The organism is Vibrio sp. 10N.286.48.F5 (genome assembly GCF_041469785.1).
Lineage (GTDB): Bacteria > Pseudomonadota > Gammaproteobacteria > Enterobacterales > Vibrionaceae > Vibrio > Vibrio crassostreae_C.
Genome location: NZ_JBFRLG010000044.1, coordinates 1 through 100,799 on the forward strand (window position 1 = coordinate 1; position 100,799 = coordinate 100,799).

Annotated in this window: 91 protein-coding genes, 2 pseudogenes and 1 riboswitch; of the genes and pseudogenes, 47 read left to right on the forward strand and 46 right to left on the reverse strand. The window is 44.7% G+C overall.

The genetic code is table 11. The features are described 5' to 3' along the window. Positions 1-52: 52 nt before the first annotated feature. The 4 genes from AB4185_RS19990 to AB4185_RS20005 all read right to left on the reverse strand — a co-directional run bounded on the left by AB4185_RS19990 (position 53) and on the right by AB4185_RS20005 (position 3,436). The gene (locus AB4185_RS19990; protein ID WP_372135835.1) at positions 53-343 is read right to left on the reverse strand and encodes a type II toxin-antitoxin system RelE/ParE family toxin; all 291 of its coding nucleotides are present in this window, start codon (positions 341-343) and stop codon (positions 53-55) included. Beyond that, positions 333-581, reverse strand: a complete 249-nt coding sequence (locus AB4185_RS19995; RefSeq protein WP_004730320.1) for a type II toxin-antitoxin system Phd/YefM family antitoxin — start codon at positions 579-581, stop codon at positions 333-335. The genes AB4185_RS19990 and AB4185_RS19995 overlap by 11 nt, the downstream gene beginning before the upstream one ends. Before the next feature lie 788 nt (positions 582-1,369). Further along, entirely contained in the window at positions 1,370-1,768 is a 399-nt protein-coding gene (locus AB4185_RS20000; protein WP_102398497.1) for a hypothetical protein, read from the reverse strand. A gap of 96 nt (positions 1,769-1,864) precedes the next feature. Continuing rightward, the gene (locus tag AB4185_RS20005; RefSeq protein WP_372135836.1) at positions 1,865-3,436 is read right to left on the reverse strand and encodes an EAL domain-containing protein; all 1,572 of its coding nucleotides are present in this window, start codon (positions 3,434-3,436) and stop codon (positions 1,865-1,867) included. A 345-nt stretch (positions 3,437-3,781) separates the two neighbouring features. On the opposite strand from AB4185_RS20005, the gene AB4185_RS20010 reads away from it, so the two are divergent. Continuing rightward, on the forward strand, positions 3,782-4,192 hold the full coding sequence (locus AB4185_RS20010) for a lysozyme inhibitor LprI family protein (RefSeq protein ID WP_372129956.1): 411 nt from the start codon (positions 3,782-3,784) through the stop codon (positions 4,190-4,192). Positions 4,193-4,359: 167 nt separating this feature from the next. After that, positions 4,360-5,151 carry a carbon-nitrogen hydrolase family protein gene (locus AB4185_RS20015; protein WP_372135837.1) on the forward strand — a complete coding sequence of 264 codons (792 nt, stop codon included), beginning with the start codon at positions 4,360-4,362 and terminating at the stop codon, positions 5,149-5,151. Between the two features lie 84 nt (positions 5,152-5,235). Here the strand turns inward: AB4185_RS20015 and AB4185_RS20020 are convergent, their stop codons facing one another. From AB4185_RS20020 to AB4185_RS20050, 7 genes are all read right to left on the reverse strand, one after another. Then, on the reverse strand, positions 5,236-6,237 hold the full coding sequence (locus AB4185_RS20020) for a substrate-binding domain-containing protein (protein ID WP_017067711.1): 1,002 nt from the start codon (positions 6,235-6,237) through the stop codon (positions 5,236-5,238). Positions 6,238-6,388: 151 nt separating this feature from the next. Continuing rightward, positions 6,389-7,333 (reverse strand): ribokinase, encoded by a 945-nt coding sequence (gene rbsK, locus AB4185_RS20025; protein WP_017064747.1) that lies wholly within the window; start codon positions 7,331-7,333, stop codon positions 6,389-6,391. A gap of 191 nt (positions 7,334-7,524) precedes the next feature. Next, entirely contained in the window at positions 7,525-8,403 is an 879-nt protein-coding gene (gene rbsB / locus AB4185_RS20030) for a ribose ABC transporter substrate-binding protein RbsB (RefSeq protein WP_017060856.1), read from the reverse strand. 149 nt (positions 8,404-8,552) lie between these two features. After that, positions 8,553-9,539 carry a ribose ABC transporter permease gene (rbsC, locus tag AB4185_RS20035; RefSeq protein ID WP_017082395.1) on the reverse strand — a complete coding sequence of 329 codons (987 nt, stop codon included), beginning with the start codon at positions 9,537-9,539 and terminating at the stop codon, positions 8,553-8,555. Next, positions 9,536-11,041: a ribose ABC transporter ATP-binding protein RbsA gene (rbsA, locus tag AB4185_RS20040; RefSeq protein WP_017068491.1), complete on the reverse strand. Its 1,506-nt coding sequence runs from the start codon at positions 11,039-11,041 to the stop codon at positions 9,536-9,538. Before rbsA ends, rbsC begins: the two co-directional genes overlap by 4 nt. Before the next feature lie 99 nt (positions 11,042-11,140). Continuing rightward, positions 11,141-11,560, reverse strand: coding sequence for a D-ribose pyranase (gene rbsD / locus AB4185_RS20045; RefSeq protein ID WP_017060853.1), 420 nt, complete (start codon positions 11,558-11,560; stop codon positions 11,141-11,143). 200 nt (positions 11,561-11,760) lie between these two features. Then, positions 11,761-12,075: a transcriptional regulator gene (locus AB4185_RS20050; protein ID WP_372135838.1), complete on the reverse strand. Its 315-nt coding sequence runs from the start codon at positions 12,073-12,075 to the stop codon at positions 11,761-11,763. An 85-nt stretch (positions 12,076-12,160) separates the two neighbouring features. On the opposite strand from AB4185_RS20050, the gene AB4185_RS20055 reads away from it, so the two are divergent. Continuing rightward, complete coding sequence (locus AB4185_RS20055; protein WP_240698121.1) at positions 12,161-12,673, forward strand: outer membrane beta-barrel protein; 513 nt, start codon at positions 12,161-12,163, stop codon at positions 12,671-12,673. A 115-nt stretch (positions 12,674-12,788) separates the two neighbouring features. Here the strand turns inward: AB4185_RS20055 and AB4185_RS20060 are convergent, their stop codons facing one another. Next, on the reverse strand, positions 12,789-13,832 hold the full coding sequence (locus tag AB4185_RS20060; protein ID WP_372135839.1) for an endonuclease/exonuclease/phosphatase family protein: 1,044 nt from the start codon (positions 13,830-13,832) through the stop codon (positions 12,789-12,791). 412 nt (positions 13,833-14,244) lie between these two features. Between AB4185_RS20060 and AB4185_RS20065 the strand changes: the two genes are divergently transcribed. From AB4185_RS20065 to AB4185_RS20085, 5 genes are all read left to right on the forward strand, one after another. Beyond that, the gene (locus AB4185_RS20065; protein ID WP_372135840.1) at positions 14,245-16,140 is read left to right on the forward strand and encodes an extracellular solute-binding protein; all 1,896 of its coding nucleotides are present in this window, start codon (positions 14,245-14,247) and stop codon (positions 16,138-16,140) included. A gap of 12 nt (positions 16,141-16,152) precedes the next feature. Then, positions 16,153-17,241, forward strand: a complete 1,089-nt coding sequence (locus AB4185_RS20070; protein WP_004730359.1) for a microcin C ABC transporter permease YejB — start codon at positions 16,153-16,155, stop codon at positions 17,239-17,241. Positions 17,242-17,272: 31 nt separating this feature from the next. Further along, on the forward strand, positions 17,273-18,295 hold the full coding sequence (locus tag AB4185_RS20075) for an ABC transporter permease (protein ID WP_048608646.1): 1,023 nt from the start codon (positions 17,273-17,275) through the stop codon (positions 18,293-18,295). 9 nt (positions 18,296-18,304) lie between these two features. Continuing rightward, a complete protein-coding gene (gene yejF / locus AB4185_RS20080) occupies positions 18,305-19,927 on the forward strand; it encodes a microcin C ABC transporter ATP-binding protein YejF (protein ID WP_372135841.1) in 1,623 nt (540 codons plus the stop codon). A gap of 117 nt (positions 19,928-20,044) precedes the next feature. Next, on the forward strand, positions 20,045-20,581 hold the full coding sequence (locus tag AB4185_RS20085; protein WP_017064730.1) for an RNA-binding S4 domain-containing protein: 537 nt from the start codon (positions 20,045-20,047) through the stop codon (positions 20,579-20,581). Between the two features lie 129 nt (positions 20,582-20,710). On the opposite strand, the gene AB4185_RS20090 is transcribed toward AB4185_RS20085, so the two are convergent. The 8 genes from AB4185_RS20090 to AB4185_RS20125 all read right to left on the reverse strand — a co-directional run bounded on the left by AB4185_RS20090 (position 20,711) and on the right by AB4185_RS20125 (position 30,115). Continuing rightward, a complete protein-coding gene (locus AB4185_RS20090) occupies positions 20,711-22,444 on the reverse strand; it encodes a sodium:solute symporter family transporter (protein ID WP_372135842.1) in 1,734 nt (577 codons plus the stop codon). Then, positions 22,437-23,432: an ester cyclase gene (locus AB4185_RS20095; RefSeq protein WP_372135843.1), complete on the reverse strand. Its 996-nt coding sequence runs from the start codon at positions 23,430-23,432 to the stop codon at positions 22,437-22,439. Before AB4185_RS20095 ends, AB4185_RS20090 begins: the two co-directional genes overlap by 8 nt. A 17-nt stretch (positions 23,433-23,449) precedes the next feature. Then, positions 23,450-24,424, reverse strand: coding sequence for a nuclear transport factor 2 family protein (locus AB4185_RS20100; RefSeq protein WP_371725060.1), 975 nt, complete (start codon positions 24,422-24,424; stop codon positions 23,450-23,452). A gap of 512 nt (positions 24,425-24,936) precedes the next feature. After that, positions 24,937-26,217, reverse strand: a complete 1,281-nt coding sequence (locus AB4185_RS20105) for a TRAP transporter large permease (protein ID WP_299141690.1) — start codon at positions 26,215-26,217, stop codon at positions 24,937-24,939. Next, complete coding sequence (locus AB4185_RS20110) at positions 26,214-26,777, reverse strand: TRAP transporter small permease (RefSeq protein WP_372135844.1); 564 nt, start codon at positions 26,775-26,777, stop codon at positions 26,214-26,216. Before AB4185_RS20110 ends, AB4185_RS20105 begins: the two co-directional genes overlap by 4 nt. Positions 26,778-26,939: 162 nt before the next feature. After that, a complete protein-coding gene (locus tag AB4185_RS20115) occupies positions 26,940-27,935 on the reverse strand; it encodes a TRAP transporter substrate-binding protein (protein ID WP_176679831.1) in 996 nt (331 codons plus the stop codon). Positions 27,936-28,247: 312 nt separating this feature from the next. Further along, a complete protein-coding gene (locus AB4185_RS20120; RefSeq protein WP_371725063.1) occupies positions 28,248-29,213 on the reverse strand; it encodes a LacI family DNA-binding transcriptional regulator in 966 nt (321 codons plus the stop codon). Between the two features lie 152 nt (positions 29,214-29,365). Further along, positions 29,366-30,115 carry an HpcH/HpaI aldolase/citrate lyase family protein gene (locus AB4185_RS20125; protein WP_372135845.1) on the reverse strand — a complete coding sequence of 250 codons (750 nt, stop codon included), beginning with the start codon at positions 30,113-30,115 and terminating at the stop codon, positions 29,366-29,368. A gap of 340 nt (positions 30,116-30,455) precedes the next feature. Here AB4185_RS20125 and hisD point away from each other — a divergent pair, with 340 nt between their 5' ends. Genes hisD through AB4185_RS20145 form a run of 4 tightly spaced genes read left to right on the forward strand, consistent with a single transcriptional unit; the run spans position 30,456 to position 34,219 of the window. Beyond that, a complete protein-coding gene (gene hisD, locus AB4185_RS20130) occupies positions 30,456-31,748 on the forward strand; it encodes a histidinol dehydrogenase (RefSeq protein WP_372135846.1) in 1,293 nt (430 codons plus the stop codon). 1 nt (position 31,749) lies between these two features. Continuing rightward, positions 31,750-32,481 (forward strand): SDR family NAD(P)-dependent oxidoreductase, encoded by a 732-nt coding sequence (locus tag AB4185_RS20135; RefSeq protein WP_371725065.1) that lies wholly within the window; start codon positions 31,750-31,752, stop codon positions 32,479-32,481. A gap of 17 nt (positions 32,482-32,498) precedes the next feature. After that, positions 32,499-33,503, forward strand: a complete 1,005-nt coding sequence (locus AB4185_RS20140; protein ID WP_371725066.1) for a cupin domain-containing protein — start codon at positions 32,499-32,501, stop codon at positions 33,501-33,503. Between the two features lie 2 nt (positions 33,504-33,505). Next, a complete protein-coding gene (locus tag AB4185_RS20145; protein WP_372135859.1) occupies positions 33,506-34,219 on the forward strand; it encodes an alpha/beta fold hydrolase in 714 nt (237 codons plus the stop codon). A gap of 113 nt (positions 34,220-34,332) precedes the next feature. Here AB4185_RS20145 and AB4185_RS20150 read toward each other — a convergent pair whose 3' ends face one another. Beyond that, positions 34,333-35,220: a LysR family transcriptional regulator gene (locus AB4185_RS20150; RefSeq protein WP_372135847.1), complete on the reverse strand. Its 888-nt coding sequence runs from the start codon at positions 35,218-35,220 to the stop codon at positions 34,333-34,335. 106 nt (positions 35,221-35,326) lie between these two features. Between AB4185_RS20150 and AB4185_RS20155 the strand changes: the two genes are divergently transcribed. Then, entirely contained in the window at positions 35,327-36,289 is a 963-nt protein-coding gene (locus AB4185_RS20155) for a nitrilase family protein (protein ID WP_372135848.1), read from the forward strand. A gap of 158 nt (positions 36,290-36,447) precedes the next feature. Here the strand turns inward: AB4185_RS20155 and AB4185_RS20160 are convergent, their stop codons facing one another. The 10 genes from AB4185_RS20160 to AB4185_RS20205 form a co-directional block, all read right to left on the reverse strand. Beyond that, the gene (locus tag AB4185_RS20160) at positions 36,448-36,891 is read right to left on the reverse strand and encodes a F0F1 ATP synthase subunit epsilon (RefSeq protein ID WP_017060844.1); all 444 of its coding nucleotides are present in this window, start codon (positions 36,889-36,891) and stop codon (positions 36,448-36,450) included. A 14-nt stretch (positions 36,892-36,905) separates the two neighbouring features. Continuing rightward, positions 36,906-38,291: a F0F1 ATP synthase subunit beta gene (gene atpD / locus AB4185_RS20165; protein WP_017060843.1), complete on the reverse strand. Its 1,386-nt coding sequence runs from the start codon at positions 38,289-38,291 to the stop codon at positions 36,906-36,908. A gap of 44 nt (positions 38,292-38,335) precedes the next feature. After that, positions 38,336-39,205, reverse strand: coding sequence for a F0F1 ATP synthase subunit gamma (atpG, locus tag AB4185_RS20170; protein ID WP_017064727.1), 870 nt, complete (start codon positions 39,203-39,205; stop codon positions 38,336-38,338). Between the two features lie 46 nt (positions 39,206-39,251). After that, positions 39,252-40,793, reverse strand: coding sequence for a F0F1 ATP synthase subunit alpha (gene atpA / locus AB4185_RS20175; protein WP_017060841.1), 1,542 nt, complete (start codon positions 40,791-40,793; stop codon positions 39,252-39,254). A 9-nt stretch (positions 40,794-40,802) separates the two neighbouring features. Then, positions 40,803-41,354, reverse strand: a complete 552-nt coding sequence (locus tag AB4185_RS20180) for a F0F1 ATP synthase subunit delta (RefSeq protein ID WP_017060840.1) — start codon at positions 41,352-41,354, stop codon at positions 40,803-40,805. An 11-nt stretch (positions 41,355-41,365) separates the two neighbouring features. Then, positions 41,366-41,836 carry a F0F1 ATP synthase subunit B gene (locus tag AB4185_RS20185; RefSeq protein ID WP_017060839.1) on the reverse strand — a complete coding sequence of 157 codons (471 nt, stop codon included), beginning with the start codon at positions 41,834-41,836 and terminating at the stop codon, positions 41,366-41,368. Between the two features lie 54 nt (positions 41,837-41,890). After that, positions 41,891-42,127, reverse strand: coding sequence for a F0F1 ATP synthase subunit C (gene atpE / locus AB4185_RS20190; protein ID WP_004730405.1), 237 nt, complete (start codon positions 42,125-42,127; stop codon positions 41,891-41,893). 47 nt (positions 42,128-42,174) lie between these two features. Next, positions 42,175-42,945 carry a F0F1 ATP synthase subunit A gene (atpB, locus tag AB4185_RS20195; RefSeq protein ID WP_017060838.1) on the reverse strand — a complete coding sequence of 257 codons (771 nt, stop codon included), beginning with the start codon at positions 42,943-42,945 and terminating at the stop codon, positions 42,175-42,177. 1 nt (position 42,946) lies between these two features. Next, complete coding sequence (locus AB4185_RS20200; protein ID WP_372058259.1) at positions 42,947-43,348, reverse strand: ATP synthase subunit I; 402 nt, start codon at positions 43,346-43,348, stop codon at positions 42,947-42,949. A gap of 717 nt (positions 43,349-44,065) precedes the next feature. Next, positions 44,066-44,950, reverse strand: coding sequence for a LysR substrate-binding domain-containing protein (locus AB4185_RS20205; protein WP_372135849.1), 885 nt, complete (start codon positions 44,948-44,950; stop codon positions 44,066-44,068). A gap of 157 nt (positions 44,951-45,107) precedes the next feature. Here AB4185_RS20205 and AB4185_RS20210 point away from each other — a divergent pair, with 157 nt between their 5' ends. The 7 genes from AB4185_RS20210 to AB4185_RS20240 all read left to right on the forward strand — a co-directional run bounded on the left by AB4185_RS20210 (position 45,108) and on the right by AB4185_RS20240 (position 54,645). Further along, on the forward strand, positions 45,108-45,506 hold the full coding sequence (locus AB4185_RS20210; protein ID WP_017060835.1) for a RidA family protein: 399 nt from the start codon (positions 45,108-45,110) through the stop codon (positions 45,504-45,506). A gap of 187 nt (positions 45,507-45,693) precedes the next feature. Beyond that, a complete protein-coding gene (locus tag AB4185_RS20215; RefSeq protein WP_017064725.1) occupies positions 45,694-47,154 on the forward strand; it encodes an aldehyde dehydrogenase family protein in 1,461 nt (486 codons plus the stop codon). 206 nt (positions 47,155-47,360) lie between these two features. Continuing rightward, a complete protein-coding gene (locus tag AB4185_RS20220) occupies positions 47,361-48,356 on the forward strand; it encodes a membrane dipeptidase (RefSeq protein WP_017060833.1) in 996 nt (331 codons plus the stop codon). Positions 48,357-48,586: 230 nt separating this feature from the next. Then, a complete protein-coding gene (locus AB4185_RS20225) occupies positions 48,587-50,194 on the forward strand; it encodes a BCCT family transporter (protein ID WP_372105972.1) in 1,608 nt (535 codons plus the stop codon). A 263-nt stretch (positions 50,195-50,457) separates the two neighbouring features. Next, complete coding sequence (locus tag AB4185_RS20230) at positions 50,458-52,269, forward strand: hypothetical protein (RefSeq protein ID WP_372105974.1); 1,812 nt, start codon at positions 50,458-50,460, stop codon at positions 52,267-52,269. After that, on the forward strand, positions 52,266-53,003 hold the full coding sequence (locus AB4185_RS20235; protein WP_372105976.1) for a DUF3726 domain-containing protein: 738 nt from the start codon (positions 52,266-52,268) through the stop codon (positions 53,001-53,003). Before AB4185_RS20230 ends, AB4185_RS20235 begins: the two co-directional genes overlap by 4 nt. A gap of 349 nt (positions 53,004-53,352) precedes the next feature. Continuing rightward, complete coding sequence (locus tag AB4185_RS20240; protein ID WP_372105978.1) at positions 53,353-54,645, forward strand: alpha/beta fold hydrolase; 1,293 nt, start codon at positions 53,353-53,355, stop codon at positions 54,643-54,645. Between the two features lie 171 nt (positions 54,646-54,816). Here AB4185_RS20240 and AB4185_RS20245 read toward each other — a convergent pair whose 3' ends face one another. From AB4185_RS20245 to AB4185_RS20270, 6 genes are all read right to left on the reverse strand, one after another. Next, entirely contained in the window at positions 54,817-54,999 is a 183-nt protein-coding gene (locus AB4185_RS20245; protein WP_004730424.1) for a hypothetical protein, read from the reverse strand. Between the two features lie 282 nt (positions 55,000-55,281). Then, complete coding sequence (locus tag AB4185_RS20250) at positions 55,282-55,509, reverse strand: PAS factor family protein (RefSeq protein WP_004730426.1); 228 nt, start codon at positions 55,507-55,509, stop codon at positions 55,282-55,284. A 266-nt stretch (positions 55,510-55,775) separates the two neighbouring features. Continuing rightward, positions 55,776-57,932: a c-type cytochrome gene (locus AB4185_RS20255; protein ID WP_372105980.1), complete on the reverse strand. Its 2,157-nt coding sequence runs from the start codon at positions 57,930-57,932 to the stop codon at positions 55,776-55,778. Then, complete coding sequence (locus tag AB4185_RS20260) at positions 57,929-58,543, reverse strand: cbb3-type cytochrome c oxidase subunit II (RefSeq protein ID WP_017064719.1); 615 nt, start codon at positions 58,541-58,543, stop codon at positions 57,929-57,931. Before AB4185_RS20260 ends, AB4185_RS20255 begins: the two co-directional genes overlap by 4 nt. Then, positions 58,544-59,968, reverse strand: a complete 1,425-nt coding sequence (ccoN, locus tag AB4185_RS20265) for a cytochrome-c oxidase, cbb3-type subunit I (RefSeq protein WP_065584625.1) — start codon at positions 59,966-59,968, stop codon at positions 58,544-58,546. Positions 59,969-60,005: 37 nt separating this feature from the next. Next, a complete protein-coding gene (locus AB4185_RS20270) occupies positions 60,006-60,380 on the reverse strand; it encodes a cytochrome c (RefSeq protein WP_029235248.1) in 375 nt (124 codons plus the stop codon). A 461-nt stretch (positions 60,381-60,841) separates the two neighbouring features. On the opposite strand from AB4185_RS20270, the gene AB4185_RS20275 reads away from it, so the two are divergent. Both AB4185_RS20275 and AB4185_RS20280 read left to right on the forward strand, forming a co-directional pair. Then, positions 60,842-61,297 (forward strand): hypothetical protein, encoded by a 456-nt coding sequence (locus AB4185_RS20275; protein WP_229648133.1) that lies wholly within the window; start codon positions 60,842-60,844, stop codon positions 61,295-61,297. Between the two features lie 9 nt (positions 61,298-61,306). Continuing rightward, positions 61,307-62,332 (forward strand): GGDEF domain-containing protein, encoded by a 1,026-nt coding sequence (locus AB4185_RS20280; RefSeq protein WP_017060027.1) that lies wholly within the window; start codon positions 61,307-61,309, stop codon positions 62,330-62,332. Between the two features lie 224 nt (positions 62,333-62,556). On the opposite strand, the gene AB4185_RS20285 is transcribed toward AB4185_RS20280, so the two are convergent. Then, positions 62,557-64,989, reverse strand: coding sequence for a putative bifunctional diguanylate cyclase/phosphodiesterase (locus AB4185_RS20285; RefSeq protein WP_372105982.1), 2,433 nt, complete (start codon positions 64,987-64,989; stop codon positions 62,557-62,559). Between the two features lie 3 nt (positions 64,990-64,992). Beyond that, a complete protein-coding gene (locus AB4185_RS20290) occupies positions 64,993-66,024 on the reverse strand; it encodes a PotD/PotF family extracellular solute-binding protein (protein ID WP_102393763.1) in 1,032 nt (343 codons plus the stop codon). Between the two features lie 564 nt (positions 66,025-66,588). Between AB4185_RS20290 and AB4185_RS20295 the strand changes: the two genes are divergently transcribed. From AB4185_RS20295 to AB4185_RS20320, 6 genes are all read left to right on the forward strand, one after another. Continuing rightward, entirely contained in the window at positions 66,589-67,389 is an 801-nt protein-coding gene (locus AB4185_RS20295) for a PhzF family phenazine biosynthesis protein (RefSeq protein WP_372135850.1), read from the forward strand. Positions 67,390-67,512: 123 nt separating this feature from the next. Next, complete coding sequence (locus AB4185_RS20300) at positions 67,513-68,016, forward strand: YgjV family protein (protein ID WP_017060023.1); 504 nt, start codon at positions 67,513-67,515, stop codon at positions 68,014-68,016. Between the two features lie 60 nt (positions 68,017-68,076). Beyond that, positions 68,077-68,391: a cupin domain-containing protein gene (locus AB4185_RS20305; protein ID WP_017060022.1), complete on the forward strand. Its 315-nt coding sequence runs from the start codon at positions 68,077-68,079 to the stop codon at positions 68,389-68,391. Positions 68,392-68,495: 104 nt separating this feature from the next. Beyond that, positions 68,496-68,978, forward strand: a complete 483-nt coding sequence (locus AB4185_RS20310; RefSeq protein WP_372097256.1) for a GNAT family N-acetyltransferase — start codon at positions 68,496-68,498, stop codon at positions 68,976-68,978. Between the two features lie 165 nt (positions 68,979-69,143). Then, entirely contained in the window at positions 69,144-69,401 is a 258-nt protein-coding gene (locus tag AB4185_RS20315; RefSeq protein WP_017060020.1) for a hypothetical protein, read from the forward strand. Between the two features lie 131 nt (positions 69,402-69,532). Next, complete coding sequence (locus AB4185_RS20320) at positions 69,533-69,829, forward strand: hypothetical protein (protein ID WP_372135851.1); 297 nt, start codon at positions 69,533-69,535, stop codon at positions 69,827-69,829. A gap of 127 nt (positions 69,830-69,956) precedes the next feature. Here the strand turns inward: AB4185_RS20320 and AB4185_RS20325 are convergent, their stop codons facing one another. Beyond that, complete coding sequence (locus tag AB4185_RS20325; protein ID WP_017064709.1) at positions 69,957-70,454, reverse strand: fasciclin domain-containing protein; 498 nt, start codon at positions 70,452-70,454, stop codon at positions 69,957-69,959. Between the two features lie 204 nt (positions 70,455-70,658). Here AB4185_RS20325 and AB4185_RS20330 point away from each other — a divergent pair, with 204 nt between their 5' ends. The 3 genes from AB4185_RS20330 (at position 70,659) to AB4185_RS20340 (ending at position 73,591) form a co-directional block, all read left to right on the forward strand. Then, the gene (locus AB4185_RS20330; RefSeq protein ID WP_372135852.1) at positions 70,659-71,642 is read left to right on the forward strand and encodes a DUF2860 family protein; all 984 of its coding nucleotides are present in this window, start codon (positions 70,659-70,661) and stop codon (positions 71,640-71,642) included. A 166-nt stretch (positions 71,643-71,808) separates the two neighbouring features. Beyond that, positions 71,809-72,303, forward strand: a complete 495-nt coding sequence (locus tag AB4185_RS20335; protein ID WP_017060016.1) for a GNAT family N-acetyltransferase — start codon at positions 71,809-71,811, stop codon at positions 72,301-72,303. 75 nt (positions 72,304-72,378) lie between these two features. Further along, positions 72,379-72,478: riboswitch (purine riboswitch) on the forward strand. 90 nt (positions 72,479-72,568) lie between these two features. Then, on the forward strand, positions 72,569-73,591 hold the full coding sequence (locus AB4185_RS20340; protein WP_372135853.1) for an adenosine deaminase: 1,023 nt from the start codon (positions 72,569-72,571) through the stop codon (positions 73,589-73,591). A 179-nt stretch (positions 73,592-73,770) separates the two neighbouring features. Here AB4185_RS20340 and AB4185_RS20345 read toward each other — a convergent pair whose 3' ends face one another. From AB4185_RS20345 to AB4185_RS20365, 5 genes are all read right to left on the reverse strand, one after another. Continuing rightward, on the reverse strand, positions 73,771-74,436 hold the full coding sequence (locus AB4185_RS20345) for a DUF2057 family protein (protein ID WP_372135854.1): 666 nt from the start codon (positions 74,434-74,436) through the stop codon (positions 73,771-73,773). A gap of 106 nt (positions 74,437-74,542) precedes the next feature. Further along, on the reverse strand, positions 74,543-74,971 hold the full coding sequence (locus AB4185_RS20350) for a hypothetical protein (protein WP_102332869.1): 429 nt from the start codon (positions 74,969-74,971) through the stop codon (positions 74,543-74,545). A gap of 13 nt (positions 74,972-74,984) precedes the next feature. Then, complete coding sequence (locus tag AB4185_RS20355) at positions 74,985-77,372, reverse strand: ATP-binding protein (RefSeq protein ID WP_372105986.1); 2,388 nt, start codon at positions 77,370-77,372, stop codon at positions 74,985-74,987. Further along, entirely contained in the window at positions 77,365-78,459 is a 1,095-nt protein-coding gene (locus tag AB4185_RS20360; RefSeq protein WP_372105988.1) for a cytochrome-c peroxidase, read from the reverse strand. The genes AB4185_RS20355 and AB4185_RS20360 overlap by 8 nt, the downstream gene beginning before the upstream one ends. A gap of 361 nt (positions 78,460-78,820) precedes the next feature. After that, the gene (locus AB4185_RS20365) at positions 78,821-80,383 is read right to left on the reverse strand and encodes an arylsulfatase (RefSeq protein ID WP_017064704.1); all 1,563 of its coding nucleotides are present in this window, start codon (positions 80,381-80,383) and stop codon (positions 78,821-78,823) included. A gap of 346 nt (positions 80,384-80,729) precedes the next feature. Between AB4185_RS20365 and AB4185_RS20370 the strand changes: the two genes are divergently transcribed. From AB4185_RS20370 to AB4185_RS20445, 16 genes and pseudogenes are all read left to right on the forward strand, one after another. Beyond that, positions 80,730-82,277 carry an arylsulfatase gene (locus tag AB4185_RS20370; protein WP_017060009.1) on the forward strand — a complete coding sequence of 516 codons (1,548 nt, stop codon included), beginning with the start codon at positions 80,730-80,732 and terminating at the stop codon, positions 82,275-82,277. 192 nt (positions 82,278-82,469) lie between these two features. Further along, positions 82,470-84,878, forward strand: coding sequence for a tetratricopeptide repeat protein (locus AB4185_RS20375; RefSeq protein WP_372135855.1), 2,409 nt, complete (start codon positions 82,470-82,472; stop codon positions 84,876-84,878). Between the two features lie 130 nt (positions 84,879-85,008). Continuing rightward, positions 85,009-85,992: a MoxR family ATPase gene (locus tag AB4185_RS20380; protein WP_017060007.1), complete on the forward strand. Its 984-nt coding sequence runs from the start codon at positions 85,009-85,011 to the stop codon at positions 85,990-85,992. Positions 85,993-86,004: 12 nt separating this feature from the next. Beyond that, the gene (locus AB4185_RS20385) at positions 86,005-86,967 is read left to right on the forward strand and encodes a DUF58 domain-containing protein (RefSeq protein WP_372105992.1); all 963 of its coding nucleotides are present in this window, start codon (positions 86,005-86,007) and stop codon (positions 86,965-86,967) included. Further along, the gene (locus AB4185_RS20390) at positions 86,968-87,510 is read left to right on the forward strand and encodes a DUF4381 domain-containing protein (protein ID WP_372135856.1); all 543 of its coding nucleotides are present in this window, start codon (positions 86,968-86,970) and stop codon (positions 87,508-87,510) included. Next, positions 87,503-88,582 (forward strand): VWA domain-containing protein, encoded by a 1,080-nt coding sequence (locus tag AB4185_RS20395; protein ID WP_372104281.1) that lies wholly within the window; start codon positions 87,503-87,505, stop codon positions 88,580-88,582. Before AB4185_RS20390 ends, AB4185_RS20395 begins: the two co-directional genes overlap by 8 nt. Further along, positions 88,575-90,281 (forward strand): VWA domain-containing protein, encoded by a 1,707-nt coding sequence (locus AB4185_RS20400; protein ID WP_372135857.1) that lies wholly within the window; start codon positions 88,575-88,577, stop codon positions 90,279-90,281. The genes AB4185_RS20395 and AB4185_RS20400 overlap by 8 nt, the downstream gene beginning before the upstream one ends. Further along, positions 90,278-91,660 carry a BatD family protein gene (locus tag AB4185_RS20405; protein ID WP_372104278.1) on the forward strand — a complete coding sequence of 461 codons (1,383 nt, stop codon included), beginning with the start codon at positions 90,278-90,280 and terminating at the stop codon, positions 91,658-91,660. The genes AB4185_RS20400 and AB4185_RS20405 overlap by 4 nt, the downstream gene beginning before the upstream one ends. A 78-nt stretch (positions 91,661-91,738) precedes the next feature. After that, on the forward strand, positions 91,739-92,644 hold the full coding sequence (locus tag AB4185_RS20410; RefSeq protein WP_017064697.1) for a LysR family transcriptional regulator: 906 nt from the start codon (positions 91,739-91,741) through the stop codon (positions 92,642-92,644). Between the two features lie 19 nt (positions 92,645-92,663). Further along, entirely contained in the window at positions 92,664-93,404 is a 741-nt protein-coding gene (locus AB4185_RS20415) for a YegS/Rv2252/BmrU family lipid kinase (protein ID WP_372104275.1), read from the forward strand. Then, a pseudogene (tnpC, locus tag AB4185_RS20420) lies at positions 93,305-94,264 on the forward strand (IS66 family transposase); the annotation flags it as partial. The gene AB4185_RS20415 and the pseudogene tnpC, both read left to right, overlap by 100 nt. Before the next feature lie 377 nt (positions 94,265-94,641). After that, positions 94,642-94,926 (forward strand): hypothetical protein, encoded by a 285-nt coding sequence (locus AB4185_RS20425; RefSeq protein WP_017062010.1) that lies wholly within the window; start codon positions 94,642-94,644, stop codon positions 94,924-94,926. Between the two features lie 44 nt (positions 94,927-94,970). Then, positions 94,971-95,093 (forward strand): annotated as a pseudogene (locus AB4185_RS20430) (carboxylesterase family protein); the annotation flags it as partial. Continuing rightward, positions 95,053-95,688 (forward strand): hypothetical protein, encoded by a 636-nt coding sequence (locus tag AB4185_RS20435; RefSeq protein ID WP_372104272.1) that lies wholly within the window; start codon positions 95,053-95,055, stop codon positions 95,686-95,688. The pseudogene AB4185_RS20430 and the gene AB4185_RS20435, both read left to right, overlap by 41 nt. A gap of 109 nt (positions 95,689-95,797) precedes the next feature. Beyond that, positions 95,798-97,474 carry an amidohydrolase family protein gene (locus AB4185_RS20440; protein ID WP_017062008.1) on the forward strand — a complete coding sequence of 559 codons (1,677 nt, stop codon included), beginning with the start codon at positions 95,798-95,800 and terminating at the stop codon, positions 97,472-97,474. Between the two features lie 92 nt (positions 97,475-97,566). Then, complete coding sequence (locus tag AB4185_RS20445; protein ID WP_032548688.1) at positions 97,567-98,550, forward strand: GTP-binding protein; 984 nt, start codon at positions 97,567-97,569, stop codon at positions 98,548-98,550. Positions 98,551-98,862: 312 nt separating this feature from the next. Here the strand turns inward: AB4185_RS20445 and AB4185_RS20450 are convergent, their stop codons facing one another. Continuing rightward, entirely contained in the window at positions 98,863-100,038 is a 1,176-nt protein-coding gene (locus AB4185_RS20450; protein ID WP_372135858.1) for a threonine/serine exporter family protein, read from the reverse strand. Positions 100,039-100,799: the final 761 nt, after the last annotated feature.

The following is a 100,799-nucleotide window of genomic DNA, read 5'->3' on the forward strand; positions in this document are numbered from 1 at the left end:
AGTGTGGCAGATCCTCGGTAGGGGGAATCCATGTCATTCGTTGATACCGCAATCAATCATCTAACCTTTTCATAGCGTTACGGTAAACATCGCTACGTTCGCGTTTTCCGACTGCTAAGACGGTTACAATGATGACATCGTCTTCAACTTTGTAGACGAGACGGTAGCCCGATTGGCGCAGCTTAATCTTATACATGTTGTCAGATCCAGAGAGTTTTGAAGCCGGAACATGCGGGTTATCTAAACGCTCGATTAGCTTTTTCTTAAATTGTTGTTGAAGCGTTGAGCCAAGCTTTTTCCACTCTTTGAGTGCACTCTTTTTAAAGTCGAGTTTATAGGTCATCAATATTTACCGAAATACTCTCTTCAGATTCACGCTCTTTCGCAATAGTTAGTAGTTCAAGATCTTCGAGTCTGTCCATCATCATTTCGTACGCTTCGGCTGGTACGCAATAAAATGCTGGCTCATTTCGGTTCAGTACAGCAACAGGTTCACCGTAAGCACTAGTTGCAACTTTCATAGGGTTAGCTTTCAACTCAGTAATGCTTGCAGCAACATCGGCTAAAATTCTAGTGGTCATTTAATAGGTCTCTTAAGTGGTCTTTATTTTGGTCATTTTAGCTTCAATCAAGCGGTATAACAAGTTGCTTAAGAGTGATTCGCAACACGTGGCATTTTTACTATGCGTTGGTTTATGTGTTTAAGGTATTATGCGGAGGCTAAGGTATTGGTTTGCTGACACCTTAGCAAGGCGTAAAGTGTCGATATCTTGGGATAATAGTTCTAGATATCTAATTCAAAATAGCTGCGTAAACCTTAATTTAGAGGCTCTTGAACCATGGTATTACTTATAGTTTGGTTGGCTATTTGGGTTTCTTCAGTCAAGCCACTTGCTTCTGTCGCCCGACGAACATACCGCATTAGAGTACAAAGTAGTTCGAATGGTTGGAAAAGTATTTTGTTTTTTATATTGGCTCACCTTACCTTTGTTCAACTATTTAGCTTTCCTGTAGATAGTTGGTTTTACTGGGTACTTCCAGTACTAAATGTTTTGTTTGTTATGCACATGCTCTTGCTCTTGGATTTGGTTCTAGATCGTTATAGTGTGGTTGATACTTCACGTTTTACCCATCGTTCAATTGCACCTTTTTTGGTGTCATGTAGTGCATTTATTGCAATGCTTTTCTACTCAGCTTATCTCAATGATGCAATACTGAGGGGAGTATGTATTGCTGCTCTCTCAATAGGTTTGACAGGGTTTCTAGTAACTTATAGAAATGTAAAATAGGGTCATACAGCTAACAGAGTATTTTAGGTTGATAAGAATCAACCCAACCAAACAGGGCGCCAATAACGGCGCCCTTTGTATTAGTTGGACACGCTGTAAGTGTCGTAATTGCGAAGTAAGAAGATTGCGATACAGGCTGCGAGCATTGGCCAAGAGGCGAAGAATAGAAGGTTATTGAACGGGTCCATGTATTTTCCAAAAGAGGCGAAAGTTGAGCCTGCATGAAGGACTAAAATGGCTCCGTAGGTGTACTTTTTCCACATGCCTACAACGAATGCGCCTAAAAATCCGAGCTGCGCGACACCCAGAGCCATCATCGCATTGTTCGAGATGTCGATGCCGTAAAAGCCAGACAGTACTTTTGTCGCGTGCTCAGGGACAAGGATCTTATCCAAGCCCCAGAATAAGAAGACGATAAAAATGCCGATTCTCAGCAGTAGTAGGCTAGTCGCCAGTTTGGTTTGAAGTGTCTTTTCCATGATATCCCTTGTGATGCATTCAATGATGCGATGATTTAAATGTTCATCAAAGGAGACCCATAGCCTTCGCGTTTTCTTTCGCAGTTTTTCAGTGGCTTATGTAACAGGAAATGTCTGGTTGGTTTGTTCCTCAACGTTATCGGACTCAAAATGCTGCTGCCTGAGTAAGCTGACAGTCAGGTTTATCGGCATCGGCTTATAAAAATAGAAGCCTTGGATATAGTCGACACCGAGCTTAGATAAGATTTTCACTTGGGATTCATACTCGACACCTTCGACGATGACTTGCATGCCTAAGGAGCGTGATAGTTGAAGCATGGACTCTAGCAAAGGGAGACCAAAGCTGGATTCGTCGGATATGTTTTTCACAAACACGCGATCGATTTTGAGAATGCTGAACGGGAACTGTCTTACGAAATCTAACCCTGCGTAGCCTGTACCAAAATCATCAATCGCGACTCTGACGCCCATGTTCGATAGTTTGGTTAGGTTGTCTCTAATTTTGACCATGTCGGCATCAGAACATTCACCATCTTCGGTTACTTCAAAAACTACCTGTTTGAGAATCTCAGGGTGTCTTTTAAAGATGCTGATCACCTTGTTAGAGAAGTTACTGTTGGACACAACGTTGCGGCTGATGTTGACGCTGATGTACTTCGAGTCGAACACGTCTTGATTGCTTTTCAACGTCATTAATACTTTGCGTAGCACGAAGTAGGTGAGCTCCTCAATTAAGCCTAAGCTTTCAGCAAGCGGAATGAAAATAGCCGGGGAGACGTTACCTTCAATAGGGTCGTTCCATCGTAATAGTGACTCACAACCGACAATCTCGTTAGTGTTTTGGTTAACGATAGGCTGCATGTGAACATGAAGGTGCTGGTTTTTTAGCGCACTTGAAAGCGAATATTCTAAGCTGCGTTGGCTCTGCTTTTTATGTTTGATGGAAAGGAGAATAATGGTGGTGATTCCGGCCATCAAAAAGCCAAACCATAAATAGCTCAACATGAAGCGAAGATAAAACTGATACCCAATGTATGAGGTGATGGTCAATGGGTAGGTGTTCGATTGTATCCGCACCTTGGCGATTGATGAGTCAATAACGGTAGGGTGGATATCTCTTTTGATCACCTCTACTTTGGCCTGTATTCCATGGCTGCTCAGGTTTGTTTCAACAAGGTCATAGATGAAGTGTGGCGGAATCATCAGGCTCACTCCGGCATCTTCTTTGTTCGAGAAAATCAGCATAATGGACTGAACTTGTGTGATGGCCGAGTTCGAATACGACAGGGTCGTTAAATTCGGGTCGTCATTGAGCCGCTGCCTGATGGTGCTGTATAGGCGAAATGAAACGTCACCATCGGTGGTTGAACAGTAAAATCGGTTCTGTTTATTGAATACCGCTGCTTCTTTTACCCAATCGGCTTCAAAAACGTTTTGTCGAAGCTGTCTAACGATTGCGTCGCAAGACTGTTCAGGTCTAACTTCAGATAAAAAACGGTCGAACCTTGATTGGATCCCTTCTAACCTGGTTTCAACTAACCTTGATGTGTCTTCGGTTAATGTTTGGTAGTGATGCGGTGTAAAAGGAATGAGCATTGCCATGGATAAAAAGAAAGAAATGGCAAAGTAAAATGAAGTCTTAGCAATGTTTTGGTACTTGATATCCATAGTTGGAGAAGCGTTACCGATTTATGTGAGCATTCGATTTAATTTATAAAGTTAACGATTACGTAGCAATATAAATAATTAATATTGTGAATGCAGGCACGAATTATTGATATAAATAATATGTTTTCTAGTTTTACCAGCAAAATCTGAGCGTTATCTCATTTATTTGAGTTGGCGAGGCGTCATTTTTGATGATTCATGCGGATAACAAATGCTTATATCCTGATAAATTTTATTGTTATTTGGTCTAGCTGAATGAGTTGAATGAGCTAAATATTGAGCCACGTTTAAATAAATAGAGTCACGACACGATTCGTTTTGGTGGTGGCAGCATAAAGGATGATTATGACAAAACTGATATCAGCACTTATAGCGGTGTGCTTCTCATTCTCTGCGTTGGCCGACGAAGGTGTTGTTGATTGCGAGAATGCGATGAATACCATCGAGATCAATCACTGTGCGGCAATTGAGTTGGAATCTGCACAAGCGGAACTGGATAAATACCTTGCAGCCAGCTTTGAGCACAATGCTTATGATGCTGAGCTGGTGGCGTCAATTAAGAAGGCTCAGGAGAGCTGGCAGGCGTACATGACAGCACATTGTGATTCTGTGTACACCCAATGGCGTGAAGGTTCTATTCGAGGGGTTATGGCGCTTTCCTGCAAGATGACGTTAACCAAGCAGCGCACGCATGAGGTGTGGGTGAATTTCTTAACCTATATGGACAGCACGCCTCCCGTTTTACCAGAGCCTTAATTAGCGCCGTAGGCAGGTTTAAAATACGTACAGGACTGTGCACCTGCTTCAACCTTTGGCGGGCGAATAAGAAAGCGATAGGGGATTGGCCTACTCTGTCGTTCTTAGTTCTTAGTCTCCAGCTTGAAGCATTACAGCTTTAAGTATTACCTAGTAAGGAATCGATTTTGAATAATGTCAGTATCACGCTTATTCAGCTTGAAGTTGAATACAAAAACAAACAAAAGAATATAGATTCGGTCTCTGATCTTTTGCAAGCGGAGCCGTTAGTCGGTGATATTACTTTACTGCCTGAACTGTTCACGACTGGGTATATTTTTAACGAGGCTGAAGAAATTCATGAATTGGCTGAAGACTTCGCCGACAGCAGTACTATTGATTCATTAACGCAGCTTGCAGCGAAGCATCACACCTTGATTGTTGCTGGTATTGCCGAGAAAGATAGCGGCCAATATTACAACAGCGTCGTGGTTGTGGATGCTTCCGGTTTACGACACAAATATAGAAAAATCAGTCAAACCAAATTCGATAAGCAGTATTTCTCGAGAGGGGAGGAACGCCTCTCGTTTGAGCACAAAGGCTTAAAGTTTGGTGTCGCGATTTGCTTTGATATTTGGTTTCCGGAGATCATGAGAGGGTATCAGTCGGTCGACGTTATTCTTCACCCTGCCAACTTCGGTGGGCATCATAGTTTTGCCATTGCTCAAGCGAGAGCCTTGGAGGAAGGGTGTCACATGGTTACTTGTAATCGCGTCGAGCAAGATGTGGTTAATGCGTTTACCGCGACTTATTGTGGTGGAAGCCGAGCCTACTCACCCAAAGGGGAGTTAGTGACTAAACTTAACGACAAGCAATCGGTAGAAACCGTGAGTATTCAAGATCCCTCGATTGCGCCGCAATACAATGGCGTCGATGTGTTAGACGAAATACAGCAAATCGCATCTGTGTTGAATCGCTAAGAAGATAAGTGAAGTGCATTAGGAGCGAAAAGGGCAAGGTTTTTTAACCTTGCCCTTTGTTGTTTAGATCTCTAAGAAGGCGCTTTAAATGGCTTTTACGCTGCTTCGTTCAACAAGAGTAGGTTCAAGTTCAACGACTTGCGGATAAGCATCTGGAGTTTGTAATCTGCTCAAAAGCGTATCCACTGCGGTTTTACCTAAACGATGTTTTGGCTGGTGGACAGTGCTTAACGCGGGTGTCATGTACTTCGACAGGTGGATGTCATCGTAGCCAATGATAGACAGATCATTCGGAATCGATGTGCCATCTTGCGCCGCAGCGTGAATCACGCCCATCGCCATCATATCGTTACTGACGAACAAGGCAGACGGCATTTCGCCACGAGTTTTCAATGTCTGATAAGAGTCAAAACCACCGTCACATTCAAAGTTGGATTCAACAATCCACTTAGGGTTGATCTCTAAATTGGCTTCTTCCATTGCTTGCTTGAAGCCTTGATAACGAGACGAAGCTTGATTACGGTGCAGTGGGCCAGTGATACAACCAATTTGAGAATGACCGTTATCAATCAGGTGCTTAGTTGCCATGTAGCCACCTTGGTGCGAGTTGTCTTGGATCTTATCGCTCGCAAACAACATAGGGCCCCAGTCCATGACCACAACAGGCAGTTCTGGGTAGCGCTCGAATACATCGATATGTTCGCCTTCAAGGGTAGAACACATCAGCATCAGGCCATCGACACGCTTTTGCAGCAAGGTATCGATAGAGGATTTCATGCGTTCGCTATCGCCTTCGGTGTTACACAAGATAAGGTTGTAGCCTTTTTCGTAGCAACGACGTTCAACGCCTTTTACCACTTCACCAAAGAATGGGTTGGTGGATGTGGTCACTAGCATTCCCAAGGTTTTGGTTTGCTTCATTTTCAAGCTGCGAGCCAATGCAGAAGGCGCATAGTTGAGTTCTTTAGCCGCACTGTTAACACGCTCAGCAATCTCTTCACTGACAAAGCGTGATTTGTTGATCACGTGGCTCACGGTAGAAGTCGAAACCTTTGCGAGCCGTGCGATGTCTTTCATTGTTGCCATAAAAAATCCTTGTGGGAATAACCTTCCACGTTGGCGATATTCTGCCTGAAAACAGGGGCTTATGCTTATTATTTGTTGTTACCGAATTTGAAGGCTAACATCCGTTAACCACGGTTTAGCTTAGGAGTTAAGCCTTCAAATAGGTATCAAGCTAAGCAGACAGTTGCTCTGCCAAAAACGCATCGGTTTCAGCACGGCTTGGAATCGACGTTTGAGCACCAAAGCGTGTCACAGAGATAGCAGCTGCAGCATGAGCAAATTTAATCGCACGCTCAAGTGGCATATCTTCAAGCAAGCCTGTCACCAACGCGCCGTTAAAGGTGTCACCTGCGGCAGTTGTGTCCGTAGCTTCAACGCGGAAACCTGCGATTAATTCACCTTCGCTGGCTTCATTGCCTTGACCGCGATGACTCACCCACACGCCTTTCGCGCCTAGCGTGATCATTACCGTTTCTATGCCTTTAGCATGCAGAGCCAACGCAGCCTGATGAGCAGACGCGTTGTCCGTCACGGTAATGCCTGTCAGCACTTCTGCTTCAGTTTCGTTCGGTGTAATCACGTCAACACAAGCAAGCAGTGAATCCGATAATGGACGAGCAGGAGCCGGGTTTAGAATGACTTGCGTGCCACTCTCTTTTGCTACTTTCGCAGCGTACTCAATACCTTCAATTGGCGTTTCAAGTTGAGTTAGCAGGTATTTGGCTCCGCGAATCTTCTCTAGATGTGGTTCGATTTGGTCGCAAGTCAGCTTGTCATTAGCTTCTGCAGAAAGACAGATGCTGTTTTCACCCGTTGCGGATACTTGTATCATCGCGATGCCAGTTGGCGTGTTGTCTGCCACGATAACACCGTCGATGTTGATGCCGTCTTTAGCGAAGTCTTGACGAATGTTGATGCCGAATGGGTCGTCACCGACACAGGCGATGAAGCCGATATCTGCGTTTAATCGCGCAGCAGCGACTGCTTGGTTTGCGCCTTTACCGCCAGGGATGACCTGATAGTTACCGCCAATCAAGGTTTCACCCGGACGAGGGAACGAAGGAACTTGCAGTACGTGGTCAGCGTTAACGCTACCTAAAACAATCAGTTGAGTCATGATACGAGCCTTATGATATATCGTATTTGAAAATGCATGGGTCTTTCTCATGGTGTTAAGTGCGCTCTCTTTTGTGAGCGGAATGAGAAACAGCGATGCACTGTCGGGGTTTGCTTTTGTTTGAGTCAGCGAGCCAATCAAAGCAGGGAGATAGGGAACTCCCTGCTTTATATCGCGTTACCTAGTAACGATTACTTAGCGATGATTTTTAGAGGTACTGGTACGTACTCGTCTACTGTTTCGCCTTTCAGTACTTTGTCTGCCATTTCGATACCTAGAGAACCGATTAGGTCAGGTTGTTGTGCAACTGTAGCGCCTAGTAGGCCGCGGTTAACAGCAGCGATGCCGTCGTCTGTGCCATCAAAGCCAACGATCATCACTTCTTTACCTGACGCTTGAACTGCGCGAAGTGCACCTAGTGCCATTTCATCGTTTTGAGCAAATACTGCTTGTACATCTGGGTTAGCAGCAAGCAAGTTTTCCATTACGTTCAGACCTTTAGTACGGTCGAAATCAGCAGGTTGGCTTGCAAGAAGCTCAAGGTCGCTGCCGTTTACTGCATTCATGAAGCCTTCACCACGTTCACGAGCTGCAGAAGTACCAGCAATACCTTCAAGTTGGATTACTTTCGCTTTTTCGCCCACTTTTTCCATGATGAAGTGACCTGCCATTTCACCACCGATTACGTTATCAGAAGCGATGTGGCTTACTACGTCACCACGGCTTGCACCACGGTCTAGTGTTAGTACTGGGATGTTTGAACGGTTAGCCATGCGAATTGCGTTAGACACGGCGTCTGAATCTGTTGGGTTGATCAGGATTGCCTTAACACCACGAATGGTTAGATCTTCAATGTTCGACAGCTCTTTACTTGGGTCGTTTTGAGAATCCAGAACGATAAGCTTGTAGCCTAGCTCTTCAGCTTTCGCTTCTGCGCCATCTTTCATGGTTACAAAGAATGGGTTGTTCAATGTAGACAGAACGATTGCCATTGTATCTTGCGCCTGTGCAGACACAGATACTGTTGTAGAAAGAAGAGCAGCAGAAATAAGAGTCGCTAATTTTTTCATGGTGTAAGTCCTTTGTGTAGGGGGAGCTAAGAGGTGAGTCCTAGCTCGTTGTTACATTATTTATAGATTCTAATATTTTAAGGTAAAACAAACTGTTACTTTTATTAAACTAGAGTGTTACTTGTATTAACCTAGAGTGTGAATAGGTTTTATTTGTTTTTGTTGTCGACCAATACCGCCAGAAGAATAACCACTGCTTTTGCAATCATCTGGTAGTAAGAGGATACGTCTAATAGGTTTAGGGCGTTGTTTAGGAAGCCGATAATCAGAGCACCAATCAATGTGCCCATGATGCGACCACGACCGCCGGCTAAGCTTGTTCCGCCAAGAACTACGGCTGCAATGGCGTCTAATTCATAACCCATACCTGCGGTTGGTTGAGCTGATGATAAACGCGATGCCACGATGATGCCTGCCACCGCTGCTAACAGACCACAGATTGCGTAAACGCCGATTTTTACTTTGTCTACGTCGATGCCTGATAGGCGAGTTGCAGATTCGTTGCCACCCAATGCGTAAACGTAGCGACCAAAGCGAGTGTGGTTAAGTAGGTACCATACCGCTGCGAATACCACGACCATGATCCATACTGGAACTGGGATGCCCATTGCGTAGCCTGTACCGAACCAAGCGAATGCGTCTGCTGTGTCTGTGAAGCCAGTTGAGATAGGACGACCGTCGGTGTAAACCATGGTCACGCCGCGCAATAGAGTCATAGTCACAAGTGTTGCGATGAAGGCTTGAACCTTACCCTTGGCGATAATCACGCCACTGATTGCACCTAATGCTGCACCTGCTACAAGAGCGGTTGGCACTGCGATCATCACTGGGATTTCCATGCCAATCATGCTGGCTGCGAATGCACCACAAAGTGCCAGTACAGAGCCCACACTCAAGTCGATACCCGCGGTTAAGATAACCAGCGTCATACCTACAGCGATAATTGCGTTAACCGAGGTTTGGCGCAGAATGTTTAGGATGTTGTCGACAGTAAAGAAGTTCGGGTTTAAGAAAGAAACGACAACAATCAGGAAGATCAAAGCAATCAATGACTTTTGATCAATCAGCCACTCTTTGCTGATTAACGGTTTTTTCTTTGGAGCTTCAGTTGTTTTGCTCATGGTTTTAGTACTCATGCTGCGTCCTCGTTGATCTTTTTACCGACCGCACACGCCAGTAATAATTCTTGGTTTGCTTCTTTAGCATCAAATTCACCGCTTACACGGCCTTCATGCATCACCATGATGCGGTCACTCATTCCTAACACTTCTGGCATTTCAGATGAGACTAAAATGATGCTCATGCCGTCGGCTTTAAATTTATTAATGAGTTGGTAAATCTCTTTCTTAGCACCGACATCGACACCGCGCGTTGGCTCGTCGAGAATCAGTACTTTTGGTTTGGTCATCAAGCCCTTAGCGATAGCCACTTTCTGTTGGTTACCACCAGAAAGGTTGCCAATAATCTGTTCGCGAGTCGGGGTTTTGATGTTGAATAGCTTGATGAAGTCATCTACTGCAATCACTTCGTCTTTATGTTGGATTTGACCGCTCTTTGTCAGTAGGTCAAGCGAACATAACGACATGTTTTCTTTAACAGAAAGCCCTAGAACTAAGCCATCGCCCTTACGGTCTTCAGAGATGTAAGCAATGCCATTGGCCAAGCCGTCTTTCGGGCTTACAGGGTTGATGGTTTTGTTTTCTAGGTTGATGACGCCGCGTTCACTTGGAAGGGCACCGTAAATCACTTTCATCAGTTCGGTACGACCTGCGCCCATTAGGCCAGATACACCCAGGATTTCACCGCGTTTTAGCGTAAAGCTAACATCGTGAACACCAGAACCCGTCAGGCCAATCACTTCAAGACAAGTTTCACCGTGGCTCTGGCCGATACGTGGATATTGTTCCTCTAGCTTACGACCAACCATCATTTCGATTAGGCCATCTTCGTCGGTGTCTTTTACTTCACACTGACCAATGAACTTACCGTCACGCAGCACGGTGATGTCATCACAAATCTCGAAGATCTCTTTCAAACGGTGAGAGATGTAAACAATGCCACAGCCTTCATCGCGCAATTCGTTAATCACCTTAAACAGAGATTCAGTTTCGGTATCGGTTAGCGCATCGGTTGGTTCATCCATGATGATGACTTTAGATTCAAACGATAGGGCTTTCGCAATCTCTACCATTTGCTGCTCACCAAGGCTCAACTGACCTAGAGGCGTTTTCGAGCTGTGTTTCACGTTAAGGCGTTTAAGTAGCTTGTCTGCTTCTTGGTACATCTCGTTCCACAAGATACGACCCATGGTGCCCGTGATTTCACGACCTAAGAAGATGTTCTCGGCGATGGTCAATTCAGGGATTAGATTCAGCTCTTGGTGAATGATGCTAATGCCTGCTTGTTGAGAATCACGTGGCCCTTTAAATGCAGCAGGTTTTCCTTGGTAGGCAATAGTGCCGCCGTCCAAGTGGTAGATGCCTGTCAGCACTTTCATAAGCGTTGATTTACCCGCACCGTTTTCACCCATTAACGCCATTACGCGTCCTGGATAAACGTTGAGGCTTGCCTTATCCAGTGCTTTCACACCAGGGAAGGCTTTCTCAATTGAGCTAAGTTCTAAAATGGCTTGAGTCATGTCGGTTCCTTTACTCGGGGCCAGTTGTATTTGATTGTTCTGTCTATGTATTGTTTTGGTTCAGTGATGTCACTGAGCTGTCGTTGCGTTTTGCTTGAGCTAAAAGGTTACGCCAGCTTGGAAAATAACATTTGCGTATGGTGTGCACTCACCGGTGCGAATTACCGCGCGGCTTTCATGCGTACGCTGTTTGAATTCTTCATGAGTGATGTAAGTAATAGAAAGCGATTTACCACAACGCGCTTCTTCTGTCTTGATTAAATCAATCAGCGCAGCGTGGTGCTCTGGGCTTACTTTCGCAAACTCTTCTGCAATCACAACACCTTCGATTTGAGATTCATCCAGCATGGTTTTTACCGTTTGCTGAAAGCTTGGGACACCGTGAGTTAAAGCAAGATCAATACGAGTTACGTGGTCTGGAATTGGTAAGCCCGCGTCACAAATCGTGATTTCATCTGTGTGGCCAAGAGTCGCCACTAGGTAAGAGAGTTCAGAGTTTATTAGAGTACTTTTTTTCATATCACGACCTATCGAAAAATAACGCTTGATGGGTTGAGAACAACTCAAGAAAAGCCATCGAAACGTTTCGATAGTGATAATAGTGTCTGATTTATCATTTGCACGTTTGATTGTTTTAGAGTGTGATAATGATCATCGAAACGTTTCGATGGGGCGTTTTTTGGTGATCTTAGTCACCGCCATTGATTGCATAAATCCTTTTACGTGGTTTCAATCGATAGCGCATATCCGAACTTACTAATGGTAATGATCTGGACGTTGGATGCTCTTAATCGCGCGAACACATTGCGTAGGTTATAGACTACGTTTGCAAGAACATGTGGTGACGAGAGTTGTCCGTCCCAACACACATCAACAATATGCTCTCTTGAAATCGGTCTTCCCACATTTTCCAATAACAAGCAGAGCACTGCTAATAGGCGAGGGCGCAAAGTGATTTTGTTTCCTTGCTGGTTGGTAATCGTTCGAGCGTCGATATCAATGATTAAGCCGTTGAAGTCTATTGTGTGGTTCATCGTGTTTTCTGTTCGTCTTATTCTAAATTGTGGAGATTGAGCAAATTGGCCTGCTGTTGGAGCGGGTAATTATTTAAGTGTGCTAATGGTCGAAGTGGGCGGGTTAACTGACACGATCAGTGAGCCTATTACTTTTAAAGCCGAAGACAATACTTACCGATTAATTGCTGGTTACAAATTTAACCGCATTGTTTCGGTTGAAGCTCAATACACAGATTTTGGTGATATCGCCCTGAAAACGAAATCTGGTAATAAGGTTTTCACTTGGACACCTCAAATCTTTTCGGTAACGGCGAACCTCGGTTACACGTTTGATAATGGCATTCGTCCATTTGGCACTATCGGTCTGTCGACTATTGATCTAGACATGAAGCTTGCTGATGGCTCTCGCCCTTCAGGAGATGGTTTTGATGATTCGGGAGATGGCATCCGTATGGGTGTTGGTGTTGGATATACGCCACCTACAATGTCTTCGTTGAGCTTTCGCTTAGCGTACGAAGCCGATGCTTTTGATATCGAAGATTACGAAAACGGACACAAGACAGAAGATACTGTTGTTCTGGATTCTTTCTACTTAGGCGCAATGTACACATTCTAAGTTTCATACTTTGCTAAACGGTAAATCGGTTTCTAAATGGGGCGTCGGTTAGCTCAACCCGTTTAGCTAAAGTGGAAGGCCGCAGTTTTTGACTGCGGCTTTTTTATGTTTAACTCTAGGCTTCACGAATATGAGAGGTAACAGACACGATGGCATGGTCCGTACTGAATTGGTCGTGTTCAAAGCTTGGATTGGTGAGGTGATGGTCTAACACTGTGTAGCTAGAGATCTCCATCAAACTAGACGAGTTCTGACAATCAAACTCGTTCGACATCAAAATGTAGTCCAGTACAGACCCAGATGCGCCGTAGTAATGGGTTGGCTTACGCTGTTCAAGCAAATCTTCTTCATGTAGCTGATGGTAAAGATCCCAGCTGTCTTTCAAGCGAAAGTGGGATAGCCAATGCTTGCTGTTTTCGTCTCGGTTGATTGAGTAACTCAACAGCCCTTTAAACTCATCATTAAATAGAGGCTTATTAAAATCACCCATCAACACAACAGGTTGATCGGTTTGGTAGCGTTGGTTGGTGATGTATTGATGCAGCATCTGAGCTTCTAGGCCGCGTTGGGCACTCGATAGCCAAGAGCCAAGTTGTTCTTGGTGGAAGCGAGTGAGCGTGTCACTTTGTGGTTTTGCACCTTGCTGAGCGTTGTTCGTATCGACAGATTCTGCTTTTGGTTCTGTCGGACGTTGTGATTTGAAGTGCACCACATAACAGTCGGTTGAACCTAAATGGGGTAACGTAATCGTCGCGTGAACAGGTGTTCTGTTGAATGAGAATTTGTCGCCAAGGTTGAATGCTGTCAGTAACGTCGAATCTGGCGTAACAGGCTGAACTTTTTCAATAGGGTAACGGGAAGCAATACCAACGACAGGTGAGGTGTATAGGTAATCATCTTCAACGTGTGCGCTATCGACCACTGCAAAGTATGGATAACCTAGGTCGTTCATCAATTGCTCTAAAGACTGCGGGCTAAATATCTCTTGGAAGCCAATCACATCGCAATCTAATGAACGAATCGCTTCAGCCATCCAATGTTGCTTCTTCTGCCATTCTTCGAAGCTGTAGATGTTCTCAAAATCATAATAAGCATTCGGTGGCTCGAGATAGTTCAGAAGGTTGAACGTTGCGAATGTTATTTGGTTTGGTTTGTTCAAAGTGTCATTCCATTTAGACCTAGGCTGCAAGGATACTCCAGTAAAAGTATAGTTTGTTGATTATTTAGAGCCTAAATTTCACTTTAGAAGCCAACCAAAGGAATCTTAGCCGTTGAGGCTTGTGTCATTCAGGCTAGAGCAATCTTAGTGCTTCTGCCTTCCCCCGTGCTTTCCAACGCCACCAAGCTAATCAACTCAATCAAAGGAACCAAAGCAATCAAAGCTCACTGCATCCAATAACTTCGAGTGGTGACGAGTAATTTGTAAATAAACCGTCAGAGATAGAGTGCTGATGGTTTTATTAGTTATTACATGATGTTAGTTTTGAACCTATACTTGATTTAACGGCATGCATTCAAAGCCGATAAATCAACTTGAATATAGAATTCATGACATTTGAAGGGAGAGTCAAATGGGAACAGTTTTTCGACGCAAAGCCTCGCAACGCACTCAGTTTTTCAGGTTTAATTTGAAGTCATGTGCAATCATGTTGCCGCTTATTGCTTTACAACCCTCCGTTACTTACGCTTCTGAAACCCAATCAACTCCTGCTGTCACCGTTATTGAAACCACACAACTGGTTGGTTTTGGTGAAGCAAAATATCCAGCCGATTTCACTCACTTCGATTACGTTAATCCTGATGCGCCAAAGCAGGGCAAAGTGACCTATGGCAGCATAGGTACGTACGATAGCTTTAATCGATTCGGTTCCCGCGGCGTTGCTGCAAGTTATACCGGAGAGATTTACGATACCTTGATGTTTTCTCCGAGTGACGAGATTGATGCGTACTATCCATTGATTGCTTCAAAGGTTCGCTACGCCAGTGATTTCACTTGGATGGAAATCGACATCAACCCAAATGCTAAATTCCAAGATGGCGAGCCTATCACTGCGCATGATGTTGCCTTCACCTTTGACAAGTTCTCAACCGAGGGCGTGCCTCAGTATCGTGTGTATTACAAAGATATTAAGTCAGTAAAAGCGGTCTCTGATTTGGTTGTTCGTATTGAAATGAACATTCCAAACCGCGAAAAACTGTTCAGCTTTGCGCAAAGCACTCGTGTATTACCGAAACATTTCTGGAAAGACAGAAAGCTGTCTGAACCTCTAAGCGAGCCACCAGTCGGTAGTGGTCCTTATAAGATCATCAGTTATAAATCAGGCCAAAGTGTTACCTATGGTCTAGATGAAAACTACTGGGCAGCTGACCTACCGGTTAACGTTGGTCGTAATAACTTCAAGCAAGTGCAATACGATTACTACCGTGACGACACGGTAATGTTGGAAGCCTTTAAAGCTGGGGAGTTCGATCTTCGAACCGAGAACTCGGCTAAGTTCTGGGCCAACTCTTATACGGGCGCGAACTTCGATAAAGGCTACATCATTAAAGAAGAGATTAACCACGAGAAGCCTGAAACGACTCAAGGTTTCGTCTTTAATATCCAATCTCCTGTGTTCTCTGATCCTAAAGTGCGTGAAGCGTTAACCTACGCGATGGACTTTGAGTGGATGAACAAGAACATGTTCTATGGTCAGTACAAGCGTACTCGTAGCTACTTCCAAAATACCGACTACGAAGCGAAAGGCTTACCAAGCGAAGCTGAAGTCGAGTTGTTGTCTCAATACAAAGATCAGATTCCACCGCGAGTTTTCACCGAAGAATTCCAACCACCCGTCACCGATGGTAGCGGTCGTATTCGTAGCCAAATGCGTACCGCTTTCAAATTGTTGAAAGAAGCGGGTTGGGTGCTGAAAGACAAAGTCATGACCAACGAAAAGACTGGCAAGCCGATGTCATTTGAGTTGTTGATTTACAGCCCAACCACGGAACGTATCGCAACGCCGGTTCAAAAGAACCTTAAGCGCATGGGTATTGAGATGAAGATCCGTACCATCGATACCACTCAATACATCAAGCGCTTGCGTGATCGTGATTTCGACATGGTTTCGTCGTCATTTTCCGCAAACCCTTATCCTAGCCCGAACTTAATGATCGTTTGGAACTCTAACTACATTGATTCTACTTACAATACTGCAGGTGTTATCGATCCAGTGGTTGACGCGTTAACAGAAGAAATTGCGCGTAACCAACAGCACCCTGAAAAGCTTCTTACACTAGGTCGTTCACTAGACCGAGTATTGCAGTGGAATTTCTACAACATCCCGCAATGGCACGTTGGCGAGTATCGCGTAGCAATGTGGGACAAGTTTGAGCGTCCAGATGTATTGCCTAAATACGATTTAGGTATCGATACATGGTGGATTTCAGAAGAGAAGGCGGCTTTGCTTCCTGAAAAACGTCGCTAGGAGTTAGTTAGCATGGCCGCGTATATATTTCGACGTTTATTGTTGGTGATCCCCACGCTGTGGGCGATCATCACCATCAACTTTTTCATCATCCAGATAGCGCCTGGAGGCCCGGTAGAGCAAGCTGTTGCTCAATTAGAAGGGCATAACTCTGGCATTATGGAGCGTTTTTCTGGTGGTGGACAAGAAGTTGATTTAAGTGAAAGTGATCAAGCGTCTGCCAGTGGCTATAAAGGCTCACGCGGGCTTGATCCTGAAGTGGTTGAAGAGATCAAAAAGCAGTTTGGGTTTGATAAACCGATTCACGTTCGCTACTTCGATATGTTGAAAAACTACGCGACCTTTAACTTTGGTGAAAGCCTGTTTAAGGGTGGTAACGTGATTGATTTAATCATCGAGCGTTTACCTGTCTCCATTTCCTTAGGGTTGTGGAGTACGTTAATCATCTATGTGATTTCGATACCCTTAGGCATTATGAAGGCGATACATCACGGCTCTCGCTTTGATATTTGGTCGAGCGCGGTGGTGATTGTCGGCTACGCGGTGCCGGGCTTCTTGTTTGCGATTATTCTGATTATCTTGTTTGCAAGCGGTAACTACTTCAGTTGGTTCCCATTGCGAGGGCTTGTGTCGAGTAACTTCGACCAGCTCAACTGGTATCAGCAAATTGGCGACTACTTCTGGCACTTGGCGTTGCCCATTTTCGCCATGGTTATCGGTGGATTCGCCACGCTCAGCATGCTGACCAAAAACTCCTTCCTTGATGAAATCAATAAGCAATATGTAGTGACTGCGAGAGCGAAAGGCTTGGACGAGAGCAGTATTCTTTATAAGCACGTTTTCCGTAACGCCATGCTGATCATTATTGCGGGTTTCCCAAGCGCATTTATTAGTATTTTCTTCACGGGTTCTATGTTGATTGAAGTGATGTTTTCACTCGAAGGAATTGGTCTGCTTGGCTTTGAATCAACCATTCAACGTGACTATCCCGTGGTGTTCAGCTCTCTCTATATCATGACCTTGCTTGGCTTGGTGCTGAGCATTATCTCCGACCTGACGTATACCTGGGTTGATCCTCGAATTGATTTTGAAGCGCGTTAATGGCGAACGAATAACAAGGTATTGATAATAAATGTTTAACAACCCTTTAGCTGAAGCTCGTTGGTTACGCTTTAAAGCAAATAAGCGTGGTTTTATCTCCCTTTGGATATTTACCATTCTGTTTGGACTGAGCCTGTTCGCTGAGATCATCGCCAACGATAAACCACTTTTAGTTTCTTATGATAATCAGTGGTTTGTGCCTGTCATTAATGAGTATGCAGAGACCGAATTTGGCGGCGAGTTTGAAACCGAAGCGGATTACAAAGACCCTTATGTTATCGAACTGATTGAAGACAGCGGTTACATCGTGTGGCCAATAATTCCGTTTAGCTACGACACGATAAACTTCGATATTTCAGGCGCGGTGCCGTCGGAGCCTGATTCAGTGAACTGGCTAGGAACCGATGATAAAGGGCGAGATGTATTAGCTCGCATCATTTATGGGTTCCGTATCTCCGTTCTGTTTGGTTTCATTCTGACGATTGTATCGAGCGTGATTGGTGTGGTTGTTGGGGCGACACAAGGTTACTACGGTGGTTGGGTGGATCTGTTTGGTCAGCGGTTCATTGAAGTCTGGTCAGGGATGCCGACTCTGTTCTTGCTGATTATTCTATCGAGTTTTATCGAGCCTAACTTCTGGTGGCTGCTCGGAATAATGGTGCTCTTCAGTTGGATGAGCTTGGTTGGGATTGTTCGAGCTGAATTCTTACGCTGCCGAAACTTTGATTATGTGCGTGCCGCGCAAGCCATGGGCGTTGATGACAAACGCATTATGCTTCGTCACATGCTTCCCAACGCGATGGTGGCTTCGTTAACCATGATGCCGTTCATCCTTTCAGGCTCGGTCACTACGTTAACCTCATTGGATTTCTTAGGCTTTGGTCTTCCTGCGGGTTCGCCTTCGTTAGGCGAGTTGTTGGCGCAAGGTAAAGCTAACTTACAAGCGCCTTGGCTTGGCATTTCTGCCTTCGTCGTGCTTTCACTGATGCTTACGTTACTGGTCTTCGTTGGTGAAGCGGTGCGTGATGCTTTCGACCCGCATCAACAGAAGTAAGGATAGGTTATGACTTCAAATACAACGCCTGCTTCTCCAGTTTTGACCATCGACAAATTGTCGGTCGGTTTCGGGCGAAAAGATTCGATAGAACAAGTGACTCATGATGTCTCGTTGGAGATATACAAAGGTGAGACACTTGCTCTGGTAGGAGAGAGTGGTTCAGGCAAATCGGTTACCGCTAATTCAGTATTGAAACTGCTGCCTAAAGGCTCGTCACATTACTTAAACGGTAAGATCAATTTCTCTGGCACCGATATTCTGAGTTGTTCTGAAAGACAGCTACGTGGGATTCGTGGTGGTCGTATTGGAATGATCTTCCAAGAGCCTATGGTTTCCCTAAATCCGCTTCATCGAATTGGAAAACAGCTTGTTGAAACCTTAGCAATTCATCGTGGTATGCGAACCAACAAAGCACAAGCCTTGGCGATAGAGTGGCTTTCAAAGGTTGGCATTCGCTATCCTGAGCAAAAGATTTCAGCCTATCCGCACGAGCTATCTGGTGGAGAACGCCAGCGCGTGATGATCGCGATGGCACTGATCAATGAACCAGAGCTGCTTATTGCTGATGAGCCGACAACGGCTTTGGATGTATCAGTGCAAGCGCAGATCCTCGACCTTCTAAAAGACCTGCAGCAAGAGCTGGGTATGGCAATGCTTTTCATTACTCATGACTTGAGTATCGTTCGTAAGATTGCCGACAGAGTAGCAGTAATGAAAGATGGTCGCTTGGTCGAAAGTAACGACTGTCATACCCTGTTTAACGCGCCTGCTCACCCTTACACTCAAAAACTTATTAACTCTGATCCGAAAGGTTTGCCCGTTCCTGTGTCACCCGAAAGCAAACCGCTACTCGATGTAAATCAACTTCGTGTTTGGTTCCCGATCACGGGCGGTTTATTCAAGCGCACCATTTCTCATGTTAAAGCTGTGACCGACATGGAGTTCACTTTGAAGAAAGGGCACTCAATCGGTTTGGTTGGCGAAAGTGGTTCTGGTAAATCGACGACCGGTATGGCGATACTTAAGCTGGTAGATAGTGAAGGGTCAATCACCTACTCGAGTGAACAGCTTCAAGGTTTAGATCGAAAACAGATGCTTCCGTTTAGAAGCCGTATGCAAGTAGTCTTTCAAGACCCGTTTTCTGCGCTAAACCCGAGAATGTCGGTCGCTCAGGTGATTGGCGAAGGTTTGTTAGTGCATCAACAATTGGATGAGCACGAACTCGACCAACGCATCTGTGACGTAATGAAAGAGGTTGACCTCGATCCTGAAACGCGTCACCGTTACCCAAATGAGTTTTCTGGCGGTCAAAGGCAGCGTATTGCGATTGCTCGTGCTTTGATTTTAAAGCCAGAGTTTATCCTGCTCGATGAACCAACATCGTCATTGGACAGAACCGTTCAAGCTCAAGTATTGGATTTGCTGAAGTCACTTCAAGAAAAGTATGGCCTGACCTATTTGTTTATCAGTCATGATCTGAATGTCGTGAAATCCTTGTGTCATTACACCATCGTCATGAAAGCTGGCGAGGTAATAGAGAAGGGCGACACTGAGACTTTGTTTGGTAATCCGCAGCATGAATATACCAAGCAGTTGGTGAATCTCTCGAACGTTGGTGGTGTTTTATAACGCAGAGGGTTTGTTTAAAACAAATGGGCTCTGGTTGAATTCAACATGGTCATTTCGTTGTTTTAAGATTACACTGCGCCCAATATTTCAGAAGTACATATTTAGGTAGAGGTCACCATGGACCAAGAACATTACGAAGACGCTGATTACGAAGGCCAAGAGCTGGGCGAAGAAGGCGAAGAGATTGAAATTGAAGCAATTGGTATTGATGTTTCATCACAGCCAATCGAGCTCTACAAAGTGTTTAAAATTGCTAACCTAGTGAGTGGTGGCGGTGAAGCTAAGCACATCATCTCTGAAGGCTACGTAGCGGTAAATGGTGAGCTAGAAACCCGTAAGCGTCGTAAAATGTACGATGGCGACTTCTTTGAATTCAACCAAGAATACTATGTAGTGGTGTGTGATCAGCCAGTACAAGAAGAATCAGAAAAGCCGAAAAAGAAAGAAACGCCTAAAAAAGAGAACAAGGCGAAGAAAGGTCAGTCTAAAAAGGATTCTAAGAAGAAGGAATCTAAGAAAAGCAAAGCAGAAATGCTAAGCGCAAAGGCTGAACCAAAGAAAGAGAAAAAAGAGAAGAAACCGAAAAAGAAAGCGGATACGCCAAAGCCAACACGTGATGACAAAAGCGGCCGTAATTCTATCGAATTCTTCTAACGATGTTCTTTTAAGACCATTTTTAAGATTGAAGCAACGTTAGGTCTTGGTTTACGTTGAATAGACATCAAAAGGCTCACTGTGATAGTGAGCCTTTTTTGTTGTAGCCAGTTTAATTTGAGGATAACTCTAGCTGGTTTGTTCTACTTCATTTGACGTCTTAGATCGCTTGAATGAGTAAATCATATAACCAATGATACTTGCCGCAACAATAACCGAGCAGACTCGAATAAAGTTAATCAACATTGGTGCGTTCTCAATGAACTCGTTAATTCCCCAAAGTAGAACGAGCGAGAATACAAACATGACGAGTAGTCCCCAACAAGGTGCATCGACTTTACCCGGGACAACATACCAACCATCTTCTTTGATCGGTTTATTCAAGCGTGCATATTCTGCTTGCTGACCTTTGACTGTATAAAGGTGCATTTCTGTTTGTTTGCCAGTTAGCAGTAAGCTTGCAGCGTAGGCGACAATCGCATTGACGAAAACACCGATGACACAGTACCAAGGCCAAGCAATATCAGTCGCAACCGCAACATACCAAATCGCCAAGAAGCTTGCTGCGACACCAATTAATAGTCCCTTTTCTGTAATATGTTTGGAGTAGAAACCAAGCACGAACATACAGAAGTTTGCACCTACAAAATAGGAACCCGCTTTACTTAATATTTCTAAAACTGAGCCTGTACTGGTTGCAAACATGAAGGCTGGGATGATGATACATAGCGCCCACATAACCGTAAAGAAACGCGATACTTTGAGGTAATGTTCCTCTGACTCGTTTTTCTTGTAAAAGCGTTTATAGAAGTCAGTAACAGAGACGGTAGCCATAGAGTTAAAAGCGGAGTCTAGGCTCGACATACTTGCTGCAAGAATAGCTGCGGCGATGATTCCCATCAGCCCCGGCATACCATATTCGCTGGCATAGTGCAGGATAATGGTGTTGCCATTCTCAAACTCTTTACCATCGTAGTAAGCGTTAAATAACACGCCTAATAGAATGAATACGAAGTAGATGAAGAACGCAACGTAACCCATCATTAGCATCGCTTTTTTCGCATCACCCATGCTTTTCGCCGCCATGCAGCGTTGAACCATCATTTGGTTACCGCCATACACCGTAGTGTGGAACATTGTCATGGCGATAACGCCAGCCCATACGGTGGTAACTTGGCTCAAATCTAAATTAGTTTGTAGTGCATTGGTCATGCCTTGTGACTTCAGATCTTGCATCACTTCAGTCATTGGTTGTGGCATGCCATTCCAAACGGCTTCGATGATGATGAATGCCCCAAGAAACAGAATGACAGCTTGAATGACATCTGTCCAAATAACGGCGGCAATTCCTCCCATGACGGTATAGATTAGCGCGATAACAGTGACAATGACGATGCAGTACGTAACGTCGATACCGGTAATGAACTCGAGGATTAATGAGGTCGCATATAAGACTGCTGCTGAGCTTATCGCTTGTTTAATCAAGAAAATCAAAGACAGAGTGATACGCGAGGCTTTACCAAAGCGTCGTTCTTGATATTCATAAATTGAAGTGAGACCGTTGTTGTAGAAAAATGGCATAAACACAGCAACGATAAAGAAAATCACCAAAGGGTAGTTTAGGTGGATAGCGATCACCGACAAGCCTTCTTTGTAAGACCAAGCTGGTCCACCCAAGAAAGACATCGCACTAACATAGGTACACACAACAGAAATACCGATGGCCCACCATGGAATATTTCTATCGCCTAATGCAAATTGGTTGGCGGAAGTCACGCGTCTACCAACCAGTGCACCCATAACTAAAGTCAGGACGATGTAGGTACCGAGAATTGTCCAGTTTAAAGCTCCAAACTCATACATGCTCACGTCCTTTTAATTGTTCTTCCATTTGCTCAAACAGATCGTAACCAAGCTGTTTTAAGATGTGTGCGATATCGATAGCGACCCAGTTCTCCTTGAGTAGTTCGCCTTCTCGTCGCCAGATATCCATAACGCGAAGCTCGATGTACTTGCCTGTCGGTGCTAAACCTAACCAGCCACTGGTGCCAGTATGTGTACCGTGCATATGTGGCCAACCACCTGTGGATACGTAGTCATTTTGGGACAAAATATTGAGCTCGATATCGACACTTCGATCAGGGAACGCAAATACAAATGGCCCTTGATGGTGGTCTCGGAAACCTTGGATTCCACGTGTCGTACCAATTGCAGCAGGCCCGTACCACATAAAATCGTCATGCCAGTAGTTTTCTAGATCCATTGAATCAAGGCGTTTACCATCAAATCGACCCAAGCAAGCCAACATATCTAGCACGAGCTTTTGACTTTTCTCGCTCTCTTCCGCTGCGATGCTAACGGTCTGTATTCCGTCTTGAGTTGCTGGAGCAGGGACTAATCCAGCATGGCCTAGGCTCTTGCGTAACGGATTGACGCCAGCTTGGTTCATTGCATCAATAAAATCAGGGATTAGGTAGGATTCGACAATTTGACCCTCTTGGATACAAACCATTTCGGTGTAGCGCAAGTAGAGCGTTTTTCCTGTTGCTGGAATGCCAAATAACGGCTGAGCAAATGTGCCGACAAAATAACCGGTAGAGTTTACCCAAGTGCGGCCTTCGTATTCACCTTGCATAATGATTGAAGGGCGTCGTTCAACATCAGATAGCGAGTTTATTAGCGGTAATAGAAACGCTTGCTCAGTCGCATCGACACCAGAGACGTCGTTAATCGGATGAGCGACACACCATTTAACGTCGCCATTTAGCATCTCTTGAGCTACTTGAGTCCGTTCGGATGAGTGAGCGTTAAAATAAGTTCTGTAGAAATTTTCTATCAAGCTGTTCAACATAATACTTCCTTATATAGTTAACCGATTTGGATGAGAATCTGTTTCCAGACAGCACTTTCATCAAGTAGAGTAAATTCTCTGCGTAGGCCCCAAGGTCCAAACTCTGCATGGCTGATTCCCATGATGTGAACGTCTTTTCCTGTAGGCTTTCCAAACATGCCGTAGCCTTCATGCTTGCCTTGTAGCGACCAGCGAATCGCAGCGCGTGGTGACATCATTTCGTCATTGCGACCAATACGGTGATGAATCTTGAATTCCGCGTTCGGAAATGAAGAGCGCAGTGACATCCAAAATTGGTCGATTTCATTATGAGAAAGCGCAGTTTGTCCACCTGTGTATTCACCGATACAAGCTCGGTCGTATTCTTTTGGTATGACTGAGAACTCAGCGCTCATTACACGGCGCAGTATGTCTTCATAACGCTGACCGTATTCATTGTCATTTCCTACACCAAGGTAAGGGCCTTGAATGTCGACTTGGGGAGTGAAAGGGAAGGGGCATTGCTCAACGCCACCCTCTATTTCGATTTGTTGACGAGCGTACTCTTCTGACGTCATACCCAGTTGGTTTGCAATCGCAGCGATGTCTCGGATCATCCACTCATCATTGATTTGGTTATTGATGGCATGGCAGTCAGCGATGATTCGAAACTTAAGTGTTTTGTTTGTGGCTTTGCCAAATACACCATCATTAGTATGAGTAGCTGTAGAAATGATTCGGTGTGATGAAAGCATGCCTTGCTCAGGAGTCCCTGACCAAATAACGTCTTCACCCAATAAGGTACGGTTCGGAAACTCGGCTAGTGTGCCCATGGTCGCGCTGATGACCTTTTCGTTTCCCTTGGTGATGAAGAGTGGTGTACGGACGATAATGTCAGGTGAGTAATAGTTATGTAGGGTACTCAGACCCCGATCTTCCCAAATTTCTTTCGTGATACCTAATATGTAATCCGGAAAATCTTGCCATTTAGAATCAAAGCCAACCATAGCCATTAATCACCTCTTGATGCGTCATAAAATTAGTTATTGGATTGTTTTTGGTTACGTATCCAATATTGCCTTTTGTTATCACTGTGTCAATGAGGTGTTTTGCATATGTTTCTTTATTGTGGGTTGGATCTGTTTTTTAACAACTCTCAAAATACGGTTCTCAGTAAGATAATTGAGTAATGGTTCCATATTTATCGAGTGTATATGAACAAGATAATTAGGTTTAAATGTAGTGTGTATCTATCTAAATAATTGTATTTGTTTGCATTATATTGATTTGGGTGAGGTGAGCATTAAACCAGAGAATGCTCTGTGACGATTTGTTATATCGAAGTCATGACGAGAGAAAATTTAGAGTAATGATTCTTATGCGATGGATATTCACTTGAGTTGTTAATTTTTTGTTTAGATTTTTTGATTAAAAATGAATTCGCATGCAACGATAAGTTTGGGAATGGTTGGATTGAAAAAGCCACTCAAAGATGAATATTGAGTGGCCTTGTTGATGGGTGCGCTTAAGACAATAATTCTGGAAGGAACAGTGATATCGCTGGCACAAAGGTGATGATCATCAAAGCGACGAGCATGGCACCAATCCAGCCTAAAATCTCCCGAGACAAGGATTCAATCGGCACGTTACCTACTTGGCTAGCCATAAATAAGTTGGCGCCGAGTGGGGGAGTGACAAACCCGATGGCTAAGTTCACGATCATCACGATACCAAAGTGGATTGGATCCATGCCTAATGCGGTCACGATAGGCAGCAGGATTGGAGTTAAGATAACAATGGCCGCTAATGTCTCCATGAATGTACCGACGATCAGTAGCAGTGCGGTGATACATAGCAAGATGAGCAGTTTGTTTTCCGTGATAGAGAGTATGAACTGTGCGATTTCAGTTGGAAGACGCTCAAGCGTCAGGATTCGACCAAAGGTAACTGAAGCGCCTACAATCACAAGTACTGCACCTACCAATAACGAAGATTCTAAAATGATCTTCACGACCTTTTTGTAATCCAGCTCTTTGTAAACAAACATGCCGAAAAACAAGCCGTATAACACACCAATCGCGGCTGATTCAGTTGGCGTGAATATACCAGAGTAGATACCACCAAGAATGATTACGGGTAATAGCATTGCCCAAATTGCTTCTTTGAGTGCTGCCAGTCGCTCAGGCCATGTTGCTTTCTTATCGTTACCTTTGTAGCCGCGAATTTTAGATACGATCAAGCAATAACCGATAAGTACCAAGCCAACTACTAGTCCAGGTACGATACCCGCCATGAACATTTTGGTTACAGAGACTTCTGCAGTAATGGCGTATACGATCATCACAACAGACGGTGGAATAATTACCCCGATACCGCCAGAAGAAGCGATCAGTGCACCGGCAAAGCTTCGGTCGTAACCTTTTTTAACCATAGATGGAATCATGGTTAAGCCAATAGCCGCAACGGTTGCTGAACCTGTACCTGAGATGGAGGCAAAGAACATACACGCAACGATCGCCACAATCCCTAAGCCACCAGTGAAGTGTCCAAAGAAGACTTCAGCAACATGCAAAAGACGTTTTGATATACCGCCTTGGCTCATTAGGTTACCGGCCAATGTAAAGAGAACAACAGCCAATAGTGGGAAAGAGTCTAGGCCTGTCACCAAGCCCTGTACTAAAAACTCAACGTTTAAGAAAGGCAAACTCAATATAGCGAGCATGCTGGCGCCAGCGAGGGCAATGCCAACGGGAACGCCAATAAGAAGCAGTAATCCGAAACTGCCAAATAACAAAGCAGAGGTCATAAGCTTAGCTCCAACAAACGGTTAGATGTGCGGTGTTTTGCCTTCATGTGGCGGTAACGGTGTTGCGTGAGTCGAACCGACTTTGGTGAATAAGCAATGACTGAGATACGTTTGTTGATGCTGACTACCAAACGTATAGAACTTAATACCGCACAAACAAGTACAGACGCATATAGGCAGGCAATCGGGATTTCCATTGCTGGAGCGATTTGGCCCAGTTTCAGGCTTCGACCAATCACTTTGAAACCAAACCAGGCAACGGTACAGCTGAAGGCAAGGTAGATAAGGTCTGAAAGAATCAAACTGTAGTGGGTTAGATTACCCGGTAGTTTGTCTATGAATAGGCGAATGCGAATATGTCGATCATCACGAATACAGTAGCTGATGCTTAAGTACATCGCCCAAACGAAAAGGTAGCGGGCGAGTTCTTCAGCCCAAGCGATTGAGGCATCGAATAGACGCAATGCTATCTGTAAACAGAGTAGGGCGGTCATCAGCGAGATAGAAAGTACGATCAGTGTTGGTTCGAAGTATCGGTCGAACAGGCGAAACCATTTCATACGTAACTCCAAAGAGTGTTGAAAAGGGCATTGAATGCCAATGAATACACGACAGCTCAGACCTAGGACACCGTTTATTGAGTGCACTGAGATCTGAGGTAACGATTGTTAGATCGTTAAAACGGTTTGTCGGTAACAGGTGATAGATGACAAAGGTACGAACTACAGATGTTCGATCTCTGTAATCACGCTGTCGAATAGCGCTTCACCGGTTTTACTGCGCAGTTCTTGGTAAACCGCTGCATTCATCTTTTCTTTCATCTGAGCACGAACGTCGGTTGGCACTACGTTTACTGTCATGCCTTTCGCTTCAAGTTCTTTAATGACTTCTTGGTTCTGTTTAGCCGCGAGATCACGCTGTACTGCGATGGTTTCTTGGCTTACTTCATTGATTAGAGTTTGCTGATCACTCGGTAGAGAGTCCCAGAACTCTTTATTCATGAACAATACGTAGTTAGTGTAAATATGGTTGGTTAGCGATAGATACTCTTGAGCTTCGTAAAAACGCTCTGCATAGATGGAGTAAACCGCACTTTCTTGTGAGTTGATTAAGCCTTGCTGTAGCGAAGTGAAGATCTCACCCCAAGAGAGTGGTGTAGGCGCTGTGCCGACTGATTTCCAAGCACTGATTTGTGTTGGGTTTGACGCCGAACGAATTTTTAAACTATTAAGATCTTCAATACTTTCGATAGGTTGCTTGTTGTTGGTGATACTACGAAAACCAACCTCCATGAAACCTAAGCCATGAAAGCCTTTTGATTCCATTGACGTAAGAAGTGGTTTGCCGATTTTGTCGCTGTCCAATGCCTTGTGTGCTTGTGCTTCATCTTCAAATAGGTAGAAAACATCAAGTACGTTGAACTCAGGTACGTAAGGTGACAGCAACACCGATGCACCAAAGGTCATCTGTAAGTTGCCTTGCTGGACAAGCTCTGTGGTTTCACGAACATCACCGAGCTGTCGAGCTGGGTAGATCTCCACTTCAAGTTCGCCGTTAGAGCGAGCTTCAAGTTCTTTTTCAAAGTGCAGCATCGCTTTATGTACGGGTGAAGTTTCTTGGCTATCGTGAGCAAGACGAATCACATTGCTTGCAAACGTATTCATGCTAGATAGGGTTAAGCCGAGGGCAGTTATCGAGGTAAAGATTGCGCGTTTCATTGTTCTTCCTTTTTCATCACATGACTTTTTATGTGCATTCATTCGAGTCATGTTGGTCAGTGGGTTTTTATTCCGCACTTCATATCCTTATTTTGCATACGAATCCAAAATATAAACACACAACTAACAAGTCAATAACAAATCCATAAAAGTGATAAAGAAGTTAATTCGAATAGACGAAATTTTAGGCGAGGTCACAGAAAGAAGCCCTAATATGATATTAGGGCTTCTACTCTAAATTGAGTGGCGTTTTGTTGATGGGAAAACAGCGGATTTAACAAGTTGGCGGTGGGACTAAGTTGGCTAAACCTTTTATGAACTTAGTGATGTACTACCTCGTTCCACTATAATTCCGGGTTCCAATAGGTAAGTCCCTTTGGCATCGGTATTCTCATTGATACGTTGCATCAAATCTCCCACAGCACTCTGTACTATCTTGTCTACTGGTTGCGCAATAGTCGTAAGATCGTAACTCGGCCATGCGGCCATTGGGATATCATCCACGCCCATGACGGCAAAGTCTCTCGGGATATGGCAGCCAAGCTTTCTAAGACCATCCATGACACCCATGGCAAGGATATCATTAGCACAGAACACGGCGTCAGGTTTTGATGTGTGTTCCATCAGCTCTTTCGCTGCCTCTAATCCAGCCTCAAAACTGTATTTTGCATTGATGAAGATAGGTGAAGCTGCTTCACGTGTTTTTACGGTTTCAGAGAAGCCTAACCAACGTTTGTCACTGGTCATTGAGCCTGCATCACCACTTACATAAGCCAGCTGTTTGTAGCCTTTATCAAGTAAATAATCTGCTGCTTGCGTGCCAGCTTGCTGGTTGTCTAGGCCAGCGCTGTTCGCATTGACACCTTCGGTATAGCGGTTGATGAGGCTTAAGTGAACACCAAACTTTTCACATTGTGCAAACGCACGAGAGGTCAGGCGGCTTGTGGCGATGATCAAGCCATCAACCTGATATTCAATTGCTCGTGAAATGGCGAGATCCAAGTCGTCTTTGTCGATAGGGCAAAGGACAACTTGACCGCCGCGCTTTTGAATTTCCATCGCGAGTGCACGAGATTGCAAGTCGTACATTGGGTTTGATTCGCTATCAAGTGCGATTGCCACTAACCCTGAACGATTGGAAATAAGGCTGCGAGCGATCGCATTTGGCGTGTAGCCAAGCTTGGTCGCGGCATCCATAACCATTTTACGCTTCTTCTCACTAATGCTCGCTGTCGGACTGAATGCCCGAGAAACAGTAGACTGAGAAACGCCAAGCATTTTGGCAACATCAATAGAGGTAACTTTCGCTTTTATGGTGAATCTCCTTATATCGCGATAAATCCAAGCGCCACCTTGAATAGGTCAACAGGCCCTAATGAGCAAGGTTTGATAATTACAATACGTGTAACATTTGAAATCACAAAGAAAATTTATGAATTCATGACGGCTTGCTCATTTCGAAAGCCATCAATGATCATTTTGTGTTCAGAACCGACGCAAAAGAAGTTAACGCCGAGCTCTTTCCAGTGACGAGCCGCTTGAGCATTTGCGACAAACATACCAACGGGCTTGTTAACCTGTTGAGCTGCTTTGATTATTTTGATACTCGCTTCTCGCACGCATTCATCATTCACACTTTCAGCACCGTAAGACACGGCTAAGTCTACTTGCCCAATGAACAGGGCATCAACGCCTTCCACTTTTGCGATTGATTCAGCATTTACCACACCTTCTGGATCTTCAATTTGCGCAATTACGACTGTGTCGCTTTTGCTGTCTTTCAAGTGACTTGCCATTGGTTTGGTTGTGTATTTTGCTGCGCGGCTTGAGCCTGCATAGCCTCGGCCACCTTCAGCATAATGGGACATCTTCACTAGTTTTTCTGCTTGCTCGGCGCTGCATACGTGAGGGATCTGGATTCCTGTCGCACCGCAATCTAACGCATTCAATATGGTCGATGGCTGGCTATCTTGAACTCGAACTACGCAAGGGAGCTGATTAGCACGCGCAGCAAGAATACAGCTATCCAGTGTCGATCTATCAAAAGGGGCGTGTTCCGCGTCTAGCACAATGAAAGGGAGTTCTGCCAACGCCAGCACTTCAATGATGTGTGGGTGAGGGGTTTTAACAAAAGTCCCAAGTAGCTCGGTGTTGCTTAGTGTGTTCTTAAAGTTATCCATTACTTTTTATTCTCCATTACTTTTCGTTCGCTTTTGCAAAGGTATGCAAAACTTAACATGTGTTGTTGTAAAAAAGAGTAAAAACAATGTGATCAATGCAACATAAATTGACTGTGTTTTAATCCGATTGGCATCGTAACTAACCGTTGATAAAAGATTTTGTTATTTGAAACAATAACTTGAGATTGATTTTCTAAGTTGAGAAATGAATTTGCCAAGTGTTAAAAAAATGTTTATGTTTGTTTTGCATTCGTATCCAAAAGTATACAAAACAAAGAATAAACTCTGTTAAAACCAATAATCAGCAAACACTAGGCATACGCCACAAGGAGAATTACGCATGGCTCGCATTCTAAAACACGGCATCACCGAAGAAGCATCAGCATCAAACAACGCGCAAGTGCGCCAAACGGTAGAGAACATTCTTTCTGACATTGAAAAGAAAGGTGACAGTGCAGTTCGTGAGCTTTCAGAAAAATTTGATAACTGGTCTCCGGAGCAGTTTCGCTTAACAGATGAGCAAATTCAGGCATGTGTGGACGCATTGGACGAATCAACCAAGCACGATATTGAATTTGCACAAACACAGGTTCGTAACTTCGCTCAGATCCAACGTGACTCAATGCATGATGTAGAAGTAGAGACCATGCCGGGTGTTGTACTGGGCCACAAAAACGTGCCAGTAAACAGTGTTGGTTGTTATATCCCAGGTGGTAAGTACCCATTGGTTGCATCAGCGCACATGAGTGTTCTTACTGCGAAAGTGGCTGGTGTGAAGCGTGTGATTGCTTGTGCTCCTCCTTTTAATGGTCAACCAAATGTGGCAATTGTTGCGGCAATGGCGACGGCTGGTGCGGATGAGATTTACTGTTTTGGTGGCGTACAAGCGGTAGGTGCGATGGCTCTTGGTACAGAAACGATTGCTCCAGTAGATATGATCGTTGGCCCTGGTAACGCATTTGTTGCAGAGGCAAAACGTCAGCTGTTTGGTCGTGTTGGTATCGACTTATTCGCAGGCCCAACAGAGACGCTTGTGATTGCAGACGAAGAGGGATGTGACCCTGAATTAGCAGCGGCGGACTTACTTGGTCAAGCTGAGCACGGTTACAACTCTCCAGCGGTACTGCTAACCAATAGCGAAACTTTTGCAGAAGAGACAGTAAAAGAGATTGAGCGTCAGCTAACGATTCTTCCTACTGCTGAAGTGGCAGGTAAGGCTTGGGAAAACTACGGTCAAGTTATTGTGTGTGATAGCTACGAAGAAATGGTTGAAGTAGCAGATGACATTGCTTCTGAACACGTACAAGTAATGACAAAAGATCCTAAGTACTTCCTAGATAACATGACGAATTACGGCGCATTGTTCTTAGGTCGTGAGACGAACGTTTCTTACGGTGATAAATGTATCGGTACTAACCATACTCTGCCAACAAACAAAGCAGCGCGTTACACCGGCGGTCTGTGGGTTGGTAAATTCATTAAAACATGTACTTACCAGCGCGTAACTGAAGCGGCTTCACTAAAAGTCGGTGAGTACTGTTCACGTCTATGTGCACTAGAAGGTTTCGCTGGTCACAAAGAGCAAGCAGACATCCGCGTTCGTCGCTACAAAGAAAAATCGGTAGAGGCATAACATGACAAAACTCGCCTTAGTTACAGGCGGCAGTGGCGGCATCGGTGCCGCCATATGTCACAAATTAGCGCAATCGGGCTATCGCGTTGTATTTACCTACAACAGCAATGAGGTTGCAGCTCAACAGATCTTGGACAGCTTGGAAGGTTCAGGCCATGCCATGTATCAACTGAATGTTGAAGACAGTTCTGCGATTGGCGCTTTGGCCGAGCAAGTTAAAGAATCGTCGGATTCATTAGACTTGCTAGTGAACTGTGCAGGTATGACGAAGTTTGTCGCGCACAACGATTTAGAGTCCTTAAGCGACGATCTGATAGACAAGATTTTCCGTGTCAATGTTCGCGCTCCATTTGCGATGGTTCGCGCGTTTGAACCTTTACTTCGCAGCGCTAAGGGTTGCGTAGTAAACATTACCTCGATTGCAGCGCAAACGGCTATGGGTAGCAACGTGGCGTACTGTGCGAGTAAATCAGCGGTTGAAAACATGACACGTTCATTAGGACGCGCTTTATCTCCAGATATCCGAGTACTCGCTGTTGCTCCTGGCTTAGTGGATACCGAATTTGTTAAAGGGTTAGATGATGAATGGCGCAATGCACAAGAGCAGTCAACACCGCTTAAACGATTAGCGAGTGACGAAGAGGTTGCCAACGCCGTTTATGCAGCTGCAGAGCTACTGACATTTTCAACTGGTAACACCATCGCAGTCGATGGTGGAAGACCGCTAGGTTAGGCAAGAAGGAATTTAGAATGACCCTACAAAATACAATAAATAACAATCTCGTTCGTTACATGGAGCTTATCCCAGGCACGAGTGCTTTCATTGATGCACGTACACCGGGAAGCGACTTAAAAGACAACTTCTGTATCATCGGTGCTGGTGTGGCTGAAAGCAGCCGTCAACATGTTCATATCCGTGAAACAGCAGGCTTTAACATTGGTGCAGCGGGTCAGCCACCTGGCATCAAGAACTCTTTGCACTCTCATCACACTGCTGAGCTATTCGTGGTTTTCAAAGGTCAGTTTAGATTCTACTGGGGCAACGAAGGTGAACACGAAGCGGTATTGTCGCACGGTGATGTTATCTCGATTCCAACTAACCTGTTCCGTGGCTTTGAGGTTGTAGGGCGTGATTACGGCTTTATGTACTCTGTGTTAGGTGGTGATAACTCGGGTGGTGGCGTAGTTTGGCACCCAAGCGTGATTACTGATAGCCAGGGCTACGGCTTATATCTAAAAGCTGACGGCACATTGGTTGATACTATTGACGGTGATGTTGTGCCAAATCAATCTGATCTGATGCCACTATTATCGGAAGAAGAACTGAGCAAGTTCGATACGTATACGGCTGAACAGATGATGCCTTTCGTTGCTTTAAAAAAGGATTACCGAGAAATCTCGGGCGACTTTGACAAGCCTGGTGTTAAACAGTTTGCATTAACAGGCCACCCATCTGCGAGCTATGATTTCCAAGTTAAAAGCGTTGATGACGTGAGTATCTTGGCTTACGAGTTAACGGAAGGGGCGAGTATTCCTGTTCACCAACGTGACGAAAAGCAGGTGTTGATTAACTTTGAAGGCGATACTTTGCTTAACCTGGTGAAAGATGGCGAGCAAGCTCAACTGGTGTTGACGACTGGCGACGTATTTAGTGTACCAGCAGGTGCATCGTACAGCCTAGAGAACCTAAGAGGCACAAGCTTCACTTACGTGGTATTGGGTTCTGACCAACCACAAACACTGCAAGGCAACTAATGATGAAACCAGAATTACCACTGTTATGGTTACCTGGTTTGTTATGTGATGAAGCGTTGTTTCAAGACGTCAATAAAGAGCTGCCCGATTGGGTGGCTCCTTTTACTTGTGACTTGGGAACCGACACATCCATGCAAGCCTTGGCGAGTAAAGTGCTAGAGAACGCCCCGGAAAGTTTCGTGCTTGGCGGTCTATCTATGGGCGGTATTCTTGCGTTTGAAGTCTTTCGACAGGCGCCACAACGCGTGAAAGGCTTAATCTTAATGGACACCAATTCCGCAGATGAAAAGCCAGAGGTGTCGGAGAAAAGAAATGCTTTAGTCGATAAAGCAAAAGCAGGGGAGTTTGAGTCAATAACCCCTGACATCTTAATGCCAGTGCTCATTCATCCGAACCGGTTAGCGAACCAAGAACTGACTCAAAGAATCACGCAAATGGCGAATAACATCGGCATGGAAAGGTTTGAGGCTCACGCTCAGGCATTGGCGACTCGTCCTGACGCTAGACCATTACTGGCGGACATTCAGGTTCCGACGTTGATCATTACAGGTAAAGATGACCTGTTATGTCCAATTGATAATCACCTGTTAATGGCAAGACATATCAAGCAGGTATCACTTCATGTCATTCCGGAGTGTGGTCATTTAGCGACGATGGAACAGCCTAAGATCATTGCGCAGCATATTCGTAGCTGGTTTGAAGCCAGTCAGCTGTGATTCTTAGTAGTGAGCTGGCGAAGTCACTTTTCATGTCGAGTATGCAATATAAAGTGCAGTGCGCTTTATATTGCTATTGCCTCTGCACCTAAACATGAAAAGCCGTTGTTGATTTATGAGTCGCTTTCAACCTGATCAGCAACAAACTCTACAAACCTATCCCTGAGTGGGTTGTCACTCTCTCCATTCCAGATTAACCCGACAGGCCAAGTCGCGTGTTCACCTTCTAACGCAATGAATTCCACATCGGTGTTACTAATGTACTGCGCACTGCTGGGTACGATGGTGAAACCGATATTGGCCGAAACCAAGGCAAGCAGGGTGAGGATATCATCGGCTTCTTGTGTCTTAGATAAGTCGATTTTATTGGCAAGACAATATTGTTGAATCTGTCTGTCTAATCCGGGGCCACGGTGCTGAGCCAATTTTAGATAAGGCCATTTCGATAACTCAAAGAGAACCTGATCGTTACCTGGCGCTTGCTTGAGAATATCTTTGTGAACCGCAATCACAAGCGAATCATTGAAAAGCGTTAGGCTCTTTAAATCCGAGGAGTCGGGTATTCGATTGAAGCTGATATCGAGTTCATGGCTCAATAGCTCGTCGGTCTGCTGCTTAGAAGGTGTGTCATTTAAGGTGATGTGAACGTCTGGGTACTGTTGTTTATAGGCGGCAATCAGTTTAGGTGCTTCGTGATAATTAGATACGCCAAAACCAATGTTCAAATGCCCCTGAGTTCCATTCACTACGGAGCCTGAAAGCTGCTCAAACGCTTGCATTGAATGAACCAAACGTTGGGCTTCGGGTAGTAAGGTTTTACCTGCGTGTGTCAGTTCTGCGCCGTTCCTGTCGCGAGAAAACAGACTCGCTCCTATATTGGATTCCAGTCGTTGAATCTTTTTGGTCAGTGCCGACTGAGTAATGTAGAGCTGCTCTGATGCCATACGATAATTGCCCGACTTAGCCAACTGACAAAACGCCTTCAGTAAATCAAATTCCATTCCGAATGCTCATTGAACTAAGAATATCTTTCATTATATGGAATTGAATCGATTTTTTATACTGAGTTCATACCAAATCAGATAAAGCGAAATTTGAGGACGAATAATGAAAAGAGACATCAAAGTAGCGTCGGTTCAGTTTAACCATCATGCAGGCGATAAGGCGTATAACTTGTCGGTGATAGGTCAATACGTTCAACAAGCTGCGAAGAGTGGTGTGGAGATCATCAGTTTCCCAGAGATGTGCATCACTGGCTACTGGCATGTGTCTGCTTTGTCGCGAGATGAGATTGAAGCGCTAGCGGAACCTGTGCCGAACGGTGAATCGACTCAAAAGCTGATTGCACTGGCAACACAGTTTGGAATGAGTGTTGGGGCTGGTTTGATAGAGCAGGACATCGATGGCGAGTTATACAATACCTACGTATTCGCTATGCCCAATGGAGAAGTTCAGAAACACCGTAAACTGCACACCTTCGTTAGCCCACATATGATCAGCGGCGACCAATACACGGTGTTCGATACGCCTCATGGTTGCAAAGTCGGTATCTTGATTTGTTGGGATAACAACTTGGTCGAGAACGTCAGAATCACTGCTTTGAAAGGGGCTGATATATTGATTGCACCACACCAAACGGGCGGTTGTCAGTCACGTAGCCCCAATGCGATGAAGCGAATTGACCCAGATTTATGGTTTAACCGAGATGAAAACCCAGATGCGATTCGTGCTGAAATGCAGGGCAAGAATGGCCGCGAGTGGTTAATGCGTTGGTTGCCTGCAAGAGCGCACGATAACGGCATGTTTGTGGTGTTTAGTAATGGTGTCGGCGTTGATATGGATGAAGTAAGAACAGGCAATGCGATGGTCCTCAGCCCTTATGGGGAAATCATTGCTGAGACCGATAGTGTTGATAACGATATGGTGATTGCAGAGCTAAAAGCAGAAGAGTTAGATATGTGTACTGGCAGACGCTGGATTCGTGGCCGTAAGCCTGAGCTTTATCATTCGCTGACGCAGTCGCTAGGTCATGAATTGGACCCACACCAAGCGCGCTTTGCAGAGAAGTAATGTTGTAAGCTCAGGTGAAAAAGGATGTATTAGTAGCGGTTAAAAGGGTGGGGAAGTTGAAAGAGAAGTGAGGGTTTCTGATGTAGTCTATCCACTTAAATCATGTTTAAGTGGGTAGACTATTTACACATCAAGTATCGAGCATCTAAGTTCTATTCTTAGTGTCTTGTGTGAGAAGAAGTTAGCTCTGATGCACGTAACTGAGCAACGGCTTTCGCTAGTTCTAGCTGAGCTTGTGCAAAGTTAATGTCTATGTTGCCCTTGTTGATGTTCTCTAGAGCGGCATATTTCGCTTCTTCTGCGCGAGCGCGGTCAATGTCTTTACCATGCAAGGCCGTGTCGGCTAATAACGTAACCACATCCGGCTGAACTTCCAGCATCCCACCAGAGACATACAGCACTTGGCCTTCTGATTTAGGGTCTGTAACAAACACGGTTACGCCCGGTTTGATCTTACTGAGAAGCGGGGAGTGACCGGGGCGGATCCCCAGTTCACCGTCAGCGCCAGAAACGGCTAGGGCATACGCTGGACCTGAAAACAGCGTACCTTCCGCACTTACAATATTAAGTTGAAATGTATTATCTGTAATTCCGATAGCCATGGTGCACCTGCCTCTTAGAGTGATTTTGCTTTGTTAAGCACTTCGTCGATAGAGCCACAGTACAAGAACGCTTGCTCTGGGATATCGTCATATTCACCGCTCAATAGACCTTTAAAGCCTCTTAGTGTTTCGCTTAGCGGTACAAAGACACCTTTCTGACCGGTAAACACTTCGGCTACGTGGTAAGGCTGCGTTAAGAAACGTTCAATCTTACGAGCGCGAGATACGGTCTGTTTGTCTTCAGTAGACAGCTCATCCATACCAAGAATCGCGATGATGTCTTTTAGCTCTTTGTAGCGTTGCAGCGTTGTTTGTACTTTTTGTGCAATGTCGTAGTGCTCTTGGCCTACGATCAGCGGATCTAACTGACGTGACGTTGAATCTAACGGGTCAATCGCAGGGTATAGACCCAGTGCCGCGATGTTACGAGACAGTACAACGGTCGCATCTAAGTGAGCAAAGGTTGTTGCTGGCGATGGGTCAGTCAAGTCATCCGCAGGTACGTATACTGCTTGGATAGAGGTGATAGAGCCTTGTTTTGTTGACGTGATACGCTCTTGAAGTACGCCCATCTCTTCAGCCAGTGTTGGTTGGTAACCTACTGCTGAAGGCATACGACCTAGCAGAGCTGATACTTCTGTTCCCGCAAGCGTGTAACGGTAAATGTTATCAATGAACAACAGTACGTCACGACCTTCATCACGGAAGCGCTCAGCCATAGTTAGGCCTGTAAGTGCTACACGTAGACGGTTTCCCGGTGGCTCGTTCATTTGACCGTAAACCATGGCTACTTTGTCTAGTACACCTGCTTCTTTCATCTCGTAGTAGAAGTCGTTACCTTCACGAGTACGCTCACCTACACCGGTAAACACAGAAAGACCTGAGTGGGCTTTGGCGATGTTGTTGATAAGCTCCATCATGTTGACGGTTTTACCTACACCAGCACCACCGAACAGACCAATTTTACCACCCTTAGCGAATGGACAGATAAGGTCGATAACCTTAACGCCTGTTTCTAGAAGCTCAGTGCTGTTTGCTTGTTCTTCATAAGAAGGGGCTTCACGGTGAATCTCGTAGTTTTCTTTCTGACCGATTTCACCACACTCATCGATAGGTTGACCAAGCACGTTCATGATACGGCCTAGCGTTTCTTCGCCGACAGGAACCGTGATTGGAGAGCCTGTGTTTTCAACCGTTAGGCCACGACGTAAGCCATCTGACGTACCCATTGCAATACAACGAACGATATTGCTACCCAGTTGTTGTTGTACTTCCAATACTAACGAGCTTGCTTCGTCGCTAGTCACTTTCAATGCATCATAAACGCGTGGGCTGTTGCCGCCGCTGAACTCGACGTCAACCACCGCGCCGATTACTTTAACTATTTTTCCAACACTCATTCTTAAATCCTCAAATTCTGTTCTTGACCCAGTCTTTTCTAGCCCTAGACAGCTTGGGCACCTGAGACTATTTCACTCAGCTCTTGGGTAATGGCAGCCTGACGCGCCTTGTTGTAGACCAACTGCAAGTCATCAATGAGTTGGCCTGCGTTATCAGTCGCCGCTTTCATAGCGACCATTCGGGCTGCTTGCTCACAGGCAATGCTCTCAACAATGCCTTGATACACTTGCGATTCGATGTATCGATGTAACAGTTCTGAGAGTATGTCTTTGGGTGCTTGCTCATAGATGTAGTCCCAACGACGCGCTTTTTTAGGCTCACCACCTTCCTCAGAATCCGAAGGGTGGGGGAGCAACTGCAAGGTCGTTGGCGCTTGAACCATGGTGTTGACGAACTGGTTGTAAACGAGATACAAGCTATCGATTTTACCTTCGTCGTAATGCCCGAGCATCGCATTCACCGTACCTAAGATGTCTTCTAACTTAGGTGTATCGCCAAGACCTGACGTTTGTGCAATAACGTTGCCGCCGCGTTGGAAGAACGAGATAGCCTTAGATCCCACTAAGGTTGTTTCTACCTCGACTCCCTTGGTGCGCCATTGCTCCATTTCTTCTAACACTTTCTTGAACAAGTTTGAGTTCAAGCCACCACACAAGCCGCGATCGGACGAGATAATGATGTAAGCGACACGCTTAGGTTCACGCTGTTGCAGGTAAGGGTGCTGGTACTCCAGGGAACCCGATGCAACATGAGAGATAACTTTTCGCATGTTCTCGGCGTAGGGGCGAGTTAGCGTCATGTTGTCTTGAACCTTGCGCATCTTACTTGCTGCAACCATTTCCATTGCGCTAGTGATTTTCTGAGTGTTACTAACACTGGCTATCTTGGTGCGAATTTCTTTAGTACTTGCCATAATCTGCTCCTATTTGTTTTGATTTCCAGCTAACAAACCGGAGCACTTACCAAGCTTTCATCCCAACAAAACCTTCTAGGATCTCTTTAAGAGCACCGTCGATTTCGTCATTGTAATCGCCTGTCGCGTTGATTTTTTCGAACAACGCAGGGTTCTGACCTTTGGCATAAGCAATCAGCTCTTCTTCAAAACGGGCAATGTTGTTTAGCTCAACACCGACCAAGTAGCCTTTCTCTGCTGCGTAGATAACCGTTGCTTGCTCAGCGACTGACATTGGAGAGTATTGTTTTTGCTTCATTAATTCGGTAACACGCTCACCATGGTCTAGCTGTTTGCGCGTCATCTCATCTAAGTCAGAAGAGAACTGAGCAAAGGCCGCCAGCTCGCGATATTGAGCTAATGAAGTACGGATACCACCAGACAGTTTCTTGATGATCTTGCATTGCGCCGCACCACCCACACGAGATACCGAGATACCTGGGTCTACTGCAGGACGTAAGCCTGAGTTAAACAATTGGGTTTGAAGGAAAACCTGACCATCGGTGATTGAGATTACGTTGGTTGGTACAAACGCTGATACGTCACCCGCTTGAGTTTCAATGATCGGAAGCGCCGTTAATGAGCCAGTTTGACCTTTCACTTCACCGTTAGTGAACTTCTCTACATACTCTGCATTCACTCGTGCTGCACGTTCTAGAAGGCGTGAGTGAAGGTAGAATACGTCGCCAGGGAAGGCTTCACGACCCGGTGGGCGTTTCAATAGCAACGAGATTTGACGGTAAGCAACGGCTTGTTTTGATAGGTCATCATAGATGATCAGTGCATCTTCACCGCGGTCACGGAAGTATTCACCCATGGTGCAACCCGCATAAGGGGCTAGGTATTGAAGCGCTGCAGACTCTGATGCTGATGCCACGACTACGATGGTGTTTTTAAGCGCATCGTGGTCTTCGAGTTTACGAACCACGTTAGCGATAGTGGAGGCTTTTTGGCCAATCGCTACATACACACATTTGATGCCAGAATCTTTCTGATTGATGATCGCATCGATAGCTAACGCTGTTTTACCCGTCTGACGGTCACCGATGATAAGTTCACGTTGACCACGACCGATTGGCACCATGGTATCAACCGCTTTATAACCAGTTTGAATAGGTTGATCAACAGACTTACGTTCGATTACACCCGGTGCAATCACTTCTACAGGGTCGAGTCGGTCACAACTCACTGGGCCTTTGCCATCGATTGGCTCGCCTAATGTGTTGACTACACGACCAAGAAGTCCGTTACCTACAGGTACTTCTAAGATACGACCTGTACCTTTCACTTTCATACCTTCAGATAGGTCAGTGTAGGGGCCCATAACCACCGCACCTACTGAGTGCGTATCGAGGTTAAGTGCGAGTGCGTATTTGCCACCTGGTAGCTCAATCATCTCGCCTTGCATAACATCAGCAAGGCCATTGATTGTGATGATGCCATCACGAACCGATACGATAGTGCCTTCATTGCGAGCCTCGGTGCTCACATTAAATTTCGAGATGCGTTCTTTGATTAGATCGCTGATTTCATTTGAATTTAATTGCATAATTGTTACCTATCTCGCGTGAAGTTGATGAGCCAATCGGTCAATTGATGTGTTTAAAGAACCATCGATAACGGTTTCACCCGCCTTGATGACCATTCCACCTACTAACGTGTCATCAATAACCTGCTTCATTTCAACCTGACGCTCTAATTTCTTCTCAAGTGCAGCTGTTAGTGACGTAACTTGATCTTGTGTCAGCATTTCTGAACTGGTGACAGTGACAGGCACTACACGTTCATGTTCGTCCTTTAGCTCGCAGTACAATTCAAACAGGTCTCTTACAACAGAAAGGCGGCCGTTCTCGGCCAAGACTCGAATAAGATTAATGACGTGGTCATCAACGAGTCCTTGGCAAATATGAATGATGAGGTTTGCCAGCTCTTCTGTTTGGTGTGTAGAAGCACCTTCTGCTGAAGAAATCTGACTAGCGATCGTTTCTTCTTCCGCGACAGCCACAAGAATGGACAGCATTGAGTGCCACTCTTGTAACTGGTTTTCACCTAAAGCAAATTCAAACGATGCTTTGGCGTAGGGATGAGCAATATTGGTGTAATCTGACATATTGCCTCTCCTTAGAGTTCGCTAATCATTTGGTCAACTAGCGCTCGGTTCGTTGCGGAATCTAGGTTTTTGCTAATCAGTTTCTGTGCACTTTGAATTACTGCGTCTGCCATATCTGCCTGAAGTTCACGGCGTATCTTTTGGCGTTCGCCTTCTAGCTCAGCTCTACCTTGTTCTAAGATGCGTGCCTTTTCTTGCTCGGCTTCTTGTTGCGCTAAGCTGATGATTTCATTGCGGCGTTTTCGGCCCTGTTCAACCAGTTCAGTCACATCTTTTCTTGCATCTTCGATGAGTTGCGCGCCATTTGATTTTGCTAGTTCTAGCTCTTTCGCAGCGTTCTCTGAGTGGCGTAAACCATCAGCGATTTCTTTTTGGCGCTCGTCTAACATCGCGGTGAGAGGGGGCCATACATATTTCATGCAGAGCCAAACAAAAATCACGAATGAGATTGCTTGTCCAAACATGCTTGCATTTAAGTTCATACCTTCCTCACTAAATCTTGATTATTTACAAATCGATCTTTCAAAGCGGTTTGATTAAGCCACGGCGAAGATGATGTATAGACCGATACCAACACCGATCATCGGTACTGCATCCACAAGACCCATCATGATGAAGAATTGAGTACGAAGCATTGGAGTAAGGTCTGGTTGACGCGCAACACCTTCAAGGTATTTACCTGCTAAGTTACCAATACCAGATGCTGCACCTGCTGCACCTAAACCGATCAGTAATGCACCTGCTACATATAAAACTGCGCTTACGATATCCATTTGTATCTCCGATAAATAATTTGTTAGTTAAATTTTTTAGTTATTAATTAGTGGTGTTCTTCTGTTGCCATACCTAAATAAACAACGGTCAGTACCATAAATATAAATGCTTGCAAGAATACGATTAATATGTGGAATAGTGCCCAAGGAACACTCAGTGCCCATTGCATCCACCATGGCATTAATGCGATCAGAATAAATATCATCTCACCTGCATACATGTTTCCAAATAATCGTAAGCCTAGTGATATAGGTTTTGAAATTAATGTTATTAATTCAAGAACTAAGTTAACAGGGTATAAAAGAGGGTTATCAAATGGCTGCGTAGTAAGCTCTTTGATAAAGCCTTTCAATCCTTTATTTTTAAATGTATAAGTCAACAGTAAGATAAATACACCGAGTGCCATCGACATTGGAATATTTACGTCCGCCGTTGGTAGATCTCTAAAGTGTTCTAGACCCATTGCACGACTTAATGCTGGTATGAAATCTATTGGTAATAAATCGACCGCGTTCATTAACAACACCCAAACAAAAGTGGTTAATGCCAGTGGCCCTATTAATTTATCCTCCGCTTGAAAAATCTCTTTTACTAGGTTGTTTACAAAATCAAATATCAGTTCGATAAAACATTGAAATCGACCTGGAACACCGCTGGTGCCCTTAGTCACTACGTATCGAAAAGCTCCAATAAACAGTAAACCCGTAATCCAAGATACCAACATCGAGTCGATGTTGAACGCCCAGAAACCATCACCTGTAGTTAAGAAGGTTAAGTGATGCTCTATGTATTCGTGAGCGGTAGTTACTTGATCCATACTACACGTACTCCGATCTTGTAGAGGCAGTAATAAATGGTGTTAAGAAGTACCCAACCATAGTGAGAATATATGCGTACAATATTACTGGGTTATCCAATTTGAAAAACTGGAACGCCAAGATAAACATTAAGAACGTATAAGTTATTTTCACGACACGACTCATTTGCATTAAGTCACGTAAACTATAATTAGGATTCTTGCGCACCTTTAGGCTTGCATATATAAAACCAAACAGCGGAGGTAGCATCGCAATTCCGATACCCAAAGCCGACGATTCCATATCTAATTTATTACCAAAAAACACTTCATATAAAACTACACCGACGGCTAATACTACTTGGCAGAGAACAACTCTTTTAGCAGCAACAAGAATGTCACCACTTATCCCATTAAGCCTCATAATAAAACCTTATATTTAACAGTGTAAGCTCATATAAAACACAGTTTGAATATGTCTTGCTACTCGCATTTACTTGTTTAATAAAACTTTGCTTGTTAACAAAGAGATAATCTTGCTGGTTTTATATCTCCTGACGAAATAGAACGATATAAACTAGTTCGCTCTCGTTTCGACAAAATATAAACTACGCCTAAAATTATGTGATCAAAACGACAAATATTGATATCAATAATTCCATTTTTGAAATGAATGTTTTTCATTTATGAAAGTAATAGTTCTATCACTTTATCCATGAATATTTAAGATGCTTTATCCTTGTGAAAAGAGGGTCTTTTTAGAAGGGAGTAGCGAGCTAAATTTTCAACTTATGATCTTATCAATTACGACTATTCAAACACTTAGGTTCATTTACAAGCTGAGTTGTGAAGTGTGATTTTGGTAGGGGTTAAGCTTGTTTGAGGCAATGATGGAAGATCTGGTTTTTCTGGTAAATTAAACGTACGTCGCTCCTTATCAATAAGCGAATATTTTTTATATTGTCGTCAGCTTGTCACTATTTGCGTGCGCGAGAGTGAAAATTCAGCGCCTAAATGTTGATGATATAGGAGTGAAATGGGGGACTGGGTGTGCGAGAAGCATGGTGCGGAGAAGAAACACCGAGTTTTGAGGAAGTAAATGGCAGCAGAGCGCTGCCTAATTTACTTAATCTAGGCTCTCTTATGACTCTTCATAACTGAGGTATTGAATACATAAGTCATGGAAAGCCTGTGCTTGTGGCGAGATCGTACGATCAGACAGTCTGAAAATGCCGATTTGTCGTTGCAAGGGTGGGTCAATTAGCGGAATCCACACCAAGCGGGTTTCATTGGTTGGGAAAGCCAGCTTAGGTAGCGTGGTCACGCCTATCCCGAGCTCTAACACCGAAAAAAGCGAGGTAATGTTCTCGACAGAGTACAGGGCTTGTTCGCTGAGCATGCGCGCAGGTGTTGGGTCCAGTAGGGTGCAAGTCCCGTTACGAATGAAGGGCTGCTTTAACAAGGTTTGCCATTCGGTTCCTTCCCGTTGAGAGGCGATAGGGTTATCTTTGAGGCACACCACACCGATAGGATCAGAAAGCAAAGGCGTGAAGTCGATGCTCTCTTCTTCTAAATGGGAGCTATTACCGAGGGCAACATCCACCTCGCCAGAGAGTAATCTTGCTTCTACCCCTGCCGCATTATCATCAATCAAACTCACTTCTACATTCGGGTACTGCTCACAAAATGCCCCTAAAACACTAGGGATGAGTTTTGCGGCCACCGAAGGCACGCTCGCTATTCGAACTCTTCCTTGTTGTCCTGCTGCCGCTGCGCGTAAGTCATTGTCTAATGCTTTGTAAACGTTAAGAAATTGAATGATCTTGGGCAAACATATTTCTCCAAAAGGCGTCAGTGTCGATTTGTTGCCTGTTTCAAACAGAGGTTGGCCGAGTATTTTTTCCAACTCTTTTATCGAAGTCGAAAGTGCCGCTTGCGATCGATTTGCACGGTGAGATGCCGCTCTAAATCCACCTTCTTCGACCACCAAAACGAAATGTTTTAACTGTTGTAGCTTAATACTCATGACTCCGATCCTTCTCTAGCCCTTGCTATACCTTACTTTTCGCAAGATGATAGATTTTATTTATCAAATGCACAAAATTTACCGTTAGATTTATCAGGCGTCAAGGTGCAGTATTTAACCATCTTGAAACATAGTTGTTACAAAGTTGGATGAAATCGTGAACGCACAAACTAAAAAACACCCAGTAAAAACCTCTCTTTTTGCTTCAAAAGCACCACTAGAGTGGGCAATCGTTAATAACGGCACTCTATACACTGCGCAGATTCCAATCGATGAAACGGGCGCAGTAGTAGAAGGCGGTATTGAAGCGCAAACGCGTCAGACTTTTAACAACCTTGTTCATACCTTGGAGTGTGCAGGCGAATCGATGGATTCTGTGCTGCAGGTTCTGATTTACGTGACTGACCGTGAATATCTGAAAACGGTAAACAGCGTATACGGAGAATACTTCAACGCACCTTATCCAAATCGTGCAGCAGTCGTTGTTGCAGGGCTAGCTAGAGAAGAGATGTTGGTTGAGTTCGTGGTTTATGCATCGGCGTCTCAACCTGAATAAATGGACTGTGAACTGAGGCAATTTGCCAATCAAAGCTGTTTGTCTACGCAGATCTTTACTAATACAAGCGAATAGTTTTACGTCTAGATACAAAATTAATACTTATTCTCTATATGAATTAACAATTTATTAATTAATCCGATGGTTGCCAGACTCAACCGCAACCTAACGTTACAAGGACAGAATGATGACTCACTTACAGAATGTTCAAGCAGAAAACGCACTTTACATTGGCGGCGAATGGCAAGCGGGTGTAAGCACCGTAGCGAACATTAACCCATCAGATATTTCTGAAAATATTGGCAACTTTGCACAAGCAAGTGCTGAACAAGTTCAACAAGCGATTTCAGCGGCGAAACACGCTCAACCAGAGTGGGAAAAAACGCCGATTGAACGCAAGCAAGCGGTGCTTCAAGCGATTGGTGATGAGCTGATTGCCCGTTGTGATGAGCTGGGCACTTTGCTATCTCGTGAAGAAGGTAAGCCTTTTGCTGAAGGTCGCGGTGAGGTTTACCGTGCAGGTCAGTTCTTCCAATACTTTGCGGCTGAAGTGCTTCGCCAAATTGGTGACAACGCAGATTCTGTACGCCCGGGTGTTTCTGTTGAAGTGACTCGCGAAGCGGTGGGCGTTATCGGCATTATCTCTCCTTGGAACTTCCCGACAGCAACAGCAGCTTGGAAAATTGCTCCAGCATTGGCTTTCGGTAACAGCGTTATTTGGAAACCAGCAAACCTAACACCAGCAAGTGCGGTCGCGCTTACAGAGATCATCCACCGCCAAGGTATCCCTGCAGGTACGTTTAACCTTGTACTGGGTAGCGGTTCAACAGTAGGTGATGCACTGATCAACTCTAAAGAAGTGAACGGTGTGAGCTTTACCGGTTCTGTTGATACGGGTCGTAAAGTGGCAGCGGCTACAGCGCCAAACTTCGTTCGATGCCAACTAGAAATGGGCAGTAAGAACGCACTTGTTATTGCTGACGATGCTGATATCCAAACTGCGGTTGATGCAACGATTGCAGGTTCTTTCTCTGGCGCAGGCCAAAAATGTACCGCGTCTTCTCGCCTTGTGGTTATGGATAGCATTCACGACCAATACGTTGAAGCACTGATTAAACGTATGAGCGAGCTGAAAGTGGGTCACGCACTGGAAGAGGGTGTGTTCATGGGCCCTGTCGTTGATGGCAACCAACTTGAAGCAAACCTAGGTTGGGTTGAGAAAGCACGTCAAAGCGGCGGTGAGCTGGCATTTGGTGGCGAACGCTTGAGTATGAAGCACGAAGGTTTCTACATGTCTCCAACGCTGTTCTTGAACACTAAGAACGATTGGGAAGTGAACCAAGAAGAAGTGTTCGCACCAATGGCAAGTGTGATTCGTGTCGCTGACCTAGAAGAAGCGATTGCGACAACCAACGACACTCGCTTCGGTCTAACAGGCGGCATCATTACTCAGAGCTTACGTACGAGCGCAATGTTCAAGCAACAAGCGCAGACCGGTTGTGTGATGGTCAACCTACCAACAGCAGGCACGGATTACCACGTACCGTTTGGTGGTCGTAAAGAGTCTAGCTTCGGTCCTCGTGAGCAAGGTCAATACGCGAAAGAGTTCTACACAGTGGTTAAGACGGCTTACCAACGTCCTTACTAATCCACTTTCTAAATAAGAATTGGATAGCTGAATTAACTTCCTAGCTATCCAGCTATCGAATTGGCCTGATTCACAGAGTCAGGCCAACATTCAAACCAAAGCAGCAAACGAACTTAGACAAGTGATTTAACCCATTTTTGAAAACATGTTATTTGAGCGTGTTTTCAAAACCGAGCTAGAACACTGAGCTTTCAATAGGAGTGGTTATGTACCAGCAACGGATTGTTATAGATGGATTGCAATACTGCAATTGGAACAGAGAATATTTCCAAACACTAAAGGCGAGCGGCATTACAGCAGTTCACGCTACCGCGGTTTACCACGAGACGGCTCGTGAAACCTTATCTCGCTTTGCAGAATGGAATTTAAGATTCGAGCAGAACGCAGACCTTATCATGCCGATTCACTCAATGGCTGATGTCGAGACTGCAAAAGCGACTGGCAAAGTCGGCATTTTCCTTGGTGCTCAAAACTGTTCTCCAATCGACGATGAGATCGGTCTTATCGAAGTGATGCGTAAGCAAGGTCTTTTGATCATGCAACTGACGTACAACAACCAGAGCTTATTGGCGACGGGTTGCTACGAGAAGAACGACACAGGTATTACTCGCTTTGGTAAACAAGCCATCGAAGAGATGAACCGAGTGGGCATGATCATAGATATGTCTCACAGTGCAGAGCGCTCAACACTTGAAGCTATCGACTTGTCTTCTCGTCCTATTTGTATCAGCCATGCGAACCCGACGTTTGCTCATGATGCACTACGAAATAAATCAAACGATGTAATTAAAGCTCTAACCGCACGCGGCGGCTTAATCGGATTCAGCTTGTACCCATTCCACCTACCAAACGGCAGCCAATGTACCTTGGAAGATTTCTGCCAGATGGTTGCGACTACGGCTGACATGGTCGGCGTAGAGCACCTCGGTATTGGCAGTGACCTATGCTTAAACCAACCTCAAGCCGTTCTTGAATGGATGAGAAATGGTCGTTGGTCTAAAGCAATGGACTACGGCGAAGGCTCTGCGAACAACTCAGGTTGGCCAGATGCGTTGCCTTGGTTCTGTGGTAGTGCGGGTATGGAAAACATATATAACGGATTGATGCGTCATGGTTTCAGCGAGTCTGAAGCTGGGCAAGTCTTGGGAGAAAACTGGTTTAACTTCTTGAAAGATGGCCTAGAGCCTCAAACCAAGGGTTAACGGTTTCTCGCGAGCCATCATCGAATTAGCAGCCTTCTAACAAACGTTCAATAAGCAAGTGCTGCTTAAACCAATTTCACTATTCAAAAGGAACAACGGTCTATTTCGCAACGCGGTAACCCAAACATGGATTAGCCTGCCCAACACAAAAAACAATAGGGCAGGTGTTAAATACACCCTTGTAGTCATCATTCAAATGACAGCTGCAAAGAAACCTCTGGAGTCAGAGTATGTCTGATTTAACCAATAGCGTGAAATCTTCAAGCTTAAATGCGGGTCAAGCACACACAACAATTAATGCAAAAAGCAACACAAACGAGTCTGAGTCTACGTCAGACAAATTAGGCCTATCCAACCCAGCACTTTGGTACAGCGGCGGTTTTATCGCTCTGTTCGTGGCACTTGCTCTATTTGATGGCGAGCTGTTATCAAGCCTAGTAAACACGGGCTTTGCATGGTCTGTAAAAGTATTCGGTCCTTACTGGCAAATGCTTCTTCTTCTGACTTTTCTTATTGGTCTTGGCCTGGCGGCAGGGCGAACAGGCAAGGTTATCCTAGGCGGCATCGCTAAACCTGAAATGGACGGCTTCCGTTGGATGGCGATCATCTTCTGTACGCTACTGGCAGGTGGCGGTGTATTTTGGGCAGCAGCAGAGCCTATCGCTCACTACGTTAGCCCACCACCATTGTACGGCGCACAAGAAAACGCACAGCAAGGCGCGGTGAATGCTTTATCGCAATCCTTCATGCACTGGGGTTTTCTAGCATGGGCCATTGTCGGTAGCTTAACGTCTATTGTGGTGATGCACCTTCACTACGACAAAGGCTTACCGCTTAAACCTCGTATTTTGCTTTACCCAGTTTTAGGCGAGCGAGCATTGAAAGGTCACACCGGCGCATTGATTGATGCATGTTGTATTGTCGCAGTAGCGGCGGGCACCATTGGTCCTATCGGCTTCTTAGGCTTGCAAGTGAGCTACGCACTGAACGCACTGTTTGATATTCCTGATGGCTTCACGACGCAGCTTATCATCATCCTGTTCGCTATCGTTCTATACACATTATCGGCATTGAGCGGCCTTAACCGTGGAATGCAAATGCTAAGCCGTTACAACGTGATTCTGGCAATGGCATTGATGGTCTACATCCTGATCTTTGGCCCTACAAACTTTATCTTTAACGGCTACATCCAAGGTGTAGGCAGCATGATAGACAACTTCATCCCAATGGCAACATACCGTGGTGACGAAGGTTGGTTGAGCTGGTGGACAGTATTCTTCTGGGGTTGGTTCTTAGGTTACGGCCCAATGATGGCAATCTTCATCGCACGTATTTCACGCGGTCGTAGTATTCGCCAATTGGTATCAACCATCAGTCTTATTGCACCGTTCGTAACATGTTTCTGGTTCACCATTGTTGGCGGTTCTGGCCTTGCGTTTGAAATTGCAGACCCAGGCAGCGTAAGTAAAGCGTTCGAAGGCTTTAATTTACCTGGCGCGCTACTGGCAGTAACTCAGCAACTACCAATGCCAATGCTTATCTCTATTCTGTTCTTGATCTTGACGACGATCTTCATCGTAACGACAGGTGACTCAATGACTTACACCATCAGTGTGGTAGTCAGCGGTGAGACAGAGCCTAACGCAATTATTCGTACTTTCTGGGGTGTGATGATGGGGGTAACAGCATTGATTCTGATTTCCCTAGGTTCCGGCGGTATTTCAGCGCTGCAATCATTCATAGTTATCACAGCGGTACCGGTGTCCTTAATCTTGCTGCCATCACTTTGGAATGCGCCTCAAATCGCAATCAAGATGGCGAAAGATCAAGGCTTATAAAACATCAATGCCGGTATAAAGAAGAAAATGTAGAGATAAAGCTCTCTAAAAACTGAAGATAAACAAGGTGTGAGCCTTTGAAAGAAGGCTGATACAAGATTCCGGAAGGAAGATAAAAACCGTACTGGTGAAGATACACCGGGCGGCACGTATTTAGGTCAATCGATCTAGTCAGGACAAATAATAAGTGGCGAGTTCGCTTGCCTCGATAATATCAATAACGATTAAAAACGTGAAAGCTAACCAACATACTGTCGCTATATATGCTTCAAAAGACAGCAACGATCGGTTCTGAATGGCTAGCAAAATCCTATAACTATAAGGTGGTGAGCAAAATGGATGCACATCGTTCTACCTACACTGAATCAGCACTACGTGACGCAACGGTCGTCATGGCACCGGAAAGACTGGGTGCTATGCACCAAACACGCATCAGCTTCGTAAGAACTCTGATTCGTAAAATGGCGCAACAGCAATGGAAAGTGACTAAGCATGAATGGCAATTAGACGCTCAGGGCTTTGGTCATGTTATCTATAAGCTTGCGACGCCAAACCATGTTTATCATTTGGTTGTTTTCTGCGATGAGATTGCAGACGACGAACGAAATGACCGTGTAATTGCTGAAAAGTGGGACGTAACGTTTGCTCTGGTTCTTGGTGATGTTGATGTCACCCTACTTGAGAGACTTCGTGCGAATGTACCGCTACAAGAAGCAGGCCGTAACCCTAACAATGTGCTTGTTTTAGCGCGTGCCAACAAAAGTGTACGAGTGTTTGAACATATTGTTAGTCACTTGGCTAAAGGTGTTCAACCAACGCCAAAAGAGCTAGCGGAAGTTGGCTACATCCTACGAACCACAGCGGTTTATGGTAATGGTAAGTTTGGTATTGCTGACTTTAAAATCTTGGAAAAGAATCCAGATTTTAATCAATCGTTCAGTGCTCAAATGTGTGCTGTTTATATGCTGCGTGAGTTCAGCCTAGATTGGGTTCATTACCTAGCGGAGCAACAAGGCGGTGAACAAGCGATTACCTTGCACAGAGGCTTACAACGCTACCTAGGTGTGGGTAATGCCACAGGTTTAGGTATGGCGCCATATCTGATTAACCACCCAAGTATTGTCGATCAATGGATGACAACCCGTGAGCATGCATTAGCTGACGTGTTAGCTAATCACACGGATACGGCATTGATTGAGCCCCTACGTACATTAGTTAAAAAAGCGATTTGTCATTTAGAACAAGTTGTTACCATCAATGAAAATCAGCAAGAGTTGAACAAAACCGCTGTTGATGAGTTGAAACACGCAGAACAGTCACTAGAAGCTTCTGTAAACCATTGCGATACATGGGCGCAGTTAGTTGAACAATCTAAGCACATGAGTATGGAAGCCCAAGAAATCCTTATCTCATGCTTGATGGAATTGTACCCAGAATTAGTGGACGCCCATCAAGAGCAAATGAATTGTAGCGAAACACTCTCGCTTCCTAGTGGCAAAAAGATCCAAGACCTATTGGTTGTGTTAGAAGAAAAGTACCGTTGGGCGATCACGACTGACTTTACGAAAGCAGAAAATAACTACTGGTTCTGGTATCGCTCTCAGGACAAAGAAGAGCCAAGGCTCGGTGTTCGAGGCGAGGAACTCGGCGAAGAGCGCGAACTGCCGTTGGATATCGGCCGTCAAGCTTACCGTCTGTACCATGCTTTATTGCAATTCGCGCCAGAGCTTTCATTGGCTGAATTCCTTGTTAAACAACCGCAGCATCGTGCCATTGCGCGCCGTGTGTGGACGTTAGGTAACAAGGCGATGGGCGACATTCAAATGAACGTGCTGCACCAAGACTCGCCACCAATGCATTTGCTGCGTTGTAAGCTAGCGATGTTTGGAGCGACTAAGTTTGATCCTCGCTCAGACCGTTGGGTACGAGTGACGTTTTTCCAAGGTGCACCGTTGCTTGATGAAATTCATCAGGACGAATGGGTGTTCCCAATCTTACCAAGTGAAGCGGAGATCGCTGACTCAAATAAAGTTCCTACACATATCAACGCTCAACATGGAGGTAAATCGTTATGATCGTTTCTCACAATGAACTGGTAGCGGCCGTTAATAAAGCCTTTCTGGGTATGCGTCGTACATGTGGTGAAGCCGATGTGATAGCGAACATGGTGGCAGATTTACAAATGGTTGGCTTGGATGGTGTTCGTCATTTTAACAATGCGAGCAACTTTATGGGGCTAGAAGACGATTGCCCTGTAGACATCCAAGTGACAAGCGACAACACAGTTGAAGTGGACCTGCACAAGGCGAGCTTAGCGTGTCATCTTCCTGTGGTGATGGATTACGCCATTGAAAAAATGGTCGGTAAAAAGACGCTGAAAATCGAGCTAAACAACTGCCATAACCGTTGGTTAGCGTACAGTGAGCTTGTAAAACTGGCAGCGAAAGGCATCGCATGTACCGCACGTTGGGATAATGGCTCAAATCCTAAGAGCACCTTGTATGTGCTTAACCGTGGTTGCGTTGCACCAGAACTGTTTTTATCAGATTTGCCTCTGGCATCGGACGATCATATCCACAATATGACCATCGAGCTTTCCGTCCAGGATTTCGATATCGAACGTTTGTCAGATGGCTACCAAACACACATTGAATCGGAAGCGCTTTTCAAAACTCAAGAGAAAGCGTGGAACGATGGCATTGAAGTTGATGAGGCAGAGTGGGGCGCGTTGAAAGAAACCGCAACGGCCATTCTTGTTGAAAGCAGCCAGCGTTCGATTCAAGGTGCAGGGGAGCTAACGACTTCATAATTTGGTGCTTAGTGCTTAGTGCTTAGTGAATCGATAGCATTATTGATAACACACGCTATAACAGATAAAACCAAAGAGCTTAACGTATCCTCACCTCGTTAAGCTCTTTTTATTTGTGTCCCACTTTTGTTCTTCTTCTCAATAGATCACATCTTAAACCTTCTGTTTTGAAACAAGTTGTTACGCGTATAAAGCTAATTTGCCGATTTAATGAAGTACCTTCACATTCAGGTTAAACAAACGGTTTCATTTACAAGCTAGTATGCGTATCTTGCTAACTACGGTGCCAAAGGGTGCCATTTTTTTATTCGTACCAATGACTTTAGAATCAGATAAAAAGGAATGAAGCGTGCAAGCTAACTTTATTGATGGAACCACCCTGTATCGTCAGCACTCTTTCGAGTTGCCACTTGATTATCAAGCCAAAGATGGACAACAGATCCAAGTCTTCGCACGTGAGCTGGTTGATCTCGCTAAAGATGAGCAAGAGCTGCCGTGGTTGATCTACTTTCAAGGCGGCCCAGGTTTTCCTTCTCCACGGGTGAGTGGTCAATCGGGTTGGCTAAAGCGTGCATTACAAAACTACCGTGTTCTGCTTCTAGACCAACGTGGTACTGGCAACAGCACGGTTATCAGCCATGAAACTTTGGCGCATTTGTCTCCAGAACAACAAGTCGAATACTTAACGCATTTCAGAGCGGATAACATCGTTCGTGACGCTGAAGCGATTCGTGAACAGTTTGGTATTAAGCAATGGTCGACGATTGGTCAAAGCTTTGGTGGCTTCTGTACACTGAGCTATTTGTCACTGTTCCCACAGAGCTTGCAGCGTTGTTATGTGACGGGCGGTATTCCTTCTATTGAACGAGAAGCTGACGATGTTTATCGTGCGACTTACAAGCGTGTAGAAGACAAAAACAGAGCTTTCTTTGCTCAGTTCCCACAAGCACAAGCTATGTGTCGCGAGATCTCTGATTACCTGCTCAACAACGATGTGAGACTGCCAAACGGTCAGGTGTTCACAGTTGAACAGTTCCAGCTAATAGGTATTAATCTTGGTGGCGGCGAAGCAAACCTTCCAATGTATTTCACACTGGAGAGTGCGTTTGTTGAAGTGAACGGTAACAGACAGCTGAGCTACAGCTTCCTAAATCAAATGCAGCAAGAGCAGGGTTACTTAACTAACCCAATTTACGCAATCTTGCATGAATCGATTTACTGTCAAGGTACAGCGTCTAACTGGGCTGCACATCGTGTTCGTGAGCAGTACCCACACTTCAACTACCAATCGGGTAGTGAGTTCTGGTTTACCGGAGAAATGGTCTACCCATGGATGTTCGACCAACTAGAAACGTTGAAGCCATTGCGTGAAGCCGCCAATCTATTAGCTGAGAAATCGGATTGGGGTACTTTGTACAATGCAGAGCAGTTGAGCAAGAATACAGTGCCAATGGCGTGTGCCGTTTACGCCGATGACATGTACGTTGAGTTGGATTACAGCCGTGAAACATTGGCGAACATTCCTAACTCGAAAGCGTGGATCACCAATGAATATGAACACAATGGCTTGCGAGTAGACGGCGAAAGGATTGTCGATAAATTGATGACGATGGTTGAAGCGTTAGAAAATCTGCCAAAGTAATCAAGCTATTTGCACTAGAAACAAGATGCGTTAGAAGCTTTCTACTTTAGAAACTATCTACGTTAGAAATACGATACGCCAGAAACAAGAAAACGCTGCACCCATGCAGCGTTTTTTTATGTCATCGAACTATTCGATTTAAGGAACTAGGAGGGGTAGCCCTTGAAGCCATTAAGGTTGGATGACGATATCTTGATTTTCAGTGGTCGATAAGCTGGCGCGGTTCTGTTCGATAAGCTGAGCCGCATAAGAGGGAGTTACAGCTTGAATTTCGCCTTTTGAACGAATCGTTAATGCTTCCCACGCATGATCACGGTATTTGCCTGTTTGTGTATATTCAATAAGTACTCTCATGATTCTTCCATCCGATGTGTGGTTAACGTGCTACTAACATTAGCGCCATTATTGTGGTTACACACCTGTTAAAAATGGAACATAAGATTAACCAAATGAGAATACGTGTAACTTGAAAAACAGACCCAACTGCACTTATCTTCTTAACCGCGTTTATCGCAACTAACCGTATTTATCGCAACTAACAGCATTTATCGTAACCAACCTTACTTATCGTAAATAGCGTCCATAAAAAAACGCTGCACAATGGCAGCGTTAAAGTTGAGATAGGTTAAAGGTTGCTTAGCTGTTTTCTAAGCCAACAATCTTGCGTGCAGACATCACTGCACTATCCAAATCGGTCAATCTACCAGCACTTGCTGGACCAAGAACTGATGAATACAAAGCCAACTGCTTCTCAAATGATAAATCTAATTGGTTATATAGATTTTGGCGGATTTGAGCGTGTTGCTGTGGCTTTGCGCTCGATAGGCCTTCCAACGTATCGTAGATGAGTGTAGTTGTATCCATAACTGTCCTTAGTACATCTTTAGAAAATTTTGCATATTATGCACTTGGTGTCATCTTTGTTCTGCGAGATTGATCGCATTATGTGCAGCTCTGCTTAATTGTGTAATCAGTTAGTTACAATTGTGTTGTATGGCAAAGTATCGAAAACTTGGGTTTGGGCAAAAGAAAAGGAGACACAGTGGTCTCCTTTTGGCTTGTTAGCAAAGATAAAAGTTACGTGCTGTTCGCTGTTTATTGAGCCAATCGGCTACGCACAGCTACAGCGCCTATCGTATGTTAATGTTCTTATCTCGATTTTCGTACATTTCAGGCGTGGTGTGTAATCCACCCGCATAACCCGCTGCTTCAAGTGTTTCTCTTACCTCTCGAACATGTTCAGCCGTGACTGGTTCATTTCGGTCGCCAAGGTTTAAACGCACAAACGTGATTAACTCAGCTAAGCGTTGATCCGACAATACATCCTCGAAACTTGCCATCGGCATGAAGTTTCGATCTTTGTCGAGATAGGTAGGTTGCAAGCCGCGCACCGTTACCGCAATGGTGTTGAATGGGTCGCTGTGCATGATAATGCCATTATTCAACAGAGTAGGGGCGATTGGGTCGCGACCTTTACCATCGTCACCATGACACGCCCCACAAGTTTGACGATACGTGGTGTAGATTTCACTGGCATACGCAGCTTCATCAAACCCTTTAGGCTGTAACTGAACGGCATCACTGGCAATGGTGTTGTTGATGTCCCCACTGAGTAGGTAATAGGACATCGACTCGATATCTTCACGCGTCATCAAGCTTAGGCTGTTTTTCACTACATCAGCCATACCCGCAAAAGCGGTGCCTTTGTCTGAATGTCCGGTGTGTAAAAAGTCGGTGAGTGTTGCTTCATCCCAACCATCGACGTAGAGCTCATTAGCTGTGATATCAGGCGCGTTCCAACCGTCAATCAAGTTACCTTGGAAAATACGTTCTGGTATCAGTGCTTGGGCAATGTTTCTTGGCGTATGGCACTCCGAACAGTGACCAAGTCCTGCGACCCAATATTTGCCTTGTTGCCACTTATCGACATCCTCAATTTCTCCTTTGAGCTCTTCTGGTACTTCATAATCAATAGGGTCTGTATCCATAAATACGATGTTCCAGCCAAGCAAACCTAAGCGAATATTGGATGGAAACATCATGCTGTTGTCATCATTGCGTCGTGGCACGGCAGTGATTGACTGCATGTATTCCCACAAATCGACCATGTCTTGGTCGGTGAGGTATTGATAAGAGGTGTAGGGCATTGCAGGGTACAGGTAACCATTCTTACCTTTACCTGCAACTAACGCAGCTCGGAAATCGTCGAAGTCATAAGTCCCGATCCCTTCGGTGGTGTGTGGCGTTATGTTGGTTGAATACACGGTACCGAAAGGGGTCACAAACGGTAGGCCTCCAGCAAAGGGTTCGCCACCTTCTGCACTATGACAAGCCACACAGTCACCGGCATAAGCGAGATATTCTCCGCGCTCAACAGATGACGCTTTCAAACTCGCGAGCCTTTGTTGCTCTACGTCACCAGCGTGTCGGATATAAGCCCCAAGCGCGAGTATCTCGTTCTCACTGAGCTGCTCATCAAACGCAGGCATTAGGTTGTTCAAACCGTAATTGATGGTGTGCTGAATCTCTTCAATACTCCCTCCGTGAAGCCAGATATCATCGGAAAGATCAGGTACGCCAATCGCTGGGTTAGCGACAGCACCATCGGCATGACAAGACGAACAGTATTGGACGAACAAGGTTTTACCGAGCTCGACTTTAATCTCCGGCACATCGGTATGACGTTGGTTGAGGGAGGCTAGATAGTAGGAGACTTTTGCCACCTCGTCTGGGCGCATGATTTCACTCCAACCCGGCATCGCTCCATTTCGCCCTTTGGCAATCGAATGGGTCACAGCTTCATCACTGCCGCCGTATAACCATTCTTGGTCGATAAGATTAGGGAAGTGTTTCTGACCTTGTGCATTATCTCGGTGACAAGCGGCACAGTGAGTTTGGAATAGAATCCTACCGCTGTTCACGATCTCTGGGACAGCAGCTAATCCCTCTAACGTGGTTTCGCTGGTTTGTGCAAATTGCTCATTGAGAGTGGTGGATGGTGAACTGAGCTTATCGTCGCTTTGTTCCCAATCGACTAAGCCTTCCCATTCTCCAAGCCCGGGGTAGAGCACCAAATAACCCGCAGACAAAAGAAATGCCACTGCATAACTGATAAATAACAGCTTAGGTGGAGGCGCATCTTTCTCTTCAATACCATCAAAGGTGCCAATGGTGTGGTCGTGATCGGCCTTGTGATTGCTACGCCAGTATTTAACGACAACAGACACCATCAGAACAAAGAATATTAAGGTTAAGAGTACCGCCCATAGATTCCAGAATGTGCTCATTGTGATACCTCCTGTGACGTATCTTTACCCAGGCTTTGTAAATAGCGAATCAGAGCTTCACCTTTGGTTTTGCCTCTTACTTGCAAACGGGCATCACCAATTTCTTGATCGGTATAAGGCACACCTAAGGTACGTAACACTTCCATTTTGGCGCTAATATCATCGCCAGTCAGAGTCTGCTCAAATAGCCACGGGTAAGAGGGCATGATCGAGGTCGGTACGACTTTTCGAGGGTCAATTAAGTGAATAGCATGCCATTGGTCAGAATACTTTCTACCTAAGTTAGTGAGGTCAGGACCAGTACGTTTAGAGCCCCACAAGTTAGGAAACTCATAGATATCGTCTGCTTCTTGGTTCGGGCGACCATTACGCTTCACTTCTGGCTCTAGAGGGCGAACCATTTGTGTGTGACAAACATGGCAGCCTTCACTGATGTATATGTCTCGGCCTGCTAACTCAATCGGTGTGAGAGGCATCGCTAAGCTGCCTTTGGCAATATCATCGCCACGGACAATGCTTGGCACTACCCAGACCAATAAAGAGAAGGAGGCCACGACAACAGTGGTCAAAATTAAAATGACGATTGAATGTGTAAAGTCTTTACTCATCATTTAAGCTCCTTCATTAACAGTGTGTTTAGCATCATTTGTTACGGGCATACGAACCGTTTTGTACAAGTTGAAAGCCATTAAGAACAATCCAAGTACAAACAGCGCGCCACCAAAGAAACGCATGAATAGCCAAGGTGCTTTAAAGTCCATAGCTTCTACAAAACTGTAAATCAGTTCGCCATTTTCATTTTGAGCGAGCCACATATATCCCTCGCCGATGCCTGCGATCCAAAGTGCTATTGCATAGACGGCGACGCCAGCATGAGCAAGCCAAAAGTGCCATTTAATCAGTCGTCGTGACCATAGATCGGTTTGGCCCCATAAGCGTGGAATGAAGTAGTAAAAAACCGCTATCCCTGACATCCCAACCCATCCGAGAGCCGCGGAATGTACGTGCCCGATGATCCATTCGGTGTTGTGTGCCACCATGTTGAACCAGCGAATAGCGAGTAGCGGACCTTCGAATGTTGCCAAGCAGTAGTAAAGAATCGCTGAGAAAAAGAATAAAAGAATGTAGTCGGACTTCAGCTTTTCTTTATTTTGTAGGAGGGTCATTGCGCTATTGAACGCGCCTGCCCAAGAAGGGAGCCACAGGATCAAAGACATAACGATGCCGATGTTCTGAATCCAGATGGGAACAGAAGAATAAACCAAATGGTGCGTTCCGGCCCACGTGTAAAAGCCGACCAAGCCCCAGAAATGGATCACAGACAAACGGTACGAGTAGATAGGTCGATCCGCCGCTTTGGGTATGAAATAGTAGTTCATGCCAATCACACCAGCGGTCAGCAAGAAACCGACGGCATTATGTCCCCACCACCATTGAACAATCGCATCTTGAGCGCCTGCAAACACAGAGTAGGACTTCATCGCCAACACAGGCATCGCGAGGTTGTTCACGATGAAAATCATTGCAACGACGATAATGAATGCAGCAAAGAACCAGTTAGCCACAAAGATATGGCTGACCTTTCGTTTAGCAAGGGTGCCAAAGAACAACACCGCGTACAGCACCCAAACCAACACAATCATCAAGTCGATTGGCCATTCAAGCTCCGCATACTCTTTTGAGGTAGTGTGGCCTGCGGGTAAGGAAATGACCGCAAGTAACAGGATGAATTGCCAGCCCCAAAATACCATCCATGAAAGGCTTTTGTTGAACAAGTCACAATGGCCTGTTCGCTGGGCAATGTACAAAGACGTCCCCATCAAGATATTCACGACGAAGCCGTAAATTACTCCAGAGGTATGTAGCGGACGCAGTCGACCAAATTGGAAATACTGAGAATCAAAGTTTAAGACTGGCCAATATAATTGCGCGGCGAGAATCACGCCGATGATCATACCTACAATCGCCCACACTAAGGATGCAATGATGAAGTACTTCACGACCTTAATGCTGTATTGCGTTGTCACTTGTTCCATAACAAGGCTCCTTGCCTAGAGGTTTTGAATCGCTGACTTAATTTGAATCGCTGAGCGAGCCTGCTTCGTTGCCGAGCACAGAATAGAAATAGGAAATGTCACGGATGTCTTGGTCTGAGAGCGTGTCGGCTTGTTGTTGCATGAGAATCGCTAAGCCACTGGTTCTTTCTCGAGTCTGGTAATCTTTCAATGAAGAGATGAGATAACCCACTTTTTGACCGCGAAGGTTCGGGTAGGGATCTTGTGTTGAGATGCCATCAGCGCCATGACAGGTCATACACACTTTAGCTTTTTGTTTACCTAATTCGAATTGTTCTTGATTAACTTCAGCAGAAACAGGAAACATGACCAGCGTCATTACTAGGGTAGAAAGTGTCGCCATGGGGTTAAATTTTTTTATATTCAAACTCATTCTCGATTCCCTTGATTATGAAATGAGTAAGCTTTCTAAGATCAATACACGAGATCAACTGGTGAAGTAGAAACGACTGGAACTCGTTATTAAGTCTCTTAAAGCTGCTTACTTTCGATTAAAGGTTATGCAGCAACCAGCATTCTCGCCACTGACTTACTCATATTTATTGTTAATTTTGTTGTTTGATACGTATTCATAAGGCTGATTGGTTTACTTACGCAGAGTAAAATACGAGTTTTTCTTACTAACCAGTCGAGAAGAAATACGTCAAGCGGGTAGGGAGCGCTGAACGAGAGCGGTGATGGAAGAGACAGAGAAACGGCGAAGTTATTGAAAAACAGCGAGGTGTAGGAGCATTCGGAATAAAGTGATACCAATCAATCTGAGTGGTATCGGTACAAGTTAAATGGTCAATTTATACTAGACTCAATTTAGTGACCTTTTAAATGGAGTTTAGAATGAGAACTGTATTCTTGTTGATGCTTTGGCTTTGCTCGTTTTCGATTTTTGCAGCCTCAGAGTTAACGGTTTTCGACCACTCTGGGCAAAAGCATGGTTTTAGTAGAGAGCAACTCCTGTCACTTCCTCAGACAGAAATTACTACCACCTTGCCTTGGGTCGAGGGTCTGACCGTTTATAGTGGTGTGACGTTACAAACGGTGCTTGGAAATATGGATTTACCGATATCATCACAAGTTACTTTTGTGGCATTGAATGACTATAAAATTGCCGTGCCCAAAGAAGATTTTGATACCTATGAACCCATCATTGCGATTAAAAAGAATGGGGAGTTTATGTCTGTGAGAGAGAAAGGCCCGTTTTGGTTGATTTACCCACTCTCTGCGAATCCTGAGACTAATACCCCTGATTTCCATGCCAAGATGATTTGGCAGATTCGTGATATTCACCTGTAGAGGCTAATTATGAAGAAGCTGTTGTCTATGGCCGCAATCAAAGTCGTTGTTTTGTCTTTGGCCGTGGTTGTTCTATCCGTCAATATCTACAGCGTTACTCGAATTAATGACATCAACAAGAGCTTTTCTAATCGCCAAAATGAGGCAACATGGTTTGTTTTCCAATTGGTAAAGGAATACGCGAATTTCTTGATGGTGAGCCGTTCGGATAATCTCAATTACGACGATTTGTGGTTAGCCTATGATATTACGTGGAGCCGCTTTGATATTCTGATCAACAGTACCGAATCTTCTAACTTCATTAAATCTGCCAACTTCAAACCTTATTTCACCGGAGAGTTTGAGAAATTTAAGTCGCTAGAATCCTCAATTAAGTTGGTGAATCAAGGCGCTTTGCCTAAGGAATCACTGCAGAAGAAAATTGATATTTGTTACAACACGCTGGTCGAATTTATTAACGAAAAGTTTCGACTTCAAAGCCCGGTTATTGAAGAAAACACCACAATGGTCGACAAGTTGGTGATGATGCATCAGATAAGCAGCGTATTTCTGGTGTTGCTACTGCTTGTGACAGGAGCGATTTTTTACGTCGACTTTGCAATCAAACGAAAACTTCATTCTACCGACTTCATTACTGGCTTTCGCAATCGAGTCTCGCTCATGCAGTTTGTTAAGAACAGCTATCCAACAAACGGTAATTTCGACCTTTACTTTGTAAGAATCAGAAACCTTAGTGAGATAAACCAAAAGTATGGACTTGAATATGGAGACTTGGTGGTGAGTTCAGCTGCTAAGTCCCTGACGGCAAAGGTACCGGAAAGTACTATCTCGTTTCGTAGTAGTGGCAGTCAGTTTCTATTCTTCATTCCTGAGCAATTGTACACAAGTGATGAGATACAGGAAAAATTCAATGACGTGCTCAAGGATTATATCTCTGCGGGGAATTTAGAATTGATGATTGACGCTGTAGTCAGGCATAAGAAGAACATCAGCTCTAAAGATATGATGGAGCTACTAACGACAATGCAGAGTTAATCCCCGCATCAGCGATAAGTTAGATCATTAGGTTTTGTTGACTGTACGCTCACCATTCTCCCGCTTCACTATCATGGCTTTTGCCATTCTTTATTTGCCTCCTCATTCAATGTGCAGCCAATAGAGAGCTCCTGCTCTGATGAAGATAGTTCTACTACTAGTTATAGCTATAGTGGCTTTCCGCGCTTGAATAGGAAGAGAGGCTTTGAGGTTTAGGTTTAAGGTTACTGCTTTTGAGTGAGTGCAACGATTCGCTCGTTAGATCTCGAACTGCTAACAGACTGCGGGTTTAAAATTGCTTGCGGGTTATGGTTTCGAACAAACTCGATGAATTCCAGGTAAGTGAGTGGCTGACTGAAGAAGTAGCCTTGTATTAGGTCACAGTTGGCTTTTCTGAGGTAATGATACTGTTCTATCGACTCAACACCTTCTCCGACGACTAGCGTGTCACAAGAGTGGCCTAAGTTAACCATAGATTCGACCATCTTGCGGGCGGCCTTGTCGTCTACCATGTTATCGATAAAGCTCTTATCAATTTTGAGCTCATCCACAGGGTAGTGGAGAAGTTGGTTAAACGCTGTGTAGCCCGTACCAAAATCGTCAAGGGAGACCTTTAAACCTAAGCTTCTGAGGCTCTCGATAGTCTGCACCGTAAGCTTGGTACTTTTCACGTAACTGGTCTCGGTAATCTCTATAATAATGTTGCCAGGTGGCACTTGATAACGTTCGAGTACTTTACGGATGTTGTCGGCAAAATTACGGTTGTAGAGCTCCATCGCCGAGATATTAATTGACAGAGTGCCCTTGTATTTATGAAGTTCTGAAAGCTCTTTATAGCTTTTGATCGCGGTGCCAATGACCCACATGTCGAGCCTGGCAATAAGGTTACTCTTTTCTGCAACTGGGATAAATTCTTCTGGCCCCGCATCGATATCGAATAAGGCTGGGCAACGAATCAGGCACTCCGCGCCATCTATCTGAAGTGTCTTGGCGTTAAAAATAGGCATAAAGCGAAGTTCAAAGTTGTCACTTTCGCAGCACTCTAAGAGTCTTTTCTCTACAACGTCATGGCGTTCCAAGGTATGCAACAACTCTTCGCCATAAACAATACGACTTTCGCCATCACTATGAGACTTCGCATTAGCTAACATTTCATCGATGCATCGGTGCCAAATCTCATCGAACTTTGGCGTGTCGAGCGGTAAAACACCTGTTGCGAGTGATAATCGAAACCCATAGTAGTCAAGGAAGGTGGTGCCAGTCAGCGTATTGTTGATGTTCTCAATTTCTTCGTTTATCACTTGGTTCTTACCCATCTCCAAGATCGCGATAAACTGATTCCCTCCCAGTCTGGCTAAAGAGTAATCACTGCAACTAAAGCCCAAAGAGGCTTGTTGGTTTTGTAGTGTCTCTTTCAGTGCTTTAGCTAAGCTTATCAGTACATTATCACCAACTTTTGCCCCGTAGAGATCGTTAATTTTACGAAAATCGATGATGTCCCAACAAACCACATAGCAGTGTGGGCTCATCGAGCTTTTTAGTCGTACATCAAGGTGTCTGATGAAAGAGCGTCGGTTAGCTAGCTTGGTGAGTTGGTCGAATTCGGCTTCGAACTTCAACTCTGTTAATGAGTCTATGTACGCGTTCTTTAAACCATCAACTTCACTTTGCCCTGATGAGCGTTTGAAGTATCTAAGTTTGAGCCCGCCGATCGATATCTCTTGCAGTAAGTCTTTAAGCGGGCGCACGAGTTGGTAACGTACCACTAAATGTACGATCAACATGATCGTAAAGAGAGTACCAAAGCCACCTAACAAGGTTTGTTTAGCGATGATGGCTTTCTCATGGTTGAACTTTTGTTCTCGAATATTTACTTGCGCGATGAGATGTCGGCTGGTCATCTGCACATTGATATTATCTTGGGTTTGCTCAATTGATTTGATAACGAATTGGGTATTTTCAATGTTGGCAGCGTCTGAGGATGGCTCGATTAAGAACTGAATATTGTCATCGTCATTGTATTTGATTAGCAGGCTAGAGAGTTGCATCAGAGGCCCGTCAGCAATCAAGATGTAGCGATTTAAACTGTTACTTGCACGTTTGTCTTGAGGAAGGAGGTAAGGGTCAATTGCTGCAACATACGAGTATCTGAGCTCTCCACTGATCGAGATATAAGAGAAGCCTTCGTAGGAGAGTTCATTTTTGCTGATTAACGAGGTGTATATATCGAAGACTCTTTCGTAAATCTTGTCAGGGATCTTTAACCCCTCGAAAGGATCGGCTCTGAGAGTCGAAAGCGTTAATTTGAACTTAGGGTCCATGATATAAACATTGCGTTGCCCAAATTGATTGACGTGATTCTGGCTTAATACTCGGAGTACTCGTTTTTCCAATAGCGATAGAGTCGTGTAGTCGCCAGGGTTTTGAATGTAGCGGAGGAACTGCAACGAAGAACCGATATCTTTAACTAGTAAGGACAAGCCGAGCTGCTCGTATTCCGCCGCGACTAAAGCGGTGTTCACATCAGATTGCACCTTGTCCAAATACATGTGCTTAGCATGATTTGATGCGAAGTTGTACATCACGATTCCTGCTATCAGGAGCACAAATGTCAGCGTTGGTAAAAGTACAAAATAGAGCTTCTTCAATACTGGCATGAGTTATCTCAAACTGTCGACAATACGATTGCGAATTTGAATGCTACTCGGTTCTAACGGCTGATAAAGGTAGCTGCGATCTAATACTTCTTTATTCGGGAAAAGCTCGGGATCGTTTTGATACTCCTGAGAAGTGAGTGCTTTTGCTTTTGAACTTGGCGTTGCAAACCATGAATCCATTGCGTTTTGAGCGGCGATTTCGGGTTGCGATAAGAAGGAGAGAATCGTGGTTGCCTGTGGAGATCGCTCTCCGTTGTTAATTGCAGCCATACACTCTAACCATAAGGTTGTTCCTTCTAGAGGCACTGTGTAGGCCCAAGATGCCTCAGGTTCGGCATCATTAAGCACATAGCTGTCACCTGAGTATCCGTAGGCGAGGTCGATGTTGGCTAAGTGTTCGGGATGACGAATATAATCGACAACGTATTCATTACTTTCAAGGTGAGGCTTCTGTGCTTGTAGCGTTTTGTAAGCGACTCGAAGTTCTTGTTCGTTGTTGGTAAACGGCTCAAATTGATTCATCAGAAGCGCAGCACTCACCAAATCCGTAGGCTCATAATACATGCTGATTCGGCCGCTGGTTTTGGTTTCAGGGTCTAGAAGAGCGCCCCAAGACTTGGGAGTCTCAACTTTTCCGCTTCGGTATAAGATGCCGGATGTCCCCCAAGCGTAGGGGATTCCATATTCGCCACACCCATCCACCCATCTTGAGTCAAAGTTGCTTGAAAGGGATTGCTGCAAGTCGCTCAGGTTGTGGAATAAGTTCTGTTTAGCCAGCGCTTTCAGTTTAATACTTTCAATGACAACCAATTCAAACGCACCTCGTCGTTCACTCAATAGCACTTCATCACGAATGGACTCGTCAGAAAAATATTGCTGCTTTAGTGAGATGCCGTAGGTATCACTCAACTGGGTAACGACGCTGTCAGATAAAAATTCATCCCAATTGTAGAGATAAATATCATGCTGCTGGCCAAATACAGGGCTAGCCAAAAAGGATGTTGACGCAAGTATTGATACGCAAAACGCTTTCACTGACGGATTCCCTTTCGTACGTGATAACTAAATCGTAGCCCAAAATTTGCGACATGATTTAAATTTAGGCACTTAATTTAACTTCAACTTCATGCATTTCATGCAAATAGCAACTTGCTACTCCTACTTGATACCGAACCTTTATCGTGTGAGGCAAGGATGACTCCGTCGTATCGTATTCAACACAAGTACGTATTCCAGTTTATTGTCCGTGAATGGATTATTTAAATTAATATTCATCATAATATCCATTCTTACAAGTTATTAAGCATTAAATAATGATGCGGTGATTACCTTTTTCGGGTTTTCGCTCGTATTAATCGTCGTTATTCCTTTGTTTTGCCATCGCGATTTACTCTTATGTTCAATGTTCTTTTATCCCTAAAAACACTTCTATAACGTTTTGTTTATCATTTGTTTCGTTTCTCAATAAGTATCGATAAAGTTGTTGCTAAAGACTTGTAGCACAAGGTGATTGTGCTTATTGTGGGCAGCAATATCTAGGTTATGTCCCAACGAGCCATGATTGCCGGTTTGGGAAATGTTGTGCATTTAGGAGCCATTGTGGATTTAGAGATATATCAAGTAGATTCGTTTACAACTCAAGCGTTTAAAGGGAACCCTGCCGGGGTCTGTATCTCCAAAGAGCCGTTGGATGAGTCGTTAATGTTTTCAATCGCTGAAGAGATGGCGGTATCTGAAACGGCTTTTCTCGCGCTTAACACTATGACGCTTAAATGGTTCACTCCCGGAGTCGAAGTGAAGCTGTGTGGACATGGCACACTGGCAACGGTTCATGTGATGAAAGAACAAGGACTGCTTGAGACAGGTGATAAGGTCGTGTTTAACACCTTATCTGGGGAATTATCTGCCGCCGTTTGTGAATCGTCTATCGAGCTTGATTTTCCTAGTACACAGCTATCATTGCGTTCTGAACCCAACCTCACGCTGCTTGAACACCTAGGTTTAGATCCGCATCAAGTAGTTTCATTCAGAGAATTTGACTCTAAGCAGTTAATCGAAGTTTCCAACGAACAAGTGTTATTGGAGCTTTCACCAAACTTTGATGCGTTAAAAGGTATTCAAGGGCGAGGTGTAGTGGTGACAGCATTGGCAGCAAATACGGAACTTGATTTTGTTTCTCGCTACTTTGCACCTTGGGTTGGGGTTAATGAAGATCCTGTGACTGGCTCGGCACATTGCGCATTGACGCAACACTGGGCAGAAAAGCTCAACAAAAGCAGTTTCAGTGCTTATCAGGCGTCTCGTCGTGGTGGCTATATGTCGACTGAATTATTGGCTAATGGGCGAATAAAGTTAATCGGCTCTGCGACCACTGTGATTAGTGGTGTGTTGAAGCTTTAGATTTTTATAGAAGCTTTAGAGCGCTGTTTGCTCTGTTTTGTTGTAACCGCCTAGTATGTTTTATTCGATTATTCACCGTGAAAGAAGCGGCTAGGGCGGAATGTTATTATTGAAGGAATCACCGTGTCTGCCTTTTATCTTTCCCAAGTATTAGTCGCGATAGCCATTTGTTTTGATCTTCTGTCATTCCAATTCAAGGAAAGGAAGAAAATCGTCACTTGTCTGTTCTTTGCTGGCGTTCTTATTTCGAGTCACTTTATCCTTCTTGAACAATGGACAGCGGCGAGCTTAATGACGATTGCCACGATTCGCTATTTGACGAGCGTATTTTCTACCTCGTCTAAGTTTAAATATTTGTTTTCTTCGATGTCGGTGGTCGCAACCGCAGTGACTTACTCAGGGCTGACCAGCATATTGAGTTGCTTTGCCTCCGTATTTCAGACCTTTGCAGCCTTCAATAAAGATGACCGTCGATTAAGAGAATTGATGATCATCGGAACCAGCTTTTGGTTGGTTCACAATTATTTAGTTGGTTCGCCAACAGCGGTTGTTATGGAGGCGCTGTTTATCTGCAGTAACTTGGTGGGCTATTACCGTTTTTACTTCAAAAAGAGTGCCGCTGCTTAGGTTTACAGTACAGCTAAGGCCCAAGTTGTTAATCAATTCAATGCTAGCTAGGAGAGCTTGATGCCAAACATTTACAATGATGTTCCTTCATCAATACCCAATGAAATATTCAATGACCTGATTGCCAACGACAGTGTTCGAATTGAAAGAATATTGTCGCATGGACACAGCTCCCCGGAAGAGGGTTGGTATGATCAAGATGAGAATGAATGGGTGATGGTGATAGAAGGTCAAGGCGTCATCGAGTTTGAAGATGGACGCGTTGTTACCTTGTCTAAAGGGGATTACACCAATATTGCTGCGAGAGAAAAGCACAAGGTTATTGGCACAGATAAAGATACGGTGACGATCTGGTTGGCTGTGTTTTATCGTTGATATCTTGCTCTAGATCTGAGGCTGCTGAATTTGAATTATAGAGCCTGCTGATTCAGCGGTTTATTTGCACCTCAGAAAGGATTTAAGACAAAAAGGAGTATGTCGTGGTTAGAATTCGAAACTATCAAGCGAGTGATGATAAAGCACTGTGGGAGATCTTCTTTCATACCGTACGTAACGTCAATGTTCGAGATTATTCTCAACAGCAAGTCGAAGCTTGGGCACCCAGTAGCTTTGACTTTGCGTTATGGCAAAAGCGTATGAATGGGTTACAACCCTTTGTGGCTGAACTCGATGGTTGCGTAGTTGGCTATACTGACCTGCAACCAAGTGGCTTGATTGATCACTTTTTCTGTCACCACGAATATCAAGGGAAGGGGGTAGGGAAAGCGTTGATGGAACATGTTTTCACTGTGGGTCGAGTTCGTGGTATATCGAGATATTTCTCTGAAGTAAGTATTACCGCAAGGCCTTTCTATGAGCATCTTGGTTTTAAGGTGGTGAATGAACAGGAAGTCGAAATGCGTGGTGTAAAGCTGACCAATTACGTGATGGAAAAGGTAGTTGAAGATAGAAAAGTCAGTTGAATAGGCGGGCTAGTGTTCGTAGGGATACAGAAACCGAGTTTGAAATATTAATGAACCTTTTTAAGGATAACTTTTCCTGATCTATTGATATTGTCGATGAGTTCAAATTGTGTGCAAGATAATTTGTCTAATCTAAACATTGAATGAATACAAGGAGTGTTGTTCATGAGTCATGTGAGTAGATCTAAACTATATACATTGGTGTCGATGTTGTCCTTCGCTGTTGGCGTTCTTGCCTTAGATGCTGGGGTGTCGGGGCTATTTCCTCTCTTTGTTGTCGTCATCTCATTCTTTTCATTTGTCATCAACTCGTTTCTTTGTTTGTTCGGAGGTAAACGCGAAGATGGCTTTGATGCCTATCAAAAAGCAAATCAGACTCGGTCGCGAGCACTGGTCAAAGGCTTAGAAGACTCGAACAAATAAACCTATGCCTTCAGACGAACGGTAATCTCATTTTTGACACAGTTTTCACCTGCTTTTTGTTCTCTTATTCAAGAAAAATCATCTCTTTAGAGATAATATTCACTTCAACTAATATCAGTGAAGGAAGTAAAGTGGGTATTGAAGCTTTAGCGTTTGTGATGGACGCATTAATCACCGCATGTTGTATGTACATCGCCTCTAAAATGTCTTTCGTGGTCGCAGATTTTAAATCCCTTCTTACTATTGCTGTTATCGTTGCTCTGGTGTCATTGATTCCAACAGTAGGTTGGGTGTTAGGGTTGATTCTGTTTGTGTTCCTACTCGGGAAAGCGACGCACTCTAGTATTGGTGACTGCATCTGGGTAGTGGTCTTCACGAAGGTGGTATCGATGGCGGTCTTTCTGATATTCGGGCGCTTGTTTATGTAATCCGGGTTCTTGCTTATATAAAGGCAGGTTCGGCTAGTTTGATACCGATCTTAACTTGGTATTTAAACGTCAAAAGGGTGTGAGCCTGTCACACCCTCTAAGAACCTTTGATTTGTGTTCATCTTTATTATTTAGGCAGTAATACAGCATCAATCACATGGATAACACCATTGCTTGCTTCAACATCTGCCATCACGACCTGCGCTTTGTTGACCATCACGTTGCCGTGATCAATTCCTACCATTACCGCTTCGCCTTGCACTGTTACGGCACTATCAAGTTTCATCACTTCAGACGCCATTATTTTCCCTGGCACCACATGATAGGTCAGTACTGCAATCAGCTTGTCTTTGTTTTCTGGCTTCAACAGCATATCAACCGTTCCTTCTGGTAGCGCAGCGAACGCTTCATCCGTTGGCGCAAACACTGTGAAGGGACCGTCACCTTTCAATGTTTCAACTAAGCCTGCCGCTTTTACCGCTGCTACCAAGGTGTTGAAAGAGCCGTTTTCAGCCGCCACGTCAACGATATCTTTCTTCATTCCGTGGTGATCAGCGTGAGCAAAAGCCGTAAAAAGAAGCGTCGCAACTAGCACTGACATGGTTTTGATCAATTTATTAAACATATTGTCTTCCTTTGAGTTTTGTCCGTTATTTTCGAGAGGTATTACGAAAGCCCAATCGTGATAGATCAATTTGTTGTGTCTTTGAGTGAATGGTTAGCGATATCGACAGCGTCAAGCGAATAAATTTATGTTGTCAAATGCTTGTTATAATTCCATTTTGATGCTTATAGTTATTTGATGCTTATTCAAGTAATGGATGTGAATATGAGGTTTGTTTTACCAGTAGTCTTTTCTGCATTGGCTTCAATACCTGCATACAGTGGTCTTGCTCCAAGTGAAGGTTTCAGCGGTAATTTCAGTGTATTGGCCGGTTTCTACTCTGACAGTAGTAATTTGAGTACTGAACAAGATTCGAATCAAGCCACCAACACCCAGGAAGGGGAGAGTGAAAACCAAGGGCTACTCGGCTTTTTGGGTACTGTTCAATATACTTTTGGCGAATCGCTGACTCACCAAGTGTATGCGGGTACGACACGAGAGGATATTGCAACAGGTACCATCGCGTTTGAGATCGGTTATAGATACCAACTTTCTGGTGGCACTATATTAGACTTTTCTGTTCTTCCTACGCTTATCTCGGGTAAGGCTTGGACGGATCCGTATGCTGTTGGCGTTAATCGAAATGAAACGGATGTGAAAGGTAATGTAGGACGACTGCAGCTCACTAATATCGGTGGAACTGGTTTTCGAACGGATCTCGCATTTGGGCAATCAGATGTTGATGAAGAGCTATCTGGTAGCCAAGGCTTATCTCCGGAAGATACTGTGCTGCTGGATAGGGAAAGAACCTATGTGTACGCCAAAGCAGGATACCGCTTTATCTTACCAAACCACGCAGGTCTATTTGTTCCTTCAATGGTGTATTTCCACTCAGACGCAGAAGGAGGAGCACTCAGCTTCGATAGTTATGGTATTGAATTAAACTACGCGAAGAGAATCGGTCGTCATGGTTTTGTTGTCACCCTAGATGCAAGTGATCGTGAATATGATGAGTCGAATCCAATTTACGGGCAAGTACGTGAAGAGAATGAATTCGGTGCATTCTTAGCTTATGAGTTTGGTGGTTTGATGGGCTATAAAGATTGGGCGTTCATTACTTTACTGGGTTTAAGAAGCATAGATTCTAATATCGATTTCTATAACTCCGAGCAAGTATTAGCGAGTGTGGGTGTGGATTATAAATTCTGATATTCACACTATTTTAAAAATACTCATCAAAGCAGAAGTTTAAGTTCAGTCTTACTATTTGTTTAATTATTTCGGGCACTTACACCTTTAAAGGTTGTAGGTTCCCGTTGCTATCCGTAATATGAAAATTAGCTTATGGATAGAAATAATAGGATAAGGAAGCGCTTTGGAAATACAAATTAGACATTTAGAAGCAACGGATAGCCAAGATATTTTCGATATTTATCGCCGCCCTTCAGTTTCAGAAAACACCTCACAAAAGCCTTATCTTAGTTCTGAACAAGTGGAGCGACTGTTTGGTCATTCAGACCATTTCACTCTGGTTGCGGAAGTCTCCGGCAAAGTAGTGGGTCACATTACTTTATTCATGACCACCAAGGTAAGAGACAGGCACTGCGCTGGTCTTGGTATTGCTATTCACCCAGATATGCATGGTAAAGGGGTCGGTAAGGCGTTAATGCAAGAAGCGATCAATCAGGCGGATAACTGGCTTAATCTCGTGCGTCTTGAGTTAGAGGTTCATGCCGATAACCACGCCGCTATTGCTTTGTATGAACGTGTAGGCTTTCAGTTAGAAGGCACAAAAAGACTCAGTACGTTCAAAGCGGGTAAGTACATCGATATGTTGCTGATGTCGAGAATACGACCAGATTACCGTTGAGATCGAACCAAACAGGTTCCTGCTTTAGAAATCGGTTAATGAGCAATTGATTAGTGAAATTCCCATTAAACTCTGTATAGTAGCAACCGTTTGCTTCGTATAACCCCAATGATATGGTTTGGGGGTCTCTACCAGCTCCCGCAAAGTGCTGATTACGAAGGGTTTAGATCACAATAGTGTTCTTACTCTTTGTAATGGCGTTCAAGAAAACCTCCTGTCTATTATTCAGAGTAAGTGCACACCTAAAATCCATAGTAGGTGAAATATGAACGCATTTATTCAAGGGCTCCCAAAAGTAGAGTTGCATTTACACATTGAAGGTTCGCTCGAACCTGAGTTACTTTTCCAGCTTGCTCAACGCAATGGCATTGAGCTGCCTTATTCATCCCCAGAGCAACTAAGACGCGCATACGAATTTGATGATTTACAGTCATTTCTGGATATCTATTATCAAGGTGCTGATGCACTGCGCACAGAACAGGATTTCTACGACTTAACATGGGCTTATCTAGAACGCTGTAAAGCCGACAATGTTATCCATACTGAGATTTTCTTTGATCCTCAGACACATACCGATCGTGGCATTGCATTCGACACCGCTATTAACGGCATTCATCGTGCGCTTGAACAGGGCCATAAAGAGTTGGGCATTACCTCTCAAATCATCGCATGTTTTCTGCGCCATTTATCTGAAGAGAGCGCCATTCAAACGTTCGCAGAGGTATTGAAGCATCAAGATAAGATCGTCGGGGTTGGACTGGACTCTTCTGAATTAGGACACCCACCAGAGAAGTTCAAGCGTGTATTCCAACAAGCAAAACAAGCGGGCTTCTTGACGGTGGCGCATGCAGGAGAAGAAGGGCCGGCTCAAAACATTGTCGATGCGATTGAAATGCTCAGCGTGAGTCGAGTGGATCATGGTGTCCAGTGCATGACAGACGAAGCTCTAATCGAAGAGCTGATTGAAACCAAAATGCCACTGACGGTGTGCCCACTGTCGAATATTAAATTGCGTGTATTCGATGTGATGGAAGACCACAACATTGTCGAACTGCTCAGAAAGGGTGTGGCTGTAACGATTAACTCGGATGACCCTGTTTATTTTGGTGGTTACATGTCGGATAACTTTAATGCGGTGAGCAAAGCTCATGAGATGACGCATCAGGAGTTAGCGCTGTTTAGTTTGAATGCGATAGACGCGAGCTTTATTGAAGCGCCATTGAAGCAGCAATATCGAGAGCTTGTTCAAGGTTACTTAGCTAAAGCTGATTTTGACCAGAATTTCTAGCCGCTGTGCCCATTAACTAGCAGCTGAGTATAAAGCGCTAGGATGGCCAACTAAAGTGGATGGTAAAGTGTTATCGACTGAGTCTGCTTAATCTCTATAAGCCTAAATCATCTAGATGAAGACAAAAAAGAAGCTGGCAGTTTGCCAGCTTCTTTCATTTTTAAATTAAGCTCATTGAGCTACTTGTTCACGTAGTCTTTGAATTTCTGCTTGGTTTCAGCATCCGCTTTTTCGTACCAGAAATAGAGCATCTCTTCAGCTGTATTTGCTGCATTTCCGTCAATCTTTGTTGGAAGCGTTACCGGTTGTGCGACAGCAGCTGCTACGCTCGCGCTAGAACCTACTGTAAGTGCAGCGATGCCGCCTTTCTGGTTGTACTCCTTCGCTTCTTGCGGGTACTTACGACCAATCTGCATGCCATCTTTGATAAGTTTGTCTTGCTTAACACTGATTGCATTTTGGTTTTCATCAACCAGTTTCCAATCTAAGTTTTGAAGGCCTTTTTTCGCTTCGTTGGTGTTACGGAACTTAGGCATGTCAAACGTCAATGCTGTGTCTGTCGCATCAAAAGTAGCAATAATGGTATCGCTATCGACAAACTCTCGGTCGTTACCTTGGCTGAAAGCCAGTTGATATTTGAAAACGATTTGGTTTACGCCATCTGGAACGGTGACCGTTTTGCTCGAAGAGAAGAAACCACCGTCGAGATCAGGTTTAGCCTCATTAACAGCTAAGACTTCGACTAAAGCATCTGCGCTAGAAGGAACTTCAATTGTTACGTCAGCTAACACTTGTGGCGCTGCGATAATTGTCGAAAGCAGCGCAATGGATTGTAATGTTTTCATAGTCATACAGTTATTTAGGTGAGTAGTTCTACACTCGCATGCATAAAGAAGTATTTCAAGTTGCCTTGTCTCGATTTGGTAAAATTCACCGAAACTTAACCTAAGCCTAGTTTTTGAACGTGTTTATTGTGCGGTTTCTAGTCAGGTGAGAGCGTGGACTTGCCTTATTTTCTGTTAAAGCATCTTCATCGACGTTCGTTGGCGCTTGATGTGGTTTTAAAGAGACATAAATAGGAACGATTGCCGAAATCCAAATAGCATAGATGGTAATTACGCGATTGAAGGCGACGAACCAGGTTTCACTGCCCGTACTAGATGTGTAGTAGCCAATGAGCGTTAGCAAGGTGCAGGTGATAGCCCACATCACAGTGGAGGTTGGATCTTTCGTTGTTGCCGCAAGCAATACGATCGTAACGTAGGGAACGGCCATAGCAATGCCCAAAGGTACATGATAGTCGACCACAAAAATGATGGTTGCACCAAGAGCCAAGAACAAGTGTGGGCCGGTGCTAGGTAAGTTCAAATTCCATAGCATGTGATACCTTCCTTTACCCCATTTTGCGTTGCTGGTGGAGTTTGTGTATCAATCGAGTGGCTTGATGACTATTGACCATCAATCGATTGATCAGTTGTTGAAGCAATTCTGCTTCGGGCATGATGTGTTGAACGGCTATCTGTTCGGCTGAGCTCGCGAGTTCAAGCACTTCGTTCATTTCATATCTTGCTGCAATCTCTTTAACCGCCTTCAATGTTCTGGAGAGGTCATCCTGCTTGGCGTCCGAAAATAGCTCTATTAACTCATCGATTTCGTTTTCTAGCTCATCAACGAGAGAAGTTAAGCATTTGAGTTTCTCGTCTGTTTTAAGCTCATCATTAGCTAAAAATTGGCTACGCGACAGTTCTTCCTCTGTGAGTGGCAATTTGTTCTTAGGGTGACGCGTTAACATCGTGATGTTACTTTTTTCCTTGTTTGGAAGATTGTGTGCGTTAACGGAGTGATGGCGGTTGACCTCAAACTGTTGGTGAAACTCGTTGATGGCGTTTTGTAAGCTGTTTTTCTGTAACGGTTTGGTGAGTACAAAGTCTGCGCCTGATTCGATGAATTCATCGTGGGCCTCTTTGAATACATCGGCGGTACATGCAAAAACAACCGTAGTCAGCTTGAGTTCGCCACGGATTTTTTGAATCGCTTCAATACCGCTCATGTTGGGCATATGGTTGTCCATTATGATCAGGTCATATTGGTTTGACGCCAACTTATCTAAGGCCTGTAAACCGTCGTAGGCATTCTCAACCGTTAAGTTTATCGACTCACAGAACTTCCTAATCACCATTGCGTTGATCTTGTTGTCTTCGACTAACAATACTGAGAAGTCATCGAGAGTCTCATTGGTTTTGGTTGGCGTTTGGTCGATGACTTGTTCTTCAAGCTCATGCATCTCCAACGGCAAAGAGATCTTAAATTGAGTGCCCAAACCAAGCTGGCTGGAAACCTTAATTGTTCCGCCCATCAGTTCGACTAACTGCTGAACAATGGAAAGCCCTAACCCTGTGCCACCAAACTTACGGGTTGTTGAGAGCTCGGCTTGTTCAAAGGCGGTAAATATATGGTCGATTTTGTCTTCTGCAATGCCAATACCTGTGTCAGTCACTAATATATTCACGCTTGGTGGGGTAGTCGGTGCAATCAAGAATTCCACTTCAACCTTTCCTGACTCAGTAAACTTGACTGCGTTGCCTGCTAAATTAAATAAGATCTGACGTGTACGTGCAGAGTCACCAATCAACTGAATATTGGTAGGAATGTTATCTTTAATGATAAAAGCTAGGCCTTTGTCTTCTGCAAGAGGTGTCAATGTTTTATCAAGGTGTGTCACGACGTCGGTGACAGAGAACGGGCTATATTCCAACGCCATCTTGCCTTGTTCCACCTTAGAAAAGTCAAGAATGTCATTTAATATGGTGACAAGGTGTTGTCCTGAATCAATGATGATTTGGGCCTGTTTGCGAGTATCTAAACTTTGCGAGTCTTCCTTTATGATTTGAGCGATACCTAACACACCATTCATTGGGGTTCGTAACTCGTGGCTCATGGTCGCTAGAAAGAGAGATTTTGCTTCGCTGGCTTTTTCTGCTTTGTCTGCGGCTTCTTGATAGGAGAGGTTGTTTCTTTTGAGTTCGAAGACTCGGAAGAAAAACATGGTGAATGAGAACGCTAAAGTCAGCAACGCCAAAACGATAATAAGCTTAACGATGATACTTTTAAGTTGGTCTTGCAGATCGGTAAACTCATGCTCAATATGTTCAATGTACTCCATGCTGTGTGCTGAAAGTACTTGAGATAACAGCTGACTTTGTTGCTGGTTGAGTTCGGTAAACGTTTTATAAAGGTTCGCCAGCTCGGAGTTGACACCAGAATGGTTAATTTCGATTCCCCCAACCAACACACTCGCAAGAAGCGCGCTTTGAATGTCGATATTTGCATTGTTTATCTCAGCATCAGTTGAGCTGCTCTCTGTGAGTTGTAGAGTTAAAGATTGCAAAATAAACTGACGAGCCACACTAAGTCCTACTAGGTTGTCTAGCGTATCTAAGTTCGACATTGAAGCATCGTAGAAGCGCTCCAATAATTGCGCTGTTGGTAAGTGTTTAAAGAACGTAGAGTGGATATTCTCGCTTTGATAACTTTCTCTGAGCAGTTGTAACTCTCTTTCTAAAGCCACCAAATCTGCAGACATTTGATAAGGGTTGGAAATACCCGCAAGCGCTGCATTGGTGATGTGATCACGCATTTCTAATACTTCATGGCCTAACTCCCGAATAGGCACTCCATATTCGGTGACCTTTTCATGCTCGGAGTAGGTCAGCATAATGAAGCTAATTAAGCCGATGAAAAGCGATACAAACAGTAGAAATATGAGTCTGATCTTATTCATTTTCAAACTCCATTAACATTTGAGGACGGTTACCGGTAAGGGATTCGAGGAAGACCTTGATATCGTTGATGGTCTGTTTCTCAAACGTTTTACCGAGTTGGCTTTCACCCATGATTTTGATCGCTTCTTCGAGTGTGGCTGTTTGGCCGTCATGAAAATAGGGTGCAGTGATCGCCACGTTTCTTAAGCTAGCAACACGAAATAGATGCTTATCTTGTGGTTGCGCGGTAAACATAAAGCGACCTTGGTCTTCACTTCGTTCGGTTCCTGTTTTCGATAACCCGAAGTAACCAAATCGCATCACCATGCCTCCACCAATGTTGGTACCTTGGTGGCAACGAATACAGCCTTCTTCTTGAAAGGTTTCCCAACCTCGTTTGGCGGTTTCAGAAAGTGCTGCGTTGTCACCTTGTAAATACAGGTCGAAAGGGGCATTTGGTGTGGTCAAACCCTGCATAAATTCAATAAGAGCAGCCTTAATTGAAGCTTCGTCAATGGGCGTTGATTGTTCTTGGAATAAGTCGATGTAAGTTTTCGATTGAGACACATAATCCGTAATATGTTGCCAGTTTGAATCCATTTCATCGACGTTGTGCACTGGGCCATCAATTTGATCGCCGAGATTATTCACCCGACCATCCCAGAAGAACCGATAGTTAAAGACTGCGTTAAAAACGGTGAGTGAATTTCTCATCCCTGCGCCGTTTACGCCAATCGAAACTGGAATCACCTCTGCGCCGTTGGTTTGCAGGCTATGACAACTTTCACAGCTCACACTGCGGTTAGAAGAAAGGTTCGGGTCTTTAAATAGCACCCAACCAATTTTGGCCAGTTCATGATTTATCTCGGGAGAGTTTGGAATCGGGGATATGGGTTGGCTTGAAGCGACGGTTTTATGTGCGTGCTTTTCTTCGGAATGTGCGGAGTGCCCTGAAGAGTGAGAGTCATCATGATCGCTTTCATGGGCGTGATCTTCTTGGTGTTCGAGCGAGGTGTGCATTTTTGAAGAGGCCGCGTCATAAACTAGCATAGCGACTGAAACGACAATGACAGTGATGCTTATTCCTGCTAAACATGGCGTTTTCATAACATTAGTCCATCTAGTTTTGACAATTATGGCAATTCAGAATCCTTCTGATATCACCTTCATTTCACTTTCCAATGATAGGTGTTATTTATAAACCTAGTTGCGCATACTTGATGTTGCAAGACAAGTGGTAGGAAATTAAATCGCTTAGGTAGTTGTCTAGCGGGGATTGATCGGGAGATCTTAGTCAGAATTGAATGAAGCTCTTTCAATTGAATTTAAGCCGAATGGCGTTAAACGAAAAAAGCCGTGGTAACTCAAGTGAGTTATCACGGCTTTCGTACTAGATTATGTATTTACTATCAATCTTAGTGCAATACACATCTATACAGTTTGAACAATCTACACCGCCTATCTAAGCTTATTTAGCTTGCGCTGCTGCCGCTTCTAATTGCTTAAGTTTACCTTGAAGCATGTATGCATTCTGGTTGAAGTTACCAGGGTTCAGTACTTGGCTATTCTGCATAGGGTAATCTGGTAGCGTCGTCATAAACTCTTGAACCTGATTTCCTACTGGAACGAATAACCACATGTTGTCTGCCATCCAGCGTAGGTACATACCAGACTCGTGCGGTGCTTTCTCGAATGGGTCAGCACGTAGGTGAACAACTTGAGGCCAGTTTGGTTGGAAACGAACTGCATCCACAATGTTACCATCCATCACAGCAAACGAAATCTTGAAGTCATTCCAACGTACTGCGTTTAGCTCAGCGTTAGCAGAGAAGTAAAGCATGCTGTCACGAGGGCCTTTCTCTTCTTTACCTTGGAAGTAAGGCAGGAAGTTGTAACCATCTAGGTGTACGCGCCAGTTTTTACCGTTGTAAGTTGCACCTTTGTCAGATGCTAGCTTCTCAACCACTTTATCATCACCAGCGGCTGCTAGTAGAGTAGGAATCCAGTCTTGGTGGCCCATGATATCGTTGATTTTTGTTCCAGGTTTGATAGTCCCAGGCCAGCGAACTAGCTGAGGCACACGCATACCACCTTCGTAAGTTGTACCTTTCTCACCGTGGAAGTAAGTTGCGCCGCCATCAGGCCAAGAAACCGTTTCAGCACCGTTATCGGTAGAGTAAATTACGATAGTGTTGTCAGCGATTTTTAGTTCATCCAGCTTGTCTAGAAGCACACCAACATGGTCATCATGCTCTAACATACCATCAGCATAAATACTGATACCTGACTTACCTTGGTATTTCTCTTGTAGGCGAGTCCACACGTGCATACGAGTGGTGTTGTGCCAGATGAAGAATGGTTTGTCAGCTTTTACCGCTTTTTCCATGAATGCTAGAGATTCTTCTAGGAACTCTTCATCCGCATGCTCCATACGCTTACGCGTCATTGGGCCAGTATCTTCAATCTTACCGTCAGCAGTAGACTTGATTACACCACGAGGGCCGTAGTTCTTACGGAACTCTGGGTCTTTAGGGTAGTAATATGTTTCTGGCTCTTCTTCGGCGTTTAGGTGGTACAGGTTACCGAAGAACTGGTCAAAACCGTGGTTCGTTGGAAGGTGTTTGTCTTGGTCACCCATGTGGTTCTTACCGAACTGAGCTGTCATGTAGCCTTGTTCTTTAAGAAGGTCTGCGATCGTTGGAGCCCAATCAGGGATACCGTGGTCCGAACCTGGCATGCCGATAGTCAATAGACCAGTACGGAAAGGTTCTTGACCTGTTAGGAATGCAGCACGACCAGCAGTACACGATTGTTGACCGTAGTGGTCAGTAAATAGTGCGCCTTCGTTAGCAATACGGTCGATGTTAGGTGTTTCGTAACCCATCATACCGTTGTTGTATGCACTGATGTTGAATACACCAATGTCATCACCCCAGATAGCAAGAATGTTTGGTTTTTCTGCTGCTGTTGCCGCTGAAGAAGCTGCTAATAAGCCAACACCTAATGCTAGTTTATTAATTTTAGTACCCATAAGGACTCCGATTCACTTTTAAGATTAATGCGTTAGAACAACGCATCGATGAGCAAATGTTATTCTCAAAATTCCGTTACGTCCTTTTATAGTGCTTATAACCAATCGTTATGATGCTTAGGTAACCTATTGATTAATATCAGCTCCAGTGGGTACGTAGAATAAAGCCTTAGTTTGTATGTGTGATCCTTATCATGTTTGTTGGCGTAAACCTTATCGATGATTTCTGTATCCGTATCTCAATAAAAATGACAAAAAGATTAATAGCTTAGGGTATCTCGCGCATGTGTAAAAAATGGACTATACGTTGTAGGGCAGGATGCAAATAACTTACGAAGAGGTTTCTATGACAGCGAAATATGGCGCTAAACGTCGATTAGCGATTTTGGGTACAGCGATGATGGCCGCGTCCAGCGCCACTTTTGCGGCTGAAAAGCCAAATATATTGGTTATTTGGGGGGACGATATTGGTCAATCCAATGTGAGTGCATACACCTTCGGTCTCATGGGTTACAAAACCCCGAATATTGATAGCATCGCGAAAGAAGGGATGATGTTTACGGACTATTACGCAGAGCAATCTTGTACTGCGGGTCGCTCTACCTTTATCACGGGACAAAGTGTATTACGAACGGGTTTGAGTAAAGTAGGTTTGCCGGGCGCAGACATTGGCTTACAAGCAGAAGACGCGACAATCGCAGAAATGCTGAAACCTATGGGTTACATGACAGGTCAATTTGGTAAAAACCACCTTGGCGATAAAGATGAATTCCTTCCAACAGCACACGGGTTTGACGAATTTTTTGGCAACCTTTACCACCTAAATGCTGAAGAAGAACCAGAGAATGAAGATTACCCAACCGATCCTGAGTTTCGTAAGAAATTTGGCCCTCGTGGTGTCATTAAGTCATTCGCTGATGGCAAGATTGAAGATACCGGTCCACTGACGCGTAAGCGTATGGAAACGGTTGATGAAGAAACACTAGACGCGGCACTTGATTTTATGGATCGCGCAGTGAAAGCGGACAAACCATTCTTCGTGTGGTGGAACGCGACACGTATGCACTTTAGAACGCACGTGAAAGCCGACAGTAAAGGCGTAACCGGTGTCGGTAACTACGCTGATGGTATGGTTGAGCACGATCGACACGTTGGGCAACTATTGAAGCAAGTGGATGAGTTGGGTATCAAAGACAACACGATTGTTTTCTACTCAACGGATAACGGCCCTCACATGAACTCTTGGCCTGATGCGGGTACAACCCCGTTCCGTGGTGAGAAAAACACCAACTGGGAAGGCGCATACCGTGTACCAGCAATGGTTCGTTGGCCTGGTAAGATTGAACCAGGAACCGTATCTAACGAAATCATGCACCATATGGACTGGATGCCAACCTTCGTTGCCGCCGCTGGTGATGACCAAATCAAAGAGAAGCTACTCAAAGGTCATACTGCCGGTGATAAAACGTTTAAGGTTCACTTAGATGGTTACAACTTCCTTCCTTACCTAACGGGTGAAGAAGAGAAAGGCCGTCGTTCGGAGATCTTCTACTTTACCGATGATGGTGATCTAGCGGCGCTTCGTTACAACCAATGGAAAGCGGTGTTCATGGAGCAGCGTGCGACGGGTACCATGCAAATTTGGGCTGAACCGTTCGTGACGTTACGTCTTCCTAAGCTGTTTAACCTGCGTATGGACCCATACGAAAACGCAGACATTACATCGAATACATACTACGATTGGTTGTTAGACCATGCTTATATGTTCGTTCCAGCACAGGCGTATGTCGGCAAGTTCCTAGAAACCTTTGCTGAATACCCGCCACGCCAAAAAGCCGCGAGCTTTAGCTTGGATCAGGTAATGGAAAAACTTCAGGAATCTCATAACAAGTAAGTGATTGTTTGAGTGAAACTGAACAGATTGAAGAGCTCTTAGGAGCTCTTTTTTTATGCGCATACCGATGAGTAAATCCCGGTCGTGAATATGAGTCACAACTATCGAGCTCATTGCCACTAAATAATTGTAAATTCGTTGTTTTTACGTCTACCTTATTAAGCATAAGGATGTATAAAAACAAGGAATGTTATGTCTGCATGGTTGTGCTCACTGGTAAACGGATTGAAACACCAGCGAGTCGCAGTATTATCCGCAATCTTGTCTTCACTGATGTTGTCGCTGTTCAGTCTGAACGCCTATGCCAACGAGCAAGACCCTAATATCAACTCTGATATTTCAAAGGCCAACTCTGTAGCTTCGCACGTTAGCTCTGATGCTTTACCTATCGGCTCTAAAGCCACGTATGTCGGTTCGGAAGCGTGTGTTGATTGTCATAGTGCAGAAGTCGAAGCGTGGGAGGGCTCTCATCATGATATGGCGATGAAGCACGCTACAGACGAATCTGTATTAGGCGATTTCAACGATCAAACATTCACTCATGACGGTAAACCCAACCGATTTTTCCGCAAGGGCGAAGAGTTCTGGGTCAATATTGAAGGGCAAGACGGCCACTTTAAAGATTACAAAATCAGCTATACCTTTGCCTTTGAACCACTACAACAATACATGGTTGAATTTGAAGACGGCCGTGTACAGTTGATTCCTTTCGCTTGGGATTCTCGCACTGAGGGCGAAGGCGGTCAACGCTGGTTTCACCTCTATCCTGATACCACCAACACCGATGAATTCTACTGGACCAATAGCGGTCAAAACTGGAACTTCATGTGTGCTGATTGCCATTCAACGAACCTAGAGAAAAACTACGACAGCGCGAGTAATACCTACAACACTACTTGGTCTGAGATTAATGTCGGTTGTGAAGCGTGTCATGGCCCTGCGAGTGAGCACGTTGAAAAGGCTCAGCTAGCAAAAGCTAACGGTGGAAAGGATGCTCCAGTCTCGGCGCATTATGGTTTTGACCGCGACTTGTCGAAGTCGGTCAAAGAGTGGATCTATCAAGAGGGTAATTCAACCCTGCAACCAAAAGACATCATCCATACCAATCAAGTTCAAACCTGTGCTCAATGCCACAGCCGTCGTACTCAGTTAAATGAAACGGGTGATCACGTTAACGGGTCTTTCTTTGATAAGTATCGCTTGAGCTTGATTACCCCAGAGCTTTACCACAACGATGGTCAAATCTACGATGAAGATTACGTTTACGGATCTTTCCTTCAATCCGTGATGGCTGAAAAAGGCGTCACATGTACTAACTGCCACGATCCTCATACCGCTAAACTAAAAATTGCGGAAGAAGCCGTGTGTAGCCAATGTCATATTGCATCAGAATACACGCCTGAAAAGCACACATTCCACGAAGCGAATACTGAAGCTTCACAATGCACGACTTGTCACATGCCAGAGACGACTTACATGGAGGTCGACCCAAGACGTGACCACAGTTGGCATATCCCACGCCCTGATATTAGCCAACACATCAAGACGCCGAACGTGTGTACTAGCTGTCATGAAGATCAAACCGACCAGTGGGCAGATAAGCAAATCGGTGAGTGGTTCCCAGATTCTAAGTATCGTAATCAGCAGCACTTTGCCGTTGCCTTTTATGCTGACTCGATAGGGCACAGAGGTGCAGAGGATGCGTTGGCATACTCGGCTCAGGACTCTAGCTTAAGCAATATCATTCGTGCATCGAGCTTAGAACGTTTGGGCGGTAATACGGGTAAGAATACGCTTATTTCGCTGGCAAGAGCGGTGAAACATGATGATGAAATGATCCGTTTGGGTGTGGTACAAGGCTCGTCTGGTTTCCCATTCACTGACCGTTGGCAAATTCTAGAGCCGCTACTGAAAGACCCTGTATTGTCGATTCGTTCAGAAACCGCAGGCGCATTAGTGCGTTATTGGGGAGAAATGAACCCTCTGCAGAAAGACCAAATCAAGCCTGCATTAGAAGAGTACATTGAAATACAGCAATTTAATGCCGACAGAGGATTTGGACGTACTAACCTAGGCAACGTTTACCGAGATTTAGGCCAGCACGACAAAGCGATTGAGTTTTATCTAGGCGCTATCGAGATTGAGCCTTATTTCGAAAACAGCTACGCCAATTTAGCGGATTTGTATCGAGCGCAAGGTAACGAGGCAAAAGCGTTGTCGACCTTGAAGCAAGGTATTGAAGCTCAGCCTAAATCGAGTGTTTTGCCATACAGCACAGGATTGTCTCTGCTTCGTGTGAAAGATTACGAACAAGCAACGCACTACCTTAAACAAGCCGCTGAAACTGCGCAAACCGACCCACAATATTGGTATGTGTACGGATTGGCTTTGGAGAAATCTGATGTGCTTGCGGCAAGTCAATCACTGCACAAGGCTTACCAATTTAGCCGCAACCCACAGCACCTGTATGCTCAGTGTGAAGTGTTGGCGCGAAACAGCCATATACCGGGCGTACCAAAGGCGTTTGAGCAATGTATTTCATCATTGAGCAAAGTGGCACCGCCGGAAGCCATTAACCAATTGAAAGCTAGGTTTAAATAAAGCGATGAGGTGAGCTTGGCTATCGAGCTTGCTGCTTATTCCGCTTGTAACCAATTATCGCGTTTATAACTAATAGTTATGGAGCTTGTGAGTAGGATGTACGCAGCCAGATTGAATTAAGGGAAGACCTATGAACCATGCGCAACAAGCAATTAACCAACTGATTGAACAAACAGAGAAAAGTGTTATCGGTCAGAGCCACGTCGTTCGGGCTCTGGTGATAGGGTTATTGACTAATGGGCATGTGCTTTTAGAGGGACTTCCCGGTACAGCGAAAACTCGTTCAGTGAAATCACTGGCGAACCTACTGAACACCAGTTTTGGTCGAATTCAGTTTACGCCTGACCTGCTGCCATCAGATGTAACCGGTACAGAAGTGTATCAAGAGCTAGATGGAAAGCCTCAGTTGCACTTTCAACCGGGCCCTATTTTCAACAGTATTGTTTTAGCCGATGAAGTGAACCGTGCTCCTGCAAAGGTACAAGCGGCTCTGCTTGAAGCTATGGCGGAAGGAACGATTACGGTGGGTGGTCAAACTCATATCCTACCTGATCTATTCATGGTGCTCGCTACGCAAAACCCAGTAGAGCAAGAAGGTACGTATCCACTGCCTGAAGCACAGATGGACCGTTTCATTATGAAAGTCACGGTCGACTATCCAGAAGATGAAGCTGAACGCGACATCATTCGACTTGTGCGCAGTGAGGAACTCGGTAGCGAGACGAGTTCGGAATTAGTCACTCCACAGCATATTGAACCTGAATTAGTGCTTGAAGCGCGCCGCCAACTTCCAGACATTGCCGTTTCCGATTTAGTAGAGAACTACATTGTGGCCTTGGTGATGGCAACTCGTAAGCCAGAGCGTTACCCAGAATCAAACTTGTCTAAATGGATTGAGATTGGTTCAAGTCCGCGTGCTTCCATCGCGTTGGATAAATGTGCTCGCGCTTATGCATGGTTGCAAGGACGTGACCATGTCACGTTGGACGATGTGCGTGCCATGTTACCAACCGTATTAGGTCACCGATTCTCGTTGTCTTACGACGCATTGGCCGATGGTGTTGACCATCAAAGAGTGGTTGAAGAACTGCTCGATAATGTTGAGATTGGATAACTAGGGGGCGTCATGGCGAAGCCAACACAAGCTCCCAAATCGCAAGGCCTTGATCCACGACTGTATTGTGATTATTCAAGGTTAGTGCGAATTCAGGCTCAAGCTGAGTCGTTTTCACTGTTACCTCATTTAAAAGCGGGCAGCGTACTTTCGGGCAGACATAACTCTTTGTTCCGTGGTCGTGGTTTGAACTTCGAAGAATTACGTCATTACCAATTGGGTGATGATATCCGTAATCTCGATTGGAAAGTTACGATGCGAACGGGTAAGCCTCATGTTCGTAGCTATACCGAAGAGAAAGACCGTAATGTGATGATCTGTGTCGATCAGCGCAGTTCGATGTTCTTTGCGTCTCAAAACAGCATGAAATCTGTTGTGGCTGCCGAAGTGGCGGCATTGTGTGGATGGCGAGTGCTGAAAGATGGTGATCGTGTCGGCTTCGTTTTGGCCTCGCACCAAAAACTGTTTCATACCAAAGCTCAACGTTCTCAATCTGATTTGTTGGCTCAGTTAAAACATCTTACCAAGGCTAATCAAAGCTTAGGTGTCAGTGTGAGCGATAGCGAAGGTGTTGGATTTAGCCAGTGGATTGAACTGATAAAACGAATGAGATTAAAGCAATCGACCTTAATCTTTATTAGTGATTGGCGAGATTGCCAAGAGCAACATCTTGACCGACTAAAGCAACTGCAACAACACAACGATATCTTGGCCATTATGGTCACCGATTCATTAGAACAGTCATTGCCTCAAGATCTTGCAAGCGCAAACTGGGTGGTGGGTGATGGTCGCTTTCAACTTAATCTGGATAGCCAATCTAAGGTTAACCTCGCAAGTGAAAGCCTTGCCCAAAAAGCGGCACTTCAGAAACTGTCCCTTGCTAAATTGATGGCGATGAAAAACCTCCCTTATATAGAATTAGACACGTCGGGCAATCACATATCACAGCTGCAGAAACTAGTGGGAGGGCGCTAAATGGCTGTTGAACATACTCCCCCAAGTACCTATATCCTCCGCGAACTGCACGATGTAGCGATTCCTGACAGTGTGAGCTGGGCTCCTCAAACGATCGGCTGGAAGATCCTTGGCGTTATTCTGTTATTGGTCGCTATCTATCTGGCTTATCGCTTGGCGTTAAGGTGGTGGAATAACCGTTATCGCAAAGAAGCGCTTCAAGAACTCATGGTACTGGATGCAAGAGACAAGAACTCAACCGAACGAACCTTTAAAGTCCTCAAAGTGGTGTTTCGTTACCTAGACAGCAGTAATGCCAAGTTGTTTGGCCAAGCTTATGTGAACCGTTTGAACGCTTATCTGCCTGTTAGCACCAACACGAGTGAAAACAGCAATGCGTTCTTTGCCGATGAAGTTTCGGAATTATGGATGCAAAGCCTAATTGACTCTAATGTGCGTTTGAGCTTTGAACAGCGTTTAGAGGTAATTCAAACCGCGATGATGTGGCTAAAACTTCACAAGCCGAATGTACAGGTAACGGTTGAGGGGCAAGACAATGTTTGATGTTTTATCTGCCAGTTTTGAATTTGCGCATCCGCTGTGGTTTATTGCGCTGCCTTTACCGTTGTTGGTCTACTTTGCGGTGCCAGCTTATCGAACTAAGCAAATGGCGATTAAGGTGCCATTTTTTCGAGAATTGGTAGAAGCGATTGGGGAAGCACCGTCAGAAGGTGCAAGCCAGTTAACTCCAAGCTGGTGGCAACGAACCACGCTCATTATTACTTGGGTATTGGTCGTGTGTGCGTTAGCGAAACCAACCATTCTTGGTGAGCCACAGGTTCGCGAACAATTGGGTCGTGATGTGATGGTGGTGGTCGATTTATCTGGCTCAATGGCAGAACAAGACTTTACCTCTAAGCGGGGCGATAAAATATCTCGTTTGGACGCGACCAAAGAAGTGCTGGCTGATTTTGCGACTACACGAAAAGGGGATCGACTCGGTTTGATTCTTTTTGGTGATGCAGCGTTTGTACAAACACCGTTTACAGCTGACCAAAATGTCTGGCTTGAACTGCTTAATCAAACCGATGTCGCGATGGCAGGGCAAAGCACGCACTTAGGTGATGCAATTGGCTTGGCGATTAAGGTGTTTGAACAAAGCGAAAAGCAAAGTGCTGCCGTTCAAGATTCAAGTGTTGATGCCAAGGAAAAAGAGAAAGTAGTGATCGTACTAACCGACGGTAATGATACGGGAAGCTTTGTTGAACCGATTGATGCCGCCAAAGTTGCGAAGGCGAAAGGCGTTCGTATTCACGTGATCGCCATGGGTGACCCACAAACCGTTGGTGAAGTGGCTTTGGATATGGAAACCATCAAACGAGTGGCTCAAGAGTCTGGTGGCGAAGCGTTTGAGGCACTTAACCGCGACGAACTGACCAAAGCCTACGCTCAGATTGGTGAGCTAGAACCACAATTATATGAAAGTACCACTTATCGTCCTAAACAGGGGCTGCACCACTATTTGATGGCGATTGTTGTAGTGATGTATTTGACCGCATTCAGCTTAGCAACGATACGCCGAAGATCGCTGCTCGCTTCTTCTGTTAAGAATTTGAAAGGAGAGAGTGATGCCTGATTCTCTCACGATACAACAGTTTTTTACCCAGTTTCATTTTATCCGACCATTGTGGTTGTTGGCCTTTATTCCAATGTTTTTCCTGTTATGGGTTCGTTGGAGAGAAGAGACCAAACCAACGTGGAAAGACATTATACCTGCACATTTACGTGATGCATTGACGATTGGCGAAACAGGCTGGCGCAAGCAACTGCCGTTGAAGCTATTGGTGGTAATTGTGACTATCGCCATCATTATCTGTTCTGGCCCAACATGGCAACGTGAAGCATCGCCTTTTGGTGAAGACAAAGCGTCGATGTTGGTTGTGCTTGATAATAGTGAATCTATGCTTGCTAAAGATTTGCCTCCAAGTCGCTTGGAACGATCTAAGCAGAAAATTAGAGACTTATTGGCAGCTCGCAAAGGCGGTAATACGGGCTTAGTGGTTTATGCAGGCAGCGCACACGTGGCGATGCCCGTCACGCAAGACAGCAAGGTGTTTGAACCGTTTCTAGCGGCTATCACACCCGATATCATGCCTGTTTCAGGTAAGTCAGCAGAGGAAGCACTGCCACTGATTAATCAGCAACTGTCTGGTGAGTTAGGCTCTTCTGTACTGTTGGTATCAGATGGTGTAAACCCAAGCACCATTAGGGCGTACGAGAGTTTCTTTAACGACAATCCGTATCAGTTGCTCATTCTCGCCGCAGGAAACAGTAATGTGGTGAGCGATAACCCTGTCGACCTAGATTCACTGCGTAACTTAGCGAGTAAGACGGGTGGACGAGTGATTGAAGTGACCGTTGATGATTCGGATATCCAACAACTGAACAGAGCGGTTGAAAGAAACATGCAGCTCAACGGCGAATCTTCAATGCCTTGGAAAGACATGGGCTATGGACTGCTTATTCCAATGGCTTTCATTATGTTGCTATGGTTCAGAAAAGGGTGGTTGGTGCAGTGGTGTGTCGTTGGTTTGATGATCACAAGCAGCATGTATTCACCAGACACTTTGGCGAAAACAGTCAACTTAACCGCTGAGAAACCAGTTGTGGTGGAGTCGGTTACTACTTGGGACAAAACAGCTCAATGGTGGTGGGACTTATGGTTAATGCCTGACCAACAAGGTCAACGCCTGTTGAACCAGAAAGAATACCTTGAAGCGGCAAAACATTTCACCGACCCCATGAGAAAAGGTGCGGCTTACTACTATGCTCGTGATTTTAAGCTCGCTCACAGTGCGTTTTTGCAAACCAAAACTGACCTTGGTTTGTACAATGCAGCGAGTGCGTTAGCTAGGCAGCGTGAATACCTTGCCGCACGAGACCTCTTGAAATCATTAAGTGAGAAAGAGGATCTGTCACCAGAACTAAGAACGGATGTGGAGAACAATCTTGCTGTGCTTAGTGGAATTGTCGAAGAGGTAAACCGAACCAGTGAAAGCCAGTCTGGAACCACAGATGGCCCTGAAGAATCTTTAGAACTCGAAGACGATCAGCCGCGAACGGGTGATGGCGCTGAAGAAGAAACGGTAGCGGAATTGATGCTTAAGGAAACACTTAACGCGAATGAGATTTTGGGCAGCCAAGAGCTTGCCGACAAGTGGTTAAAGCGAGTAGAAGCCGATCCTAAGTTCTTCTTGAAATCCAAATTCCAAATTCAGTTAAGAGATCCTGCGCCTTCCATCGAACAAGCGTCAAAACAGGAGCAAACGCAATGAGTCGATATGATTTAGCTCTTGAAGCGATTCAATCAAAGAGAGTGCGATTCAGATCCCATAAGTGGCTACTGTCGATGATTCTTATATTGAGTTGGTTTTTTCCTTTTGTTGCTTCTGCTACAGATATCTTCGACCTCCAAAAAAGTGGTGACGTTGAGCTTATCGCTTGGGTAGGGGAAAAGCCAAAGTCAGGCGATAAGATAACGCAGACTAAAGTGAGCGTTAATGATCAGGTAATTCTGAACATTGAGGTGGCGACGCCGCGTTGGTTAACGGGAGGGACTCGAATCGGCAGTATCGAAATCCCTAACGTGATCGCTAAGCAACGTAACCAACTCGCGACTAATTACACGGAACGGGTCAATGGCACTACATGGTCGCGTCAACGATGGGAAGTGACACTTTATCCGATGACTTCTGGCGAGTTTGTCATTCCAACCGTGCCGGTTCGTATCCAAGTTTCTGCTCCTGATGGTTCAAACGTGGGCGGTACGCTTTACACGCAGCCGATTAAGTTTGAAGCTTCGTTGCCTTCAGGTTTACTCGATAATGAAACGCCTTGGTTTTCTGCGACAGAAGTAGATATAGAGCAGCAATGGCAACGCTCAAGTGAAGAGCTAAAAGTTGGCGATGCTATTACTCGAACTATCACGATTAAGGCAAAAGACAGCTTTTCTGTGTTGCTGCCAGATGTGCTAACCAATAAGTCCACTAAGCAGTTCCAAGCTTACCCACAGCCCAACCGTTTGGATGACACTCAAGAACGTGGTGATTATCGCTCAAGCCGAGTTGAACAGACTGTATATGTGATTCAGCAGGGTGGTGAGTTTACGCTGCCAGAGTTTTCATTTCAGTGGTGGGACAGCAAAAATCAACGCCTTGAAAACGTGGTGATAAAAGGCGAAGTGTTTGAAGCCAAACACACAGTCCAATCTTTCATCAAGGCCTACATGTCGGTGTTTATTAGTGTTGGTTTGGCGTTGTTGGTCTGCATTGCGTTGATTGTTTCGGTTAAGCGTTACTACGCAAACCGCCCAACACCGAGTTGGCTGGTACTACGTCGTTTAGTTAAGCAAGGTAATTGGGCTGCATTAAGAACCTTTATCTACCGTCAATTGCGAAACCAAACCTCTCAGTTAGAACTGAATAAAGTGCAACTGGATAAAGCGCAACATGGTAAATCAAATGGACAAAAGCGTTGGCTAGAAGATAGCGAAGCCCTTCAACAAGGATGTGAAGATAAAAACGTATTCACTCGTTTATGGAAAGGGTTACGTAACTTGCCCAGTGACACATCAAACTCAAGCAATTCTCGTTCAATTGCCGCTCGCTTGAAAATCCCTAAAGCCTTGCCAAACTTAAAAGATAGAACTAAGTAGCAAACTTTAGTTATTCGCATCGAACATAATCGGCAGGTTCTCTACTATGGGGAACCTGCTTCTTTAATATGGAACTGTATGAAAAGTACCGAACTAAATCTAATTCCTATATTTGTTGCTATCTATGAAGAGCAGAACTTATCTAGAGCTGCTAATCGCATGGATATAAGCCAACCAGCAGTGAGTAAAGCACTTGCAAGGTTGAGAGATATCTATGATGAGCCACTGTTTCATCGCACCACATCAGGCGTAGAGCCAACCACATTCGCTATTGATATCTATCCTGCAATGGCCGCTGCACTTAAAAACTTTACTTCTACCTTATCCGCATCAAGAGACTTCGATCCTAAAACCTCAGGCCGCGTGTTTTCCATTGCCTGCGTCTCGGCGGCGAGCTACGAAATGATGCCAAAAGTCATGCGGTTAATCAGCCAAGTCGCACCAGGTATCGCGTTAGAGGTTCATCCTCTGTTTACCGAAGACTATGAGTCTGATTTAAGGCTGCAAAGACACGACGTGATTGTTGATATGACGCCTAAAGGAAGAACCATGCTTAAGCACGAGGTGATTTCTACAGAAGAGCTGGTCGTGGTGTGTAGTAGTGATCATCCTACGGTTGGCGATACCATCGATATGGAACAGTTCTTAGCACTCGAGCATGTGGTGGTCTCTAGGTGGCATGCGCGCAAAAGCTTATTAAGCTCTGAGCACTATAGTGACCTTGAGAAACGTAGAATCGTGTATCGCGCAGCGGGCGTTGTAGAGATGCTTCCTGTTATCGAAGGCTCTGAGTACATCGGAGTAATGCCTATTTCATCAGTGCGTTGTTTTGCTGAAAAGTACGCGGTAAAAACACTACCATTACCCTTCGAGTTGGAAGACCTCGATATGTGTATGATTTGGCATCCAAGCCGTACTAATGAACCAAGCCATAAGTGGTTACGAGCTAAGATCAAAGCGGCAGCAAAAGAGTTATCAAGTTAGCCTATACAAGGACATAGCCATGGACAGCATTCGCGTGATTTTAAACGGAAAGAAAGCCAATATCCCGGAATTAAGGCAAGCCACCTTTGCGGCGAGGGACAATGATATTGACCTGCAAGTTAGAGTGACTTGGGAATCGTCGGACATGTTTCGTTTGGTAAGCGAGGCAATATGCGATGGTGTTAAGCGTCTGATTGTTGTCGGTGTCGATGGAACGGTGAATGAAGCCGTTAACGCGCTCAACCTGTTCCGTGCCAGTGAAAGACCACAACTGGCGCTTGTCCCAATGGGCACTGCGAATGATTTTGCTACCGCAACGGGAATACCTAACGATATTTCGGGTGCTTTTGAACTAGCGCTGGAAGGCAAGGCGTTTGCGGTGGATAGCGTGCGTGCGAATGACCGCTATTTTATGAATGTCGCTGCGGCGGGTTTTGGTGCTGAAGTCACAGCTGAAACGCCAGTCGAGCTTAAAGATTTTCTCGGTGGCGGTGCGTATACACTAACAGGTGTGGTGAAAGCACTTGGCTTTAAGCCCTACAGTGGCACGTTGCCCATAGACAAAGGCAGCTTTACCGGCGAGATCCTTGTTGGTGCTTTTTGTAATGGTCGCTTAGCGGGTGGAGGACAAGAGTTAGCACCCAATGCATTGATTGATGATCGCTGTTTACCCAGTCGGGTATCGAGCTATCACGCGCCACCATGGCAAGGTGGGTTATCCAAGTCAGTGAGAAGTTCGCCCCGCTGTATGTGGCCTTGAAGGAGAACCTACTTCAACAAGTGGTGGTTCAGGTGGATGAAACGCCGCTCAATGTGCTCAAAGAAGAGAAGCAGTGTTATATGTGGCTTTACTGCTCAGGCGCTGACTCGCCCGAAGCGGCACTGCCGAATGTGAAAAAATCGCCTTGTACGACTATCAAAACAGTCGCGCGAGGGTGTGCCCCGTGGACTTTTTAGGTGACTACAACGGTTATCTACAAACCGATGGCTACACGGCTTATCATGGTCTGCATCACGTCACTAATGTGGGGTGCTTAACGCAAGTTCATGGACGCGAAGAAGCTTCAAGGGGAAGGTAAATCGGGCAAGGCTGATAAAGTGCTGGCTAAACCCCAAAAGCTCTACGGGATAGAATCACGCTTAAAAGGTGCGCCTGCCGAAGAACGCAAAGCAGAGCGTTAAGCGTATGCCAAGCCGATACTGGATGAGCTTTACCAATGGATGACAACCCAGAAGGTGATAGGCTCTAGCCCACTAGGCAAAGCAATAAAGTACTAGCTCGGGCAATGGCCTAAACTCATTCGTTATATCGACGATGGTCACTTATCTATCGATAATAATCGCGCTGAACGCGCAATTAAACCGCTGGTTATTGGCAGGAAAAATTGGCTATTCTCCAACACACCAAACGGTGCTGATGCGAGCGCGATGCTTTACAGCATCATCGAGACCGCGAAAGCCAACGGTCTTATCCTCTAAGACTACATGGTCAAGTGCATGAAAGAGCTGGCGAAAGCAGAGCCTGATATCGACGCACTTCTACCTTGGACCTCTTCGGGTCAAGTCAAAACAGACCTCAACAATATTGGCTTTGGCCTCGAAACTTACGTTTGGTGCTAGCTATGCCATCAGACTCTAATAACATATTTGGGTTCTTTGATGAGTTTGAAGCTTCAGAAGGAGAGTCACAGCAACCCCCTATAGAGCTGTTTCAAGAACCCGTTGAAATTTTATCAACCCTAGATAGTCAGCCAAATAAGGTACAACAAGAAGTCTTTGTGATAAATAAAAAGCGACATCCACTCACGGTAGTGAATATATGTAGGGTCACGTCCTGCATAAGCGATTTATTCAAATTTAAAGAGTGAATTAATATCGCACCATAAAGAAAAAATACTTCAAATACTCCAGAAATGAGCATGGCTGAGCATAGGGATTCTCAGGTTTGATGATACCAATATCAGGTCAGATGGCCGAACACATTTATGGGTACAACCATGAATTTAACGCATCGCTCACTCATGGTTATCGCTATCACTGTTGCTCTTTCTGCGTGGGGTAGTGATGAAACCAGCTCACGTCCTATTAAGCCAGAACCGCTTCAGACATTACCAACAGAGCAGGTTTCAGTATCCATCGGGGACGCGACTCTTTTCGCAAATAGAGAGTCTGTTGTGATCAATACCTTAGCAGGTGACGAGCAACGCGTATCCATTGAAGCGTTTAAAGGAATCACTTACGCCGATCAACAACGTTTTCAGCACAGTCACTCCGTCAATTAGAAGACAATGCTGATAGCGCTATAGATGCGACACAATTTAGCGCCGTGTGCCCACAGCTTAAAATAACCCAGCAAGAGCAATCTGAAGATTGCTTGAATCTTAATATTTGGCGTCCTTCGGAGATCAATGGTTCAGAGTCATTACCCGTGTATGTCTTTATTCATGGTGGGGACTTTGAATATGGCGCAGGTTCTGATACCGACATTAACGGTGATACCGTCGTGGCTAAAAGATACCATTCGATATACGGGTGGCGTTGGCGCTGGAAAGGCGAACCTCGATATTTTCAAAGAGTTCAGTATAGGTGCGTCGTACAACAAAACGATTCAATTCGGCACAAAAAACTCGGGAGTCGCTGCGCTTCAGCAGCTCCAGTTTCGAGTGGCAAACACACCATTGATGCTGGGTGTGAAACAGATTATTGGCCAGAGCTCGGTAGAGTTTGAGACCAGTAATGAAGATGTGAATAACGCTATCAATGGCGTTATTCAATATTTTATGGGCGAAAGCTCGGTGACCTCTGGGCTGGGTGTTGTCGCGGAATACGATAATGCGATTGATAATCGTTGGACCGTTTCTGCGTTTTATGGCCTGGGTAAAGCGACAGTAGAGGGCAGTCTGTCAGACGATGAAAGTGTCGATGCGTATGGTGCTGGATTTCGCTATCAGATAGCTTGCCGATATGGGTTACACATGGGGGTAGACCTCTCTTTTAGTGACGTTGACAGCGCGTTTTATATAACGGTTGGCAGTGGATTCTAATGATGGAAAGGTGGGTGTTAGTCAATCGATTGATTTTTCTACATGCAGCATAGTTTTCATAGCAATCATGAACTAGTATTTTTTTACAACAAACATAACAGGTATCAATATGAAAAATTACGACCCAAATGAATTGGACGCTACGCAAGTATTACTTGATGGTGTCGATACAGATAAACGTTCGACTTTGACTAAGTTAGCGGTTGGGGCTGCGGCACTGCCTTTTGCCTCTGTTTTACATGCAGCCCCTGAAAAACTGGTTGGCCAAAACATCAAACTGATGCCTAACGAGAAAGGGCCATTTGATATCGTTATCGAAAATGGCCGTGTTGTTGATCCTGAAACTGGACTCGACGCAATTCGTCACGTCGGTATTAAAGGTAAGCGTATTGCTGCAATCTCAGACAAAAAGCTGCAAGGCAAAACAATCATCGATGCTGAAGGTCTCGTGGTTGCACCTGGCTTTATCGATATGCACGCTCACGGACAACAACTTCCTGCTGCCCGTGCTCAAGCATTCGATGGCGTAACCACCGCTCTTGAGATGGAATCTGGTCTATTCCCAATCGGAACGTACTACGATATTACTGCTGCTGAAGGTCGCCCGATTAATTACGGCGCTTCTGTAGCATGGACTTACGCTCGTATTCAAGCAAAAGAACCTACGATGCCTGCTCCTGATGGTACGATTGTTTGGTTCCAGAAAGCTTTTTCTAAAAACAATTGGCAAAATACCCTAGCAACCCCAGATGAATTAAAACAAATTCTGGGCTCGGTTGAGCAAGGTCTTAAAGAGGGGGGCTTAGGCATTGGTATTAACGCGGGTTACGCACCAGGTTATGGCCACAAAGAGTACTATGATCTTGCTAAACTAGCAAAACGCTATGAAGTACCAACCTACACTCACGTTCGTTACCTAAACAGCGCAGAGCCACAATCAAGCTTTGAAGCATACCAAGAACTCATTAGCCTGTCGGCGACAACGGGTGCACACATGCACATTTGTCACCTCAACAGCACGTCAGTACAAGATATCGAAGATTGTGCCGATTTAGTTCAATCCGCCATTGATCAAGGTTTAGCCGTTACTACTGAAGCTTATCCTTATGGTGCTGGCTCTTCCGTTATTGGCGCAGAAGTTTTCCGTGGTGACGATTGGTTACAACGTTGGGGTGTACCAAGCGCTAGCTACATGGAAGCGAATGGTAAAGCACTAAACCAAGAAAAAGTCACTGAACTACAAGCATCAGCGCCCGGTACCGTGGTTGTCATGCACTTCTTAAAACCCGATGAGAACAAAGAAGATCGCGCTAAAATGGACCGTTCAGTATTGTTTCCAGGTGCAGCTATCGCTTCAGATGCAATGCCTTGGATGGATGATAAAGGCGTATTAATTGAAGGTGATGTATGGCCACTTCCAAGCAACGCAATAGCTCACCCTCGCTCACTTGCTTGTTTCTCTCGTTTTATTGAAAAATATGTCGAGGAATACAAAGCGGTAACACTAGTAGAAGCGATGGAAAGAACTAGCTTAAACGCATGTCGTATTCTTGAGGATGCTGTGCCACAAATGGCAAATAAAGGTCGTATTCAAGTAGGTAAAGATGCTGATTTAGCTATTTTCAAACTTGATGAAGTAAAAGCCGTTGCAACATTTGATAAACCAAATGCCCTTTCTACAGGTATGAAATACGTACTTGTAAACGGGACACCTATCATTGAAGCTGGTGAAATGTTGTTAGATTCAAACCCAGGTGAAGCGGTTCGCAACAAAGTTACTGGCTAAGTTATCCTGACTTAAAAGGTTGGGCATTAGCTCAACCTTTTTTATTGCTTACCGAGTAAATATAGACAACGAAAATCGAAAGAGAGCATGCTATGAGCAAGAAGCCTATTCCAGTAACAATTTTAGCCGGATTTTTAGGAGCAGGGAAAACGACCCTACTAAACCATATATTAACCAATGCAAATGGAATGCGCATGGCTGTGATCGTCAATGATTTTGGATCAATCAATGTTGATGCGGAGTTAGTTAAATCTGAAAGTGAAAATATGATCAGCCTAGAGAATGGCTGTATCTGTTGTAACCTTGCAGAAGGACTAGTCGTTTCGGTAATGCGTTTACTCGCATTAGAGGAACGCCCAGACCATATTATTGTTGAAACTTCAGGTATCGCAGAACCCAAAGAAGTGGCACTTCAATTTGAAGATCCGGAACTGCAAGCACACGCACCTTTAAATGCAATCGTGACGACGATCGATGCGGAAAACATTTTAGGGCTAGAAGGCCCAATGGAGACGTTGTCGAAGCAGCAAATTCAAGTGGCTGACATTGTTCTGGTTAATAAAGTTGACCTAGTCGATGCTGATAAACTAGAGCAAGTCAAAGCATGGTGCCGAGTACAAGCTCCGTTTGCTAAATTGATTGATATTTCATTCGGCGAAGTGGATTTACCTATCTTATTTGATGCCCCTGAAAGTACGCGCTTTGTCACTAACAAAATAGCGGCTGATCAAAGGGAATGCCAGCACCATGATTGTCATGATGAGCACTGTCATCACGTGAACCATGATTTCGAAACATTCAGCTTTGAAACTGATCAACCGCTTAATCTACAAAGTTTGTATCCTCTACTGCAACAGTTTTCAATTGATGCTTATCGCATGAAAGGTATTTTAAATTTAACCGATCGTCCTGATCATCGCTGTGTATTTCAGTGCACGGGCCAGCGAGCCAATGTGACGGTTGGAGATGCATGGGAAGATGATGAATCTCGTTCGTCACGGTTAGTCTTCATTGGACCTAAAGGTGGCCTTGATAAAGAGAGTATGCGTAAAAAACTGAACGCACTGGTGGCGTAGTTAGAACGGAAATGGAGTAGATGGCAAGCCTATCAACCTAGCGCTTGCCTATACCTAGCTTACCTCTGCCTACTTTGCATTGACTCATCCTAAGCATCCTTATCTTATTGAATTATTGGCTACTTTCGATTCTATTCGGTTTTTCCAAATCCATATTGCTCATTCCCCTCGCCATCTGAAACAAAATAGTCTTATCGATTTTCGAGACTCTGTTCATCAGTACCTTCTCAGAATCGGTTAACGTCAAAAAGCAGATAAAGACTCAATCGTGGGTTATTGGGGCGTGTTGATCAGCGATTGTTAGCTCGATGGTTAGTCCTCAATGATGGAATCAAAATGACGACTAAATATAGAATAAACCATGATTTGTCCCGCCATAATCGCGCCAAACATCAGCAAGGTGGACAGACCAATATTCGGAATGGGTAAAATGGAGGTCGCAAAGAAGGACTCACTTGCTCCGACAATGATTCGACTACCGGGGACAAGAATGATGATCCCTTGAATAATGTATATGAGTGGTGGAACGTGACGCAATTTTCCCATCCCCAACCCGTAAAGCGTAATGAGTATTGTGCTTACCCATGTACCTACAACCCAATCGGAAGTAAACCAATGTGGCCCCCACATGCCAATTGCCGCGACAGGAAGGCCTAAGAGAATTTCTGTTATACTTGCGTTGAAAATAAGGCCAATAGCGACAGAAATCCCGATCAGTGCGGTGACATGAAGAACGAATGGGATTTCATCAATAAATACCGGTACCGATAATGGTTGATTGATTATGTTGGCTAAGCCTAACCCCATAACAATGCCGATGAATATTTTCATTACTATGAGTGCGCTTTGTGCAAGCAGTTCGATACCTGACCGAAAGTCATTGAGAGCAAGACTGGCTAAGCCGTTGGTGACGGTTAACCCAGGAATAAAAAGGACAATGGAAGAAATGCACAGTGCCAATGTTGGTAAGCCGGGAACCTGTGCCGCTATCATACCGGTTAAAAAACTGGCTACTAAGGCGACAAAGAACTCGACAAGAATGCTTCTTGGCCCAGTCAGGAAAATTTGTGCTAGCCAGGCTATAGCGCCCAGAATAATGGATAAACCGACCGCCAGATAAGTACTGCCAACTAACATTAAATAACATGGCGGAAGCAATAAATTGGCAAAGCACAAGGTACGATTCGAGTAGGTTTCTGAACCTTCGTAATGGGAATGAGTCGAAAACCCTTTAAGCGTTGCGACTAAATCACGTAAGTTAACCGAGGGTGGTTTTTTGTTTTCCATCACGACTTTTTGCGTGGGTTGCTCAAAAATAGTGATGACTTTTGTCGGGGTCACATCAATAGAGACATCAATGTTCTGGCGTTTTGCATAAGCTTGAGTGTATTGAGCTACCGAGTAAGGCGCACAACCAGATTGATGTAATCGGTCCGAAAAGCTCAAAATTTCTTGCTGGCATTGTTCGATATGATTTGTTTGTTTCATTCTGTTTGTTTCTCAATCACCAAGGCGATATATGTTTGAGGGGCATTCTAATTCAATAGTATCCTCATTCAAGCGTAACCAATAGTCGTGTATAGAGGACGGGCCCCTACAAACGAACAAGGCAATGGTTAAAAAGATAGGATTCATTGAATGAGAGGTTATCAGTTTATCGTTGAGGTAAATCAGTCATTGTTGAAGCTGCAACCTCAAAAATAGATCCGCTCACGCAGCTATTTGAAGGCGTAAAACTCCAAATCCATGAGGTGATTGATTTAACTCTGAGGCTTTTAGAAAAGCTCGGTAATGAGTAAAGGAAACTAATATTTAGGAAATGGAAGCGTAAATAAGATTGATGATGAGCGTTAGAATCACAACTAGAATGGAACCGACATAAGCAATTTCAATAATGTTTGAATCAATCCAGTTGCAGTATGCTTGAATTGCTAAACTCAGTTTGTTTTTCATAATGGCCTTTGGAAAATTAACCGAAATCTACTGTAAATAATAGCTTATTATGAGTGAGCTTTGGTGACGGTTTCAAAGGTTCCTTAGCGCTAACAGTGTGATTGCGGCGCTCACGTATTAACAATATCGTCCCGTGGGTTCATGGGGCGGATACAGTCGATAAGGTTTAAGAGCAGAAAATTGGGGTAAAAAAGAGCCGCTTATTTGTGGTTCATCGCGGCTTTCCAAGAAGTAGTCTGTATCTCGATACCCATACCCCATTCGCTTGATTAGCTATATCTTGTTGTTTATCCCTT

What these genes read in the sequence shown, in the direction of transcription:
- AB4185_RS20000 (WP_102398497.1), bottom strand. Translation starts at nt 1,768, where the DNA reads ATGGAAAAGACACTTCAAACCAAACTGGCGACTAGCCTACTACTGCTG.
- atpA (WP_017060841.1), bottom strand. Translation starts at nt 40,793, where the DNA reads ATGCAATTAAATTCAAATGAAATCAGCGATCTAATCAAAGAACGCATC.
- AB4185_RS20250 (WP_004730426.1), bottom strand. Translation starts at nt 55,509, where the DNA reads ATGGATACAACTACACTCATCTACGATACGTTGGAAGGCCTATCGAGC.
- AB4185_RS20445 (WP_032548688.1), top strand. Translation starts at nt 97,567, where the DNA reads ATGAGCAAGAAGCCTATTCCAGTAACAATTTTAGCCGGATTTTTAGGA.
- rbsB (WP_017060856.1), bottom strand. Translation starts at nt 8,403, where the DNA reads ATGAAAAAATTAGCGACTCTTATTTCTGCTGCTCTTCTTTCTACAACA.
- AB4185_RS20340 (WP_372135853.1), top strand. Translation starts at nt 72,569, where the DNA reads ATGAACGCATTTATTCAAGGGCTCCCAAAAGTAGAGTTGCATTTACAC.
- AB4185_RS20110 (WP_372135844.1), bottom strand. Translation starts at nt 26,777, where the DNA reads ATGAAATGGTTTCGCCTGTTCGACCGATACTTCGAACCAACACTGATC.
- AB4185_RS20395 (WP_372104281.1), top strand. Translation starts at nt 87,503, where the DNA reads ATGTTTGATGTTTTATCTGCCAGTTTTGAATTTGCGCATCCGCTGTGG.
- AB4185_RS20330 (WP_372135852.1), top strand. Translation starts at nt 70,659, where the DNA reads ATGAGGTTTGTTTTACCAGTAGTCTTTTCTGCATTGGCTTCAATACCT.
- AB4185_RS20090 (WP_372135842.1), bottom strand. Translation starts at nt 22,444, where the DNA reads ATGTATGAGTTTGGAGCTTTAAACTGGACAATTCTCGGTACCTACATC.
- rbsK (WP_017064747.1), bottom strand. Translation starts at nt 7,333, where the DNA reads ATGACTCAACTGATTGTTTTAGGTAGCGTTAACGCTGACCACGTACTG.
- AB4185_RS20160 (WP_017060844.1), bottom strand. Translation starts at nt 36,891, where the DNA reads ATGGCTATCGGAATTACAGATAATACATTTCAACTTAATATTGTAAGT.
- AB4185_RS20410 (WP_017064697.1), top strand. Translation starts at nt 91,739, where the DNA reads ATGAAAAGTACCGAACTAAATCTAATTCCTATATTTGTTGCTATCTAT.
- atpE (WP_004730405.1), bottom strand. Translation starts at nt 42,127, where the DNA reads ATGGATATCGTAAGCGCAGTTTTATATGTAGCAGGTGCATTACTGATC.
- AB4185_RS20375 (WP_372135855.1), top strand. Translation starts at nt 82,470, where the DNA reads ATGTCTGCATGGTTGTGCTCACTGGTAAACGGATTGAAACACCAGCGA.
- rbsC (WP_017082395.1), bottom strand. Translation starts at nt 9,539, where the DNA reads ATGAGTACTAAAACCATGAGCAAAACAACTGAAGCTCCAAAGAAAAAA.
- AB4185_RS20230 (WP_372105974.1), top strand. Translation starts at nt 50,458, where the DNA reads ATGCTTCAAAAGACAGCAACGATCGGTTCTGAATGGCTAGCAAAATCC.
- AB4185_RS20285 (WP_372105982.1), bottom strand. Translation starts at nt 64,989, where the DNA reads ATGCCAGTATTGAAGAAGCTCTATTTTGTACTTTTACCAACGCTGACA.
- AB4185_RS20385 (WP_372105992.1), top strand. Translation starts at nt 86,005, where the DNA reads ATGGCGAAGCCAACACAAGCTCCCAAATCGCAAGGCCTTGATCCACGA.
- AB4185_RS20350 (WP_102332869.1), bottom strand. Translation starts at nt 74,971, where the DNA reads ATGCTATGGAATTTGAACTTACCTAGCACCGGCCCACACTTGTTCTTG.
- AB4185_RS20215 (WP_017064725.1), top strand. Translation starts at nt 45,694, where the DNA reads ATGACTCACTTACAGAATGTTCAAGCAGAAAACGCACTTTACATTGGC.
- AB4185_RS20155 (WP_372135848.1), top strand. Translation starts at nt 35,327, where the DNA reads ATGAAAAGAGACATCAAAGTAGCGTCGGTTCAGTTTAACCATCATGCA.
- AB4185_RS19995 (WP_004730320.1), bottom strand. Translation starts at nt 581, where the DNA reads ATGACCACTAGAATTTTAGCCGATGTTGCTGCAAGCATTACTGAGTTG.
- AB4185_RS20370 (WP_017060009.1), top strand. Translation starts at nt 80,730, where the DNA reads ATGACAGCGAAATATGGCGCTAAACGTCGATTAGCGATTTTGGGTACA.
- AB4185_RS20065 (WP_372135840.1), top strand. Translation starts at nt 14,245, where the DNA reads ATGGGAACAGTTTTTCGACGCAAAGCCTCGCAACGCACTCAGTTTTTC.
- AB4185_RS20095 (WP_372135843.1), bottom strand. Translation starts at nt 23,432, where the DNA reads ATGTTGAACAGCTTGATAGAAAATTTCTACAGAACTTATTTTAACGCT.
- AB4185_RS20070 (WP_004730359.1), top strand. Translation starts at nt 16,153, where the DNA reads ATGGCCGCGTATATATTTCGACGTTTATTGTTGGTGATCCCCACGCTG.
- AB4185_RS20050 (WP_372135838.1), bottom strand. Translation starts at nt 12,075, where the DNA reads ATGAACCACACAATAGACTTCAACGGCTTAATCATTGATATCGACGCT.
- AB4185_RS20115 (WP_176679831.1), bottom strand. Translation starts at nt 27,935, where the DNA reads ATGAAACGCGCAATCTTTACCTCGATAACTGCCCTCGGCTTAACCCTA.
- AB4185_RS20380 (WP_017060007.1), top strand. Translation starts at nt 85,009, where the DNA reads ATGAACCATGCGCAACAAGCAATTAACCAACTGATTGAACAAACAGAG.
- AB4185_RS20365 (WP_017064704.1), bottom strand. Translation starts at nt 80,383, where the DNA reads ATGGGTACTAAAATTAATAAACTAGCATTAGGTGTTGGCTTATTAGCA.
- AB4185_RS20005 (WP_372135836.1), bottom strand. Translation starts at nt 3,436, where the DNA reads ATGGATATCAAGTACCAAAACATTGCTAAGACTTCATTTTACTTTGCC.
- AB4185_RS20085 (WP_017064730.1), top strand. Translation starts at nt 20,045, where the DNA reads ATGGACCAAGAACATTACGAAGACGCTGATTACGAAGGCCAAGAGCTG.
- AB4185_RS20360 (WP_372105988.1), bottom strand. Translation starts at nt 78,459, where the DNA reads ATGAAAACGCCATGTTTAGCAGGAATAAGCATCACTGTCATTGTCGTT.
- AB4185_RS20355 (WP_372105986.1), bottom strand. Translation starts at nt 77,372, where the DNA reads ATGAATAAGATCAGACTCATATTTCTACTGTTTGTATCGCTTTTCATC.
- atpB (WP_017060838.1), bottom strand. Translation starts at nt 42,945, where the DNA reads ATGGATCAAGTAACTACCGCTCACGAATACATAGAGCATCACTTAACC.
- AB4185_RS20405 (WP_372104278.1), top strand. Translation starts at nt 90,278, where the DNA reads ATGAGTCGATATGATTTAGCTCTTGAAGCGATTCAATCAAAGAGAGTG.
- AB4185_RS20415 (WP_372104275.1), top strand. Translation starts at nt 92,664, where the DNA reads ATGGACAGCATTCGCGTGATTTTAAACGGAAAGAAAGCCAATATCCCG.
- atpG (WP_017064727.1), bottom strand. Translation starts at nt 39,205, where the DNA reads ATGGCAAGTACTAAAGAAATTCGCACCAAGATAGCCAGTGTTAGTAAC.
- AB4185_RS20055 (WP_240698121.1), top strand. Translation starts at nt 12,161, where the DNA reads ATGGTCGAAGTGGGCGGGTTAACTGACACGATCAGTGAGCCTATTACT.
- AB4185_RS20180 (WP_017060840.1), bottom strand. Translation starts at nt 41,354, where the DNA reads ATGTCAGATTACACCAATATTGCTCATCCCTACGCCAAAGCATCGTTT.
- AB4185_RS20185 (WP_017060839.1), bottom strand. Translation starts at nt 41,836, where the DNA reads ATGAACTTAAATGCAAGCATGTTTGGACAAGCAATCTCATTCGTGATT.
- rbsA (WP_017068491.1), bottom strand. Translation starts at nt 11,041, where the DNA reads ATGACTCAAGCCATTTTAGAACTTAGCTCAATTGAGAAAGCCTTCCCT.
- AB4185_RS20280 (WP_017060027.1), top strand. Translation starts at nt 61,307, where the DNA reads ATGAAGAAGCTGTTGTCTATGGCCGCAATCAAAGTCGTTGTTTTGTCT.
- AB4185_RS20105 (WP_299141690.1), bottom strand. Translation starts at nt 26,217, where the DNA reads ATGACCTCTGCTTTGTTATTTGGCAGTTTCGGATTACTGCTTCTTATT.
- AB4185_RS20220 (WP_017060833.1), top strand. Translation starts at nt 47,361, where the DNA reads ATGTACCAGCAACGGATTGTTATAGATGGATTGCAATACTGCAATTGG.
- AB4185_RS20440 (WP_017062008.1), top strand. Translation starts at nt 95,798, where the DNA reads ATGAAAAATTACGACCCAAATGAATTGGACGCTACGCAAGTATTACTT.
- AB4185_RS20235 (WP_372105976.1), top strand. Translation starts at nt 52,266, where the DNA reads ATGATCGTTTCTCACAATGAACTGGTAGCGGCCGTTAATAAAGCCTTT.
- AB4185_RS20390 (WP_372135856.1), top strand. Translation starts at nt 86,968, where the DNA reads ATGGCTGTTGAACATACTCCCCCAAGTACCTATATCCTCCGCGAACTG.
- AB4185_RS20325 (WP_017064709.1), bottom strand. Translation starts at nt 70,454, where the DNA reads ATGTTTAATAAATTGATCAAAACCATGTCAGTGCTAGTTGCGACGCTT.
- AB4185_RS20200 (WP_372058259.1), bottom strand. Translation starts at nt 43,348, where the DNA reads ATGAGGCTTAATGGGATAAGTGGTGACATTCTTGTTGCTGCTAAAAGA.
- AB4185_RS20305 (WP_017060022.1), top strand. Translation starts at nt 68,077, where the DNA reads ATGCCAAACATTTACAATGATGTTCCTTCATCAATACCCAATGAAATA.
- AB4185_RS20145 (WP_372135859.1), top strand. Translation starts at nt 33,506, where the DNA reads ATGAAACCAGAATTACCACTGTTATGGTTACCTGGTTTGTTATGTGAT.
- AB4185_RS20120 (WP_371725063.1), bottom strand. Translation starts at nt 29,213, where the DNA reads ATGCTTGGCGTTTCTCAGTCTACTGTTTCTCGGGCATTCAGTCCGACA.
- ccoN (WP_065584625.1), bottom strand. Translation starts at nt 59,968, where the DNA reads ATGGAACAAGTGACAACGCAATACAGCATTAAGGTCGTGAAGTACTTC.
- AB4185_RS20075 (WP_048608646.1), top strand. Translation starts at nt 17,273, where the DNA reads ATGTTTAACAACCCTTTAGCTGAAGCTCGTTGGTTACGCTTTAAAGCA.
- AB4185_RS20020 (WP_017067711.1), bottom strand. Translation starts at nt 6,237, where the DNA reads ATGGCAACAATGAAAGACATCGCACGGCTCGCAAAGGTTTCGACTTCT.
- AB4185_RS20135 (WP_371725065.1), top strand. Translation starts at nt 31,750, where the DNA reads ATGACAAAACTCGCCTTAGTTACAGGCGGCAGTGGCGGCATCGGTGCC.
- AB4185_RS20100 (WP_371725060.1), bottom strand. Translation starts at nt 24,424, where the DNA reads ATGGCTATGGTTGGCTTTGATTCTAAATGGCAAGATTTTCCGGATTAC.
- AB4185_RS20150 (WP_372135847.1), bottom strand. Translation starts at nt 35,220, where the DNA reads ATGGAATTTGATTTACTGAAGGCGTTTTGTCAGTTGGCTAAGTCGGGC.
- AB4185_RS20225 (WP_372105972.1), top strand. Translation starts at nt 48,587, where the DNA reads ATGTCTGATTTAACCAATAGCGTGAAATCTTCAAGCTTAAATGCGGGT.
- AB4185_RS19990 (WP_372135835.1), bottom strand. Translation starts at nt 343, where the DNA reads ATGACCTATAAACTCGACTTTAAAAAGAGTGCACTCAAAGAGTGGAAA.
- AB4185_RS20315 (WP_017060020.1), top strand. Translation starts at nt 69,144, where the DNA reads ATGAGTCATGTGAGTAGATCTAAACTATATACATTGGTGTCGATGTTG.
- AB4185_RS20255 (WP_372105980.1), bottom strand. Translation starts at nt 57,932, where the DNA reads ATGAGCACATTCTGGAATCTATGGGCGGTACTCTTAACCTTAATATTC.
- atpD (WP_017060843.1), bottom strand. Translation starts at nt 38,291, where the DNA reads ATGAGTGTTGGAAAAATAGTTAAAGTAATCGGCGCGGTGGTTGACGTC.
- AB4185_RS20270 (WP_029235248.1), bottom strand. Translation starts at nt 60,380, where the DNA reads ATGAGTTTGAATATAAAAAAATTTAACCCCATGGCGACACTTTCTACC.
- hisD (WP_372135846.1), top strand. Translation starts at nt 30,456, where the DNA reads ATGGCTCGCATTCTAAAACACGGCATCACCGAAGAAGCATCAGCATCA.
- AB4185_RS20275 (WP_229648133.1), top strand. Translation starts at nt 60,842, where the DNA reads ATGAGAACTGTATTCTTGTTGATGCTTTGGCTTTGCTCGTTTTCGATT.
- yejF (WP_372135841.1), top strand. Translation starts at nt 18,305, where the DNA reads ATGACTTCAAATACAACGCCTGCTTCTCCAGTTTTGACCATCGACAAA.
- AB4185_RS20345 (WP_372135854.1), bottom strand. Translation starts at nt 74,436, where the DNA reads ATGAAAACATTACAATCCATTGCGCTGCTTTCGACAATTATCGCAGCG.
- AB4185_RS20010 (WP_372129956.1), top strand. Translation starts at nt 3,782, where the DNA reads ATGACAAAACTGATATCAGCACTTATAGCGGTGTGCTTCTCATTCTCT.
- AB4185_RS20125 (WP_372135845.1), bottom strand. Translation starts at nt 30,115, where the DNA reads ATGGATAACTTTAAGAACACACTAAGCAACACCGAGCTACTTGGGACT.
- rbsD (WP_017060853.1), bottom strand. Translation starts at nt 11,560, where the DNA reads ATGAAAAAAAGTACTCTAATAAACTCTGAACTCTCTTACCTAGTGGCG.
- AB4185_RS20425 (WP_017062010.1), top strand. Translation starts at nt 94,642, where the DNA reads ATGAATTTAACGCATCGCTCACTCATGGTTATCGCTATCACTGTTGCT.
- AB4185_RS20450 (WP_372135858.1), bottom strand. Translation starts at nt 100,038, where the DNA reads ATGAAACAAACAAATCATATCGAACAATGCCAGCAAGAAATTTTGAGC.
- AB4185_RS20400 (WP_372135857.1), top strand. Translation starts at nt 88,575, where the DNA reads ATGCCTGATTCTCTCACGATACAACAGTTTTTTACCCAGTTTCATTTT.
- AB4185_RS20260 (WP_017064719.1), bottom strand. Translation starts at nt 58,543, where the DNA reads ATGATGAGTAAAGACTTTACACATTCAATCGTCATTTTAATTTTGACC.
- AB4185_RS20245 (WP_004730424.1), bottom strand. Translation starts at nt 54,999, where the DNA reads ATGAGAGTACTTATTGAATATACACAAACAGGCAAATACCGTGATCAT.
- AB4185_RS20205 (WP_372135849.1), bottom strand. Translation starts at nt 44,950, where the DNA reads ATGAGTATTAAGCTACAACAGTTAAAACATTTCGTTTTGGTGGTCGAA.
- AB4185_RS20140 (WP_371725066.1), top strand. Translation starts at nt 32,499, where the DNA reads ATGACCCTACAAAATACAATAAATAACAATCTCGTTCGTTACATGGAG.
- AB4185_RS20435 (WP_372104272.1), top strand. Translation starts at nt 95,053, where the DNA reads ATGGTTCAGAGTCATTACCCGTGTATGTCTTTATTCATGGTGGGGACT.